This is a genomic window from Catenovulum sp. SX2, from assembly GCF_052056295.1.
GTDB lineage: Bacteria > Pseudomonadota > Gammaproteobacteria > Enterobacterales > Alteromonadaceae > Catenovulum.
The window spans coordinates 1,384,116-1,499,458 of sequence record NZ_CP182493.1 but is presented as its reverse complement, the minus strand read 5'-3'; the positions used below and the strand labels follow the sequence as shown (position 1 = coordinate 1,499,458).

General features: G+C 40.1%; 102 protein-coding genes, 5 tRNA genes and 1 riboswitch (2 of these 108 cut by a window edge). Of the genes, 67 read left to right on the top strand and 40 right to left on the bottom strand.

Going from position 1 to position 115,343, the window contains the following annotated elements; genetic code table 11:
* From putA to ACMZOO_RS06340, 4 genes are all read right to left on the bottom strand, one after another.
* A protein-coding gene (gene putA, locus ACMZOO_RS06355; RefSeq protein ID WP_440905868.1) for a bifunctional proline dehydrogenase/L-glutamate gamma-semialdehyde dehydrogenase PutA crosses the window boundary here: on the bottom strand, positions 1-2,519 show its 5' portion. 649 nt of this gene lie to the left of the window's left edge; 2,519 of the gene's 3,168 nt are visible here — the first part of the coding sequence; its start codon is at positions 2,517-2,519; the stop codon falls past the left edge of the window.
* A gap of 67 nt (positions 2,520-2,586) precedes the next feature.
* Entirely contained in the window at positions 2,587-3,516 is a 930-nt protein-coding gene (locus ACMZOO_RS06350) for a GGDEF domain-containing response regulator (protein ID WP_440905867.1), read from the bottom strand.
* Positions 3,517-3,519: 3 nt separating this feature from the next.
* Positions 3,520-6,948: a response regulator gene (locus ACMZOO_RS06345; protein ID WP_440905866.1), complete on the bottom strand. Its 3,429-nt coding sequence runs from the start codon at positions 6,946-6,948 to the stop codon at positions 3,520-3,522.
* 157 nt (positions 6,949-7,105) lie between these two features.
* On the bottom strand, positions 7,106-7,708 hold the full coding sequence (locus ACMZOO_RS06340) for a TIGR04211 family SH3 domain-containing protein (protein ID WP_440905865.1): 603 nt from the start codon (positions 7,706-7,708) through the stop codon (positions 7,106-7,108).
* A 187-nt stretch (positions 7,709-7,895) separates the two neighbouring features.
* Between ACMZOO_RS06340 and ACMZOO_RS06335 the strand changes: the two genes are divergently transcribed.
* Positions 7,896-9,428, top strand: coding sequence for a CYTH and CHAD domain-containing protein (locus tag ACMZOO_RS06335; protein ID WP_440905864.1), 1,533 nt, complete (start codon positions 7,896-7,898; stop codon positions 9,426-9,428).
* Positions 9,429-9,487: 59 nt separating this feature from the next.
* Here ACMZOO_RS06335 and zur read toward each other — a convergent pair whose 3' ends face one another.
* On the bottom strand, positions 9,488-9,928 hold the full coding sequence (gene zur, locus ACMZOO_RS06330; protein WP_440905863.1) for a zinc uptake transcriptional repressor Zur: 441 nt from the start codon (positions 9,926-9,928) through the stop codon (positions 9,488-9,490).
* A gap of 871 nt (positions 9,929-10,799) precedes the next feature.
* Here zur and glgX point away from each other — a divergent pair.
* Positions 10,800-12,998, top strand: a complete 2,199-nt coding sequence (gene glgX, locus ACMZOO_RS06325; RefSeq protein ID WP_440905862.1) for a glycogen debranching protein GlgX — start codon at positions 10,800-10,802, stop codon at positions 12,996-12,998.
* Here the strand turns inward: glgX and ACMZOO_RS06320 are convergent.
* Together ACMZOO_RS06320 and ACMZOO_RS06315 are read right to left on the bottom strand one after the other, a co-directional pair.
* A complete protein-coding gene (locus ACMZOO_RS06320; RefSeq protein ID WP_440905861.1) occupies positions 12,995-13,990 on the bottom strand; it encodes a hypothetical protein in 996 nt (331 codons plus the stop codon). The genes glgX and ACMZOO_RS06320 overlap by 4 nt on opposite strands.
* Positions 13,991-14,327: 337 nt before the next feature.
* A complete protein-coding gene (locus ACMZOO_RS06315; RefSeq protein WP_440905860.1) occupies positions 14,328-15,059 on the bottom strand; it encodes an NUDIX hydrolase in 732 nt (243 codons plus the stop codon).
* A 478-nt stretch (positions 15,060-15,537) separates the two neighbouring features.
* Between ACMZOO_RS06315 and ACMZOO_RS06310 the strand changes: the two genes are divergently transcribed.
* Complete coding sequence (locus ACMZOO_RS06310; protein ID WP_440905859.1) at positions 15,538-18,150, top strand: glycoside hydrolase family 3 N-terminal domain-containing protein; 2,613 nt, start codon at positions 15,538-15,540, stop codon at positions 18,148-18,150.
* A gap of 419 nt (positions 18,151-18,569) precedes the next feature.
* Here the strand turns inward: ACMZOO_RS06310 and ACMZOO_RS06305 are convergent, their stop codons facing one another.
* Together ACMZOO_RS06305 and ACMZOO_RS06300 are read right to left on the bottom strand one after the other, a co-directional pair.
* Positions 18,570-20,282: a M56 family metallopeptidase gene (locus tag ACMZOO_RS06305; RefSeq protein WP_440905858.1), complete on the bottom strand. Its 1,713-nt coding sequence runs from the start codon at positions 20,280-20,282 to the stop codon at positions 18,570-18,572.
* The gene (locus ACMZOO_RS06300; protein WP_440905857.1) at positions 20,282-20,662 is read right to left on the bottom strand and encodes a BlaI/MecI/CopY family transcriptional regulator; all 381 of its coding nucleotides are present in this window, start codon (positions 20,660-20,662) and stop codon (positions 20,282-20,284) included. The genes ACMZOO_RS06305 and ACMZOO_RS06300 overlap by 1 nt, the downstream gene beginning before the upstream one ends.
* Positions 20,663-20,850: 188 nt before the next feature.
* Here ACMZOO_RS06300 and ACMZOO_RS06295 point away from each other — a divergent pair, with 188 nt between their 5' ends.
* Both ACMZOO_RS06295 and ACMZOO_RS06290 read left to right on the top strand, forming a co-directional pair.
* A complete protein-coding gene (locus ACMZOO_RS06295) occupies positions 20,851-21,123 on the top strand; it encodes a type II toxin-antitoxin system Phd/YefM family antitoxin (RefSeq protein ID WP_440905856.1) in 273 nt (90 codons plus the stop codon).
* Positions 21,104-21,373 (top strand): Txe/YoeB family addiction module toxin, encoded by a 270-nt coding sequence (locus ACMZOO_RS06290; protein ID WP_440905855.1) that lies wholly within the window; start codon positions 21,104-21,106, stop codon positions 21,371-21,373. The genes ACMZOO_RS06295 and ACMZOO_RS06290 overlap by 20 nt, the downstream gene beginning before the upstream one ends.
* A gap of 543 nt (positions 21,374-21,916) precedes the next feature.
* On the opposite strand, the gene purD is transcribed toward ACMZOO_RS06290, so the two are convergent.
* From purD to dusB, 4 genes are all read right to left on the bottom strand, one after another.
* Positions 21,917-23,206, bottom strand: coding sequence for a phosphoribosylamine--glycine ligase (gene purD / locus ACMZOO_RS06285; protein WP_440905854.1), 1,290 nt, complete (start codon positions 23,204-23,206; stop codon positions 21,917-21,919).
* Between the two features lie 18 nt (positions 23,207-23,224).
* On the bottom strand, positions 23,225-24,811 hold the full coding sequence (gene purH / locus ACMZOO_RS06280) for a bifunctional phosphoribosylaminoimidazolecarboxamide formyltransferase/IMP cyclohydrolase (protein ID WP_016954140.1): 1,587 nt from the start codon (positions 24,809-24,811) through the stop codon (positions 23,225-23,227).
* A gap of 97 nt (positions 24,812-24,908) precedes the next feature.
* Positions 24,909-25,202: a DNA-binding transcriptional regulator Fis gene (fis, locus tag ACMZOO_RS06275; RefSeq protein ID WP_016954141.1), complete on the bottom strand. Its 294-nt coding sequence runs from the start codon at positions 25,200-25,202 to the stop codon at positions 24,909-24,911.
* A 1-nt stretch (position 25,203) separates the two neighbouring features.
* Entirely contained in the window at positions 25,204-26,184 is a 981-nt protein-coding gene (gene dusB / locus ACMZOO_RS06270; protein WP_440906287.1) for a tRNA dihydrouridine synthase DusB, read from the bottom strand.
* A gap of 495 nt (positions 26,185-26,679) precedes the next feature.
* On the opposite strand from dusB, the gene ACMZOO_RS06265 reads away from it, so the two are divergent.
* A complete protein-coding gene (locus ACMZOO_RS06265; protein WP_440905853.1) occupies positions 26,680-27,315 on the top strand; it encodes a hypothetical protein in 636 nt (211 codons plus the stop codon).
* Between the two features lie 88 nt (positions 27,316-27,403).
* On the opposite strand, the gene ACMZOO_RS06260 is transcribed toward ACMZOO_RS06265, so the two are convergent.
* A complete protein-coding gene (locus ACMZOO_RS06260; RefSeq protein WP_016954144.1) occupies positions 27,404-27,592 on the bottom strand; it encodes a hypothetical protein in 189 nt (62 codons plus the stop codon).
* 205 nt (positions 27,593-27,797) lie between these two features.
* Between ACMZOO_RS06260 and ACMZOO_RS06255 the strand changes: the two genes are divergently transcribed.
* The 5 genes from ACMZOO_RS06255 to ACMZOO_RS06235 are packed head-to-tail and all read left to right on the top strand — an operon-like array spanning position 27,798 to position 32,272.
* On the top strand, positions 27,798-28,229 hold the full coding sequence (locus ACMZOO_RS06255; RefSeq protein WP_440905852.1) for a DUF3859 domain-containing protein: 432 nt from the start codon (positions 27,798-27,800) through the stop codon (positions 28,227-28,229).
* Positions 28,230-29,528: a CRISPR-associated protein Csx16 gene (locus tag ACMZOO_RS06250; protein WP_440905851.1), complete on the top strand. Its 1,299-nt coding sequence runs from the start codon at positions 28,230-28,232 to the stop codon at positions 29,526-29,528.
* The gene (murB, locus tag ACMZOO_RS06245) at positions 29,521-30,588 is read left to right on the top strand and encodes a UDP-N-acetylmuramate dehydrogenase (protein ID WP_440905850.1); all 1,068 of its coding nucleotides are present in this window, start codon (positions 29,521-29,523) and stop codon (positions 30,586-30,588) included. The genes ACMZOO_RS06250 and murB overlap by 8 nt, the downstream gene beginning before the upstream one ends.
* Positions 30,588-31,547 (top strand): biotin--[acetyl-CoA-carboxylase] ligase, encoded by a 960-nt coding sequence (locus ACMZOO_RS06240; RefSeq protein WP_440905849.1) that lies wholly within the window; start codon positions 30,588-30,590, stop codon positions 31,545-31,547. The genes murB and ACMZOO_RS06240 overlap by 1 nt, the downstream gene beginning before the upstream one ends.
* A complete protein-coding gene (locus ACMZOO_RS06235) occupies positions 31,544-32,272 on the top strand; it encodes a type III pantothenate kinase (protein WP_440905848.1) in 729 nt (242 codons plus the stop codon). The genes ACMZOO_RS06240 and ACMZOO_RS06235 overlap by 4 nt, the downstream gene beginning before the upstream one ends.
* 41 nt (positions 32,273-32,313) lie before the next feature.
* Here the strand turns inward: ACMZOO_RS06235 and ACMZOO_RS06230 are convergent, their stop codons facing one another.
* Positions 32,314-33,969 carry a methyl-accepting chemotaxis protein gene (locus ACMZOO_RS06230; RefSeq protein WP_440905847.1) on the bottom strand — a complete coding sequence of 552 codons (1,656 nt, stop codon included), beginning with the start codon at positions 33,967-33,969 and terminating at the stop codon, positions 32,314-32,316.
* A gap of 278 nt (positions 33,970-34,247) precedes the next feature.
* Here ACMZOO_RS06230 and ACMZOO_RS06225 point away from each other — a divergent pair.
* The 19 genes from ACMZOO_RS06225 to arcB all read left to right on the top strand — a co-directional run bounded on the left by ACMZOO_RS06225 (position 34,248) and on the right by arcB (position 54,803).
* Positions 34,248-34,323, top strand: a tRNA-Thr gene (locus tag ACMZOO_RS06225).
* A gap of 17 nt (positions 34,324-34,340) precedes the next feature.
* Positions 34,341-34,425: transfer RNA gene (locus tag ACMZOO_RS06220), tRNA-Tyr, on the top strand.
* A 32-nt stretch (positions 34,426-34,457) separates the two neighbouring features.
* A tRNA-Gly gene (locus ACMZOO_RS06215) sits at positions 34,458-34,532 on the top strand.
* Positions 34,533-34,538: 6 nt separating this feature from the next.
* Positions 34,539-34,614 (top strand) — tRNA-Thr (locus ACMZOO_RS06210).
* A gap of 74 nt (positions 34,615-34,688) precedes the next feature.
* Positions 34,689-35,873: an elongation factor Tu gene (gene tuf / locus ACMZOO_RS06205; RefSeq protein WP_440905840.1), complete on the top strand. Its 1,185-nt coding sequence runs from the start codon at positions 34,689-34,691 to the stop codon at positions 35,871-35,873.
* 63 nt (positions 35,874-35,936) lie between these two features.
* A tRNA-Trp gene (locus ACMZOO_RS06200) sits at positions 35,937-36,013 on the top strand.
* Between the two features lie 63 nt (positions 36,014-36,076).
* Complete coding sequence (gene secE, locus ACMZOO_RS06195; RefSeq protein WP_016954287.1) at positions 36,077-36,457, top strand: preprotein translocase subunit SecE; 381 nt, start codon at positions 36,077-36,079, stop codon at positions 36,455-36,457.
* A gap of 3 nt (positions 36,458-36,460) precedes the next feature.
* Positions 36,461-37,003 carry a transcription termination/antitermination protein NusG gene (nusG, locus tag ACMZOO_RS06190; protein WP_016954288.1) on the top strand — a complete coding sequence of 181 codons (543 nt, stop codon included), beginning with the start codon at positions 36,461-36,463 and terminating at the stop codon, positions 37,001-37,003.
* 101 nt (positions 37,004-37,104) lie between these two features.
* Positions 37,105-37,533 carry a 50S ribosomal protein L11 gene (rplK, locus tag ACMZOO_RS06185; protein ID WP_016954289.1) on the top strand — a complete coding sequence of 143 codons (429 nt, stop codon included), beginning with the start codon at positions 37,105-37,107 and terminating at the stop codon, positions 37,531-37,533.
* Between the two features lie 3 nt (positions 37,534-37,536).
* A complete protein-coding gene (gene rplA, locus ACMZOO_RS06180) occupies positions 37,537-38,241 on the top strand; it encodes a 50S ribosomal protein L1 (RefSeq protein ID WP_440905846.1) in 705 nt (234 codons plus the stop codon).
* 264 nt (positions 38,242-38,505) lie between these two features.
* Positions 38,506-38,997 (top strand): 50S ribosomal protein L10, encoded by a 492-nt coding sequence (gene rplJ, locus ACMZOO_RS06175; RefSeq protein ID WP_440905845.1) that lies wholly within the window; start codon positions 38,506-38,508, stop codon positions 38,995-38,997.
* A 58-nt stretch (positions 38,998-39,055) separates the two neighbouring features.
* Entirely contained in the window at positions 39,056-39,424 is a 369-nt protein-coding gene (gene rplL, locus ACMZOO_RS06170) for a 50S ribosomal protein L7/L12 (RefSeq protein ID WP_440905844.1), read from the top strand.
* 176 nt (positions 39,425-39,600) lie between these two features.
* Positions 39,601-43,629, top strand: coding sequence for a DNA-directed RNA polymerase subunit beta (rpoB, locus tag ACMZOO_RS06165; RefSeq protein ID WP_440905843.1), 4,029 nt, complete (start codon positions 39,601-39,603; stop codon positions 43,627-43,629).
* Positions 43,630-43,701: 72 nt separating this feature from the next.
* On the top strand, positions 43,702-47,919 hold the full coding sequence (gene rpoC / locus ACMZOO_RS06160) for a DNA-directed RNA polymerase subunit beta' (RefSeq protein WP_440905842.1): 4,218 nt from the start codon (positions 43,702-43,704) through the stop codon (positions 47,917-47,919).
* 154 nt (positions 47,920-48,073) lie between these two features.
* Positions 48,074-48,448 (top strand): 30S ribosomal protein S12, encoded by a 375-nt coding sequence (rpsL, locus tag ACMZOO_RS06155; protein WP_048695925.1) that lies wholly within the window; start codon positions 48,074-48,076, stop codon positions 48,446-48,448.
* Between the two features lie 77 nt (positions 48,449-48,525).
* Positions 48,526-48,996, top strand: a complete 471-nt coding sequence (rpsG, locus tag ACMZOO_RS06150; RefSeq protein WP_026016621.1) for a 30S ribosomal protein S7 — start codon at positions 48,526-48,528, stop codon at positions 48,994-48,996.
* 27 nt (positions 48,997-49,023) lie between these two features.
* On the top strand, positions 49,024-51,123 hold the full coding sequence (gene fusA, locus ACMZOO_RS06145) for an elongation factor G (RefSeq protein WP_440905841.1): 2,100 nt from the start codon (positions 49,024-49,026) through the stop codon (positions 51,121-51,123).
* Positions 51,124-51,172: 49 nt separating this feature from the next.
* A complete protein-coding gene (gene tuf, locus ACMZOO_RS06140) occupies positions 51,173-52,357 on the top strand; it encodes an elongation factor Tu (RefSeq protein WP_440905840.1) in 1,185 nt (394 codons plus the stop codon).
* A 112-nt stretch (positions 52,358-52,469) separates the two neighbouring features.
* On the top strand, positions 52,470-54,803 hold the full coding sequence (arcB, locus tag ACMZOO_RS06135; RefSeq protein ID WP_440905839.1) for an aerobic respiration two-component sensor histidine kinase ArcB: 2,334 nt from the start codon (positions 52,470-52,472) through the stop codon (positions 54,801-54,803).
* Between the two features lie 74 nt (positions 54,804-54,877).
* On the opposite strand, the gene arcA is transcribed toward arcB, so the two are convergent.
* Entirely contained in the window at positions 54,878-55,588 is a 711-nt protein-coding gene (gene arcA, locus ACMZOO_RS06130) for a two-component system response regulator ArcA (protein ID WP_016954285.1), read from the bottom strand.
* 115 nt (positions 55,589-55,703) lie between these two features.
* Positions 55,704-57,350 carry a HAMP domain-containing sensor histidine kinase gene (locus ACMZOO_RS06125; protein ID WP_440905838.1) on the bottom strand — a complete coding sequence of 549 codons (1,647 nt, stop codon included), beginning with the start codon at positions 57,348-57,350 and terminating at the stop codon, positions 55,704-55,706.
* A gap of 141 nt (positions 57,351-57,491) precedes the next feature.
* On the opposite strand from ACMZOO_RS06125, the gene ACMZOO_RS06120 reads away from it, so the two are divergent.
* Complete coding sequence (locus ACMZOO_RS06120) at positions 57,492-57,983, top strand: DUF3293 domain-containing protein (protein WP_440905837.1); 492 nt, start codon at positions 57,492-57,494, stop codon at positions 57,981-57,983.
* On the opposite strand, the gene ACMZOO_RS06115 is transcribed toward ACMZOO_RS06120, so the two are convergent.
* The 4 genes from ACMZOO_RS06115 to ACMZOO_RS06100 all read right to left on the bottom strand — a co-directional run bounded on the left by ACMZOO_RS06115 (position 57,966) and on the right by ACMZOO_RS06100 (position 62,110).
* Positions 57,966-58,277: a hypothetical protein gene (locus tag ACMZOO_RS06115; RefSeq protein WP_440905836.1), complete on the bottom strand. Its 312-nt coding sequence runs from the start codon at positions 58,275-58,277 to the stop codon at positions 57,966-57,968. The genes ACMZOO_RS06120 and ACMZOO_RS06115 overlap by 18 nt on opposite strands.
* A gap of 16 nt (positions 58,278-58,293) precedes the next feature.
* Entirely contained in the window at positions 58,294-59,727 is a 1,434-nt protein-coding gene (glgA, locus tag ACMZOO_RS06110; protein ID WP_440905835.1) for a glycogen synthase GlgA, read from the bottom strand.
* 3 nt (positions 59,728-59,730) lie between these two features.
* Positions 59,731-60,963 (bottom strand): glucose-1-phosphate adenylyltransferase, encoded by a 1,233-nt coding sequence (glgC, locus tag ACMZOO_RS06105; protein WP_440905834.1) that lies wholly within the window; start codon positions 60,961-60,963, stop codon positions 59,731-59,733.
* 151 nt (positions 60,964-61,114) lie between these two features.
* Positions 61,115-62,110, bottom strand: a complete 996-nt coding sequence (locus ACMZOO_RS06100; RefSeq protein WP_440905833.1) for a methyltransferase — start codon at positions 62,108-62,110, stop codon at positions 61,115-61,117.
* A gap of 51 nt (positions 62,111-62,161) precedes the next feature.
* Between ACMZOO_RS06100 and ACMZOO_RS06095 the strand changes: the two genes are divergently transcribed.
* From ACMZOO_RS06095 to cysC, 6 genes are all read left to right on the top strand, one after another.
* Positions 62,162-65,494, top strand: a complete 3,333-nt coding sequence (locus tag ACMZOO_RS06095) for a PAS domain S-box protein (protein ID WP_440905832.1) — start codon at positions 62,162-62,164, stop codon at positions 65,492-65,494.
* 64 nt (positions 65,495-65,558) lie between these two features.
* Positions 65,559-66,488 carry a sulfate adenylyltransferase subunit CysD gene (gene cysD, locus ACMZOO_RS06090; protein ID WP_016954276.1) on the top strand — a complete coding sequence of 310 codons (930 nt, stop codon included), beginning with the start codon at positions 65,559-65,561 and terminating at the stop codon, positions 66,486-66,488.
* A gap of 12 nt (positions 66,489-66,500) precedes the next feature.
* Positions 66,501-67,466 (top strand): DHH family phosphoesterase, encoded by a 966-nt coding sequence (locus tag ACMZOO_RS06085; protein WP_440905831.1) that lies wholly within the window; start codon positions 66,501-66,503, stop codon positions 67,464-67,466.
* A 12-nt stretch (positions 67,467-67,478) separates the two neighbouring features.
* A complete protein-coding gene (gene cysN, locus ACMZOO_RS06080; protein WP_016954274.1) occupies positions 67,479-68,894 on the top strand; it encodes a sulfate adenylyltransferase subunit CysN in 1,416 nt (471 codons plus the stop codon).
* 20 nt (positions 68,895-68,914) lie between these two features.
* Positions 68,915-70,633 (top strand): SLC13 family permease, encoded by a 1,719-nt coding sequence (locus ACMZOO_RS06075; protein ID WP_440905830.1) that lies wholly within the window; start codon positions 68,915-68,917, stop codon positions 70,631-70,633.
* 9 nt (positions 70,634-70,642) lie between these two features.
* A complete protein-coding gene (cysC, locus tag ACMZOO_RS06070; protein WP_440905829.1) occupies positions 70,643-71,239 on the top strand; it encodes an adenylyl-sulfate kinase in 597 nt (198 codons plus the stop codon).
* 669 nt (positions 71,240-71,908) lie between these two features.
* On the opposite strand, the gene yrfG is transcribed toward cysC, so the two are convergent.
* Positions 71,909-72,598, bottom strand: coding sequence for a GMP/IMP nucleotidase (gene yrfG, locus ACMZOO_RS06065; protein WP_440905828.1), 690 nt, complete (start codon positions 72,596-72,598; stop codon positions 71,909-71,911).
* A gap of 48 nt (positions 72,599-72,646) precedes the next feature.
* Between yrfG and nudE the strand changes: the two genes are divergently transcribed.
* The 5 genes from nudE to glpG are packed head-to-tail and all read left to right on the top strand — an operon-like array spanning position 72,647 to position 75,822.
* The gene (nudE, locus tag ACMZOO_RS06060; protein WP_016957509.1) at positions 72,647-73,225 is read left to right on the top strand and encodes an ADP compounds hydrolase NudE; all 579 of its coding nucleotides are present in this window, start codon (positions 72,647-72,649) and stop codon (positions 73,223-73,225) included.
* Positions 73,215-74,057: a 3'(2'),5'-bisphosphate nucleotidase CysQ gene (gene cysQ / locus ACMZOO_RS06055; protein ID WP_440905827.1), complete on the top strand. Its 843-nt coding sequence runs from the start codon at positions 73,215-73,217 to the stop codon at positions 74,055-74,057. Before nudE ends, cysQ begins: the two co-directional genes overlap by 11 nt.
* 2 nt (positions 74,058-74,059) lie before the next feature.
* Positions 74,060-74,644 carry a YceI family protein gene (locus ACMZOO_RS06050; RefSeq protein ID WP_440905826.1) on the top strand — a complete coding sequence of 195 codons (585 nt, stop codon included), beginning with the start codon at positions 74,060-74,062 and terminating at the stop codon, positions 74,642-74,644.
* Between the two features lie 5 nt (positions 74,645-74,649).
* Entirely contained in the window at positions 74,650-74,973 is a 324-nt protein-coding gene (glpE, locus tag ACMZOO_RS06045) for a thiosulfate sulfurtransferase GlpE (protein ID WP_440905825.1), read from the top strand.
* A 12-nt stretch (positions 74,974-74,985) separates the two neighbouring features.
* Positions 74,986-75,822 carry a rhomboid family intramembrane serine protease GlpG gene (gene glpG / locus ACMZOO_RS06040; RefSeq protein ID WP_440905824.1) on the top strand — a complete coding sequence of 279 codons (837 nt, stop codon included), beginning with the start codon at positions 74,986-74,988 and terminating at the stop codon, positions 75,820-75,822.
* On the opposite strand, the gene ACMZOO_RS06035 is transcribed toward glpG, so the two are convergent.
* Positions 75,819-76,217: a flagellar basal body-associated protein FliL gene (locus tag ACMZOO_RS06035; RefSeq protein WP_440905823.1), complete on the bottom strand. Its 399-nt coding sequence runs from the start codon at positions 76,215-76,217 to the stop codon at positions 75,819-75,821. The genes glpG and ACMZOO_RS06035 overlap by 4 nt on opposite strands.
* A 188-nt stretch (positions 76,218-76,405) precedes the next feature.
* Between ACMZOO_RS06035 and ACMZOO_RS06030 the strand changes: the two genes are divergently transcribed.
* Together ACMZOO_RS06030 and ubiA are read left to right on the top strand one after the other, a co-directional pair.
* Positions 76,406-76,939 carry a chorismate--pyruvate lyase family protein gene (locus tag ACMZOO_RS06030; protein ID WP_440905822.1) on the top strand — a complete coding sequence of 178 codons (534 nt, stop codon included), beginning with the start codon at positions 76,406-76,408 and terminating at the stop codon, positions 76,937-76,939.
* Complete coding sequence (gene ubiA, locus ACMZOO_RS06025) at positions 76,936-77,784, top strand: 4-hydroxybenzoate octaprenyltransferase (protein ID WP_440905821.1); 849 nt, start codon at positions 76,936-76,938, stop codon at positions 77,782-77,784. The genes ACMZOO_RS06030 and ubiA overlap by 4 nt, the downstream gene beginning before the upstream one ends.
* Positions 77,785-78,040: 256 nt before the next feature.
* Here the strand turns inward: ubiA and yacG are convergent, their stop codons facing one another.
* The 7 genes from yacG to ACMZOO_RS05990 all read right to left on the bottom strand — a co-directional run bounded on the left by yacG (position 78,041) and on the right by ACMZOO_RS05990 (position 84,215).
* Positions 78,041-78,265 carry a DNA gyrase inhibitor YacG gene (gene yacG, locus ACMZOO_RS06020; protein WP_440905820.1) on the bottom strand — a complete coding sequence of 75 codons (225 nt, stop codon included), beginning with the start codon at positions 78,263-78,265 and terminating at the stop codon, positions 78,041-78,043.
* Between the two features lie 36 nt (positions 78,266-78,301).
* A complete protein-coding gene (gene zapD / locus ACMZOO_RS06015) occupies positions 78,302-79,048 on the bottom strand; it encodes a cell division protein ZapD (protein WP_440905819.1) in 747 nt (248 codons plus the stop codon).
* Positions 79,049-79,107: 59 nt separating this feature from the next.
* Entirely contained in the window at positions 79,108-79,722 is a 615-nt protein-coding gene (gene coaE, locus ACMZOO_RS06010) for a dephospho-CoA kinase (RefSeq protein WP_440905818.1), read from the bottom strand.
* Positions 79,722-80,609 (bottom strand): prepilin peptidase, encoded by an 888-nt coding sequence (locus tag ACMZOO_RS06005; RefSeq protein WP_440905817.1) that lies wholly within the window; start codon positions 80,607-80,609, stop codon positions 79,722-79,724. The genes coaE and ACMZOO_RS06005 overlap by 1 nt, the downstream gene beginning before the upstream one ends.
* Before the next feature lie 3 nt (positions 80,610-80,612).
* Positions 80,613-81,863 carry a type II secretion system F family protein gene (locus ACMZOO_RS06000; RefSeq protein WP_440905816.1) on the bottom strand — a complete coding sequence of 417 codons (1,251 nt, stop codon included), beginning with the start codon at positions 81,861-81,863 and terminating at the stop codon, positions 80,613-80,615.
* A gap of 78 nt (positions 81,864-81,941) precedes the next feature.
* Positions 81,942-83,633 (bottom strand): type IV-A pilus assembly ATPase PilB, encoded by a 1,692-nt coding sequence (gene pilB / locus ACMZOO_RS05995; protein WP_440905815.1) that lies wholly within the window; start codon positions 83,631-83,633, stop codon positions 81,942-81,944.
* A gap of 120 nt (positions 83,634-83,753) precedes the next feature.
* The gene (locus ACMZOO_RS05990) at positions 83,754-84,215 is read right to left on the bottom strand and encodes a pilin (protein WP_440905814.1); all 462 of its coding nucleotides are present in this window, start codon (positions 84,213-84,215) and stop codon (positions 83,754-83,756) included.
* A gap of 376 nt (positions 84,216-84,591) precedes the next feature.
* A riboswitch (molybdenum cofactor riboswitch) is annotated at positions 84,592-84,747 on the top strand.
* Here ACMZOO_RS05990 and moaA point away from each other — a divergent pair.
* The 9 genes from moaA (at position 84,735) to ACMZOO_RS05945 (ending at position 91,243) form a co-directional block, all read left to right on the top strand.
* Positions 84,735-85,709 (top strand): GTP 3',8-cyclase MoaA, encoded by a 975-nt coding sequence (gene moaA / locus ACMZOO_RS05985; RefSeq protein ID WP_440905813.1) that lies wholly within the window; start codon positions 84,735-84,737, stop codon positions 85,707-85,709. (Overlaps the previous riboswitch by 13 nt.)
* Before the next feature lie 14 nt (positions 85,710-85,723).
* A complete protein-coding gene (gene mobA / locus ACMZOO_RS05980; RefSeq protein WP_440905812.1) occupies positions 85,724-86,353 on the top strand; it encodes a molybdenum cofactor guanylyltransferase in 630 nt (209 codons plus the stop codon).
* Between the two features lie 2 nt (positions 86,354-86,355).
* The gene (moaB, locus tag ACMZOO_RS05975) at positions 86,356-86,898 is read left to right on the top strand and encodes a molybdenum cofactor biosynthesis protein B (protein WP_440905811.1); all 543 of its coding nucleotides are present in this window, start codon (positions 86,356-86,358) and stop codon (positions 86,896-86,898) included.
* A 12-nt stretch (positions 86,899-86,910) separates the two neighbouring features.
* On the top strand, positions 86,911-87,408 hold the full coding sequence (gene moaC, locus ACMZOO_RS05970) for a cyclic pyranopterin monophosphate synthase MoaC (protein WP_440905810.1): 498 nt from the start codon (positions 86,911-86,913) through the stop codon (positions 87,406-87,408).
* A gap of 2 nt (positions 87,409-87,410) precedes the next feature.
* Complete coding sequence (moaD, locus tag ACMZOO_RS05965) at positions 87,411-87,656, top strand: molybdopterin synthase sulfur carrier subunit (protein WP_440905809.1); 246 nt, start codon at positions 87,411-87,413, stop codon at positions 87,654-87,656.
* Between the two features lie 93 nt (positions 87,657-87,749).
* Positions 87,750-88,577 (top strand): CheR family methyltransferase, encoded by an 828-nt coding sequence (locus tag ACMZOO_RS05960; RefSeq protein ID WP_440905808.1) that lies wholly within the window; start codon positions 87,750-87,752, stop codon positions 88,575-88,577.
* 2 nt (positions 88,578-88,579) lie between these two features.
* The gene (gene cheD / locus ACMZOO_RS05955; RefSeq protein ID WP_440905807.1) at positions 88,580-89,206 is read left to right on the top strand and encodes a chemoreceptor glutamine deamidase CheD; all 627 of its coding nucleotides are present in this window, start codon (positions 88,580-88,582) and stop codon (positions 89,204-89,206) included.
* Positions 89,207-89,218: 12 nt separating this feature from the next.
* Complete coding sequence (locus tag ACMZOO_RS05950; protein WP_440905806.1) at positions 89,219-90,289, top strand: protein-glutamate methylesterase/protein-glutamine glutaminase; 1,071 nt, start codon at positions 89,219-89,221, stop codon at positions 90,287-90,289.
* Positions 90,290-90,361: 72 nt separating this feature from the next.
* Entirely contained in the window at positions 90,362-91,243 is an 882-nt protein-coding gene (locus tag ACMZOO_RS05945; protein WP_440905805.1) for a tetratricopeptide repeat protein, read from the top strand.
* An 87-nt stretch (positions 91,244-91,330) separates the two neighbouring features.
* Here ACMZOO_RS05945 and ACMZOO_RS05940 read toward each other — a convergent pair whose 3' ends face one another.
* Complete coding sequence (locus tag ACMZOO_RS05940; protein WP_440905804.1) at positions 91,331-91,759, bottom strand: CopD family protein; 429 nt, start codon at positions 91,757-91,759, stop codon at positions 91,331-91,333.
* Positions 91,756-93,462: a chloride channel protein gene (locus ACMZOO_RS05935; protein WP_440905803.1), complete on the bottom strand. Its 1,707-nt coding sequence runs from the start codon at positions 93,460-93,462 to the stop codon at positions 91,756-91,758. The genes ACMZOO_RS05940 and ACMZOO_RS05935 overlap by 4 nt, the downstream gene beginning before the upstream one ends.
* Positions 93,463-93,552: 90 nt before the next feature.
* Here ACMZOO_RS05935 and ACMZOO_RS05930 point away from each other — a divergent pair, with 90 nt between their 5' ends.
* Both ACMZOO_RS05930 and erpA read left to right on the top strand, forming a co-directional pair.
* The gene (locus ACMZOO_RS05930) at positions 93,553-94,281 is read left to right on the top strand and encodes a DUF6776 family protein (RefSeq protein WP_440905802.1); all 729 of its coding nucleotides are present in this window, start codon (positions 93,553-93,555) and stop codon (positions 94,279-94,281) included.
* 64 nt (positions 94,282-94,345) lie between these two features.
* The gene (gene erpA / locus ACMZOO_RS05925) at positions 94,346-94,681 is read left to right on the top strand and encodes an iron-sulfur cluster insertion protein ErpA (protein WP_016957481.1); all 336 of its coding nucleotides are present in this window, start codon (positions 94,346-94,348) and stop codon (positions 94,679-94,681) included.
* Between the two features lie 35 nt (positions 94,682-94,716).
* On the opposite strand, the gene ACMZOO_RS05920 is transcribed toward erpA, so the two are convergent.
* From ACMZOO_RS05920 to ACMZOO_RS05905, 4 genes are all read right to left on the bottom strand, one after another.
* On the bottom strand, positions 94,717-95,274 hold the full coding sequence (locus tag ACMZOO_RS05920; RefSeq protein WP_440905801.1) for a TlpA family protein disulfide reductase: 558 nt from the start codon (positions 95,272-95,274) through the stop codon (positions 94,717-94,719).
* A 681-nt stretch (positions 95,275-95,955) separates the two neighbouring features.
* Complete coding sequence (epmA, locus tag ACMZOO_RS05915) at positions 95,956-96,945, bottom strand: elongation factor P--(R)-beta-lysine ligase (RefSeq protein ID WP_440905800.1); 990 nt, start codon at positions 96,943-96,945, stop codon at positions 95,956-95,958.
* A 75-nt stretch (positions 96,946-97,020) separates the two neighbouring features.
* On the bottom strand, positions 97,021-97,587 hold the full coding sequence (gene efp, locus ACMZOO_RS05910) for an elongation factor P (RefSeq protein WP_440905799.1): 567 nt from the start codon (positions 97,585-97,587) through the stop codon (positions 97,021-97,023).
* Positions 97,588-97,706: 119 nt separating this feature from the next.
* Positions 97,707-98,033, bottom strand: coding sequence for a hypothetical protein (locus tag ACMZOO_RS05905; RefSeq protein WP_440905798.1), 327 nt, complete (start codon positions 98,031-98,033; stop codon positions 97,707-97,709).
* A gap of 227 nt (positions 98,034-98,260) precedes the next feature.
* Here ACMZOO_RS05905 and epmB point away from each other — a divergent pair, with 227 nt between their 5' ends.
* Positions 98,261-99,250 carry an EF-P beta-lysylation protein EpmB gene (epmB, locus tag ACMZOO_RS05900; protein ID WP_440905797.1) on the top strand — a complete coding sequence of 330 codons (990 nt, stop codon included), beginning with the start codon at positions 98,261-98,263 and terminating at the stop codon, positions 99,248-99,250.
* 81 nt (positions 99,251-99,331) lie between these two features.
* Here the strand turns inward: epmB and ACMZOO_RS05895 are convergent, their stop codons facing one another.
* On the bottom strand, positions 99,332-99,532 hold the full coding sequence (locus tag ACMZOO_RS05895; RefSeq protein ID WP_016957474.1) for a hypothetical protein: 201 nt from the start codon (positions 99,530-99,532) through the stop codon (positions 99,332-99,334).
* Positions 99,533-100,276: 744 nt separating this feature from the next.
* Here ACMZOO_RS05895 and ACMZOO_RS05890 point away from each other — a divergent pair.
* From ACMZOO_RS05890 to greB, 4 genes are all read left to right on the top strand, one after another.
* The gene (locus ACMZOO_RS05890; protein WP_440905796.1) at positions 100,277-100,969 is read left to right on the top strand and encodes a tetratricopeptide repeat protein; all 693 of its coding nucleotides are present in this window, start codon (positions 100,277-100,279) and stop codon (positions 100,967-100,969) included.
* Positions 100,970-101,053: 84 nt separating this feature from the next.
* On the top strand, positions 101,054-102,157 hold the full coding sequence (locus ACMZOO_RS05885; protein ID WP_440905795.1) for a sensor histidine kinase: 1,104 nt from the start codon (positions 101,054-101,056) through the stop codon (positions 102,155-102,157).
* Positions 102,154-102,756: a response regulator transcription factor gene (locus tag ACMZOO_RS05880; RefSeq protein ID WP_440905794.1), complete on the top strand. Its 603-nt coding sequence runs from the start codon at positions 102,154-102,156 to the stop codon at positions 102,754-102,756. The genes ACMZOO_RS05885 and ACMZOO_RS05880 overlap by 4 nt, the downstream gene beginning before the upstream one ends.
* 54 nt (positions 102,757-102,810) lie before the next feature.
* Positions 102,811-103,284, top strand: coding sequence for a transcription elongation factor GreB (greB, locus tag ACMZOO_RS05875; RefSeq protein ID WP_440905793.1), 474 nt, complete (start codon positions 102,811-102,813; stop codon positions 103,282-103,284).
* 36 nt (positions 103,285-103,320) lie between these two features.
* Here the strand turns inward: greB and ACMZOO_RS05870 are convergent, their stop codons facing one another.
* On the bottom strand, positions 103,321-105,849 hold the full coding sequence (locus ACMZOO_RS05870) for a M14 family zinc carboxypeptidase (RefSeq protein ID WP_440905792.1): 2,529 nt from the start codon (positions 105,847-105,849) through the stop codon (positions 103,321-103,323).
* A gap of 117 nt (positions 105,850-105,966) precedes the next feature.
* Between ACMZOO_RS05870 and nfuA the strand changes: the two genes are divergently transcribed.
* Entirely contained in the window at positions 105,967-106,563 is a 597-nt protein-coding gene (gene nfuA / locus ACMZOO_RS05865; RefSeq protein ID WP_440905791.1) for a Fe-S biogenesis protein NfuA, read from the top strand.
* 19 nt (positions 106,564-106,582) lie between these two features.
* Positions 106,583-106,846 carry a hypothetical protein gene (locus ACMZOO_RS05860; protein ID WP_440905790.1) on the top strand — a complete coding sequence of 88 codons (264 nt, stop codon included), beginning with the start codon at positions 106,583-106,585 and terminating at the stop codon, positions 106,844-106,846.
* Here the strand turns inward: ACMZOO_RS05860 and ACMZOO_RS05855 are convergent.
* Positions 106,812-108,140 (bottom strand): MATE family efflux transporter, encoded by a 1,329-nt coding sequence (locus tag ACMZOO_RS05855; protein ID WP_440905789.1) that lies wholly within the window; start codon positions 108,138-108,140, stop codon positions 106,812-106,814. The two genes, ACMZOO_RS05860 and ACMZOO_RS05855, sit on opposite strands and share 35 nt — an antisense overlap.
* Here ACMZOO_RS05855 and ACMZOO_RS05850 point away from each other — a divergent pair.
* Positions 108,139-109,200, top strand: coding sequence for a polysaccharide deacetylase family protein (locus tag ACMZOO_RS05850; protein ID WP_440905788.1), 1,062 nt, complete (start codon positions 108,139-108,141; stop codon positions 109,198-109,200). The two genes, ACMZOO_RS05855 and ACMZOO_RS05850, sit on opposite strands and share 2 nt — an antisense overlap.
* A gap of 10 nt (positions 109,201-109,210) precedes the next feature.
* Here ACMZOO_RS05850 and ACMZOO_RS05845 read toward each other — a convergent pair whose 3' ends face one another.
* Positions 109,211-110,158, bottom strand: a complete 948-nt coding sequence (locus ACMZOO_RS05845) for a hypothetical protein (protein ID WP_440905787.1) — start codon at positions 110,156-110,158, stop codon at positions 109,211-109,213.
* 167 nt (positions 110,159-110,325) lie between these two features.
* Between ACMZOO_RS05845 and ACMZOO_RS05840 the strand changes: the two genes are divergently transcribed.
* The 4 genes in view from ACMZOO_RS05840 to ACMZOO_RS05825 are tightly spaced (at most 28 nt apart) and all read left to right on the top strand, a layout consistent with a single transcriptional unit that may run on beyond the window.
* Positions 110,326-111,681 carry a hypothetical protein gene (locus ACMZOO_RS05840; protein WP_440905786.1) on the top strand — a complete coding sequence of 452 codons (1,356 nt, stop codon included), beginning with the start codon at positions 110,326-110,328 and terminating at the stop codon, positions 111,679-111,681.
* Positions 111,682-111,695: 14 nt separating this feature from the next.
* Positions 111,696-113,027: a FecR family protein gene (locus ACMZOO_RS05835; RefSeq protein ID WP_440905785.1), complete on the top strand. Its 1,332-nt coding sequence runs from the start codon at positions 111,696-111,698 to the stop codon at positions 113,025-113,027.
* Between the two features lie 28 nt (positions 113,028-113,055).
* A complete protein-coding gene (locus tag ACMZOO_RS05830; RefSeq protein WP_440905784.1) occupies positions 113,056-113,919 on the top strand; it encodes an MBL fold metallo-hydrolase in 864 nt (287 codons plus the stop codon).
* Positions 113,912-115,343 carry the 5' portion of a CHASE2 domain-containing protein gene (locus tag ACMZOO_RS05825; RefSeq protein WP_440905783.1) on the top strand. It continues 803 nt past the right edge of the window, so 1,432 of the gene's 2,235 nt are visible here — the first part of the coding sequence; the start codon lies at positions 113,912-113,914; the stop codon falls past the right edge of the window. The genes ACMZOO_RS05830 and ACMZOO_RS05825 overlap by 8 nt, the downstream gene beginning before the upstream one ends.

The window sequence follows — 115,343 nt, the reverse complement described above, 5'->3', positions numbered from 1 at the left end:
CTTGCAAAAGCTGATTCAATTACATCTCGCACGACTTGCTCTACCAAAGCACTGGCATCAGCCAACATAATATTAATGCCACCTGTTTCGGCAATAAGCTTTACATTATGCGGGTGGCTTAATAACTGCTGGCTAATATGTTTGCTCGCAGAATTAGAGCCGGTAAAACACACACCACTCAAATAACAGGGGTTATCACTATAAGTTTGATGATAATTCAGTAACTTATTTGATATCTGTTTACTCGGCCCTGTCAGCAACTGTAATACCCCTTTGGGCAAACCTGCTTGACTAAATAACTGTAAACAATAACGACTAATAAGCCCAGTGCTTGATGCAGGTTTAGCAATAACTGTATTGCCAGTTATTAATGCAGCAACAACTTGGCCTAAAAATATCGCTAGTGGGAAATTCCACGGGGAAATACATACAAAGGTGCCTTTCGCTTGGTAAGTTAATGTGTTTTTTTCGCCTGCTGTATGTGCCAATTCTTGCGCGGAAAATCGCTTAATTTGTGCTGTGTAGTAATAACAAAAGTCGAGCGCTTCGCGCCACTCGTTTAATGCGTCTTGCCTTGTTTTGCCCGCTTCATATACCAATAAAAACAACAAATCACGCTGATGTTTAACCAGTTGCTGGGCGAATTTATTTATCACGCTGATGCGTTGCGTTACGCTACTATGCCATTGAATCTGCGCTTGTGCTGCGGCCGTAAATATTTGTGCATAATCGTATTCTTTATCTAAATTACTCGCGTAATGACATAACAAAGATTGCAGCCAAGTGTGACTGCAAGTTAACAATTGTTCGCTATTAATTTTATGCTCTGCCAACATCACTTTTACCGGTTGGAAGAAACTGTCATTCGGCAGGTGGTTTAAAACGTTATCCAAATTATGTTGTTGTTTACAATCGGATAAATCAATTCCGGCTGAGTTGATTCTATCTGGAAAAATATCAGAGGGATTTTTCACTTTGAGGTGAGAATCACTCAGTTGGTTTAGGTTTTTAAGCATAGAGTCTATTGCGATAGACTCATCGGCAATTTGATGAACAAAAGATTGATTCGCGCCATTTTCTAACAAGCGTCTAATCAAATAGGGCAGTACTGTTTTGTGATTGCCAACGGGCGCGTATTGGCGAATAGGGTAGTTGTTCGTTTTTGCAAATTGGCTGAAAAACTCACTGCCCATACCATAGAGCTTTTGCCATTCAAGCGCATGTTCAACTTTACCTGCGTGTTTAATTAATTGCTCAATTTGGCTGATGGTAATTATGTTGTGGCCAGCAAATTGAGGTTTGAGCCAAGTGTTGCCGGCATTTAATAAAAAACGTGCACAAACTAAATAACTCAAATCTGAGTGTTGTTTTTGCCGAAAAACTGGATAGTTATTTAACCCTAGCTGTTGAGCCTGTTTAATTTCACTGTCCCAATAAGCGCCTTTAACTAAGCGCACAGGAATAAAACTTTTATATTGGCGGCCAAGTGCATTGAGCCATAACAGGGTTATTAGTGCACGTTTGGAATAGGCTTGCACTGCAATACCAAGTTTATGCCAGTTTTCTAGTTGCTTGTTGCACCGAATACTGGCAAAAATATCTAGGCTGATCATTAATTTATCTGCTTCTTCGGCATCTATAGTCAGGCCAATATTCGCTTTGTGAGCGGCCAAAGCTAAAGTTAATACACGCTCAAGCAAGATGGGTTTTATGCGCGCATACTGTTTTGCGCCAAAACGGCCGTGTAGTGCCGACAATTTAATTGACACAGAATGTTGCTGCTTAGCAGTATCTTGGCTGAGTTGATGAATTAAATTGTGGTAACTATCAAAGTAGTTTTTTGCATCTTCTTCTCCAACCGCCGCTTCACCTAAACAGTCGAAGCTACACAAATCGTCTTGCTGATGAGCACGTTGCAGTGCTTTATTATTGGATTGGGCATAAACAAAATGTTGTGCAAGTTGCTGCATACTTTCGCGCATGCCCAAATAAATTGCTGGAGCGGAAACTTGTTTCAGACCTTGTTGTAGGAAGTCGTGCAGCTGCTGTGGTTTTTCATCGACATAATCACCTAATAGGTAATGACTTAACTCCAATAATTTATGTATGCCGACAGCTATTTTGTTGTTATTTGCTTGTGTTGTATCCCTGGTATTTTCGTGAGCAATTTGCCAGTGGTCGAGTTTATCTTGAATCAGTGAAATCGCACTTTGTTTGTCTTTAATCCGTAAAAAAGCTTCGGCAAGATGCATTAACGCATTACCTTCAACAGAAAATAAGTCTAACTGGCAAAAAAATGATTCTGCCGCAAATTGGCTTTTTTTAAGATGTTGGCGGTTTGATTGCAGGCGCTGTTTTATTGGTTTGTCGTCAAAGCTGATGTTTAATAGCTGAGTAAGTTGTGCAACCAACTCATCGTCATCAATTAAATGATATTGGTACAGAGCTTGTTTCAACGAGTATAAATCGGCACATACATCTGGAAGATGTTGGGAAAATATCTGTTGATTGAGTTGCATGACCAACCTCGACAATCGAGTGTTTGTTATCAGTATAGTTAATGATTAAGTTTTAAGTGACTAAGTTTTAATAGGCGACGTATCTATTTTTTCCTGAATGTTTTGCTTTGTATAAAGCTTCGTCTGCTTGGTCATAAATAAGATTGGCTTGTGTTTCAAAGTCAGGTGCCATTACTGCTATACCTATACTGCAAGTTACAAAAGTCGCACAATCTGAATGTTTGTGCTCCATATGTAGGGTGTGTAATTGCTCAAGTATGCGGTCAGCAACTGTGGTTGCGCCGTTTTTGTCGCTGTCGGCCAATATCACAGCAAATTCTTCGCCGCCTAAACGGGCGGCTAAATCTGTCGGGCGATTGGCACATCGTTTCAGTAGCCGAGCAAAAATAGTTAAACAGTCGTCGCCTGCGCCATGACCATAATGGTCGTTAAAGTTTTTAAAGTTATCTATATCTAAAATCAGTAAGGCGATGGAGGTTTGATTACGAATGGCGCGTTTCCATTCTAATGCGAGCATATCGTCGTATTTACGCCGGTTGGCAATTTGGGTTAATGGATCTGTGGTGGCCATTTGTTCCATATGATCAAACTGGCGTTTGAGCATTACATGGGTGCGCACTCTGGCTTTTAATACCGGCAGTTCAATTGGTTTTGTCACAAAATCTACCGCACCTAAATTAAATGCTTGAGTTTTGTCGGGTAAATCGCTCAAGGCGGTAACAAATATGATTGGGATTTTATGTAAGTTTGGATTCGATTTTATCCGTTTACACACATCAAAGCCTTTTAATCCGGGCATAATAATGTCGAGAATAATTAAATCAATATTTGCATCTGCTTCAATAATATTTAGGCCTGCTAGTCCATCCGTGGCAATTTTAACCTTGTAATCATCTTTGAGCGCTCGAGCCATAGTTTGTAACATCACAGTGTCATCATCTATTATTAACACTGTACATTCGCTCGGCGCTAAAGTGGTTAGATTAGTGTTTGTCAATGTTTAGCTCTCTGTTGGTTGCTCTACATATGCCGATAATAGCTTGCTGGCAGCGAAATAATCTAAACGGTCAACTAGCTCGGTTAACTTATCTAACTGAGGCTGCTCTACCACTCCAATTAAGCTTGGGGTTAACATAGTAATTTCTTCAGCTGTGACAAAAGTACCGTCTTTAAACTTAGCCAACAATTGATGAATTGTCGCCATAGGAGCGTGTTTTTCTGCCTGCGTAACTGGTGGTTGCACAACTTTTTCCGCCCAGTCACTTTGTTCAATGGTTAATAACAATTGCTCAAATCTATGTTTGAGTTCAGTAAAATCGCTAAATTGATTGGCCTGCAGTTTGTTTTCTGTTTGTTCAACAAATTTTGCCAGTTGATAACCACCCACAGTGGCTAACATACCTTTAAATGTATGTAGAATGTGTAAGCAGCGCACAGTGTCTGATTTGTTGGCGGCGCTATCTAGTTCATTTAATAAGTTTTGGCTATCATGGACAAATTGTTGAATGGCTTTGGCTAAGATATTCCAATTATTGCCAAGTTTAATCACAGCCTGATCTAACGCTAAACCTGCAATTGTAAAAGCCTGATTATTTGCATTTAATACAGCGACAGCACGTTGTTTGTAACCTTGTGTATGCTTGAGCCAATCTAACATGCTCATAGTGAGCTTGTTAAAATCAATCGGTTTGGCTAAGTGATCATTCACGCCTGCCTCTCTAGCGGCTTTAATATCTTCCGGCATGGTTGCCGCTGACATTGCTAAAATAGGTACATGTTCGCCTTTGTTGGTGTTTCTTATCTGTTTGGTTGCTTCTACGCCGCCCATAACAGGCATTTGTAAGTCCATCAGAATGATGTCGAACTCTCGTTTATTAAAGAGTTCGACGGCTTCTAACCCTGTATTGGCAATGACCACATTGGCATTTAACCCTTTTAAAAATTCCACTGCGACTAATTGATTGGTTAAGTTATCTTCAACTAACAATATGTTGGCGCTGGAGAGCATTTTTTGTTCGTGATCAGCCAATTCTAGTTTTTTGCGTGTTTGCTGCTCAGGCTCTGTACCTATCCCGTTTATATTCTGTATCAGCTGATGGAGTTTGGATGCAAGAATGGGTTTTTCTAAAATAAATTCTATATGACGTCCTTCGACAATTTGATGAGCATATTCCAAGCCGTATGTGGTCATCATAATCACGTGGAGATTTGCTAATTTATCGGTAAATTGCGGATGTGAATATAAGTACTCGACCAATTCGAGGCCATTCATTTCCGGCATTTGGAAATCAACCAATAGCATATCAAATGGCTGCTCTGTGTTATTGATAACATCTATGGCGGCTTTAGCAGAGCTGACAAGCTCATAGTCAAATTTCCAATTGAGCAGAATGTTCTCAATGATAACTAGGTTGTCTTCAATGTCATCTACAACCAATACTTTCATTTTATTCGGCGCGGCCAAACTTCCATGTGTTTGTTCACCTGGTTTAACCCGTATGGTGAAGCTGAAAGTAGTGCCGACATCAGGTTGACTCAGTACAGCAATTTGTCCACCCATTAGTTGGATCAGTTTGTGGCTAATGCTTAAGCCTAAACCTGTACCGCCAAAACTGCGGGTAATGGACGGATCTGCTTGGGTAAATGGTAAAAACAGTTTAGTAATTTGTTCGTTGCTCATGCCAATACCTGTGTCGCTGATATTAAAACTCAGCACTAGGTCGTTGCCACTGTCGTCTGGTTCTACTTCTTCAGTCACTAAGATTTTGACGCGACCCGTTTCGGTAAATTTAATCGCGTTGCCAACTAAGTTATGCAGTACTTGGCCTAAACGGTGAGCATCACCCAAGTAATATCTATGAATGCGTTCAGGAATGTCGACAACCAGCTCTATTTGTTTTTTTTCAGCCTGAATACTGAATAAACCTATGGTGTTGTATAGCACTCGTTCAACATCAAAATTTTCGGCGGCTATGGTTATTTTGTCCGCTTCCATTTTTGAGTAGTCGAGTATGTCGTTGAGAATATTCAACAAACTATTTGAAGCATTTTCGACTTTGCTTAAATATTCACGTTGTTTGTGGCCAAGCTTCATTCTTAAAACCAATTGCACTAAACCTAAAATACCATTCATAGGTGTTCTAATTTCATGACTCATATTGGATAAAAACTGACTTTTTGCTTTGTAAGCTCGTTCTGCTTGGTCTTTCAGTTGAATTAAATTGAGTTCTAGCTGTTTTTTCGCACTGATATCATTGATGTTGCCAGAAACATATTCGGCCTGCATTTCTTTATCAAAAGAGGTACCAGCTTTAGACGACAACCATTTTTCTTCGCCGTTGGAGTCGATTATTTTGTATTCAACTTGTTGTTCGCTTCGAAAATGAATTTTGCTAAATAACACACGCTCAACATTGGTTCGTTCGGATTCATCAATTAAGTTGAGCCAAAGTGATTTATTGATAAATGAAGTTTCAGTGTTTAATCCCAACAATTGTTTAGCTTGTTGTGACAACCATATTTGGTCGGTTTTAGTATCCCACTCCCAAATACCATCGTTACTCGCATTACTGATACGCTCGATACGTCTATGCGCTTGTTTTTGTTTTTCATCCGCTGCAAGTTTTTCTCGCACATCAAAAATTGTCGCGAAGACTAAGTCTTGTTCACCGACTTTACGGTGAATTAAATGAATTTCGATAGGAATATTGTCGCCATTTTTCGCAATACCATAAACAACCCGGCCAAGTGCCATTGGTTTGTTCATGTCGCTTTCTTGATAGAACCTACGAACAAAACTATTGTGTTTTCCTTGTATGGCTTGTGGAACTAAAGTATTAACTGAGCTGCCTTCAAGTTGGTCTTTTGTGTAATCAAACATGTTGCACAAAGTTTGATTGGCCAAATGAATCATGCCTTGTTCGTCAACCGCTAGCATACCAACATGCGATGCATCTATGGTTTCACGCACTATAAAACTTTGTTTATTGATGTTTTCTAATTTTACTCGTTCAAGTTTTTCTTTGTTGGCGCTTGCTTGAGCGTCTAACAATTGCGCTGGTGTTGGCAGCTTTAAGGCTAATGGCATGGCTTTTAAAATGTAAATCACAGTTGCCAGCGACACTATAGCCGTTGCACCTTTGCTAATGCCATGGATACCGTAATAACCTTGCCAAATCACCCAAATGCTAATTAAGTGAGTAATACCGCAGCAGAGAATAAACAAAGAAAATAGGGTGAACACCCCTTTAAATTGAATATCGTTACGTTGTTTTACGAACTGATAAATGGCCAGCGGTATGGTGAAGTAGGCCAAGCTAATAACAACGTCTGACAAAACGTTTAGCCATAAAATTTCAGGAGTCCATAGATAACAGTGTCCGTGTGGCATAAAATCGCCACGAAACAAGTTGTCTAGTATGCTATTCATATAATCGTCTTGTCTAAAGTCTAATTGAGTGGACAGTAGATTAAGAATAGAACATAAATGGCGAGCTGGCTGGATTTATGCCTAAGCACTAAAGTTGGCGGCTGGAGGGAAAAGCAGCCCCGCTGGGAGCTGCCAAAATAAAATATTAAGTTAAGGCTTAGAAAAAGTCTGGGTTGCGTTTTTTACGACGCGGCATTAAGGCTAATAAATAACCCAAAATTAAACTGCCTAACGCTAGCGCACCACCTTTAACCATCCAGTCCATTTTTACCTTTTCTTGAGTTTCAGCGTCGCTTTGTTGGATTTGAGCGAGCTGCATTTGGTAATTCTGTAACGAGCTTTCAAGTTTTCCATTGTTTTGTTGTTGGCGCTCTAGCTGGCTTTCTAACAACATTTGTTCACTTTGTTGCGTATTCAGTTTGTTTGTCACCTCTGCTAATTCCGCGGTGACTTTTTCTAACGCTTGTTGGCTTTGGCTAAATTTTTCTTTCAAACTTTGTTCATTGCTAACGTACTGGCTTTCAATCCAACCTGTTTTATTGTCGTATTCAACTTGGCTGAAGCTACCATCTTCAGATTTTTCAATTAACTTGATTGCGCTGCCAGCTTCTATAGTGCCAACAATTCGGTAATTACGGGTAGGGCCTGAATGAACAAATACGGTAAGTTGGTCGGAAACGTAGGCTGATTGTTCCGCTTTTGCGGTTGTTGACCAAGTTGAAACCAACATTAAGCAGACTGTGAGTATGCGTAACTTCATTAATAACTCCAATATGGCTGGATATAGTTCTTATCCCTGCGCTTAATTAAAACTGATATAGCAAAATATACCTACAACTATACTTGAATCGGCAGAGCTGTACAAAGCTTAAAGAATACTTGAACTCCAACATTAGGTCGGGTATTTTCGTTCTTCAATTAATTAATCGCGAATTGTGTCGCCATTTATGGAAACTGAGATAGAGCTCAAGTTTGTTGTAGATACTCAAGCTGAGCATGATAGTGAGTCTGTTCTCACCCAAATTAAAACCCTTGTTGAACCTTGGTTACAGAATCAAGGTTATAGCCAAAAAAAATTATCTAACATTTATTTTGATACCCCTGAGCAAAAACTCCGTTCGTTCGACTGTGGTTTGCGTATTCGCTCTGTGGATGATCAAGCTGAACAAACTCTGAAAACCGCTGGAATGAGTGTTGGTGGTTTGCATAAGCGCCCCGAATATAATATTGCAATTGAGCAACAACAGCCTGATTTAACTTTATTCCCATCAGATGCATGGCCCGAGCAGTTTGACTGGCAAGATGCACAAGCAAAATTAATTGCTTTATTTGCAACAGATTTTACTCGGCATAAATGGCGTATACAGATAGAACAATGTGAAATTGAAGTTGTATACGATTTAGGTGAGGTGAGCGCGCAAGGTAACCAGGTTGCGATTAATGAAATTGAAATTGAGTTAATTGATGGCGACATGCGCGAATTATTTTCATTAGCGCATAAACTGACAGAAAAACTACCGCTGCGTTTATCCAACGACAGTAAAGCCGCTCGTGGTTATAGATTGTTTTTAAACCAAACCAATCAAATTAAGCCAAGTTTAGGTGTGGTAAAACTAACTGCTGATATGGATGTGGAACAGACATTTTCTAACAGTATTCAACATGGTTTAGCTTATTGGCAGTACCATGAAGAATTGTTTGCCAATCAGTCTGATTTAAAAGCAGTGCGCCATGTGCAGCGTGGTGTTTGGTTGGTGCGTCATACTTTTTGGTTATTCAGAAACTATATTCCGAAAAAAGCCTCAACCGAACTACGCAAAGAGCTTAAGTGGTTAAGCAAAGAGTTTGATTGGTTAGACAACGCTTTGCATGTTAAACAGTTAACCTCGAAAAAAGGCCAGTTTCGGAAAAAAGTCGCGGATGATGAAAAGCTGCTGAGCTACCTTGAAGAGCAAGTAATAGTTGATGAATGTGTTACACGCGCGCGAAATTTATTTTACAGTGCTCGTTATAATGCGTTGATTTTAAAATTGATGCGTTGGTTAACTGAACGCGGTTGGCGTTGTTATTCTGAGATTGATGAACAAGCTTTGCAAGCCAATATTTATACCGTAGCACGTCAGCTCAACCAAAATAGTTGGATTAAAATTCAGCGCTTAATGCCACTTAAATCAAGTTATTCGGCAATTGATTATATTCAACTTGAACGCTCAATTGGCCGAGCATTATTAACAGGTGTGTGTGTTGGCAATTTATTTGCTGAAGATGAGAGACTAGATTTCCGCGCCCCTTGGTTGGATATTATGCAAGGCATAGCAGATTTAAAAACTTTGTTTAGTTTTAAGCTGTGTATTGAGTTGTATCCAGAAGAGAACAAACCTGAACTTGAAATTTGGGCGGATGCGAAAATTAACAATTTAGTTAATATTATGGAGCAGTCGCGTCAGTCGGCTTTACGTATGGAGCCTTATTGGCAGTAAGGTTTGTTGATAGCTTAATTTTGCGGCGTGATTTAATTTAGCTATCACGCCTTTCGCTTTTAAGGTTGCTTTTCTGCGCATTTAGCACATAAACCATGTGCTTCAATGGTTGGTTTTAAAATGGTAAAACCTGATTTGTGCGCAGCTTCACTTAACGCGCTGAATATTGTTTCATTATCAATTTCTTCAACTAAGCCACAGTCATCACAAATAAGTAATTGCGCTTTGTGGTGCTCAGCAAAATGGCTGCACAAGACATAGGCGTTTTGTGATTCAACTTTATGCACAAAACCTTGCTCTATTAAAAACTCGAGCGCGCGATAGATAGTTGGTGGTTTGGCTTTGGCATCAGTTTGTTGCAGTTGAGTGAGTAAGTCGTATGCGCCCACTGAACCTTGTGCATCTGCCAATAAACCAAAAACCTGTTCTCTGACTGGGGTAAAGCGTGCGCCGTTTTTTTGGCAAACTAGGCGAGCCTGTTCTAATAAGTTATTTGGCATATTTTTAGGTACGTGGCTTATTTACTTAAAATAGTCATTTTACTGGTTTTAATCAGCAATGCTACCGTTTTGATCTAGTCGCTGTTCGTGAGGTGTAGTTAAGCTTATTCGAATTGGCTTTTGGTTATGCGTGGGTGTTGCTGGCGGTCGCTGCTAGTCCTATGGTATTCAAGCCCATTCGAAGCATAATTTTCTAAAAACGCTGCTTCGAAATAAATGCTAATCTTAAGACATAATTCATCCATGAAGCTTGATTCCTGTCGTCATCCGTGACTCCACCTCGCTTAGCTGCGAAGCTGTGCTTCGGTCTTCGCTCGCCCTATCTTTTGAAGTTTTAGAAAATTAGCATTCGAATTGGCTTTTGATTATGCTTGGGTGTTGCTGGCGGAGGAGGTCGCTGCTGGTCCGGTGGTATTCAAGCCCATTCGAAGCATAATTTTCTAAAAACGCTGTTCGCCATCCTTGGCCGCTCTCAAAAGATATCCCTACCTTTTGAAGTTTTAGAAAATTAGCTTTCGAACCGGCTCTTTATTACGCCAGGGAGTTGCTGGTGGTTGTTGCTGTTAGTTAGAGTGGTACTAGGCTGTCCAAGATCGAGCAGCGGTTTATATGTAAAAGCTCGCGAATGGGTGGGTTGCGAACAAAACTTCATAAGATAGGGATATCTTATGCGAGCGATACAAGGATGTACTTGAAGCGTTTTTGTGAGTAACTCCCCATTTGCAAGCTTGGATATATTGCACATCATGTGGCACAACTCGAAACTCCATTCTCAGACTAATAGAGCAAAATTTATCCATTTTTATTGATCTTGTCACAATAACTGGTTACAAATAACTAAGGCTGTAGCAGAGAACCAAGGAGGCTTCATATGCTTAAGCGAACCACGGGTAAAATACTGCCCGGCAAACCGTATCCACTCGGTGCAAATTGGGATGGCAATGGAGTCAACTTTGCACTATTTTCACAAGCGGCACAGCAAGTAGAACTGTGTTTGTTTGATGCAAAAACACATAAAATCACCGCAAACTATTTTCTAACCGAACATACAGACCAAGTTTGGCATATTTACCTGCCTAATTTAAAACCCGGGCAACTGTATGGTTATCGCGTACACGGGCCATACAAACCCGAAAAAGGTTTAAGGTTCAACCCAAACAAACTGCTTATTGACCCATACGCGCGCTCTATTGCTGGCGAATTAAAATGGCATGATTCAATATTTCCGTATCAAGTGGGTGACCCAAGTGATCCGCAGTTAGACTTAGTTGCCAATACTGAAGACAGCGCACCTTATATGCCGAAAAGCCAAGTAATTGATAGTGGTTTTGACTGGGCGGATGATCAAAAGCCAGATATAGATTGGCATAAAACCGTTATTTATGAACTGCATGTTAAAGGTTTTACTCAGCTTAATCCGTTATTGCCAAAACATTTACGCGGCACGTATTTAGGGTTGGCGCAGCCGCAGGTTATTGAATATTTTAAAAAGCTCGGTGTTACAGCAATTGAATTGCTACCTGTACATTATTTTTTAAATGATCGCCACTTAATTGAACGCGGTTTAACTAACTATTGGGGTTACAACTCTATTAACTATTTTGCCCCAGATCCGCGTTACGCCAAACTAGATGCAGTAAAAGAATTTAAACAAATGGTGCAAGCACTGCACGCCGCTGGGTTAGAGGTTATTTTAGATGTTGTGTATAACCATACGGCTGAGGGTAATCATTTAGGCCCTATGTTGTCGTTTAAAGGTATTGATAATGCAGCGTATTATCGCCTAGTGGATGGTATGCCAAGGTATTACATGGACTACACAGGCACAGGCAATACCTTAAATATGATGACACCAAAAGTATTGCAGCTGGTAATGGATAGCTTACGCTACTGGATTGAAGAAATGCATGTAGATGGATTTAGGTTTGATCTGGCATCCGCTCTAGCGCGTGAACTACATGATGTTGATAAGCTAGGTGCGTTTTTTGACATCATTCATCAAGATCCTGTGATCTCTCAAGTTAAATTAATAGCCGAACCTTGGGATGTTGGCGAAGGTGGTTATCAAGTAGGAAATTTTCCAGTCGGTTGGACTGAGTGGAATGGTAAATATCGTGATTGTGTGCGTTCTTTTTGGAAAGGCGATGATGGCAAACTCGGTGAGCTGGCATATAGGTTAACCGGCTCAAGTGATTTGTATCAGCACAATGGCCGTAGACCTTACGCCAGTATTAATTTTATTACCGCGCACGATGGTTTCACTCTACACGATTTAGTTAGTTATAACGACAAACACAATATTGCCAATGGTGAAAACAACCAAGATGGTGACAACCATAACTTGAGTTGGAACATGGGCAAAGAGGGCATAAGTCGCAGTGACAAAATAAATGCATTAAGGCGCAAACAAAAACGCAACTTAATGGCGACTTTGTTGTTGTCACAAGGTGTACCTATGCTCACGGCAGGGGACGAATATGGGCGAACCCAACAAGGCAATAATAATGCTTATTGCCAAGATAATGAAATTAGTTGGTTTAATTGGCGCACCAGTCAAGAGAAACAACAGTTGTTTGAATTCTGCCAGCAGTTACTCACAATACGAGATAAACACCCTATATTTCATCAAAGACACTTTTTTCAAGGCCATGCAGTACGGGGTAGTGAAGCCAAAGACATAACTTGGTTAGGCAAAAGTGGTGAAGAAATGTCAGATGAAGAATGGCAGAACCCAGACACCAAATATGTAGGTTTGCATTTGCACGGCCAAGCATTAAAAGATGTTGATGGAAAGGGCCAACCGCTGACAGACACAGATTTTGTTGTTCTGCTGAATGCTGATCATAAAGATATTGAGTTTGCTATGCCAAATAGTTTAGGTAATGACTATAGCTGGCGGGTGGTGTTTGATACCGCCTATGACAACATCAGCAGAAGGTTAAAAAACATGCGTTATCACGCCGGTAGTTTATATCTGCTGCAAAGCCGCTCTTTCGTGTTATTAGAAAAAGCGCCTGTGCGCAAAAAAGCAATTAAACCACGTATGTTGCCTTTAGTTGTTGCCGACTAAATTCGACAAAGTGAGTCAATAGCAATTTGTGCTAAAAATATATCACAACGCGGCACATGCGCTCTGTGCTGATGTTGTGAATAATAACTAACAAACAGCTTACCGTGTTGGTAACACATGCCAGGGTAGCTGTTGTCACCACCGCTGGGTAATTCGAGTAACGGCTTGAGCTTAAAACCTTGGGCCGTTTTACCTAGCTCAAATAACCAAGTGGTTAAACGGTATTTTTTCCGCCAAGGTAAAAAGCGTCTGGCCGCAACAATAATACGACCGTCTGGCAATTGCTGTAATTTCGGCCCACCTAAATACTCACCTAAATCAAACCATTGCCATTGAGTGTATGGGGCTTTAGCTATGCCTAACTGCGCGGTGAAACTGTCGGCATCGCGTCTTAACAAACAATAAGCTGTGTCATCATCCAAAAATAAAATATCACTTTCGTTAGGGTAACCTTTGCCATATTTAGCTAAACCGAAAAAGTTATCTAATAAAATTTGGTGATGGTTATTTTTATCGCCAGCCATTAACTTAACCCGGTTGGCTCTGCGATTATAAGCGACGCCCAAACTAGTGACTTGCGCTGCAGGTGATGTAACTGTGCGCCACAACCACCAATTGTTTTCGCCCACCACCTTGGCTTGTGAGAAGCTCAGGCCGTTTTGACTGACGCTGATGCAATTCTCATTGGCAATATTGCGCAGTTGGCCATTTTGTGGTTGAAAACGTTTGCGATAGTAAAGTAATTGCAATTGCCCATTTGCATTAATGGACAACTTTGGATCGCGTAAATCTGCTAAATATTCTGCAACTGTGCAGCACACTTGCCAGTTTGTCGAATCGTTCGAGCTTAAAATAATAATGCGCCCATCGGCACTGACATGGTTACTCGCTTGGCGAAAACAGCAGAAAAATTTGTCTTGATAAAAGACTAAATCAGTAAAAGCGTTGTGTTTGTTGTTGCTGTAGATACAGCTGAGCTGTTCAAGTTTCATTTGTGCTTCTCAAAAACAAAAAAGGATGCAAACGCATCCTTTTGAATATCTAGTTACTTTATTAATACTAGGGCCTGTTGAGCTTTCGTGGACAAATTTTGTTCTAACTAAATGCTTTTTAATCAAGGCGCAGCATTGAAGGCCTAATGGATTAAGTCAAAATGCTGCAACAAAGAGTAAAAAGCATTTAGGACGAACCTGAAAGGCAGCATTTGTTTGTCATTTCTACTGCGTTATAGCTCATTTATGTAGCCCACTACACTTCAATCGCTATGCCTTGTATAAATACCAAACAAACTGCTGCAAAATTGTACTCGAAAGTTCAACAGGCCCTAACTTAGTATTCGAAATTAAAACCAAACTCTTTAAGTTTTTCGTATACGTGCACGTCAAAGCGATACAAGGTCGCAGCTCTATGTGCAACAGCTGTTTGTTTCTCTTTGCAGTTAATTAATAAGTTCATTTTTTGAATTTTACGGCGGAAGTTTGGTTTATCTAATTTTTTATCCAAAATTGCTTCGTAAATTTCTTGCAGCTGCAATAGGGTGAATTTTTCTGGCAGCAAACTAAAACCGATCGGCTCGTGGCGAACTTTATATTTCAGTTGCTCTAAACACTTATCGAGTATTTCTTTGTGGTCGAAAATCAATTCTGGTACATCATGTACATTAAACCAGGCTACTTCGTGGGTATTGTCACCTTGGTGGATATTTGCTTCATCAAATCTAACCAAAGCATAATAAACAACAGTAATAATGCGTCGTAATGGGTAACGGTTTACTTTACCAAACGCACCAAGCTGATCTAAATGAAAGTGCTGTACACCAGTGGTAGCTGTGATCACCCGAGATGCTGCATCCTCTAAATTTTCATCTTGATGCACCCAATGGCCGATTAAACCCCATTTATTTGCGGCTAAACCTTGTTTGTATTTAACCAATAGCACTTTTAACTTGCCATCTTGCATTGCAAATATCAGGTTATCCACCGAAATATTTGGCATTGATTTTTCGGGCAGCTGCTCTTCATTATCCATTTCAGCGGCCATTAAATTTATACTGTGTGTCATATTGTTGTTTTGAATATTTTTATTTAGGGTTCAAAAAATAACTGTGTTTTAAGCTTTTTGTCTACAAACCTGTATACAGATTGGCCAGAGTTTACTCGCTTTTCTTTTAAAATAGAACACATAATACGTAGGTGTATTGGCTGGTAAGACCTTCTATTTGTTAATGAATTTTACCTCTGTTGAATAAAGGTCACTAAAAACAGGTGTTTAGATTTTTTATATATGGATATTTATTTTAATTTTATGCTGTTTTGTCTGACACTTTAGTTAGTTGCTTGTTTTGCAAGCTATTGTCGAGTTAGCTATCTGAAAAAGATAGAAAGCTAATTTCATATAGTATGACTGAATATTTGGTTGGTGCTGCAGACACAGCAAATAAGCAAACTTATGATAACATTTGCAGAAAACGTTTACATTGGTTGCGATTTTGTGCCATCCTATATAAATATTCCAATCAAACATACAAAACGGTGAGGCTATGTTTAATTTAAATCAACAAAAAGTAGCTTTAAGGATGAACTTAATCAAGGCATTGGCGATAAGTACAACCGCTGGTTTACTGGGTGCTTGTTCAGCGGCGAATGATGGCGACACAGCGACTACTGGCGCTAAAAAGCAAGCGCTTTCAGATGCCAGTGCTGCTAAAGTAACTTGGCCACATGCCAATACAAAACTTAAACGCGATCCTGCGGTTGAAAAACAAGTTGCACAAATTTTAGCTGGCATGACGCTTGAGCAAAAAGTTGCGCAAATGGTTCAGCCAGAAATTGGTTATTTAACCCTAGAGCAAATGCGTAAATATGGTTTTGGTTCGTATTTAAATGGTGGTAATACTGCGCCATATGGCAATAAAACTGCGACCCCGCAAGAGTGGCTAAAATACGCTGACGAAATGTATCAAGCTTCTACCGATGACTCATTAGATGGCAGCACTATTCCAGCCATTTGGGGCACAGATGCTATGCATGGGCATAGTAATGTATCCGGCACCACCTTGTTCCCGCATAACATAGGTTTAGGGGCGATGAATAACCCTGATCTCATTCGTAAAATTGGTGATGCGACTGCTAAAGAGGTATCTGTAACTGGTATCGAGTGGAGTTTTGCACCTACAGTGGCAGTGGTACAAGATGATAGGTGGGGACGTACTTACGAAAGTTACTCGGAAAAACCAGAAATTGTTAAAGCTTATGCGACTGCTATGGTTGAGGGTATTCAAGGCGAAATAGGTGTCGACTTTTTACAAGGTTATCGCCGAATTGCCACTGCTAAACACTTTGTGGGTGACGGCGGTACATTAAATGGCATCGACCGTGGTGATACTATTGCTAGCGAAGAGCGCATGCGCGATATTCACGCAGCGGGTTATTTCACTGCAATTGAAGCTGGTGTGCAGTCGGTAATGGCTTCGTTTAACTCGTGGAAAGGCAAGCGCCTGCACGGACATAAATACTTATTAACTGACGTACTAAAAGAACAAATGGGTTTCGACGGTTTTGTGGTATCAGACTGGAACGGACACAAATTTGTTGATGGTTGTGATTTAGAGCAATGCGCTAACGCGATTAACGCTGGTGTTGATGTACTTATGGTACCAGAGCACTACGAAGCTTTTTACCACAATACTATCGCGCAAGTGAAAAGCGGCGAAATTCCTATGGCGCGTATTGATGACGCGGTTACGCGTTTTTTACGTGCAAAAGTGCGTTGGGGATTATTTGAAAAAGCTAAACCATCTACCCGCATTCTTGCGAATGATTTATCTGTTTTTGGTGCCAAACCACACAGAGAAATAGCTCGCCAAGCGGTACGCGAATCGCTTGTTTTATTAAAGAACAATCAGCAAATTTTACCTCTGAATCCTAAGCAAAAAATCTTAATCGCCGGGGATGCTGCCGACAATATGGCAAAACAAGCAGGTGGTTGGAGTGTATCTTGGCAAGGTACTGACAATACTAATGAAGACTTCCCTGGTGCAACAACTGTTTATGCTGGGTTAAAAACCGGTATTGAAAGCGCAGGTGGTAAAGTTGAATTCGCAGAAAAAGGTAACTACCAAACTAAACCAGATGTAGCTGTTGTGGTCATAGGTGAGCCACCCTATGCAGAATGGTTTGGTGATATCCAATACATTGAATACCAAAAACAAGGTAAAGCGGATTTAGCTTTACTGAAAAAACTTAAAGCCGACGGTATACCTGTTGTGACTGTATTTATTAGCGGTCGTCCATTGTGGATGAATAAAGAAATTAATTTGTCTGATGCATTTGTCGCGGCTTGGTTGCCTGGCTCTGAAGGCCAAGGTGTAGCGGATGTAATTTTGGCAAAAGCCAATGGTGAGATTAATTACGACTTTAAAGGCAAACTTTCATTCTCATGGCCTAAGTTTGATAGCCAGGTTGTGTTAAATCCACATGATGAAAACTATGATCCACTGTTTGCTTATGGTTTTGGTTTAACCTATCAAGACAAAGTCGAATTAGCCAAATTGGATGAAACCTCTCGTGTGAAAACACAAAAATCAACTGATATGGGTTATGCACTTTTCTACCGCCAATTAGCACCTGAATTAAATTGGGGGTTGGGTGACAAAACAAATTGGTCAGTGATTGTTAATGGCCCAGCTGGCACCACTGAAAATAGTGAAAACTTAACAGTTCAAGGCATCAACTTAGCTTACCAAGAAGATGCGCGTAAGTTTGTATGGGCAGGTGGCGCTGACGCTGCGGCTAAATTAGCTTACAACGGCCAGCAAGATATGAGTGAGTTTGTTGAAGAAGACAGCGTATTTAATTTTGACTTGCGCATTGATAAGTTCGCTTCTACCGAAGTGACCATGGGGTTATTCTGCCAGACTGAACAAATGGGCTGTGCAAGTGAACTGGATGTTACTGATTTTATCAACCAACAAAAAGTCGGCCACTGGGTTAATGTATCAGTTGATGTAAGTTGTTTAGCGGGTACTGACAAAGTGAACTCTGTTAAAACCGCATGGAAATTACAAACTGCTGGTGAATTAGGTTTAGCTGTATCTAACCTGGCTATTCAAAAAGCAGATGGCAAAAAAGCACAATTTAGCGTGTGTAACTAGTAATATAGACGAATCGCAAGGATGCGAATGTTTCAGTGCACTATAGACGCAAATCACTAGAGCATAACTTTCGCAAAAACGCTTCAAGTACATCCATGTAAGCTTGGACTTTTCATCCATGAAAAGTACATTTTGCTCTAAGTTATCGCTCTAGCACTTTGCTCGATATCTTGTGAAAAACACCCAGGCAGTCATCTTTGTCGACGACGGTTTTAGCAGCAATATAAGTGTTTGATAGAGTTAACTCGAATGCTGATTTTCTAAAACTTCAAACGTCTTGGATGACGTTTGGGAGCGTCCAGGACGGATTTACTGCGTTTTTAGAAAATTATGCTTCGAGTTAGCTTGATTGCACATAGCTGAAGCGCTTTAAGTCAGTGCCTATACATGCAAACTACTAGAGCATAACTTTTCATACTTTATATATGGTCGAGTATAGGCGACCAAGCAATAGTTTGTTGTGCCGATGCTAAAACCATTGCTGGCTGCTCTTGTGCATAGATATTTAATAACTTTTGAGCCACTTCATCAGCTGATTCGGTATTACCTAAATTGATTAACAGTGCATGTTGCATGTTTAATAGATTTTGTCGTTCATCTGCTTTGTTTAAAGACAAGCGGGCTTCCACTATTTGTAGCGCTTGTTCAGACTGATGGTTTTCTGCATATACCAAAGCGACAAGTTGTAAGGTCCCTAGCTTGGAACGAGGGGAGGTTAAATCAAACATTTTGGCTATTTCAAGTGCTTTCTCTGGATTGTCTAATTTTAAATTAGCCGTCGCTAAATGATGACGATAAAATAATGGAATCACATTAATATCTGTACCGTATCGATTAGAAATCAACTCGACTATCTGTTGATTTTTGCCTTGTTGCTGCAATAAAAAGTGCTGGATTGAAGTCACTTGCATCAAGAGTCTGCGTTCTTGTGAAGGTGATAAACTAGGTCGAGTGCTTAGCCATGTTTCGATATCTCTGTAAGTTTGGTCAAGTTGGCTAACATCGGGATTAAGCGAATTTTTGCTTAGTTCAACTAACGCTTTTAATTGCTGATTGTAAGCCCTGTTTTCCGCAACATCTTCCAAATAAATAGACATTAATTGATTCGGTTGTTTTTGCGCTTTTAATTGGATAGCGAGTTGCTGCAGTGCTTGGTAACTAGACTCAGCAGTTGTACTATTTATATGCGCACTTGCCAGCGAACAGACAAATATACTGGCTGATGCAATACCTAAATATTTCACTTTCATGGTCTTCTCCTTGTTAAGCGACTTTAGCCGCTGAATGTTGTTACTGCGGTTGCTTTCAATTGTTGAAATGTAGTTCAAGCTAGTGTTCGAGTTTGCTGGTGAAGATTGCACTAACATGATTTGGGCTAAATCTGAGCTGTATCTTTCGTTTTTTATTTTGTAGCAGGCTTCATCGCAGCTGAACTCAATGAGTAATGTGATTTGTTGTACCAGCAGTTGTACTAACGGGTTCCAGAAAAATAATCTTGCACTAAATGCACAAGCCCATTTCTTTGCTGGATCAAAATGGCGTATGTGCGTCAGCTCGTGTAGTAAGATGCTATGAATTTGTTCTGACTGAACGGATTTTTCATTTAACCAAATAACTGGCTGTATAACGCCTGTTGTCATCCCTACCGGGGCATCCGGGCTCACCGATAGTTTGATCTCTCTGCGACTGAAACTAGTTGATGTAAAGTTATGTAGGGTTAATAGTTCATCTGCGTTGTGCGCGCCGTAACTTAGTTTGTTCAAATAATTACGATAATTAATCAGATCAAGTACAAATAATACAACCCCAAGGGTGAATAGAATTATTAGTATCAGCTCAAGATTGATAATATTGACGAGTTGCCAGCCATCGCTTTGAACTGTGTGTGATAATTGCGGATTAGCGCTGCTAGTTGAATTATCGACCGGTAAATAGTTATAGATATTCAGTGGTTCAGGCACTGCTAATAACGGTTGTTGCAGTGGTAATTCAATTAAATTCCATGGGATAAACCAACTTAGTAAAGCGGTCATCAGTACAGCTAGGCGTAATTTAGCTGGAGATTGCGTTAGTAGCTTAGCTGTTAGTAATAGCAAGATACTGATAATCGAATTGGTGATTAAATAGTCCATTATTTTTTATCCAATTTAGCCTTCTTCTCATTTAAATACTGCTGTAAATATTCGATGTCTTCAGCCGACAATTTGTCATCTTCAATTAGGTGTGTGATTAAGTTGCCGGTTTTGCCTGCAAAGAAGCGTTTAATAAAATTAGGTAAAACTGAAGACGTTAAAGACTCTTGTGTTACAGCTGCTTCGAATACCAAAGCCCGCCCTTGTTTACCCGTACGTTTAATTGCTTGTTTTTCTTCGAGGCGATCAATTATGGTTTTAACTGTGTTGTAAGCTACGTCTTTATCTTGGCAGATCCACTGATGGATTTGTTTGGCGGAGCATTCGCCTTGCTGCCAAAAAAATTTCATTACATCTAATTCGAAATCACTTAATTTCATTTTTGTTCCAGTTAAAATTTATTTATCTTGAGTTAATAACTACAAGTGTAGTTTTTATGTTTGTGGGTGTCAACAACAATGTTCGAAATATATACAATTTATTCGCTTGAGCTCCCACTCCTTGATAGCTTTGCCATATCTTTTGTACTAAACTGTACGACAGTTCCGTACGAAATATTGGGTTGGTTATGAATAGCATAAGCGTTAATCAGTTTAGAGATAACTTAAAATCTTGTGTTGATAAAACCGTTAGTGAGCATGAGCCTTTGCGAGTTACAAGGCGTGCTGGTGATGACTTTGTTGTAATGAGTGCAGACGATTGGGAGCGAGAGCAAGAAACTTTACACGTGCTGCAAAGTAGCAGTTTAATGCAGCAAATAGCCGAGTCACTGCAAACACACAGCAATAAACAAGGTTATAAACCAACTCAAGAGCAATTAGATGAGATCACTAATCTTTGAAGGCAAGACTTGGTTGGTTTATGAGCAATTGAGAGAAAAAGACAAAAAATTACACAAGTCTTTGTGTAAAGTATTAAAAGAAATGCTCAGATCAGATCCCGCCACTGGGCTAGGTAAACCTGAACCTTTAAAACACAACTTATCTGGCTTGTGGTCTAAACGCATCTCGCAAAAAGATCGACTGATTTATAAATTTGACGACGAGTATATCTATATTTTCGCCATAGGCGGGCATTATGACGACCATTAAAGCGTTATTGTTTGTAAATTTCTACGGTGTTTTAAGTTCACTGCACTATACACGCAAATCACTAGAGCATAACTTTCGCAAAAACGTTGTTCTTATTTTACAAATAAAAGTCGCCTGTTCATCCTTGAAGGAGAAGTCCTGTCGTCATCCCTGACTCCACCTCTTTCAGCTGCGAAGCGGTGCTTCGGTCTTCAATCGCCCATGAAAAGTACATTTTGCTCTAAGTTATCGCTCTAGCACTTTGCTCGATATCTTGTGAATACACACCAAACGGTCATCTATGTCGACGACGGTTTCAGCAGCAATATAAGCGTTTGATAGAGCTGACTCGAATGCTGATTTTCTAAAATTTCAAACGTCTTGGATAACGTTTGGGAGCGTCCAAGGATGGATTTACCGCGTTTTTAGAAAATTATGCTTCGAGTTGGCTTGATTGCAGATTGCTGAAGCGCTCTGTTACTTTGCTTAGTGCGTTGTTGTGCACAAACAAAAAAGCCGAATCTTTCGATTCGGCTTTTGCAGCATTAAATAACTAAAAATTAATTACTTAGCTTGTTCACGCTCAATTGCACGATAAGCAATATCATCACGGTATTGAACATCTTGCCACTGAATTTGTTTAACTAATGCATATGCACGTTGTTGTGCTTCAGTTACGCTGTTACCTAACGCAGTTGCACATAATACGCGGCCACCGTTAGTTACAACTTTACCATTTTGCATTTCAGTACCCGCGTGGAATACTTTCTCGCCCGCAATTTCTTCTTTTGGTAAACCAGAAATTACATCACCTTTGTTGTATTTAGCAGGGTAACCGCCAGCGGCTAATACCACACCAACAGAAGCGCGCGGGTCAAATTCAGCAGTTGCTTGGTCTAATTTACCTTCAGCACCAGCAATACATAACTCAACTAAATCAGACTGCATACGCAACATAATAGGTTGAGTTTCTGGATCGCCGAAACGACAGTTATATTCAATCACTTTAGGTTGACCATCTTCAGTGATCATTAAACCTGCGTATAAGAAACCAGTGTACTCGTTATCTTCTTTTGCCATACCTTCAACAGTTGGCAAAATAACTTGATCCATAATGCGTTGGAAAACTTCATCCGTTACAACTGGCGCCGGAGAGTATGCACCCATACCACCAGTGTTTGGACCTTTGTCACCGTTTAATGCACGTTTGTGATCTTGGCTCGTTGCCATAGGTAACACATTTTTGCCGTCAACCATAACAATAAAGCTAGCTTCTTCACCAGTTAAAAACTCTTCGATAACCACACGGTTACCCGCATCACCAAAAGCATTACCCGCAAGCATATCTTTAACTGCTGCTTTAGCTTCTTCAAGCTCCATAGCAACAATTACACCTTTACCCGCACACAAGCCGTCTGCTTTGATAACAATTGGCGCACCAACTTTATCTAAATAAGCTAACGCTTGTTCCATATCAGTGAAAGTTTGATATTCAGCTGTAGGAATATTGTGGCGTGCTAAAAAGTCTTTAGTGAAAGATTTGGAGCCTTCTAACTGAGCTGCTTTTTCAGTTGGGCCAAATACTTTTAAGCCGGCTTCACGGAACGCATCTACTACACCAATAACTAATGGTGCTTCAGGGCCAACAATAGTTAACTCAACGTCATTATCTTGCGCAAAAGCGACTAAAGCTTTGATGTCTTCAACCGTAATTGAAACATTGGTTAATTTTGGCTCTAACTCAGTACCTGCATTACCAGGAGCAACAAAAACTTGTTCAACTTTAGGAGATTGTGCAGCTTTCCACGCTAGTGCATGTTCGCGGCCGCCGCCACCAATTACTAATACTTTCATTTAAATATTCCTTTGTGCTTAGTGTCTGAAATGACGCATACCAGTGAAGACCATAGCCATGCCATGTTCGTCAGCTGCTGCAATAACTTCTTCATCACGCATTGAACCGCCTGGCTGAATAACTGCAGTGATACCTGCTGCTGCCGCTGCGTCAATACCGTCACGGAATGGGAAGAATGCATCAGATGCCATAACAGAACCAGCAACTTCTAGGTTTTCGTCGGCTGCTTTAATACCAGCAATTTTTGCACTGTATACACGGCTCATTTGGCCTGCGCCAACACCAATAGTTTGGTTGCCTTTACAGTAAACAATAGCGTTAGATTTAACGTACTTAGCTACTTTCCAGCAGAATAATAAATCAGTTAATTCAGCTTCAGTTGGTTGGCGCTTAGAAACTACTTTAAGATCTGCTTGTTCAACCATGCCTTGGTCGCGATCTTGTACTAATAAACCACCGTTTACGCGCTTGTAGTCGTAACCTGTAGTTTGGGCAGACCACTCACCACATACTAATAAACGTACGTTTTGTTTTGCAGAAACAACTTCGATTGCTGCTTCAGAAACTTTAGGAGCAATAATCACTTCAACAAATTGACGGTCGATAATTGCTTGTGCAGTTTCTGCGTCTAATTCTTGGTTGAATGCAATAATGCCACCAAAAGCAGAAGTTGGATCTGTTTGATACGCTTTGTCGTATGCTTCTAATAGGTTTGCACCTAAAGCAACACCACAAGGGTTTGCGTGTTTAACAATAACACACGCTGGTTGAGTGAATTCTTTTACACACTCAAGCGCGGCATCTGTATCTGCGATGTTATTGTAAGAAAGTGCTTTACCTTGAATTTGGGTTGCGCTTGAAACAGACGCTTCTTCAAGGTTCTTTTCAACATAAAAAGCCGCTTGTTGATGGCTGTTTTCACCATAACGCAAATCTTGCTTTTTAATAAATTGGCTGTTGAAAGTACGTGGGAATTGGCTATCTTCAGCTTTTTCGCCGTGGTAATCAGGTACTAATTTACCAAAGTAGTTTGCAATCATGCCATCGTATGCTGCAGTGTGTTCAAACGCAGCAATCGCTAAGTCAAAACGAGTTTGGTAACTTAATGAATTTGCATTGCCATTCATTTCAGCTAAAACGCGGTCGTAATCAGACGCGTTAACCACAATAGTCACGTCTTTATGGTTTTTCGCTGCAGAGCGAACCATAGTTGGACCACCGATATCAATGTTCTCAATTGCATCTTCTAATGTGCAATCAGGCTTAGCAACAGTGTTGGCAAATGGATATAGGTTTACTACAACCATATCTATACCTTGAATGCCATGCTCTGCCATAACTGCATCGTCTTGACCACGACGGCCTAAAATACCACCATGCACTTTAGGGTGTAATGTTTTTACACGGCCGTCCATCATTTCTGGGAAACCTGTGTAGTCAGAAACTTCAACGGCAGGAACATTGTTGTTTTGCAACAATTTAAACGTACCACCAGTAGATAGAATTTCAACACCAGCTGCAGATAATGCTTGAGCAAATTCTACAATACCAGTTTTGTCTGAAACGCTAATAAGCGCGCGCTTAATTGGGCGAGGCTGATCCATTATTTGTATAACCTTGAAAAAATTAATAGTGAGATTAGTCTAGTATCAAAATGGAAAAAGCACCCTTAGGTGCTTTTTCATTCAACAAAAATATGGCTTAGTTCATGCCGTATTTTTTTAATTTTTTACGTAAAGTACCACGGTTGATACCTAACATGTTTGCAGCACGTGTTTGGTTGCCACGTGTGTACAACATAACTTCTTCTAATAAAGGCGCTTCAACCTCAGATAAAACGATATCGTAAAAGTTGTCGATATCTTGTCCGTTAAGTTGAGACAAGTAGTTGGTCACAGCTTGCTTAACAGATGCGCGTAATGGCTTTTGAGTTTGTTCTTGAGTTGCGGTTACTGTACCAGTCACTAATTCAGGAGAAACATTTTGTTCGAACATATTAACTACTCTTCTCTTTTAAAAGTTTGTCAAAAAATTCAACTAGGCTGTCAATTTGCCCAGTAGCACCTTCGATAGCATTAAATGCACGGCGATAGCTTTTACTATCTGGGATATGATTTAAGTACCAGCTCACATGTTTGCGGGCGAGGCGATATCCTTTCTGGTCACCGTAAAAAATATGAATGTCTTTAACATGCTGAATCACAGTGTCTGCAATTTCAGCTAGTTGTGGACCTGCTGGCGTCTTGCCATATCTTAATAAATGGACAATTTCTTGAATTAACCAAGGATTGCCCTGAGCACCGCGGCCAACCATAATGGCATCGGCGCCGGTAAAATCTTTTACTGTTAGTGCCTTTGCTGCTGTGGTGATGTCACCATTAGCAATAATAGGAATACTAACGTTTTGTTTTATTGCCGCTATGGTGGCGTATTCAGCTTCGCCTTTAAATAAACATTCGCGTGTACGGCCATGAATAGCCAACGCTTGAATGCCTTCACCTTCAGCAATTTTAGCAATTTCAATTCCATTTCTATTTTCAGGCGACCAACCGGTTCTAATTTTTAACGTAACAGGTACATCCACCGAATTAACCACAGTGCGCAATATGCGCTGGACTAATTCTGGATCTTGCAATAATGCAGAGCCTGCTAGTTTTTTGTTCACCTTTTTAGCTGGGCAGCCCATGTTAATGTCGATAATTTGCGCGCCATTTTCGACATTAAACTGCGCAGCTTGTGCTAATAATTCAGGTTCACAACCTGCTATTTGCACAGAACGTATTCCACGTTCGTTGGTTAAATCCATGCGTGATTTTGACTTGTCAGTATCCCAGACTTCTGGGTTGCTTGACTGCATCTCACCTGTTGTTAGTCCAGCCCCCATGGCTTGGCATATATGGCGAAATGGTTGATCCGTCACCCCAGCCATTGGCGCTAAAAATACTGGGTTATCTATAGTGTAAGGACCAATTTTCAACATAAACTAACTTGGTTAAAACACGACCACCTGAAAAAGGGCGGCTAGTGTACGGATTTTTTATCGCCTTGGAAAGCTTATTTTTTAAACAATTTAAAATTTTTAAATGTCAAGATATCGCAGCACATTTATCCTTAAAAAAACTGCCATGGTTGATCTAAGTTTGTAAATAAAATGCAGCAATTTGATTACGCAACCGGATCTAAACCTGAATGACTCTCTAATTTACAAGTCTAACGTCTAGCTAATATATTTAAGTTAGCCGGGTTCATTTGTGGCAAGTGCTAGAGAGCAAATAACTTGTTGGTTATAAAAAAGTATTTTTTGTAATAATGATGTGTTTATTTGATGTTTTATTTGTTTTTTATCGTTTATTATATCGCGTGTCCAATTATCAAGGCTTCTAATGTAGATCTTGAACTGGACAGAAAATTGCTTTCGATGTTTCATCGGAAGACAACAATAATAAATTTTGACTTCAAATAGGACATAAAAATGTTAACAAGGTTAATAATAATAATTACCGCGCTAGTCATATCTGGCTGTGCTTCTTTTCCTGGCGAAAAGCTAGCGAAAGTTGAATCATTACCAGATGTAAGCAGTTACAAGCAAAAACCGAAAGTAGTAATTGATCTAAAGTTATTTTCTGGCAAACCTGGTACTGAAAATGCGATAGAAATCGCACAAGCTCAACCAGAATTGCAACGTATAACTTCTAAAGTAATAGATGACGCCCAGTTGTTTGCCGATGTAAGTTATGATTCATTTGCACAAGCTGATGCTGATTATGTTATTAAATTGCACTTATATAATCACGGTGATCAAGGTGCAGCTGCAGTCATGGGCTTCTTATCTGGTTTTACATTTGGCGTTATTCCTGCCGCAGCAACAGATAAATATACGTTACAGGCAGAAGTATTCCAAAATAAGCAGTCGTTAACTACTTTGGAAAATAATGATGAAATGACGACTTGGATTGGAATTTGGTTTATTCCTATGATGGGAAATACACCACAAAAAGGATTTGAAGCAGTCTTCTCTAACATGGTTAAAGATGCATTAAATAAAATGGTTGCTGAAAAACAAATTAAATACGCTTTGTTACCGTACCCATTAAGAACTGTTAGTTAGTATTGCTGTATTAGCTTGATTAATACCAACAAAAACGCCCAGCATTGCTGGGCGTTGTTGTTTTCAAACTAAATTTTTTGGCTGAGGTTTAAATTAACCAGAATACCAAAAAGGCAACCAAGCTGCTGATGCCAAAAAATGCATATTCAATGCGTGCCATAACTAATTGGTCGCGGTCTTCTTTGCGTTCAATTGCACCTAAAACCACAAAAGTGATAAACATGGCAAGTGCTAATAACATAGCATTTACTTCTAACGCACTTAGTAAATTTTCCATCTCAATTCCAACTTAACTTGTGTTCAATCGAACGATTGAAAATTATCAATTCAAAAAACTGGCTATATTGTAATTAAGCAAAGACGTAAATGACAAGTTTTTCTCCAAAATTCAGCTGATTTAGATCAAATTAACTGCAAATGTTGAATTTTCACCTTAAAGGCGTGATCATTAACCGTTTGATTTAACACTGTGGTTGTTTGATATGGCAAAAGCGAAAGCTCAGGTAGAAATAAAAAGTTTTGGAATTTATGACCAATGGGACAAAGATGATAAAAAGTTGCCTAAGGTACAAAAATTCACTACCCAAGTGCCAGCTAAAGTAGATATCGAATTTGGTTTTGTTATTAATATTAAAAAAGCCAAAGGGCAAAAAATTCGCTACTGTATTTACCACCCTGATATCCCAGATAAAAAAGGCAATGTGATGCCACCTTTTGATGGCGAAGAATATATTCGCAACAATAATTGGGACTTTTATTTGGGGGACACAATTTGGTTGCCAATAGAAGACAAAGTTGGTGAATGGCGCATGACTATCGAAATTGATGGTAATGAAATTGCCAGTAAAACTTTTGATGTTAATTTGCCAGAATTAGATGGCGAAATTGGCTTTTGGAAAAAGCGCGGATTCTAAATGAAAAAAATCGCTATTGTGCCATACGCAGGTGCGCGTAAATGGTTGTACAAAAACGTTGAAAATATCGAAGCTTTTTACGAGCAACTTGATTTAAGCTTAGTTGACGCTGGAGATCAGGTTTATGGCATTTTAACGATAGAAGAAGCCGCTCAAGTTGTCGAGAAAGGGGCGCAGTATTTTAGTCTGAGCTGTCAGCCAAATTCTTTATTAAACGGTACCTACGAGCAATTTTTAACTGCCCAGCCTAAAATCACCAGTTTTGATATTCGCCCACAGCAAAAAGGTGTACTAACAAGTATTTATCAAGCTTTTGTCAAAAAATTAGCTGCAGGTTTAAATAGGCAGTTAGACAAACTTCGTCATTACCGCATCGCTGATTTACGTTTAGCTTTTTATGCTTTGATGACAGCTACAGGTATTGGCATATTTGCTGATGCAGTCACTGGTGTTGAGCTATTTAAAAATCATCTTGTTTATTGGTTTGGCAAAGACAAAGCTTGGTTTGAACAGTACTTTACCATTTATTGGTTAATCGAAATGTTTGCTGGTTTGATTATCTTTTTCACCGCATCCATTGGTTTACGCCACCAAGCGGCCAATTGGGTGCCATTGCGTGATGTTAAAAGGCAAGACCCAGATAGAGCTTATGCGGCAATAGTTTTAACTTTGTCGACCGGTTATCGCTTTGAGCAAAGAGATAACAAGTGGTTTTTTATTAAACAAAAGCAAATTGACCAAAACACTTCTACCAAAGCAACTGAAGTTGAGTTAACCGGCGATTTAGACCAAGACTTAATTAATCTTGAACCACTAAAAATTCAGTGGGAATTGATTTTACGTATATTGCGCAGCCAAGCGAATCATATCAATAGTAAATTAAGCCATGCAGTATTGTTAGGCACACAAGACTGCAGTATTAAAAACCGCGAAGGTTTGGTTGAACGAGTTGCCCCAGGTACTTATCCTCAAATAAAAAATGCCTTGAAGGTGTTGCAGTTATACCCTGAGTTTAGCCAAATTAAGTTTGAGCCATACCCAATACCGATTCCACCCAATGATATTGAAGCATATTACAATGCATATTTAAAAACTGCGCGTAAATGGCAGCATCAATACAAATTAGCAGAAGAAGATATGTTAATTGATATCACTGGCGGTAAGTCAGTAAATAGTGTTGGTGCTGCATTAGCAACTTTACATAATAAAATGCAGTTCCATTATGTAGACACCAATAATTTAAACGATGTATTGGTTTATCGCATGGAATTTAAGCAGCAGAAGAGTTTTCATGAATAAGCAAAAACTAATTCCGAATACTTTTGCGCTTAAATGTATTGCTGATAGCTCTATTGCATGGCCAGAGCAGCAAAATCAATTTGATAAAAATCAGTCGTATCTGGTGGTTGGCGAAGGTTCAAATATTCTGTTGTTACAAGAATTTTTTCATGGCCAGCTGATCCAAGTATCCAATAACCAGTTTGTTGTAAGTCAAACTCAAGATGCTTATATAGTTGAACTAGGTGGCGGCCTTAATTGGCATCAAACTCTAGTTCAATTACTTGAGCAGGGTATTCAAGGCGCAGAAAATCTCGCATTAATTCCAGGCACTGTAGGCGCTGCACCTGTGCAAAATATTGGTGCTTATGGGGTTGAGATATCCCAGTTTGTTGTTGCGGTCGAAGCTTATGACATTCAATTAGAACAAAGAGTCAAACTGACAGCCGAAGAGTGCCGGTTTGCATATCGCGATTCAGTCTTTAAACATCAAACTTATCAAGGCAAGAGCCGTTTTATTATCGAAACCGTCTGGCTTAAATTTGCTAAAAACGTCCAAGTAGTGACTGAATATGGTCCACTTAAGCAGTTTGCAGCGACCTATCAACAAATTCATGGAACATTGCCTTGTGCGGTTTCAGTGTTTGACGAAGTTTGCCGCATTCGCCAAAGCAAATTACCTGATCCGAAAGTTTTACCCAACGCTGGTAGCTTTTTTAAAAATCCTATTGTTGAAAAACACCATGCACAGCAGCTACAACAACAAAATGTCCATTGCGCCAATATGCCAATCTACCGCTATTCGGACAATTTAGTTAAATTGGCCGCAGGTTTTTTAATAGATAAAGCGGATTTAAAAGGTTTAGAGCACAAAGGTGCAAAGGTGCATGAACTACAAGCTTTAGTGCTGGTAAATTGTGCACAGGCAAAAGGTTCAGATATCGCTGAGCTGGCAAAAAGAGTATGCGAAAAAGTTGAGGCATATTATCAAATTAAGCTGCAACCTGAGGTGCGCTTTATTCATGAGTTTGCTGAAGTAGACGCTGTGGAATATTTAACAGGATTGGTGGAAAGCAACTAATGCAACATATGTCGTTATTAGAGGTGCTATGTGACAATAATTACCACTCAGGTGAAGATTTAGCCGCGCAATTTGATGTCAGCCGTGCAACTATCTCAAATTGGATCGGGCAAATTCGCGACTCAGGTATAGATATTCATTCAGTGCCAGGACGCGGCTATTTATTACCAGCGCATATGCAACCACTTAATTTCCAGCAGTTGCAAGCTGGGTTACCAGCAAACTTTCATTATTTGTTGTCGCGTGAAACTAACTCTACCAATGAAGAAGTTAAACAGCTATTTAAACAAAAAAAATTAGCAGCTGAAACAATAGTATTGTCGGCAACTGATAAACAAACACAAGGCCGAGGGCGACGCGGCCGCGAGTGGATTTCACCGTTTGCGCAAAACCTGTATTTTAGTTTGGGTATACAAATTAATTTACCTATGGCTGAGTTATCTGGTTTGAGTTTAGTGGTTGGTATTGCTGTGGCTAAAGCTTTACAAGCTCATCAATTAAATCCTCAGCTAAAATGGCCGAATGATGTGTATTTATCAGGCAAAAAGCTCGGTGGCATTTTAATTGAGCTAGAAGGTAACTTTGAGCCGCCTTATTCAGTAGTAATAGGTGTTGGCTTAAACGTTAATATGGTAGAAAGTGCGCAAAATATCGATCAAGCTTGGAATAGTTTAGCGCTGCACTCAGGCAACAATTGGCCACGCACCCAAGTATTAATTGATTTAGTTACCGAAATTAATCAGCAAGTTGAGCTATTTTGCCAACAAGGTTTTGCGCCATTTGCCAAATTATGGCCACATTTTGATGTCTATTTAAACCAACCGGTCAATATCGTCAGCGGCGAGCGAGTAGAGCAAGGCACGAATATAGGTGTAGACGAACGCGGGAATCTATTGTTGCAACAGCCCGACAGTATCAAAGCCATTACTGGCGGTGAAGTATCCTTGAGGCCAGCATGAGCATACTATTAGTTGACGAAGGTAATACGGCTGCGAAGTTTGTTATTGCAAGCGATGCAGGCAATAGTTTGCAAAAAGTAGAACTGACCGATATCGACAAAAGCAGTATTAACAAGATTATCTTCGCCAGTGTAAAAGCGCCCGAGCAATCAATTATTCAAGTTTTAGCGACAGAGTTTAGTTGTTCTATAACTCAAGTCGCTACGCAAAGCCAAGCTTTTGAACTGACCAATGCTTATAAAGATTACAGTCGTTTAGGGGTTGATCGCTGGTTAGCTATGTTAGGTGCACTGAATTTGTCTACTGGTGCTTGTATTGTGATTGATGCAGGTACAGCTATCACGATAGATGTTGTTGATAAGTCAGCTCAGCATTTAGGCGGTTGGATTTTGCCTAGTAGTACTTTTAGTGCGCAGGCGCTGGCTGGGCGCACAGGTAAAATTAAATTAGATATGATTACTGAAGTGAATACACAGCTTGGTAATTCAACGGAAACTTGTGTGTATAACGCTCTGTATGCCAGTCAATTAGCCTTAATTGAAAAGCTAATCAATCAGCTGTGCGGCCAACTTAATTGCCAAGCTACTGAACTGAATGTTTTTGTCACTGGCGGGGATGCTAAGATTTATGCTGAGTTACTCGCAAGCAACCCTGCAAATATAATTGTTGAACCTTATTTAGTTTTTCACGGTTTAAAGCGTTTTATACATACCCAAGCTACTTGATAGCTCTGAAACATGCATCTTCAAGTGGCTTGGGTATAAAACTAACTTGGACTGTGACTAAGGGTAAATTGTTGGACAAGCGCAGCTAAGCGTTTGCTCATATCGGTTAATTCTTGGCAAGATTGCGCAGTTGATTGAATCGATTGGTATGAGTCGCTAATGGATTCAGTAATTTGTTTAATTGCTTCTGTGACTTCTTCCGATATCGCGTATTGAGCTTGTACTTCAGAGGAAATATCCGAGTTCAATTCTGTAATACCATTAATGGCAGTCACAATTTGTTGCAATGAGTGTGTGGCTGTATCGGCTTTTTCCACTGTGATCAAGGTGCTTTGTTCGCCGCCATTAATTGCTTCTACCGCCAAAGCACTACCAGATTGCAGTGCATCTATCATACTGCGAATTTCTTCGGTCGAAAGTTGTGTTTTGGCCGCCAATGCGCGAACTTCGTCGGCAACCACGGCAAAACCGCGGCCTTGTTCACCGGCACGAGCTGCTTCAATCGCAGCATTTAATGCAAGTAAATTGGTTTGTTCGGCAATTCCACGAATCACATCCAATACACTTGAAATTTTTTGGCTATTTGTGGCCAAGTCTGCAATTACTTCATTTGCGGTGCGTACTTTAGTTGCGGTTGTGGTAACTGAGTCTTTTGCTTGAATAACTAAGCTTTGCCCCTGCTTGGCGGTTTTTTGTGTATCGCTAGCTGAGGTAATGGCGTCGCTTGCGCGGTCTGATATTTTTTCAACAGATTGGGTTAGGTTAGTGACAGACTCTAACACGCTGTTCGACTGCGCTTGTTGTACTGAAATGCTCTGCTCATTTTGCGCCATGGTTGCAGTTAATAATTCGGTGGATTGGTTGAGCTGAGTGGTTGCACTATTTACTTGATTAAGTATGCCTTCTATTTGTTGAGCAAATTGATTAAATTCATAAGCCAATTGGGTGACTTCATCTTTGCCCTGTACTGGTAGGCGTTTAGTTAAATCTTTATTGCCGCTGGCAATGTCTTTCAGTGCTTTAACAACTTGGTCGAGCGGTAGTGTGATAGAGCGAATAATTAACCCTGCGACTACACCAACAATAATGATTATGATCAAGCACAGGCCAATTTGCTCGGAAACAGCGGTTAAATAAGCGGCTTCAATATCTTGTAAATAAACGCCTGAGCCAATAACCCAGCCCCAAGGAGTAAATCCTTTAACATACGAAATTTTATCAACCGGCTCATTGCTCCCTGGAAAAGGCCACATATAAGGCACAAGCCCTTCGCCTTTTTGTTCAACTACTTTAACCATTTCGCTGAATAATCGTTTGCCGTTTGGATCTTGTGTATTTGAGATGTCTTTGCCATCTAGACTAGGTTTAGTTGGATGCATTATCATATTTGGATGCATATCGTTTATCCAAAAATAATTGCCGTCATCGTATCTCAGTACTTTGATGGCTTCGATGGCTGCTTGTTTTGCTTGGCTCTCTGTTACTAAGCCTCTTTTATAACTTAGGTAATGTTTATCGACAATTGAGTATGCAGTTTCAACTAACATACGCGTATTGTTTGCTTTAGATTGGGTGAGGGCTTGGTTTAGTTGATTGAAACTTAAACTCAGAATAAGTGCAAAACTGGCGGTAAAGAGCAGCAAAAGTATCCATAAGCGGATGGGGATGCTAAAAGTACGTAATAGTGGCAAATTCATGCAGTTGCTCGTTTATGATTATTATTGATGTTAATATGACGTATTTAAAATGTAAAAGTCAATGGCTAGGAAAAGTTTGGTAAAGGCGTTTATAAAAATAGTAAGCCATTGAATGCCTGTTAATTACTGGCATTCAGTTGAACATCTGGTTGAAATTTACGCTAAATCTGCATAATTGATGGAATTATGCACGAATAACTAAAAAAATAGATTATTTCTTAAAAAAGGGCTTGCAACGCCCAGCTGGTTTCAATAAACTGCGCTCCACTTTTGACAGGGCCGGCTTAGCTCAGTTGGTAGAGCAACTGACTTGTAATCAGTAGGTCGCCAGTTCGATTCCGGCAGCCGGCACCATCAAAAATATAGAATTCGGAGGGGTTCCCGAGTGGCCAAAGGGATCAGACTGTAAATCTGACGGCTCTGCCTTCGCTGGTTCGAATCCAGCCCCCTCCACCACGAATCACAGTTTGAGGTCTAAAGCTCAGAGCGCGGGCATCGTATAATGGCTATTACCTCAGCCTTCCAAGCTGATGATGCGGGTTCGATTCCCGCTGCCCGCTCCAAGTTTTGCTGATATAGCTCAGTTGGTAGAGCGCACCCTTGGTAAGGGTGAGGTCCCCAGTTCAAATCTGGGTATCAGCACCATCTGATTTTAGCCTCCGACCGTGGCATCAATTAAATTTATCTGACAGAGTCAGAACTAAGTTGAGGTCTGGAAAGTGGCTAAAGCAAAATTTGAACGTACTAAACCGCATGTTAACGTAGGTACAATCGGACACGTTGACCATGGTAAAACAACTCTAACTGCAGCTATTACAACAGTATTAGCTAAAGTACACGGTGGTGAAGCAAAAGACTTCGCGTCAATCGACAATGCACCAGAAGAGCGTGAGCGTGGTATTACAATCAATACTTCACACGTTGAATATGACACACCAACTCGTCACTACGCACACGTAGACTGTCCTGGACACGCGGATTATGTTAAAAACATGATCACAGGTGCTGCACAGATGGACGGCGCAATCTTAGTAGTAAGTGCTGCAGATGGTCCAATGCCACAAACACGTGAGCACATCTTGTTATCACGTCAGGTAGGTGTACCTTACATCATCGTATTCATGAACAAATGTGACATGGTAGATGACGAAGAGTTATTAGAATTAGTAGAAATGGAAGTACGTGAATTACTTTCAGAATACGATTTCCCAGGTGACGACTTACCATTAATCCAAGGTTCTGCATTAAAAGCATTACAAGGTGAAGCTGATTGGGAAGCGAAAATTGTTGAATTAGGCGAAGCTTTAGATTCATACATCCCAGAGCCAGAGCGTGACATCGACAAGCCATTCTTGATGCCAGTAGAAGACGTATTCTCAATCTCAGGTCGTGGTACAGTAGTAACAGGTCGTGTTGAGTCAGGTATCATCAATGTTGGTGACGAGATTGAAATCGTAGGTATCCGTGATACGCAAAAAACTACCTGTACTGGTGTAGAAATGTTCCGTAAATTGTTAGACGAAGGTCGTGCAGGTGAGAACATTGGTGCATTATTACGTGGTACTAAGCGTGACGACGTAGAGCGTGGTCAAGTATTATGTAAGCCAGGTTCAATCACGCCTCACACTAAGTTTGAGTCTGAAGTATACGTATTGTCAAAAGAAGAAGGTGGTCGTCATACTCCATTCTTCAAAGGTTACCGTCCACAGTTCTACTTCCGTACAACTGACGTAACTGGTGCAGTAGAGTTACCAGAAGGCGTAGAAATGGTAATGCCAGGCGACAACATCCAAATGGTAGTAGAATTGATTTCACCAATCGCGATGGACGAAGGTTTACGCTTCGCAATCCGTGAAGGTGGTCGTACCGTTGGTGCTGGCGTTGTAGCTAAAATTATCGCTTAAGATAATTGATAGTTTTGACCAAAAGCCCCGCTAAGGGGCTTTTGTGTTTTGAAAAAATTGTTTAGGGGTGTAGTTCCAATTGGTAGAACAGCGGTCTCCAAAACCGATGGTTGGGGGTTCGAGTCCCTCCGCCCCTGCCAATATTTTTAGTACCTCGCTATGCGGGGCGTTTTTGTCTGTAAACCCGGAAAAGGTTTTTACGTATGAGCGTTGAAGCAGAAAATCAAGGATCTCGTTTAGACCCTGTTAAGTGGATCTTAACTTTTGCAATCCTAAGTGCCGCTGTTGTCGGTAACTATTTATACACTGAACAAGTTTCAGTGTTGTGGCGTGCTATTGCTGTAGTTGGTGCTGTAGTGGTAGCTGGTTTAATTGCCGCACAAACGGGCAAAGGTCGTGATGCAATTGATTTTGCAAAAGAGTCACGCACTGAAGTTCGTAAAGTGATTTGGCCAACACGTGATGAAGCATGGCGTACAACTGCAATTGTATTAGTTGCAACTGTCATCATGGCACTTATCTTGTGGGGCTTAGATGGCATTATGGTACGTGCTGTATCATTTTTAACTGGATTGGGGTTATAAACTATGGCAGAACCTAAATTACGTTGGTATGTAGTTCAAGCCTTTTCTGGATATGAAGGCCGTGTTGCAACAACTTTAAAAGAGCATATTGCATTAAACCAAATGGAAGAGTTCTTTGGCGAAATATTAGTGCCAACTGAAGAAGTTGTCGAAATGCGTGCTGGCCAAAAGCGTAAAAGTGAGCGCAAATTCTTCCCAGGTTATGTATTAGTACAAATGATCATGAACGATGAGTCATGGCATTTAGTTAAAAATACCCCGCGTGTATTAGGTTTCATTGGTGGTACAAGTGATCGCCCTGCACCTATTTCTGATAAAGAAGCGCAAGCAATTTTAAATAGATTACAAGAGTCACACGACAAGCCGCGTCCGAAAACATTGTTCGAGCCGGGTGAAGTTGTTCGTGTTACTGAAGGCCCATTCGCCGACTTCAACGGTGTTGTTGAAGAAGTGGATTACGAAAAGAGCCGCTTAAAAGTTTCTGTATTGATATTCGGTCGTTCAACACCAGTTGAACTAGAATTCTCACAGGTTGAAAAAGGCTAAGGATTAACCTATAATCCGCGCCCTGATTTTTGATTGGGAAGCCGTGAAGTAAATGTCCTCGCATTTACAAGGCGTTTGACCCTACTATTGAGGTAATTAAAATGGCTAAAAAAGTACAAGCCCTAGTTAAGTTGCAAGTTGCAGCTGGTATGGCTAACCCGAGTCCACCAGTGGGCCCAGCTTTGGGTGCACAAGGTGTAAACATCATGGAATTCTGTAAAGCGTTTAACGCAAAAACAGAAAGCTTAGAAAAAGGCTCTCCAGTTCCTGTTGTTATTACAGTTTATAACGATCGTTCTTTTACGTTCGAAACTAAAACTCCACCTGCTTCTTTCTTATTGAAAAAAGCTGCAGGCATCAAGAGTGGTTCTGCTAAGCCGCACGTTGACAAAGTTGGTAAAGTTACCCGTGCTCAATTAGAAGAAATCGCAAAAGCTAAAGAGCCTGACTTAACTGCTGCTGACTTAGACGCAGCTGTAAATACAATTGCTGGCTCTGCGCGCAGCATGGGCTTAGTGGTGGAGGGCTAATCAATGGCTAAATTAAGTAAAAAAGCTCGCGCTATCCGCGAAAAAGTAGACGTTACCAAACAATATGAAATCAACGAAGCTGTTGCTTTATTAAAAGAATTCGCGACTGCAAAATTCGTTGAAAGCGTAGACGTTGCTGTAAACCTTGGTATTGACGCTCGTAAATCTGATCAAAACGTACGTGGTGCTACAGTATTACCACACGGTACTGGTCGTACAGTACGTGTTGCTGTATTCACTCAAGGTGCAAATGCAGAAGCTGCTAAAGAAGCTGGTGCTGACATCGTTGGTATGGAAGATTTAGCTGAGCAAGTTAAAAAAGGTGAATTAGACTTTGACGTTGTTGTTGCTTCTCCTGATGCAATGCGTGTTGTTGGTCAATTAGGTACTATCTTAGGTCCACGTGGTTTAATGCCTAACCCTAAAACTGGTACTGTAACACCTAACGTTGCTGACGCTGTTAAAAATGCTAAAGCTGGTCAGGTTCGTTACCGCAACGACAAGAACGGTATCGTTCATTCAACTATAGGTAAAGCTGATTTCAGCGAAGCTCAGTTGAAAGAAAACTTAGAAGCTTTAATCATCGCATTGAAAAAAGCTAAACCAGCACAAGCTAAAGGTCAGTACATAGCTAAAGTTAGCTTATCTACTACTATGGGCGCTGGTTTACAAGTTGATCAAGCTAGCTTGACAACTGTAACTGCTTAATAGTTGCACTAAAAGCTTTACTTGGCCGCGAAGTTTGGTTAAACTTCGCGGCCAAATTTAAGGTCGTGCCGTAAGGCTCACGTCCAAGACCGTAGGGGCAATTCAGATAAATATCTGAATTACTTAATTATCCTACGTAGACGGTGAAGGAACCTCGAAGATTTAATCCTCTTCTGGACCTAATCCGTAAATCACGCCCAAGGCATTGTTGTTTTGGGGTTATTTTAATCTAGATTATATCTAGGATATCCAGGAGTTACACTAATGGCATTAGGACTCGCAGGCAAAAAAGAAATTGTCGCTCAAGTCAACGAAGCTGCCAAAGGTGCACTTTCTGCAGTTGTTGCTGACTCTCGTGGTGTTACAGTAGATGCTATGACGACTTTGCGTAAGCAAGCTCGTGAAGCAGGCGTTCAACTTCAAGTTGTTCGTAATACATTAGCACGTCGCGCGGTAGAAGGCACTGACTACGAATGTTTAACTGAACTATTCGTAGGTCCAACTTTGATTGCATTCTCAAACGAGCACCCAGGTGCGGCAGCTCGTATCTTGAAAGAGTTTGCTAAATCGAACAAAGCGTTCGAAATCAAAGGTGCTGCGTTTGAAGGTGCAGTTGCTGACGTAGAAGTTTTAGCATCATTGCCAACTTACGAAGAAGGTTTGGCGAAGTTGATGAGCTGTATGAAAGAAGCAGCGGCTGGCAAACTTGTTCGTACAATTGCAGCTATTCGCGATCAGAAAGAACAAGCTGCTTAATTTTAAGTGCGGCTTGAATTTACATTAGTTTAAAAATTATTTATTAGGATTAGAGATTATGTCTATCACTAAAGACCAAATCATTGAAGCTATTGCAGAAATGTCTGTAATGGATGTTGTAGAATTAGTTTCTGCAATGGAAGAAAAATTCGGCGTATCTGCAGCTGCAGCTGTAGTTGCTGGTCCTGCTGGCGCTGGTGAAGCTGCTGAAGAGAAAACTGAATTTGACGTTATTCTTAAAGCTGCTGGTGCTAACAAAGTTGCTGTTATCAAAGCAGTACGTGGCGCGACTGGCTTAGGTCTTAAAGAAGCTAAAGGTTTGGTTGACGGCGCTCCTGCTCCAATCAAAGAAGCTGCTTCTAAAGAAGAAGCTGAAGAACTTAAGAAAGCACTTGAAGAAGCTGGTGCTGAAGTTGAAGTTAAATAAGCTGTTTTCTAACAGTTTATTCGCCTTAACAGGCAAGGGCTGGTGCTTTAAAAGCACCGGCCTTTTTGCGCTATAGAGCTTTGCGCTAAATAAGCTCACCAAAAGTCGATTTTGATTATAGGTTTTAACAGTCCGTATAACTGTTAAATCATCGAATCAGCAAGCTGAGGAACCCCATGGCTTATTCTTATACCGAAAAGAAACGCATTCGTAAGGATTTTGGTAAGCGTCCACAGGTTCTGGATGTACCGTACTTACTTTCCATCCAGTTAGACTCTTTCCGAAAATTTATAGATGCAGACCCAGATGGTCAATACGGTCTGGAAGCTGCTTTCCGCTCTGTATTCCCTATCGTTAGTTATTCTGGTAGCGCTGAATTACAGTATGTTAGTTACCACTTGGGCGAACCCGTATTTGATGTTAAAGAATGTCAAGTCAGAGGTGTCACCTACTCTGCGCCATTACGCGTAAAACTCAGACTTGTTTTATACGATAAAGAAGCACCGGCTGGTACGATTAAAGACATCAAAGAACAAGAAGTATATATGGGTGAAATCCCTCTGATGACAGATAACGGTACTTTCGTTATCAATGGTACAGAGCGGGTAATCGTATCTCAATTACACAGATCGCCAGGTGTATTCTTTGACCACGATAAAGGTAAAACACACTCTTCAGGTAAAGTGTTATATAACGCACGTGTTATTCCTTACCGTGGTTCATGGTTGGATTTTGAATTCGATCCAAAAGATAACTTATTTGTGCGTATTGACCGTCGTCGTAAATTACCTGCGACTATCATTTTACGTGCATTAGATTACAGCGCAGAACAAATCTTAGATTTATTCTTCGAATCTGTAACTTTCGAAATTAAAGACGCTAGCTGTTTAATGCAATTAGTACCTGAGCGTTTATTAGGTGAAACGGCTGCGTTTGATATTGTAGGTGCAGACAGCGAAGTATTAGTTGAAAAAGGTCGCCGCATTACTGCGCGCCACATTCGTCAACTCGCTAAAGCTGACATTACCGAATTAGAAGTTCCGGTTGAATATTTAATCGGTAAGATTTTGAAAAAATCTTACATTGATGAGTCAACTGGCGAAGTGATCGCAGAAGCAAACTCTGAATTAACTTTAGAGCTTTTAGCTGAGTTAAGTAAAGCAGGTCATAAATCATTAGAAACGCTTTATATTAACGATTTAGATCACGGTTCTTATATTTCAGAAACCTTACGTGTAGACTCAACAACGAATCGCTTAGAAGCATTAGTTGAAATTTACCGCATGATGCGTCCTGGTGAGCCACCAACACGCGAAGCTGCTGAAGCATTATTCGAAAACTTATTCTTCAACGACGAGCGTTATGACTTATCAAGCGTAGGTCGTATGAAGTTTAACCGTCGTGTTCAACGCGAAGAATTAGTTGGTGAAGGTACACTTTCAAATCAAGACATTACTGATGTAATGAAAACCTTGATCGACATTCGTGATGGTAAAGGCGAAGTGGATGATATCGACCACTTAGGTAACCGTCGTATCCGTAGTGTTGGTGAAATGGCTGAAAACCAATTCCGTGTTGGTTTAGTTCGTGTTGAACGTGCAGTGAAAGAGCGTTTAAGCTTAGGTGATTTAGAAAACTTAACACCACAAGATTTAATCAACGCTAAGCCAATTTCTGCAGCGGTTAAAGAATATTTCGGTTCTAGCCAATTATCACAATTTATGGACCAAAATAACCCATTGTCAGAAGTTACGCATAAACGTCGTATTTCTGCATTAGGTCCAGGTGGTTTAACCCGTGAGCGCGCTGGCTTTGAAGTACGTGACGTACATCCAACTCACTACGGTCGTTTATGTCCAATCGAAACGCCTGAGGGTCCAAACATCGGTTTGATCAACTCATTAGCAAGCTATGCGCGTACTAATGATTTTGGTTTCTTAGAGACGCCTTACCGTAAAGTTGTTGATGGTCAAGTAACTGACGAGATTGAATACTTGTCAGCTATTGAAGAAGGCAACCACGTAATCGCGCAGGCGAGTGCTGCGACGGATGAAAACGGTCGTTTAACCGATGAATTGGTAAACTGTCGTTACAAAAACGAATTTACTTTAATGAATTCTGAAGACGTTCGTTATATGGACGTGTCACCACAACAAATCGTATCTGTTGCTGCGTCATTGATTCCGTTCTTAGAACACGATGATGCTAACCGTGCATTAATGGGTTCGAACATGCAACGTCAAGCTGTACCTACATTACGTGCTGATAAGCCGTTAGTTGGTACTGGTGTTGAAAAAACAGTAGCAATCGATTCTGGTGTAACTGTTGTTGCTAAACGTGGTGGTGTAATCGACTATGTTGATGCTGGCCGTATCGTAGTTAAAGTTAACGAATCTGAAACTGTACCGGGTGAAGCTGGTATTGATATCTACAACTTAACTAAATACACACGTTCTAACCAGAATACTTGTATTAACCAACGCCCAACTGTAGAAATGGGTGTGCCTGTAGTGCGTGGCGACGTATTAGCTGATGGTCCTTCAACTGACTTAGGTGAGTTGGCGTTAGGTCAAAACATGCGTATCGCCTTCATGCCTTGGAATGGTTATAACTTTGAGGATTCAATCCTAGTTTCTGAGCGTGTTGTTGACGAAGACAGATTTACCACAATCCATATTCAAGAATTAAGCTGTATCGCACGTGATACTAAATTAGGTCCAGAAGAAATTACTTCTGATATTCCTAATGTTGGTGAATCTGCTTTATCTAAGCTTGATGAATCTGGTGTTGTTTATATCGGTGCCGAAGTTAAAGGTGGTGACATCCTTGTAGGTAAAGTAACACCTAAAGGTGAAACCCAATTAACCCCAGAAGAGAAGCTCCTAAGAGCTATCTTCGGTGAAAAAGCATCAGATGTTAAGGATAGCTCATTACGTGTACCAAACAGTGTTAGTGGCACAGTAATTGATGTTCAAGTATTCACGCGTGACGGTGTTGAAAAAGACCAACGTGCGAAAGAAATTGAACAGATGCAAGTTGCTGAGGTTAAGAAAGACCTTTCAACTGAAATGAAGATTTTAGAAGATGACATCTTCGCTCGTGCGCGTGCTTTATTACTAAGAGCAGGCATCGCAGAATCTGTATTAGATTCATTAGACAGAGCTAAGTGGTTCAAACAAAGTTTAGCAGAAGAAGAACTTCAAGAAGAGCTTGAGCAAATTGCTGAGCAATACGAAGAGACTCGCGCTGAATTTGATAAGAAATTAGAAGAAAAACGTCGCAAGATCACTCAAGGTGATGACCTAGCGCCTGGCGTACTTAAAATTGTTAAAGTATACCTTGCGGTTAAGCGTCAAATTCAACCTGGTGATAAAATGGCGGGTCGTCACGGTAACAAAGGTGTTATCTCGACAATTCTTCCAATTGAAGATATGCCGTACGATGAAAATGGTGAAGCTGTTGACATAGTACTTAACCCATTGGGTGTACCATCACGTATGAACGTGGGGCAGATCTTAGAAACTCACTTAGGTGCGGCTGCACGTGGTATTGGTCGCAAGATCAATGAGCTTTTAGCTGAGCAACGTGAATTGCACGAGTTACGTAATTATTTACAAGAAGTTTATAACGTTGGTGGTGGACAACAAGTTGTTGACATCGCAAGCTTTAGCGATGAAGAAGTTCGTCGTTTAGCTAGCCACTTGAAAGCTGGTTTACCAGTTGCAACACCTGTATTTGATGGTGCGAAAGAGGCTGAAATTAAACAACTTCTTACTTTAGCTGGATTACCAACAAGTGGTCAAATTCAGTTATACGATGGCCGTACTGGCAACCCATTTGAGCGTAAAGTAACTGTTGGTTACATGTACATGCTGAAATTGAATCACTTGGTTGATGACAAAATGCATGCACGTTCAACTGGTTCTTATAGTCTTGTTACGCAACAACCATTGGGTGGTAAAGCTCAATTCGGTGGTCAGCGTTTCGGTGAGATGGAAGTGTGGGCATTAGAAGCTTACGGTGCATCTTACACGTTACAAGAAATGTTGACGGTTAAGTCGGATGACGTTAACGGTCGTACTAAGATGTATAAGAACATCGTAGATGGTAACCATAAAATGGAACCAGGCATGCCTGAGTCGTTCAACGTATTGTTGAAAGAAATCCGTTCATTGGGTATCAATATAGAGTTGGAAGAAGAATAAACTTCGACGGCTAAGGCGAGAGCAGCGGTGTAAACCGCTGCTTAGGATTTTAACTCCGAGTGGAGAATCAGCGTGAAAGACTTACTGAAGTTTCTCAAGCAGCAGAATAAAACTGAAGAATTTGACAGTATCAAGATTGGTTTAGCGTCACCAGACATGATCCGTTCATGGTCTTTTGGTGAAGTTAAAAAACCAGAAACTATCAACTACCGTACTTTCAAACCTGAAAGAGACGGTTTGTTCTGTGCGCGTATTTTTGGTCCTGTAAAAGATTACGAATGTTTGTGTGGTAAATACAAACGTCTTAAGCACCGTGGTGTTATTTGTGAAAAATGTGGCGTTGAAGTTACGTTAACTAAAGTGCGTCGTGAGCGCATGGGTCACATTGAATTAGCAAGCCCAGTTGCACATATTTGGTTCTTAAAATCTTTACCGTCTCGTATCGGTTTAATGTTAGATATGACATTACGTGATATTGAGCGTGTATTGTACTTTGAATCATTCGTAGTAACTGAGCCTGGCATGACTTCGTTAGAGCGCAGCCAGTTATTAAATGAAGAAGATTATTTAGACGCATTAGAAGAGTACGGTGATGAGTTTGAAGCTAAGATGGGTGCTGAGGCTATCTTAGATTTATTACGCCATATCGATTTAGCTCAACAAATCAAAGAAATGCGTGAAGAGTTACCAGAAACTAACTCTGAAACTAAACGTAAAAAAATCACTAAACGTTTGAAGTTAATGGAAGCTTTCCATCAGTCTGGCAATGATCCGATTTGGATGATCATGACTGTGTTACCAGTTCTTCCACCAGATTTACGCCCATTAGTACCTTTGGACGGTGGTCGTTTCGCAACTTCAGATCTAAACGATTTATATCGTCGTGTTATTAACCGTAATAACCGTTTGAAACGTTTATTAGACCTAGCTGCACCTGACATTATCGTACGTAATGAAAAACGTATGTTACAAGAAGCAGTAGACGCATTATTAGATAATGGTCGTCGTGGTCGTGCTATTACAGGTTCTAACAAACGTCCGTTAAAATCTTTGGCAGACATGATCAAAGGTAAACAAGGTCGTTTCCGTCAAAACTTATTGGGTAAACGTGTTGACTACTCAGGCCGTTCTGTAATTACAGTTGGTCCTACTTTGCGTTTACATCAATGTGGTTTACCGAAAAAAATGGCATTGGAATTATTCAAGCCTTTCATCTACGGTAAATTAGAACTTCGTGGTTTAGCTACAACTATTAAAGCTGCTAAGAAATTAGTAGAGCGCGAAGCACCAGAGGTTTGGGACGTATTAGACGAAGTAATTCGTGAACATCCAGTATTATTAAACCGTGCACCAACACTTCACAGATTAGGTATTCAAGCATTTGAACCTGTATTAATTGAAGGTAAAGCAATCCATTTACACCCGTTAGTTTGTGCTGCGTACAACGCTGACTTCGACGGTGACCAAATGGCGGTACACGTACCATTAACGTTAGAAGCGCAATTAGAAGCGCGTGCGTTAATGATGTCTACCAACAACATTTTATCACCTGCGAATGGTGAGCCGATTATCGTTCCTTCGCAAGACGTTGTATTAGGTTTGTACTATATGACGCGCGACAAGATCAACGGTAAAGGTGAAGGTACTGTATTTAAAGACGCAAAAGAAGCTGAAAAAGCATACCGTACTGGTGCTGTTGAATTACACACTCGTTGTAAAGTTCGTTTAACGCAAACTTTATTCGATGACAATGGCGAAGAAGTAACTACAACTTCAATCATTGATACTACAGCAGGCCGTGCAATTTTGTCGTTAATTTTACCTAAAGGTATGCCGTTCGACATTATTAACCAAGCTATGGGTAAGAAGCAGATTTCACGTTTGTTGAATACTTCATACCGTCAGTTAGGTTTGAAAGACACTGTCATTTTTGCTGACCAAATTATGTATACAGGTTTCCATTACGCAATGCTTTCAGGTGCTTCTGTTGGTATTGATGACATGGTTATCCCTGAAGCGAAAAAAGCAATTGTTGATGAAGCTGAAGCTGAAGTAAGTGAAATTCAAGAGCAGTTCCAAACAGGTCTTGTAACAGCTGGTGAGAAATATAACAAAATCATCGATATTTGGTCTTCTGCTAACGAACGTGTAGCTAAGTCAATGATGGATAACTTATCTAAAGATACAGTTATCAATGCTAAAGGCGAAGAAGAAGAGCAAGCTAGCTTTAACTCTATCTATATGATGGCTGACTCTGGTGCTCGTGGTAGCCCGGCGCAGATTCGTCAGTTAGCTGGTATGCGTGGTTTGATGGCAAAACCGGACGGTTCAATCATCGAAACACCAATTATCGCGAACTTCCGCGAAGGTCTAAACGTACTACAGTACTTTATTTCAACGCATGGTGCGCGTAAAGGTTTGGCCGATACGGCACTTAAAACCGCTAACTCAGGTTACTTGACGCGTCGTTTAGTTGACGTTGCACAAGACATGGTGGTAATGGGTGTAGACTGTGGTACTGAAAATGGTACTTGGATGCGTCCGTTAATCGAAGGTGGTGACGTTGTTGAACCACTTCGTGAGCGTGTATTGGGTCGTGTTGTAGCTGAAGACGTAATTGGTCCTGATGGCGAAGTATTGATTGCACGTAATGTGATGATCGACGAAGGCTTGTGTGACTTATTAGAAGTTAATTCGGTTGACGAAGTAAAAGTTCGTTCAGTAATTACTTGTAACAATGACTATGGTGTTTGTAGTAACTGTTATGGCCGTGACTTAGCACGTGGTCATATTATTAACCAAGGTGAAGCGGTTGGTGTTATTGCAGCACAGTCAATCGGTGAGCCTGGTACTCAGTTAACCATGCGTACCTTCCACATCGGTGGTGCGGCATCTAGAGCATCGGCTGAAAACAGCGTTCAAGTAAAAACTGATGGTTCAATCAAATTAGCAAAAGCTAAATTTGTAACCAATGCTGATGGCAACATTGTTATTACTTCACGTTCAAGTGAATTAACCGTAATTGACGAACAAGGTCGCCAAAAAGAACGCTATAAAATTCCTTACGGTGCCGTATTAAATAAAGCTGACGGTGATGCAGTTACAGCAGGCGAAACAATCGCTAACTGGGACCCGCATACTCACCCAATTATCACTGAGGTAGTGGGTAAAGTTCAGTTTGCTGACATGGTTGATGGTGTAACTATTACTCGTCAAACAGACGAATTAACTGGTCTATCTAGCATAGTGGTTATTGATCCTAAAGATCGTACCGGTGCGGGTAAAGAAATGCGTCCAGCGATTCGTTTAGTCGATGAGAAAGGTCAAGCGGTTAACATGAGCGGTACTGATATGCCAGCTCAATACTTCTTACCTGGTAGTGCGTTAATTAACCTTGAAGACGGCGCTATGGTTCACTCGGGTGATGCGTTAGCGCGTATTCCTCAAGAGAGCTCAAAAACTCGTGATATCACGGGTGGTCTACCACGCGTAGCTGACTTGTTTGAAGCACGTAAACCTAAAGATCCAGCAATTCTTGCGGAAATTTCAGGTACAGTTTCTTTCGGTAAAGAAACTAAAGGTAAACGTCGATTAATTATCACGGCTGAAGCTGGTGTTCAACACGAAGAGATGATCCCTAAATGGCGTCAATTAAACGTGTTTGAAGGTGAACAAGTTGAACGTGGTGAGGTTATTGCCGACGGTCCGGAATCTCCACACGACATTTTACGTTTACGTGGTATTCAAGACGTATGTAACTATATCGTTAACGAAGTACAAGAAGTTTATCGTTTACAAGGTGTAAAAATTAACGATAAACACATCGAAGTTATCGTCCGTCAAATGTTACGTAAGTGCGAAATCACTCAAAGCGGTGATACTCAGTTCTTAGCTGGTGAAACAGCTGAAGTAGCTGTGGTAAATATCGCTAACCGTGAAATGGTTGAACAAGGCAAAGAAGGTGCTAAGTACGAATACCAATTATTGGGTATCACTAAAGCATCACTTTCAACTGAATCATTTATTTCAGCAGCGTCGTTCCAAGAAACGACACGTGTATTAACTGAAGCAGCAGTAAGTGGTAAAAACGATGACTTACGTGGCTTGAAAGAAAACGTAATTGTTGGTCGCTTAATTCCAGCTGGTACTGGTTTTGCGTATCACCAAAAACGTCAAGCTAAACGTAACAATGCGTTAGAGCCAGTTGTTGATACTTCAGTAACGGCTGATGAAGCAGAACGTGCATTAACCGATGCACTTAACGCTGATTTCAACAATGATGCAGAATAAAGTTTAGTGATTTAACCCGAATGCCGTTAAATGTCGGCAAGATTTCGGGTTTTCATTGACAGTTCATTCCTTGAACATTAAAATTCCGCGGCCTCTAGAAATAGGGGCGCGGATTTTTCATTTTTAAACGCTTATTTATTGTTAGGAGCAGTTAATGGCAACTATTAACCAGCTCGTGCGTAAGCCTCGTGTAAAACAGATCGTTAAAAGTAACGTTCCTGCTTTAGAAGCTTGCCCACAGCGTCGTGGTGTATGTACTCGTGTTTACACGACTACACCTAAAAAACCAAACTCAGCATTACGTAAAGTATGTCGTGTTCGTTTAACCAACGGTTTTGAAGTAACTTCATACATCGGTGGTGAAGGCCATAACTTACAAGAGCATAGTGTTGTTCTTATTCGTGGTGGTCGTGTTAAAGATTTACCAGGTGTGCGTTATCACACTGTTCGCGGTTCTTTGGACTGTGCAGGTGTTACTAAACGTCGCCAAGGCCGTTCTAAGTACGGTGCTAAGAGACCTAAGGCTTAACGGTTCTCCGATAAGAGTAAGGCCAAGCAAGTAAATTAATTAGTTTTGGGTTATCCCTGAAAAATTGGAGCAATACAATGCCAAGAAGAAGAGTCGTAGGTCAACGTAAAATCCTACCAGATCCTAAGTTCCATAGTGAACTATTAGCAAAATTCGTTAATGTCGTTATGTTAGACGGCAAAAAATCAATCGCAGAAAAAATCGTATACGGTGCATTAGACATCGCTGCTGACAAATCAACTAAAGAGCATTTAGATGTATTTGAAGCTGCGTTAGATAACGTTCGTCCTTCTGTAGAGGTTAAATCTCGTCGTGTTGGTGGTTCAACCTACCAAGTTCCAGTAGAAGTACGTCCAGTTCGTCGTAATACATTAGGTATGCGTTGGTTAGTAGAAGCTGCTCGTAAGCGTGGTGAAAAATCTATGGCACAGCGTCTAGCCGCAGAAATTGTAGACGCAGCAGAAAACAAAGGTACTGCCGTTAAGAAGCGTGAAGACGTTCATCGCATGGCAGAAGCCAACAAAGCATTCGCTCATTATCGTTGGTAATCAGTCCAATCTAAGAGGATATATATTGTGGCTCGCAAAACTCCTATTGAGCGTTATCGTAATATCGGTATCTGTGCTCACGTAGATGCTGGTAAAACAACAACCACTGAACGTGTGTTATTTTATACTGGTTTATCTCACAAAATAGGTGAGGTGCACGATGGTGCCGCAACTATGGACTGGATGGAGCAAGAACAAGAGCGTGGTATTACTATCACCTCTGCAGCCACTACCACGTTTTGGCGTGGTATGGATGCACAGTTCGAAGAACACCGCGTAAACATTATTGATACCCCTGGACACGTTGACTTCACCATTGAAGTTGAACGTTCTTTACGTGTATTAGATGGTGCTGTGGTGGTATTTTGTGCTTCATCTGGTGTTCAACCTCAGTCGGAAACAGTATGGCGTCAAGCGAATAAATATCATGTTCCACGTATGGTCTTTGTTAATAAGATGGACCGTGCAGGTGCAGATTTCCTTGCCGTTGTAAATCAAATTGAAGATAGATTAAACGCAGTGCCAGTGCCTATTCAGTTACCTGTTGGTGCTGAAGATCACTTCACTGGGGTTATCGATCTAATCAAGATGAAATACATCAATTGGAATGAAGCTGACCAAGGTATGACTTTTGCCTATGAAGATATTCCTGCAGACATGTTAGATGAAGCAGAAGAATATCGCGAAAAAATGGTAGAAGCAGCCGCTGAAGCTTCGGAAGAGTTGATGGACAAATACCTTGAAGGTGAGCCGTTATCAGAAGGTGAAATTAAACAAGCGTTGCGTAAACGTACGTTAAACAATGAAATTGTTTTATGTACTTGTGGCTCTGCGTTTAAAAACAAAGGTGTTCAAGCTGTATTAGATGCAGTGATTGAATTTATGCCTTCACCAACTGATGTGCCTGCTATTAAAGGTATTAATGAAGACGAATCCGAGGGTGAACGACATTCTTGTGATGACGAGCCATTCGCTGCATTAGCATTTAAAATCGCAACCGACCCATTTGTTGGGACTTTAACTTTCTTCCGTGTTTATTCTGGTGTGGTTAACTCTGGCGATGCCGTGTATAACCCAGTTAAAGCGAAAAAAGAGCGTTTTGGACGTATAGTTCAAATGCACTCTAATAAGCGTGAAGAAATTAAAGAAGTTCGTGCTGGTGATATTGCAGCTGCGATTGGTCTGAAAGACGTGACAACGGGTGATACTTTGTGTGACTCAGATCACGTTATTACGTTAGAGCGTATGGAATTCCCAGAGCCGGTTATTGCTGTAGCAGTTGAGCCGAAAACAAAAGCTGACCAAGAAAAAATGGGCATAGCTTTAGGCAAACTTGCAGCAGAAGATCCTTCATTCCGTGTTGAAACAGACGAAGAATCTGGTCAAACTATCATCTCTGGTATGGGTGAACTTCACTTAGACATTATCGTTGATCGTATGAGACGCGAGTTCAAAGTTGAAGCAAACGTAGGTAAACCTCAGGTTGCTTATCGTGAAACTATCCGTTCCGCAGTTGAAGTTGAAGGTAAATTCGTTCGCCAATCAGGTGGTCGTGGTCAATATGGTCATGTTTGGTTGAAGATTGAACCGAATGAAGAAGGCGCTGGATACACATTCGAAAACGCTATCGTCGGTGGTGTTATTCCGAAAGAATATATACCTGCAGTTGGTAAAGGCATAGAAGAACAAATGAAATCTGGTGTATTAGCTGGTTATCCTGTTCTTGACGTTAAAGTTACATTATTCGATGGTTCGTATCATGATGTTGACTCTAACGAAATGGCGTTTAAAATTGCTGGGTCTATGGGCTTTAAAAAAGGTGCCGCAGAGGCAAACCCAGTGTTACTTGAACCGACTATGAAAGTTGAAGTAACCACTCCTGAAGATTTTATGGGAGATGTTGTGGGTGACCTTAATCGTCGTCGCGGTATGATTGACGGTATGGAAGACGGCCCTGGCGGTATTAAAATTGTTCGAGCTAAGGTTCCATTGGCTGAGATGTTTGGTTACGCGACTGATTTGCGTTCACAAACTCAAGGTCGAGCGTCTTACTCGATGGAGTTCCTGAATTACAGTGAAGCTCCGAAAAATGTAACTGATCAAATCATTGAATCACGTAATTTTTAATTGTTAGGAAGGACTTCTACAGAAGTCTCAAATAAAAAGGTAATTGAAAGTGGCTAAAGCAAAATTTGAACGTACTAAACCGCATGTTAACGTAGGTACAATCGGACACGTTGACCATGGTAAAACAACTCTAACTGCAGCTATTACAACAGTATTAGCTAAAGTACACGGTGGTGAAGCAAAAGACTTCGCGTCAATCGACAATGCACCAGAAGAGCGTGAGCGTGGTATTACAATCAATACTTCACACGTTGAATATGACACACCAACACGTCACTACGCGCACGTAGACTGTCCTGGACACGCGGATTATGTTAAAAACATGATCACTGGTGCTGCACAGATGGACGGCGCAATCTTAGTAGTAAGTGCTGCAGATGGCCCTATGCCACAAACACGTGAACACATCTTGTTATCACGTCAGGTAGGTGTACCTTACATCATCGTATTCATGAACAAATGTGACATGGTAGATGACGAAGAGTTATTAGAATTAGTAGAAATGGAAGTACGTGAATTACTTTCAGAATACGATTTCCCAGGTGACGACTTACCATTAATCCAAGGTTCTGCATTAAAAGCATTACAAGGTGAAGCTGATTGGGAAGCGAAAATTGTTGAATTAGGTGAAGCTTTAGATTCATACATCCCAGAGCCAGAGCGTGACATCGACAAGCCATTCTTGATGCCAGTAGAAGACGTATTCTCAATCTCAGGTCGTGGTACTGTAGTAACAGGCCGTGTTGAGTCAGGTATCATCAATGTTGGTGACGAGATTGAAATCGTAGGTATCCGTGATACACAAAAAACTACCTGTACTGGTGTAGAAATGTTCCGTAAATTGTTAGACGAAGGTCGTGCAGGTGAGAACATTGGTGCATTATTACGTGGTACTAAGCGTGATGACGTAGAGCGTGGCCAAGTATTATGTAAGCCAGGTTCAATCACTCCTCACACTAAGTTTGAGTCTGAAGTATACGTATTGTCAAAAGAAGAAGGTGGTCGTCATACTCCATTCTTCAAAGGTTACCGTCCACAGTTCTACTTCCGTACAACTGACGTAACTGGTGCAGTTGAGTTACCAGAAGGCGTAGAAATGGTAATGCCAGGCGACAACATCCAAATGGTAGTAGAATTGATTTCACCAATCGCGATGGACGAAGGTTTACGCTTCGCAATCCGTGAAGGTGGTCGTACCGTTGGTGCTGGCGTTGTAGCTAAAATCATCGCTTAATTAACAGTTGCTGTTAATTTAAAAGGCGCCTTTCGGCGCCTTTTTTGTATATCTAGCTGGCTTGTGATATACAGTTAGCTCTTTCTATTCTCGATTAAATATACTTCTATCCATGCTTAAAAAAACCACAAAATTATCTTGGCCTGAGCGGGTCGCAAAAGTTGTCAATCGATTCGGTACACTCAGAGTTAGCTTATTCTTTTTTATGTTGGCACTCGGTATTACTTTTGTTGAAGTTACTGTGCTCAATTATTTTTTATATGGCGAAGTTGAAGCTAAATCCTATCTAGATCCTGTATTGTTAACTTTGTTGACCATGCCTTGGGTTCTATATTTTATCTCAGAGTTGATTCGTCGTTTAGAGCGCTCACGCGAGCATCTAACCCAAGTTATCGAGCAGCTTGAAGCTTTACGTAAACAAGACAAAGCATCGGCGCTAAATTTACGCCACAATATCCAGCAGTTAAATTACGAGATAGAAGAAAGAAAACGTGCTGAGCTGCAAAGAGAAGAAGCCATTCGTTTGCTTAAACAACAGATAGAAGAAAGACAAAAAACCCAACAGAACTTAATTGAACAGTCTATTTTGTTGCGCTCTTGTTTTGATTGCTCCCCTGACATTATTTATTACCGCGACGAAAATGGTCGTTTTTCTGGCTGTAACCGTTCGTTTGAAGAGTTGACCGGCAAAACAGAAAAAGAAATGATAGGTCTGAGCCCATGGGATGTTTATTCAGAAGAAATAGCTGAAAAAGTAGTAGCGTCTGATAGGGAAGTACTCGCAACCAATGCGAGCTTGTCGTACGACATGTGGTTAACTTACCCTGATGGCAGTAAAAAACCTTTCCTAATTAAAAAAGTACCTTTCTTTAATAATGAAGGCAAACGCATCGGCTTATTGGGTTTTGGCCGCGACATTATGGAGAAACAAAAAGCGCAAGAAGCGTTAGAAAAAGCCAGTCGCGATAAAACCGCCTTTATTTCAACTATCAGCCATGAACTGAGGACGCCACTTAATGGTATTGTTGGCATTAGCCGTATCTTAAAAGATTCTAAATTGACTAAAGAACAGCACAACTATGTTAATACTATATTCGCCTGTGCTGTCACTCTAGGTAATATTTTCAACGATATTATAGATTTAGATAAAATTGAACGGAAAAAACTGGCGATTAACTACGAGCCGGTCGAATTATCGGGTTTTGTATTCGAATTGAATAGTGTTGCCAGCTTAATGGCGGAGCAAAAACACTTAGAGTTTAGTTTTAACTCTAATGTGCCTGAAGGTACTTGGGTGCAAGCCGATACTACTCGTTTACGCCAAGTTTTGTGGAACTTGCTGGCTAACGCGGTTAAATTCACCTTAAAAGGTGATGTGCAGTTTAATGTTGAATGTCATATTCGTAATACCTTCGCTTGGGTTGATTTTGAAATCATAGATAGTGGCATTGGCATACCCGAACAAGAACTTGAAAACATTTTTACTATGTACTATCAGGTTGATCGCAAAGAAGTTCGTGCAGGTACGGGTACTGGTATAGGTTTAGCTATTTCAAAAATTTTAGTCGATGAAATGGGTGGGCAAATTGAAGTTTATAGTGAAATGAATGAAGGTAGTACTTTCTCTGTTTCGCTTAAACTTGATTTGATTGAGGCGCCAGAATCGGCGACACCTGAGTCTTCAGTTAATGGTTTGTCTATTTTGTTAGTCGAAGACGTTGAGCTTAATATTGTAGTCGCTAACTCTATTTTGAAGAAACTCGGCCATAGTGTGGTTGTTGCCAGAACAGGACAGCAGGCAATTGATGCTTTTGGTGTGGGTAAGTTTGATGTTGTGTTATTGGATATCCAATTGCCAGATATGACAGGTTTTGATGTACTGCAGCATTGGCAGGATATAGGCGCTGATTTACCGCCTGTGGTGGCATTAACCGCCAACGTGATTAAAACCAAAGAAGAATACTTAGAAAAAGGTATGGCAGACGTTATTGCTAAACCAATTAAAATAGAAAATGTGCATAAAGTATTTAACCGTTTGTTTGCCGAGCAGCAAGGTCAGGTTATTGAAGCAACAGCAGTACGTACAGACAGCAATCAAGATTATGCGGTACTGGATGTCGACTTTTTAGAGCAAATGTTAGATACAATTGGTTATGACCAATTAGAGCAAAACCTTGAATTGTTTGAAAAGCTGATTGCAGAATATATGCAGATTTTAGATACAGTTCTGTGTGCGAAAGACCAAGATGAAATTGGCAAACAAGCACATAAAATTAAAGGTGCCGCTGCTTCTATGGGGTTAAATCATATTCAGAAAATAGCTAATTTAATTCAAATTACTGATTCACCAGCTTGGTGGGAAAATTTGGATGATAGAGTTGAACAGCTTAAACATGCCTGTGAGCACGATCTACAAGTGCTAAAACAGTGGATGGCGAGTTTATAAGGTTTGCAAAAGAAACTAGGAAATTATCCAGCAGCCAATAGGCTGCTGAGATAAAACCTAACAGAAATCGTCTATTACGCCTCTACTTCACCACAAAAGCGATAACCTTCGCCATGGATAGTTGAAATAATTTCAGGTGTATCAGGGATCTCTTCAAAGTGCTTACGTAAACGACGGATAGTAACGTCAACAGTACGGTCATTTGGCTTAAGTTCACGACCTGTCATTTCTTTGATTAATTGTTCACGTGTTAAAATTTTACCTGGGTTATCTAGCAATAATTTTAATGCACGGTATTCGCTTTTTGGTAAACGAATTGCTTCTTCAGAAGGTGATACCAAAGAGCGGCTATCACAATCTAAAACCCAACCGTTAAATCTGTATTCAGTAACACTTTCAGTTGATTCAACAGGTGCTGTTTTAGTTCTGTTCATCAAGTTACGTGCACGTATAGTCAATTCACGTGGATTAAATGGTTTAACTAAATAGTCGTCGGCACCAATTTCTAAACCTAAGATACGATCTACATCGTTATCACGACCAGTTAAGAAAATTAAACCCATATTTTTGTTTTCACGTAATTCACGTGCCAACATTAGGCCATTTTTACCTGGTAGGTTAATGTCCATGACAACTAAATTGATGTCAGTAGTTTTTAAAACCGTGTGCATCTCTTCGCCATTCTCCGCAGAGAATACGTTATACCCTTCAGCCTCAAAAAGGCTTGTAAGAGTATTACGAGTGACGGCTTCATCTTCAACGATTAATATATTATGTGTTTGCATTGGCGTTAGGATTCTTCTGTTAAGTAAAAAATGGTATTAATAAATTATTTTTTATCACTTACGATTATAGTTAACCGTTTGATAAGTCTCAATCTATAACTGTAGATTTAATATACTATTTTGGGCTTTTTTTAACATTTACCGGTATTTCTATTTTGAATAGTACGCCTTTGTCTTCTTCACTCTCAATATGGATGCTGCCATTAAGTGCTTGAGTCACTAAATTGTAGACTAAATGCATACCTAAACCACTGCCGCCTTCGCCGCGTTTGGTGGTGACAAATGGGTCAAATATGCGTTTTTTCATATTGTCATCTACACCTATGCCGTCATCTTTAAAGGTCAGTTTTAGATAACCTGAGCTAACCGCAACACTAATATCTATAGTACCAACTCGCCCTTGTGGAAAAGCATGAATAATTGAGTTCATGATCAAATTAATCAATATTTGATTAAGTGGACCAGGTTTGCTTTCAATCACTAGGTTCTCATCACAACTAAGGTTGATTGTGTGCGGCGTAGCTTTAATTTTTGGCCTGAGTGACAACAAAACGTCATTGAGAAAATCTAATACTTTGAATGAACGTGAATTTTCGTTGCTTTGGTCAACCGCAACTTGTTTAAAGCTGCTAATCAATTCCGCCGCTCTATTCAGGTTACGGTAGATGATATTGAGGTTCTCTTCGCCTTCAGTTAAAAATTTCTCTAGTTGTTTGGCGGTCAACTTTTTATTATCTAACGCGTGTTTTACTTCGTGTAATCTATCGTTCATTAAGGTTGATGCTGTTACTCCCAAGCCAATTGGTGTATTAACTTCATGGGCGATGCCGGCAACCATATCACCGAGTGATGCCATTTTTTCATTTTCAACTAATTGGTTCTGGTATTTATGCAGCGTTTCTAATGTGGTGAGCAACTCATTGTTGGCATCTTTTAACGCGTCGGTTCTTTGATTTACTTTGTCTTCTAGGTTTTGATTGAGTTTGCGAATTTCTAATTCAGATTGGGCTTGTTTATCCATATAGGACTGGAATCTATCTAACAAGGTATTAAATGATGAACTTAAGCCATTGAGTTCAATTAAACTTTGTTTTGGTGCACGCACCGAATAGTCTTTTTCTTTTGAAGCAAACTTAAACAGTTTGACCAGCTCACTAATGGGATCTGTAATACTTTTTTGTAAACGCAAAGCTAACACCCAAGCGGTTAATAATGACAACACCAGCACAGTAAATTTTAGGTACAAGCTATTCCACAATTGTTGATACTGCTTATCTAAGGTAAATCTGGCATAAATAAAACCAAGCTGTTGCTCTTCAAATTGTATATTTCTGACGATTTCTAAATGTTTGTCGGAAAACTCTGGTTCAAGTAATTCACCTAGTTGATTTATTTTTGTTGGGATCGGCGGGACATTTTTTTTATTGTAGCTGGCAAAAAATTCAATTTGTTCGCTGGTTTTGTCAAAACGATAGATATGGATATTGTCGATATTGTCGACCAAATTTAAATTCGATAAACGCGCATTCTCTGCACTTGGGTCATTAAAGATTAAATTCGAAGTTGCACTAAAACCAATAATATCGCTGTACGAAACAGCTTGGCTCGCAAGTGTGCTTTTTTGTTGTTTAAACTCAAAGTAGCCATTACTGACAAAAGCTAGCAGTAGTGCCACAACCGAAATAAACAGCACCATATTAATGATGTTGGATTTTATGGAGGAAATTGAGCTGGTTTTATTTAATGATTTTGACTCTGCCATGCCCGCATGTTTTTTAGCTGACTTGAATTTAGTGTATGAACAAAGTTGAAATTGCACAAGTTGAGTTGAGACATATCACTCATTATTTCACTTTAGATGTCAGCGAATCATAAACAGCAGCATGAATTTTTGATGAAATGATTGAAAATTGGCCAATTTAGATTAGAGTTAGTTGAAATAAATTGCACAAAAAACTATACCAGTATGCAAGCTATATGGCAGATATATAAAAATGTTGTTTTTGAGTTTGGTCAGCTGTTAAGTCCTAACTTAGATTTTGCAATTATTACCGCGCACAATCCGCTAGGTCAGGTCTGTAGTGCAGGGCAAAACGCTTTGTTAGATAGGGTACTACAACAAGATATTGCAGAGCTTGGCGTGCCTTATCGTAGTTTATTTGGTTGTGATGCTGCCAAAAGTCATATGGAAAAGAGCTGGGCTATTGCGACAGACAAAAATATGGCGATTAGATTAGCAAAGCATCACAAACAAAACGCTTTGTATTGGGTTGCTGATGATAAGTTATATTTAGTCCCTGCGTTAATGGTCGGCGTGCAAGAAGAATTTATAGGTCGTTTTAGTGATAAAGTGATACGTGCACAAAACCATAGAGCTTTAACGACCCAACAATAACTTAAGAAAAGTTTGCTCTGTCATTCCATAATTTTGTTTAACCTGGTTAAACAGCTGTTGTTGCTCTTCTTCACTAAGTTGTTGGTTGATTAGCTTTGTGAAATCGGCAACACAGACACATAGTGCTTTATTATTAAATTCTGCTTGGTTTGATTTGACGCTACGAATGATTTTGTGTGGACAAGTTTGTTGGCGGAGTTTTACACAAGGCTCGTGTGCAGATGCGTTTGTTGATAACAATAAAACAGTTGATGAAAACGCAATTAAGCATAGTTGTTTAACTACGTGTTTCATCTACTATTGTTCCAATTTAATTGACTAGACTCTGATACAGAGCTTCGTACTCCATTGCAGATTCGTGCCAGTTAAATCGAGTTTGCATAGCGCGTTTACGGATAAAATCAAAAGTTTGTTTGTACTCATGGTAAAACAATAAAGCTTTACGCACACAGTTTAACAGTTCTTCACTATCCGGACGGTTAAATACAAAACCATTGGCGTTTGCAGGATCTGCTTCTAAGTCGATAACAGTGTCTTTTAATCCACCAACAGCACGAACAATTGGCAATGTACCATAGGCTAGTGAGTACATTTGATTGAGCCCACAAGGTTCAAATAGTGAAGGCATCATAAAAAAGTCACTACCAGCAGTAATTAGGTGAGAAAAACTCAAACTAAAGTCATGCATAAAGTAGAATTTATTTCTATGTTTATCACTAATTGCCTGAATTTGGCTAACTAAATGCGGGTCACCTGTGCCTATCATGACAAACTGAACGTTATGATGCAGAATGTTTTCTAACACTGGGATTAAATAACCAAAGCCTTTTTGATCAGTAATACGGCAAACCATGCCTATTAATGGAATATCTCCATCAACGGGAAGGTGGCTCATTTGCTGTAAGCTTGCTTTACAGAAGGCCTTGCCACTCATGTTCTCCACTGTGTAGTTGGAAGGAATAAGTGGGTCTGTTGCAGGATCCCATTGGCTATAGTCGCAGCCATTGATGATACCTGCCATATCATGTGATCTAGCTCTGAAATAGTCACCCATATGATGGGAGCCTAAATCAGTTTGTAATTCTTGAGCATAACTCGGGCTAACGGCAACTATCTTGCTAGCGTAGCGCACACCCATTTTTAAGTAGTTAACATGGCCGTGATTTAGGTCTTCGTGATTGACACCACTTTTTGCTAAAACTGGCACGCTATCTATATGAAACTGACCTTGGAAAGCACCATTATGTACAGACAAAACGGTTTTAGCATTAGCCAAAAATGGATTGTTTGACCAGTGTTTATGTAAATAAAATGGAATTAATCCAGTGTGCCAGTCATTGCAATGGATCACATCTGTTTTAAATTCTAACAATTGTGCTAGGTGTAAAGCTGCCATGCTAAAAAAGGCATAACGCTCTCCATTGTCGTCGTAGGCTTCATAACCATCACTATAAATACCTTTACGGTCAAAGTAGGTTGGATAATCGACTAAATAGACAACAACACCATGTAATTCAATTTGCTTAACGCTGTAGGTGTAAGTTAAGTCGCCAGCATGCAGCTCCACATCTTGTAAAACGGTGCGAGCGTTTTCAACGTTCGCACTTATTTTATACAAGGGGGTGACAATTCGTACATCATGGCCGACTTTTTTAAAGGACACAGGTAGAGCTTTAGCAACATCTGCTAGCCCACCTGTTTTGGCAAGGTCTTCAACTTCCGATGATACAAATAATATATTCATAGGTTAGTCGTCGAACCCTACTTTTGTGCCTTTAGGGACGGTAACTATGCCGCCAGCTGAGATAGTAAATCCACGTTTTTCATCCAAATCGTGGTCTACGCCTATGCTGGTACCAGGTGCAACTTCAACGTTCTTATCTAAGATAGCTCGATGAATTGTACAACCTTCACCGATAACGTTGTTACCCATAATTACACTTTCAGTGATTGCTGAATTTGGATCAACAATAACTTCAAAACCTAATACTGACTTTTTAACTGTTGCACCTTGCACAATACAGCCTGATGCGATTGAACTGTCAGTAATCTGGTTAGCTTCACCATTTTTACAGCTATAAATTTGTGCAGCTGGGACTGTAGGGTGGTAGGTACGCATTGGCCATTTTGGATTATATAAATCTAGTGCACTATCAGCATCTAATAAATCCATTGATGCCTGCCAGTACGAATCAATTGTACCTACATCACGCCAATAGAAAGGGTCACCACGCTCACCTGGGATCTTATTGTTGGCGAAGTCGTATACATATACGTTTCCTTCGGTCATCAAATTAGGGATGATATTTTTACCAAAGTCATGCGAAGAATTTGGATCTTGCGCATCTTCTTTTAATTGTTTGTATAAAACGTCTGGGTCAAATACATAGTTACCCATAGAAATTAGTGCAACGTCAGGGTTACCTGGTAACGACTTAGGCTTAGCTGGCTTTTCTTCAAAACCAATTAAGCGACCTTCTTCGTCTATTTCCATTACACCAAATTGGTGTGCTTCTTCAATTGGTACTCGGATGGCTGCAACGGTTAAATCGGCTTGTTTGTTTTTATGAAAATCCGTCATCTGACGAACGTTCATTTTGTAGATGTGATCACTACCGAAAATAACAACTAAATCAGGATCGTGAATTTCGATTAATCTAAGGTTTTGATAAATCGCATCCGCAGTGCCTTCGTACCATCTTTTGCCCATACGCATTTGTGCAGGAATTGGATCGATAAAATGATCTGTAAGTCCTGAAAAATGCCAAGCTTGCCGAAGATGAATGTTGAGTGATTGAGATTTGAATTGAGTTAACACATAGATTTTTAATAAATCAGAATTAACAAAGTTGTTTAAAACGAAGTCAACTAAGCGATATTGACCCGCAAAAGGTACAGCCGGTTTTGTACGCGTTTCGGTTAATGGGAATAACCGTGTGCCCGCGCCACCAGCCAAAATCATCGATAAGATCCCTGCCATAGTCGTGCCTTGTAATGTTCTGTAGACTCAAATCCAATACTTGGATATTCCGCTGTCCACCACATGCTCCGGATACATGTAAAACCGCTAACCGAACACACGTCAGTGAACAAGTCACACCCAACTATGGGACATTAAGTCTCTATTGAGGTTAACGATTGAAAGCACAATAAACTTTAAATTTATTGTCCTCAGCTACCACATCAACATTGTTGAAGTGGTCTTGCAAAATCTGAGCATACTTTAAAAATCGATTAGCAACAATATATAAACGACCATTTGTGGTTAATACATTTTTGCAATCTTTTATAAAGCACTCAGTTATATGGTAGTCTATTTTTATTCCAGTGTGGAAGGGGGGATTGCTAAAAATCCACTGATAGTTTGATGAAATTTTAGTTAAACCGTCCGAAATGACCACAGATCCAACCAGTTGATTGATAGATAAAGTTTGTTTTGAACTTTCAATTGCTAATGAGTCAATGTCACACATGTCAATTTGGCTGTCAGGATAGTACTTTTTAATATAACTGCCAATCACACCACAGCCACATGCAAAATCGAGTACTTTCCCTGAAATGTTAACCGGTAAATTTTCTAACAAGAGTTTGGTCCCATGATCTAACTCTTTGAAACTAAAGACACCTGGTAAACTTGCTACGGCGATGTTGTTGTCATTTATTTGATAATCTGACTGTTGGAAGTTAATTGTCGAAGCTTGGTTGTGATTTAAAACACCACGCATCAATACACAATGCTTGCCAGAGGCTATTTTAACTATGTTGTCGAGCTGACCTGCCAACAGTTTTGCACTGCTTTTTATTCCTCCCTTATTCTCACCGACAAAATAGATAGTTGTTTTTGGTGGTAAAATTGATTTTAATAGGTCAATTAGCCAAATTGCTTTTTCTTTTGACTTAGGGAAAAACAGCACTACATTTTTATAAGGTTTGTTTGGTTGTTGTGGCCACAAAAATGAGGTTAGATTGGGAATTTGCATATCTCGGAAAACCCAAACGTCAGAGTTAGCAAAACAAGGGTCAGATAAATCAGTGTTATCTATCGGATCAACAAATAAAAATGAATGATCAATCTCATCGGATAATATTTTTTTTAACAATTGGCTAGCGAGGGAAGGTGTTTGCATGTTAAATAAGCAGTTTGTACAAATCAATTATTTGGTTAGATTAACATAATCATGAATAAATCGGGACGCTGGTTTTTCATTAGTTTTGTAATTGGGGCGACCGGTTTGTTGGTTTTGGCCTTTATTATTCAATCCCATCTAGTTAAATATTTTCAGGCTGAAAAACAACAGAATTTGACCGCGCAGGTTGAGCTAGCATATTCACAAGTGCAAGAGTTAATCAACTTGGAACTAGCAGAGCTGGCAGTTTGGACTGAACACCCTTTAGTTGTGGAGTTTGCCAAACAACAGCTGGCTATTAATAATCAGCAAGCTACTTTACCTAGCTTACGGGAAATGGATTATTTGGCCTTGCTGATTGAAAACGGCGTATTGTCAGATGTTAATTACCACAATACTTATATTTTTACCCCGGATGGTGAACAAGTTTGGCAAGCGGAAACTAGCATAGCCCCATTATCAATCCCTCTTAGTCATAGACATTATTGGCTGCAACAACTTAATTTAGGCCGCCCTGCAGCGTTATTTTTGACGGATAAATCAGTCGCTAACTTATTTTTTCCAATTTTATTTGCTGTCCCTGTGGTTGAAGAAAGTAAAGTGATCGCCATTTTAGCGCTCGAACTCAACCATGCGCATCGAATGTCAACTATTTTAAGTGCCGCGCGAATGTCAGGCCAAGGTCGCGTTTACCTGTATGCTAACTCAGGTGAGGTATTGTTAAGTGATAAGCAGGGCAGTAGCAAACTAGAAGACAACTATGTTATTGACAAAGTTGAAGCTAGGGCTGAGATTGCTGACTTTTCGTCGGTAAAAACCCGTTCTGAACAAACTAAAGACTTTTTGTATGCCCATGGTTGGATGGAAGCTAGAAACTTTGGCATTTTACTCAGCTTACCGCGGGAAATTGTCGACCAAGCCTTGAAGAAAATACAGGTTGGCATTTTAATCTTAGTGTTTTTTGCCTTTATCGTGATGCTTGTACTTATATTTGTGGTCAACGTCAGCCGTGAAAAACTGAGAGCAAAACAAGATTCGATATTACGTCACCAGCAGCGCTTGTTACATGTGCAAGACTTAGCTCATGTCGCCTGTATTGAGCTTGATAGTAAAACTAACGAAATAGATTGGTACAGTGGTTTTGAATTTATCAATGATTTATTGTCGATTGATAGCACAGATCCCAAGGTTCTTTACAAGCAACTTCATCCGAGTCAGCGTGGTTTAATCGCTGGGCAAATTGACAAAGTTCAACGCGAGCAACAAACCACTGAATGTGAAATTCATTTTAAAGATAAACAAGGTGAGACCACATTTTTCTTAGCCAAATTTTATCTTAAAGGCAACCCGAACCAGCATGCGAGTATTTTAATTCTGATCACGGATATTACCGAACAGAAGCTCAAACAAAAAGAAGCCTTGCAAGCCGAAATTGAATACCGAGACTTAATCTTACAAAGTGCGCATGATGGCATCGTCAGTGTTGATATTACCGGACAAATATCGCTATCAAATTCAGCCAGTGAAACTATGCTGGGTTATAGTAAACGAGAATTACAGTTAAAACGTTTATATCAATTTATAGATAAACCATCGGGTTTATCTATGTCAGGCAGTGCGCCTTGCACCATGGCGTGCGAACAGCAGCAACCGATAATGGGGACTTATTGGTTTAGGCGCAAAGACGGCTCGACCTTTCCTGCTGATTGTCGAGTTAATCCAATTATCCGCAATGATGAAGCGGTTGGATCTGTTTATTTATTCCGTGATATTTCTGAGCAACTCAAATTTGAAAGTGAATTAAAAGAAAGAGAACAAAGGTTCCGACGGGTCATTGAAGGCACATCAGATGCAACCTTTGATTGGAATATGCTGGATAATAAATTGCATTGGAATGCAAGATACTGGGAAATTCTAGATTACCCTTATGCAGAAGCCTTACGCTTAGCCGATTCCGCACATTTTTGGCATGAAACTGTCTACCACCAAGATTTAGATAATCTAATTACCCAGATTCAAGCACATTTAGTTCATAACCAAAACTTTGATTGTGAATTTAGAGCCTGTAAGCGTCAAGGTGATACAATTTGGTTGCGGGCGCGTGGCCAAGCTATTAGAGAGCAGGGCAAGTTTATTTATATGTCGGGAACTATTTCTGACATTTCTAAAATCAAATCTGCTGAACAAGAAAAACTGGTTTTAGAAGAACAATTACGTCATTCGCAAAAAATGGAGGCTATCGGTCAATTAACCGGTGGCATAGCGCATGACTTCAACAATATTCTCGCTTCAGTCTTAGGTTATGCAGAGTTGATTCAAGATTGTATCGAGCTTGAGCAAACAGCCAAACTGCCTGACTATGTAGAACAAATAGTAACCTCTGGTGAGCGTGCTCGCGATTTAATTCGGCAAATGATGGTATTTAGCCGTAATGACACTCAGTCAACTGAAGCCATTAGTTTAAATAAAGTATTAAAAGATACATTGGCTATGGTGAGACCTCTATTGCCTAGCTCTATTGAAACCCAAGTAAACATAGATGCCGACTGTAGAGTATTAGCTAACCCAATACAGCTACAACAAATTATTATGAATTTGGCAATTAATGCGCGAGATGCCATGTCGGCGCGAGGCTTTATTATCGTTGAAACCGAATTCGTCACCGCCGGTGTGCGTGTTTGTTCTTCCTGCCACAATCCATTTGAGGGATTAATGGTATGCATTCGTGTCAAAGACAATGGTAAGGGGATTGACGAAGAAACTTTGAAAAGAATATTTGACCCGTATTTTACCACTAAAGGACTTGGTGAGGGCTCGGGCATGGGCTTGTCAATTGTGCATGGTATTATTCACCAGCTCGGTGGGCATATTCGTGTTGATAGTCAGCTCGGCAAAGGCACACAATTCGAAATCTATTTGCCTGTGGTTTACCACGCAGAAGAAGAGAAAGAACAACCAGCCGCGCAAATGATTACACCACATCAGGGCAAATCTAAAATTTGTATTGTTGACGATGAAGCAGCCATTGCGAGTTATTTAGCTGAAAAATTAACTATGCATGGCTTTGATTGTTGTACATTTACTGATAGTGTAAAAGCGCTAAACAGCTTGTCTGAAAATATTGATGTGTGTGACTTATTGATTACCGACCAAACCATGCCTGAAGTAAACGGGATAGAGCTGGCAAGTCGACTTAAGCAGCATTGGCCTGAACTGCCGGTAATATTAATGACAGGATATAGTGATTTAGTTAATGATAAAAACATTGAGCAATTTGATGTTGAAGGATTTATTGCTAAACCTATTGATTCCAATCAGTTACTCAAATTAGTGACAGATACACTAGAATTGAGCAGCAATCTGCAAAATGAACATATCAAATAACAAATTTGATTATTAATTCTGCTTAGAATCCATTATTCTAAGCATATAATTTTATGAACCCTTTATGACAGAAGAAGCGCATACCATGTCTGAACATAGATTGACTCATTTGAAACAGCTAGAAGCTGAATCTATACATATTATTCGTGAAGTTGTCGCTGAGTTTGAAAATCCGGTTATGTTGTATTCAATCGGTAAAGACTCATCCGTGTTATTGCATTTAGCACGTAAGGCATTTTTCCCTGCAAAAATTCCATTTCCTTTATTGCACGTTGATACAACGTGGAAATTCCGCGAAATGGTTGAGTTCCGTGATCGCATTGCCAAAGAGTACGGCTTTGACTTGTTAGTTCATATCAACCAAGAAGGTGTGGATATGAATGTTGGGCCATTTACTCACGGTAGTGCAAAACACACTGACATCATGAAAACGCAAAGCTTAAAACAAGCTTTAAATAAATATGGTTTTGATGCTGCATTTGGTGGCGCACGTCGTGATGAAGAAAAGTCTCGTGCAAAAGAGCGTGTATATTCATTCCGTGATAAAAATCATAGATGGGATCCGAAAAATCAACGTCCAGAGTTGTGGAACATTTACAACAGTAAAATTGATAAAGGTGAAAGCATTCGTGTATTCCCATTATCTAACTGGACTGAATTAGATATTTGGCAATATATTTTCCTAGAAAATATTGATATCCCATCTTTATATTTTGCTAAAGAGCGTCCTGTTGTAGAGCGTGATGGCGTGAAAATTATGGTTGATGATGACCGTATGCCATTAGAACCAGGTGAAACACCTAAAATGGAAATGGTTCGTTTCCGTACTTTAGGTTGTTACCCATTAACAGGTGCAGTGAATTCAACAGCAGCTACTTTGCCTGAAATCATTCAAGAAATGTTGTTAACCTCAACTTCAGAGCGCCAAGGTCGTGTGATAGATAGCGATTCTTCTGGTTCTATGGAGAAGAAGAAAATTGAAGGTTACTTCTAAAACGGAATGACAATGCAAAACTACATTGATGTTTTTAATGGTGATGCCGACGGTATTTGTGCCTTGTTGCAATTGCGTTTAGCAGAGCCGCAAGACAGCACGCTTGTTACTGGCGTTAAACGTGATATTAAATTACTTGAAAAAGTACAAGCGCAGGCAGGCGACAAAGTCACTGTACTTGATATTTCAATGGACAAAAATAAAACACCACTTTTGGCTCTATTAGAGCAAAAAGTTGAGGTGTTTTATTGTGACCATCATTTTGCTGGAGATATTCCACAGAATGAGCGACTTAAAAGTTTAATTGATACCGCAGCTGATACTTGTACTAGCTTGTTGATTAACCAATACCTCAATGGTCAATTTGTTAATTGGGCAATTGCCGCCGCATATGGTGACAACATGCTGGTTGCTGCAGAACAACTTGCTGATGAGCAAGGTCTAAGCTCTGAGCAAAAAGCGCAATTAAAAGCTTTAGGTATCGCGATTAATTACAATGGTTATGGTGCGACAGTGGCAGATTTACACTACGCACCAGATGAGTTGTTTCGTTTATTGTTAGCTTATGCTGATCCGCTTGAGATGATTAGTGAACAAGCGGACATTTATACCAAGCTGATAGCTAACTACGAAGCGGATATGCAACAAGCTGAACAAGCAAAATTGTTGCATCAAAGTGCAGTAGGCAAAATATTTGTATTGCCTAATCAAGCATGGGCTCGCCGAGTATCTGGTGTATGGGGCAATGATTTAGCCAACCGCACACCAGCAGATGCACACGCAGTATTAACTGAATTACCACAAGGTGGGTATTTAGTGTCAGTACGTGCGCCGAAAGAAAACGCCTTTGGTGCCGACGAATTATGCATGAAGTTTGCAACCGGCGGTGGCCGCAAAGCAGCGGCAGGCATCAATGAGTTACCCGAATCAGAATTATCCAGATTTATCGCTGAATTTGATCAGCAATACACAGTTTAAGAGGAATGCTTTATGTCGCATCAATCTGACTTGATCGAAAAAGATATATTGGCTTATCTAAAAGAGCATGAAAATAAAGAATTATTGCGCTTTTTAACATGCGGAAGCGTAGACGATGGTAAAAGTACTTTAATCGGTCGTTTGCTTCATGACTCAAAAATGATTTATGAAGACCAATTAGCTGCAATCACCAAAGATAGTAAAAAGTCAGGTACCACAGGTGAAGAAGTTGATTTGGCTTTATTGGTTGATGGTTTGCAATCAGAGCGTGAGCAAGGTATTACAATTGATGTTGCTTACCGTTATTTTTCAACTTCAAAGCGTAAATTCATTATTGCTGATACCCCAGGGCATGAGCAATACACGCGTAACATGGCAACAGGTGCATCAACCTGTGATTTAGCCATCATCTTAATTGATGCGCGTGCTGGTGTTAAAACCCAAACTAAACGTCATAGCTTTATTGTTGATTTGTTAGGTATCAAACACGTTGTTGTTGCTGTAAACAAGATGGACTTAGTTGATTACAGTGAAGAAACCTACAACAAAATTAAAGAAGATTATTTAGATTTCGCTCAAGAGCTTAATATCACAGATATTCGTTTTGCACCTATGTCGGCGCTTAAAGGCGACAATGTTGTAAACAAGAGCGAAACTATGCCTTGGTACGAAGGCGAAACCTTGATGCAAATGTTGGAAAGTGTACAAATTGCTGCAGATCGCAATTTGGCTGAATTCCGCATGCCAGTACAGTATGTAAATCGTCCACATCTAAACTACCGTGGTTTTGCTGGTACCATAGCATCAGGTATTGTGCGTGTTGGTGACGAAATTACCGCTATGCCTTCTGGTAAAACTTCAAAAGTTAAAACCATTGATACTTTTGACGGTGAAATTGCAGAAGCATTTGCACCTATGTCAGTGACCTTAACTTTAGAAGATGAAATTGATATTAGCCGTGGTGATGTAATTTCCGCATCGGCGTCATTGCCAGAAGTTTCACAAGCTGTATCTGCACATATCGTGTGGATGGCTGAAGACGCAATGCAACCAGGCAAAATGTACGATTTCAAACTAGGTTCAAAAACCACAAGTGGTCAAGTAAACCAAGTTGATTACCGTATTAATGTAAACACATTAGCACATGAAGATACTCAAGCACTTGCTTTGAATGAAATTGGTGTGTGTGAAGTGCAATTAAATGCGCCTGTTGTTATTGAACGATACGAAAACAACCGTGCTTTAGGTAGCTTTATTGTGATTGACCGTTTAACTAACGTAACTGTTGGTGCGGGCATGATTATTCAAGCAGCGGAAGGTAAACAAACTAAACAACAATTCTCTGAGTTTGAATTAGAGTTAAATCAATTAGTTCGTAAACACTTCCCACATTGGCAAGCAGTTGATCTGCGTGATTTACTTAAATAATCAAATAGATTTATATGCTAATGGAACAGGCTGCAACTGCAGCCATCTTTGTTGGAACCATAGCCGCGCTGGTTTTCTCACACTGGCGCGCGTCTAATATATTTAGCGCTGCGGTATTGGCGCTATTTGCCTGTCAACTTGTTACCATAGAAACAACACTCGAAAAGGCAGTCAATCCTGGCGTAGTCACTTTACTAGCTTTGATGTTGGCATCGCGAGCATTAGAACGGACAAGTTTACTCAAATTATTTGCCCGTAATGCGCTTGAACAAAATGAAAATAAAACACTGATTAAGTTAACCACTTTATCTGCATTTGCCTCTTCATTTTTAAACAACACGGCCGTGGTTGCGGCGTTATTACGACCGATTAAAAATCAAAATAAGATAGCTGCATCTAAATTACTGATACCTCTGAGTTATGCGGCCATTTTAGGTGGTACAACTACTTTAGTTGGCACTTCTACTAATATGGTGGTGAATAGTTTTTGGATGGATGCAGGGCACCCAAGTTTAGGCTTTTTTGAATTTTTCCCCGTAGGCATAGCACTGGTTGGTGCCGGTTTGCTGGTTATGCTATTGCGCAAAAAAGTGCTACCGAACAATCATGTAAAAGAAGAACAAAAACAATACTTTGTTGATATTAAAGTAAAAGCAGATTCCCCACTGGTTGGTCATACTATTCATGACAACCATTTACGTAACTTAAACAGCTTCTTTTTGGTCGAAATTATTCGCCGTGGTCAATCAATTGCACCTGTTCGCCCAAGCCATATGATAGAGGCTGAAGATAGGTTAGTTTTTTCTGGCGAAATTAGCCATATAGAAGAATTACAAACCTTGCCTGGGGTTAAGTTTTTTGCCGAGCACACTGGGTTAATGAGTGATAACCTAGTTGAAGTCGTGCTGACCAGTGGCTCAAATATAGTCGGTAAAACGCTTAAATCGGTTGGCTTTAGAGCTATGTTTGATGCGGCTGTTGTTGGCCTAAAACGTAACGGTTTAAGTGTACCGGGTAAACTCGGTGAAGTGACTCTGCAAGAAGGTGATAATTTGCTTTTGGCGGCAGGGCGCGACTTTAAAAGCAGAAAAAATATCGATAAACATTTCATTTTGGTATCAGATGTAAATGTTGAGCAGCCATTATCAATTAAAACCAATAACATGGTGATCTTTGGTTTTATGGCTGTGATGGCATTAGCTGTGTTTGAAATAGTCCCATTACTGCAAGGTTTGGTGTTTTTTATAGCCGCCACTTTGGCTGGCAAGGTTGTGAAAGCAGCAGAATTAAAAAGGCTATTCCCGTTCGATTTATGGTTGATTATCACAGCGGCATTAACCTTGGCTGAAGCCATGCAGCAAACCGGTTTAAGTCAGACTTTAGCGGATGGCATACATACTGTGTTTAGCCAATATTCAGTGTGGGTTGCGTTTATCGGTATCTTGGTGGCAACAGTGGTATTAACTGAGTTAATTACTAATAACGCAGCTGCGGCTCTAATGTTTCCGATTGCCATTGGTTTAGCTGAAAGTTTTTCTGCGAGTCCACTCACTTTTGTGATGGCAATTGCCTTTGGTGCCAGTGCGAGCTTTTTAAGCCCTTATGGTTATCAAACTAACTTGCTTGTATTTAATACAGGTGGGTATAAATTTACAGATTTTGTACGTTATGGTTTTCCGGTTACGCTTGTTTATGTCACACTGACCGCCATACTCGTACCTTACTTTTTTCCGTTTTAAGGTCTAATCATGAATGAAAATATTGTTTGGCACCCAACACAAGTAGAAAAAGCACAGCGTGCTCAACAGAAAAATCAAAAGCCGTGTATTTTGTGGTTCACTGGTTTAAGTGGCTCGGGTAAATCAACTGTTGCAAATGCTGTTGAAAGCAAGTTATTTGAAGCGAATGTGCATTCGTATTTGTTGGATGGTGACAATGTGCGCCACGGTATCAATAAAGATTTAACTTTTAGTGATGATGATCGCATTGAGAACATTCGTCGCATTGGTGAAATCAGTAAGTTGTTTGTTGATTCTGGTTTAATTGTATTAACGGCATTTATTTCTCCTTTCAGAGCTGATCGCCAAATGGTGCGTGATTTGGTTGGTGACGGTGAGTTTATCGAAGTGTTTATTGATACGCCGATTGAGGTGTGTGAGCAGCGCGATCCTAAAGGTTTATATAAAAAAGCTCGTAGCGGTGAAATTAAACAATTTACTGGTATTGATTCGCCATATGAAGCACCGGAAAGCCCTGAGATTGTTGTTAAAACGGCTGAGTTAACTATTGAAGGCTGTGCTGATTTAGTTTTGGAGCATTTGCGTGCTAAGGGCTATTTAGCTTAGTTTTTGTTTCGCTTTTTAGTTGCTGCGGAATAGTGCAACTAAATTCAAGGTCAATGGGGTCTTGCTCACAAAACCGCTTCAAGCACATCCATGTGCCGCTCCCACAAGATATCCTTATCTTGTGAAGTTTTGTTCGCAACACGCCCACTTACCTTTTGGAAACTGGAGATGCTGCAGATTGGAAGTTTTGCAAAAAAACATCCCAACCATCTATCGCAACATTTATGTCCCTTCCCCTTTTTTTAATCGCTGGTTATCCGGTGAATCTTCAAGCTCAAGCTGGTTAGAGCATTTTTTTGCAAAAGCGCTGCAAGGCCATCCATGGCCCGCTCTCAAACGGTATCCCTACCGATTGGAAGTTTTGCAAAAAACACTCCCAACCATCTTTCGTAACATTGATGTCGCTTTTCGATACTTGCTTCTACCAATGTAATGTGGCTGAATTTAAATTTTCGACTTAAGAATTGCGTACAATCAAATACAGCGATGAAGTTGGTTATTCTGGTGTTTGGGAGTTGGAGACAGTGAGCCAACCTCCAATTACATGGAGGTAATTGGCGAGCGACCACGGATGGCTTGAAGCGTTTGGCGAAGTGACTGCAACTTCCAAGCGCCTGTGCACCTAATTTTAAGCGATCAACTCAAGGGTGTTGCTGTATAGCACTACTATTAGAAAGTGTTCGGTCTAGACGCAATATCAGACAGCTTCCTAGTCAACTGCTCAAAATCACTGACACTTTCAAAATCACTAAATGAGTTAGCAGGCTTTTTACTATCCGGGTTTTCAACCGCTATATTAAAAGCGATGCCAAATTTCTTTGCCGCGGTTAATACTGGCAAACTATCGTCAATAAATAAACAACGGCGCTTATCAAACTTTAAATGACGTTCAGCGGCTTGCCAAAATTCTTGCTGCTCTTTGCAAAAACCATAATCATGGCTGCTCACAATCTCATCAAAATATCGATCAATACCGGTTTTATCAAATTTAAGCTGCATGCCTGCAGGGTGTGAATTGGTTAATAAAATCACCCGGCAATGTGATTGTTGTAGACTTTGCAAAAACTCAGTCACACTTGGGCGAATTTCAATTAAATGGGTGATCTCCTGTTTAAGTTCAACAATATCCACTTGTAACTGCTGTGCCCACCAGTCAAAACAATACCACTGCAATTTCCCCTGCATTTCTGCATACATTTGGTGTAAGCGGTTTTCAATGCTGAGTACATCCACATTAAAAATTTGTGCGTAGCGTTTGGGTAGATGTTGTAACCAAAAATAATTGTCAAAATGTAAATCGAGTAGGGTGCCGTCCATATCTAACAACACAGTGTCGATATCTTGCCATTGCAGCGTCATAATTAATGTTATACTTTCAAACAAAATTTACATGAGTATATCAAAGCAATGAAAAAAGGACTCGAAGAAAAAATATTGCCGGAAATTTTAGACTCAGAAGTTGTCGCGCAAAGCCGACTGTTTCGTATAGAAACCTTACAGCTAAAATTTAGTAATGGCGAAGAGCGCGAATACGAAAGATTACGTGGAAATCGCAAAGGCAGTGGTGCTGTGATGATGGTGCCTATGTTGGATGATGAAACCTTTATTTTGGTGCGCGAATACGCAGCTGGTACACACGATTATCAGCTAGGTTTCCCAAAAGGTTTAATTGACCAAGGTGAAACACCTGAGCAAGCGGCTGACCGCGAGTTACAAGAAGAGATAGGTATGGGCTGTAAAGAAACAGTTTCGCTGAAAAGTTTAACTATGGCACCAGGATATTTCCGTTCTAGCATGCATATTTTGTTAGCAAAATCACTTTATCCGCAAAAACTTGAGGGAGATGAGCCAGAACCCTTGGATATTGTGCCTTGGTCAGTCCATAATATAGATGAACTGCTGGCGCGCGAAGACTTTACCGAAGCCCGAAGTGTTGCCGCTCTATTTTTAGCGAGAAAATATTTTAAGACAACCAATGAGACCTGATCCAGCCGAGTTATTGGACGACGTAAAAACAATCGCCTATCAAGCAGGCGAAGCCATTATGGCTATATACAACGAAGGTGATTTTGATCTTTATCAAAAAGACGACGAATCACCAGTCACTTCTGCTGACTATGCAGCCAATGAAGTATTGACTGAAGGTTTGCAAAAGCTCACACCAAGTATCCCTATTTTGTCAGAAGAGTCATGTGAATTTTCTTTTACAGAAAGGAAAACCTGGCAGGCTTATTGGTTATTAGACCCTATGGACGGGACGCAAGAGTTTGTATCACGCAGTGGTGACTTTGCGGTGAATATAGCTCTAGTTGTAGAAGGTGAACCTGTGCTTGGGGTTATTTATTGGCCAACTCAAGGCACTTGGTATTATGCCATTAAACAACAAGGTGCATTTAAGCAGGTTGGTCAAAATATAGAATCAATTCATGTGACTAAATATTCGCGTAAAGACTTCACCACGGCTGATTTGCGTCTAGCTGTATCGCGAGTACAGAAGTCTAATACGGTTGGCCAATATTTGGTTGACGCTGAGCAACACCAAAAAGTCGCACTTGGTAGCTGTTCGCTAAAAAGCTGTATGATAGCTGAAGGTGGTGCAGATTTTTATTTGCGTGTAGGCCCTACGGGTGAGTGGGACACCGGGGCGAGCCACTGTATTTTGCGTGAAGCCGGTGGTAACATTTTAGATAGCGAATTTAATGCGTTAAGCTATAACCAACGTGAAACTTTAGCCAACCCAGATTTTATCGTGATTGGTGACAGAAAAGTAGATTGGAAAAAAGTAATCATTCCTCACAAGACTCAAAGGACATTATAACAATGAAATTGCGCGCACTTTTAATTTCAGCAGCACTTGGTTTAGCTTTTGCAAACCAAGCTTTTGCCGGCTGGAAATTAGATGAACAAACTTCTCAATTGAATTTTTTATCGACTAAAAAAGCACAAATTATTGAACAGCATTCTTTCAAAAAAGTTTCGGGTAAAGTCGCTGATAATGGTCAAGTTGAATTGACTATTGATTTAAGCTCGGTTGAAACGAATATTCCAATTCGTAACGAACGTATGCAAAAATATTTGTTTGAAACAGACAAATTTGCCAATGCGACAATTAGTGCAAAAGTTGATAGCAGTGTGTTAACTAATTTAGCTGTTGGCGAGCCAAAAACATTAGAGTTAGTTGCTCAGCTAGAGCTTCATGGTCATAAACAGGATTTATCCCTAGCTGTCTCTGTAATTAAAGGCAATAACGGCCAATTATTTGTCAATAGTCTTGGCTCTGTGATTATTAATGCCGCAGATTTTTCATTGATAGAAGGTATTAATAAACTGCAAGAATTAGCAGGATTACCATCTATTACTTATTCTGTACCTGTTAGTTTTAATTTAGTTTTTGCCGCTGAGTAATTTATATGTCTGAATTTAAACATATTAGTTGTCAGCAAGTAGCTGAACTTCAAGAGACTGATGATATTAAAATAGTCGACATTCGTGATGAAGCTTCATTTAACTCAGCGCATATTGAAGGCGCGTATCATTTAACCAATGGCACATTAAACGCCTTTATGGCGGAAGCAGACTTTGACCAGCCGGTTATTGTTGTTTGTTACCATGGCGTTTCTAGCCAAGGGGCGGCGCAGTATATCGCACAGCAAGGCTTCGAAGACGTTTATAGTATGGACGGTGGTTTCGAAGCTTGGCGTAAAGAACTACCTTTTGTTCAGTCTGCTGAATAAACGAGAATCTGTTTGAGACATCTAGCTACATTCGCCGACTTACGGACTGCTAAGGCGGTTGCTGACTATTTACAAACTCAACAAATAAAAAATGACATCAGCCCTGATGAAAAGGGCTGGTCGTTATTTATTCTTGATGATGCTCAGCTTGAGCAAGCACAACAAGAATTAGAAGCCTTTTTAAATAACCCTTATGATCAAAAATATCTAGATGCTTCTTGGATCCGTAGCCAAAATGCGCAGGTATATCCAAAATCGACCAAACAAAACAAACTGACACGACAAATATTGCGAGGCACAGGGATCATGACCCGTTTAGTTGCGCTTATGGTGATTGGAATTTTTACACTGCAAATGGTCGGCTTTCATCCTTGGATTTACCAATATTTAGGTTTCCCTGTTACTTTAGCTAGCCTAGATTTTATCGAAATATATAGGTTGATTACACCAGCTTTAATGCACGGCAGCCTAGTTCACTTGCTGTTTAATGTTTTTTGGTGGATATGGTTAGGTGGCAAACTCGAATTAGAAAAAGGCGGTGCTTTTATCGTTAATCTATTTCTAGCTTCTGCTTTGGCGGCTCATTTGTGCCAATTTAGTATCGAAAATGCTTCGTTTCTTGGTCTATCAGGGGTCGTGTATGGCTTGTTAGGCTATGCTTGGATCGCCGGAAAATTGGGTAAACTTAAACTGTATATTCCTGACGGCGTATTTATTATGATGCTGTTGTGGTTGGTGATTGGTTTTGCTGGTGTACTACCTATTCCAATGGCTAATTGGGCACACTTAGGTGGTATGTTGGCTGGTGTCGCGTGGGCTTGGTTTGAAAAGCCCACAAAGCCAGTTTAGTGATATAAATAATTGGTAAATAACACGTCTTTAATCAACTCTTGCCCTGTTTCTTTTTGCAATAAACTTTTTACTTTGCTTGCACAGAGTTTGCGCACTTCTTCTCTACCTGTCAAAGATTTAATCTTTTCTTCGGGCTCTTGACCTAAAATCTCTACAATAGCGTCTCTGAGTAGAGGGGAGTGGTGTTCCACAACATCCAAGTATGAGGCGTCAATCAGCATTAATTCTACCGTGATCCTGACGTAACCTGGTTTCTTTTTAGTTGTAATGTAATTTGTGATGATGTCCGGCTCAAACCCAAAATAAGCGTATTTGTCTTCCTGAGCAAAAGTTGCTTTGTGCATAAATAACAAAGCCAGTAATGGAACCCAGCTAAGGTGTTTTAATCGCATGTATCAATTCGCCATTTTTACAAAAGTTATCTGTTGACTAGTATAGCTGAAAGCTTAGTAAAAGTGTTTACTTTCCAATGCAGCTCAAGGTTATTCTATACCAGTTTATTTGTTTGACTCTAGTTAAACCTTTTATAACTGGTATCATATTGCACGCGAATTTAAACTTTATAGGTAAGGGGAACTGAGTGCTTTATAGCTTTCCACTAGGAGACGAAACAAATTGGTTGAAAAAGGTTAACTGTAACAGCTCTGTGTGGTCGTGGTTAACTGATGAGTCTTCACTAACGGCAAAGCTTAAATCTTATAATGCAAACTTTTCTTTAACCTTGTTAGGCCAAGGCTGGCAACAGAGCCAACAAAGCAGCGACAGTTATTTAGCCAGAGAGGTGTTACTGAATTGTTCTGGGGTTGCTTGGGTTTATGCGCATACACGTATTCCTAAAAGCAGTTTATCTGCGCAAAATCAATTTTTGACCCAGCTAGAAAACAAGCCTTTGGGTGAAGCCATTTTTCAGCAACAAGGTTTAAGCCGAGCTGCCATTGAATTTGCTGAATATACATGTGAGCAGAATGTGTGGCTTTTTGCCGAAGCTAGGCGTAGCAACAAAACGTCGGCAATGCCCCAAAAGTTGTTTGGCCGCCGTTCTACTTTTTTGGTGAATCAACTACCTATATATGTCAGCGAAATATTTTTACCGGACAGTCCATTGTATTTATGAATCAATTAAATGCCTATATACGTTTAACCCGTTTAGATAAGCCCATCGGCACCTACTTACTTCTATGGCCAACTCTGTGGGCGTTAATTGCTGCCGCACAAGGCATACCAGACTGGTCACTATTAGTAATTTTTTCTTTAGGTGTGATAGTGATGCGCAGCGCAGGTTGTGTGATCAATGATTATGCCGATCGCAAAGTGGACGGGCATGTTAAGCGGACAAACTCGCGGCCCTTAGTTGATGGCTCTTTGACTGAAAAACAAGCGCTAGCAGCTTTTTTTGTTTTGTTGTTAGTTGCATTGGTATTGGTGCTATTTTTAAATTACCAAACCATACTTTTGTCGTTTGTCGCGCTATTCCTTGCAACTTTGTATCCCTTTATGAAGCGCTACACACATTTACCTCAGGTATTTTTAGGCGCAGCTTTTAGTTGGGCAATACCTATGGCCTTTATGGCCACATTAGAGACTATTCCGGCTGTTGCCTGGTGGTTATTTAGCGCAAATTTGTTGTGGACAGTTGCCTACGATACCTTGTATGCCATGGTTGATAGGGATGATGATTTAAAGATAGGGGTTAAATCAACTGCTATTTTATTTGGTCGATTTGATAAATTAATTGTATTTGTATTACAGTTATTGATGCTGGCCTGCTGTTTTCAAGCTGGCATTATGTTGTCACTACAACCCGTTTATTTTATGACTTTAGGTTTAAGTTTAGGGCTGTTTATTGCGCACCAAGTTAGTATTAAGAAGCGTGAGCGTGATGCGTGTTTTGCCGCGTTTAAACAGAATCATTATGTGGGGTTATTGATTTTGTTTGGATTGGTTTTTTCGTATATTTAACGGCTCCAAGCTTTGTGAGGTTTTGCGGCTGAGATTCCATTTATCTTATCAACTTTATTTTTACTTGCAGATAGAGCTGTAAATTATTGATGCCTCAACTCTGAGGACTGAGCTGAGGTTTCTAAAAGCAGACCGTACAAATCTTGGATGATTTGTTTCGAGCCCATAGAGATGTGTTTACGGCGTGTCTGCGTTAGAAATTTTAGCTCAGACCGAATATGTAGCACTTAGCCCAAGTGTCAGATAAGTTAATCGATTATCGAAAAAAATCATTATTTTTATGCAACTGAGCTTCTATTTCAAATTCATCCATTTGTGGGTTCAAGGCATCAACTGCTTCACCAGCAATTTTGTGGCTTTCGCTTGCCCATTCACCTAAATCAATTAACTTGCAGCGTTCACTGCAAAAAGGTCTAAATTGGTTATCAGAAACCCATTCTACTTGGGTTTGGCAGGTTGGACAGGCGACTTTGCTTGGCATAATTGGCTCTAACACTCATGATTAATAAGTTAGATTTTAACAGGTCGCCAAACTAAATTTAAGCGCATGTTGGCAAGCAGATTTATTTTGTTGTCGATCATTTTGCATAAATCGAATGGCAAAACGGTTTTTGTGGCCACTTACCGTTGGATAATAAGGGCTGTCGGTTGGAAGCTTAATGCGCAGCAGTTCGACGTTTTCAACAGTATCTTGATACAAACCAGCTTCAGCTTGGCAATTAGCGAAGTTAGCCTTTTCGCGTACCATGCGCAAATCTAATTCAATAACAGTTTGTAAAATGTCGAGTTCATTCAACCAAGCTTGTTGATTCTGTTGTATGGTATCAATAGATTGATTTAACCATTGGTGCATGTGTGGTAAGTCAAAACAGCAACTGCCACCAGGAATTGAGAATCTTTGTTTAATGGATGATAAAAATTTATCGTCGCGTAAGCTTTGACCAAGCTTATTGCTTGACATCAAGCGGCTGGACATTTCAACTACTGAACTTAATAACTGCTGAAGCGCGTCGTTATTTACGCTCGGGTGTTGTGCCCAAGCAACTAACTGCTTTTCGTGTTTCTCTAAATCTTTCAACAAATCTGATTTTAAATCACCACGTTCGATAATATCTAAAATAGCGAAAAGCGCACTGAAAAAGTCAAGAATAGCCCACTGCTCACCATGACCACATTGATGGTCGAGCCGATTCAATAGATGTTCAATACGCAAGTATGTGCGTATTTTTTCATTGAGAGGAAATTCGTAGAGTATTTCAGTCATAGTGACAAACAGTATCTATCCCTGATTCAACCAGAAATTGTTATAATTTATCCAATAGCTTAACTTAAAGCTTTCAATTTAGCCAATTCTAAATACTTTTGATGTAATGATAAGCAATCTTGTTTAATTTGGCTGATAGGCAACTCTGTATTTATCACATCATTTGCCAAAGATAGGCGCTTGGCGCGGGATATTTGTTTATCCATAATACTTAAAATAAGTTGTGGTGAATTATTATCTCTTGTTACAGCTCGACTCAATTGAGTTTGTGGTAAACAATCTGTTACTAAAACTCTATCTGTCATAGCCTGTAAGTTGTTTTCAAGTAATAACGGCACAATTAACAAACAATAGGGTGATTGAGCTTGCTGACAATTTTGCTGCATTTTTTCGCGAATAAGTGGATGAAGCAAATTATCTAACCATGCTTTAGCTGCCGGTTTAGTGAAAACAATTTGGCGTAGTTTTGTTCTATTGAGTTCACCATTCTCATCAAGAATATCATCCCCAAAGTACTGGCTAATTTGTTTAAGGGCAGGGCTGTTTGCAGCAACTAGTTCTCGCGCAATTATATCGGCGTCAACAAGGTCGATACCAAAGTCCGCAAATATATTGGCAACTGTGGTTTTGCCAGAGCCAATACCACCAGTTACTCCAATAATAAGCTGGCTCATTAACGAACCCAAGTATTCATATAAAACTCAACAATTTGTTCTTGCCAATAAAAGGCGATCCAGCCTGCAACGGCCAAATAAGGGCCAAACGGGATTGCTTGTTGCTGATCTTTGTCTTGTAAGCGCATAATCATAATCCCTGCGATTGCACCAACCACAGAAGAAATCAACACTATGAGTAACAGTGCTTGCCAACCCATCCAAGCACCTAATGCCGCGAGCAATTTGAAATCGCCAAAACCCATACCCTCTTTGCCGGTTAATAGTTTAAAGCTTTGAAAGATCGTCCATAAAATCATATAACCAGCTACAGCACCTATTACCGCATCTTCGAGTGGTACAAAGGTCGCTGATAAATTAGCAAGTAAACCTAACCAAAGCATACTGAGCGTAAGCTGGTCGGGCAGCAACATGGTATCAAAGTCAATAAAACACATGCTTATGAGTAAATAACTAAAAAGTAACGCCCATAGCGTTTGTTCACTAAAGCCAAACTGAATAGCTGCGACCATACCCGCTATGGCAGTTAACACTTCTATAAATGGATAACGGAAGGAAATAGAAGTCTGACAGTTATTACATTTACCTTTTTGCACTAGATAAGACAAAACAGGTATGTTTTGCCAAGGTTTGACTGGGCTTTTGCAACTCGGGCAATGTGAATGTGGAAAAACTAAATTAAACCTATCTGTAGGGATATCAATCGGCAGTTTCACCCCTTCATCCTCAAACAATAATTGGCACTCACGTTTCCAATCTCGTTCTAACATAATAGGCAATCTGTATATCACTACGTTTAAGAAGCTGCCAACCAACAAACTAAACAAGCCAACAAAAATGATCCAGGCAACTGGATAGTGTTCAAAATAGCCAAAAAATAGTTCCATTCATTATCCAACAATTTTACCCATTTGGAAGATTGGTAAATACATAGCGACAATTAAGCCACCAATAACTACCCCTAAAAATGCCATTATCATAGGCTCGATTAATGCAGATAACCCATCTACTGCGTCATCTACTTCTTGTTCATAGACAGACGCAACCTTGTTAAGCATATCGTCTATTGCGCCAGATTCTTCACCTATTTGAACCATTTGAATAACCATGTCGGGGAATAACTTAGTATTACGCATAGCAATATTCATTTGCATACCCGCAGACACTTCTCCTTTTATATTCATTATGGCATTTCTATACACAGCGTTACCAGATGCACCAGCAGCTGAATCTAGCGCTTCAATTAAAGGCACGCCTGCAGCAAAGGTTGTGGCGAGTGTTCTTGAAAAACGGGCTAATGATGCTTTATTTAAAATCATGCCAAATACAGGCATCTTGAGTAGGTATGCATCAACTTTATCGCGCAGCTTTCGACTGTTTTTGTAACTACGTGCAAATAAAAATGCTCCTATGGCTAAAGCGATCGCCAATTTGGGGCCATGCAGTTGCAGAGTGTTAGACATGCCAATGACCATTAAGGTAAAAGCAGGCAATTCCGCACCAAAGCTTGAAAATATTTGTTCAAATTGTGGTACAACAAAAACTAATAGAATAATCGTAACAATTGAAGCGATAATTAAAACAGCTGCAGGGTAAGTCATAGCTTTTTTGATTTTAGATTTAAGCGCTTCTGATTTTTCTTTATAGGTAGCGATTCTGTCATAAATACCTTCAAGCGCACCTGATTGTTCGCCTGCCATCACAAGATCACAATACAAATCGTCAAAGTATTTAGGGTGTTCACGCAATACTTCATTTAATGGTGTACCCGACTGTATACCTAAACCAACCTCAGATAATAATTGGCGCATATTGGCGTTTTCATTGCCTTTGGAAATTAAGTCAACTGATTGAACAAGCGGAACACCAGCACTCAACATAGTCGCGAGTTGGCGGGTGACTACGGCGATATCTTTGGAAGTGATTTTTTTTGCACCGCCACCAAATAAAGGTTTGGGTTTCTTTTTTAACTTAGTTGGATTAACCCCTTGCTGTTTTAGTGTTTCTTTGGCTGCTTTGATATTTTCCGCGGGTAATTCACCATTTACTTTTAAACCGCGGCGATTGACCCCTTGCCAAATAAAGATATCTTGTTCAACAACCTTAGGTTTTTTAGTTGACTTCTTTTTTGTGACAGCCATAAATAATTCCTACTGCTTCCCTATTGGCAGCCAAAGCTCGTAGGTATCTAACGGCTTTGGAGCATATCAATATAACAATTAATAACTGGTTACTCGACTAACTTCACCTAAACTGGTTAATCCTGCGACCGCTTTTTGAATACCTGATTGACGTAAATTAGGTACTCGTTCTTTTTGCGCTTGGGCGGCAATTTCAAGCGAGTTACCTTCACGCATAATAATCGATGCCATATCTTGGCTTATTGGCATAACTTCATATATACCTACACGCCCCTTAAAACCAGCCGAACACAATTCACAACCTACTGGTTCATACAAGGTTAAGTCAGTTAGTTGTTCTTGGGTAAAACCAAAATCAATAAGTTCTTTATCCGTTGGTAATGTTTCCAACGGCGATTTACAGTGTTTGCATAAACGCCGTGCTAAGCGCTGCGCGATAATTAAACTGACAGAGCTGGCAATATTAAAGCTAGGTACACCCATATTGAGCAGACGTGTTAAAGTTTCAGCTGCTGAGTTAGTATGTAAAGTTGACAATACCAAGTGACCTGTTTGCGCCGCTTTTATCGCGATTTCAGCAGTTTCTAAATCACGAATTTCACCAACCATTACAATATCTGGATCTTGACGTAAAAACGAACGTAAGGCTTCAGAGAAAGTTAAACCTGCTCTGGGGTTCATTTGTACTTGATTGATGCCCTCTAAATTTATTTCAACTGGGTCTTCGGCAGTAGAAATATTACGTTCAGGTGTATTCAGAATATTCAAACCAGTATACAGAGAAACAGTTTTACCACTACCTGTTGGGCCTGTCACTAGAATCATACCTTGTGGTTTGTTTAGGGCATCCAAATACAGCTGTTTTTGTGCTTTTTCGTAACCCAATACATCTATCCCAAGCATAGCACTGCTTGAGTCTAGAATACGCATTACGATTTTTTCACCCCACAGAGTTGGCAGGGTAGATACACGAAAATCAATTGATTTATTTGCTGATATTTTTAATTTTATCCGCCCATCTTGCGGTTTACGTTTTTCTGCAATATCTAACCGTGACATTACTTTTAGACGGGCTGCTAAACGGGTAGACAAATTGACGGGCGGTGCGGCCACTTCATGCAAGATACCATCGATACGAAAGCGAATACGGTAACTTTTTTCGTATGGCTCAAAATGCAAATCAGAGGCACCGCGGCGGATAGCATCGAGTAATATCTTATTAATGTAAACAATGATAGGCGCATCATCATTACTGGCTGTTTCTGCTGTATCTTCAGTTTTATCTTCGCCTACTTCTATGCCGGATAATTCTTGTTCGTCAAAATCATCTAGATTAAGTTGACCCTCTTCTGAAGCATAAGCTGTTTCGAGCGCTTTGTGTAATTTTGACGCTTCAACACATAAATATTCAACGTTGTAGCCTGTACTAAATTGAAAATCTTCTTGTGCACTAACATTTGACGGGTTAACTGTCGCTAAAAATAACGTGCGGCCACGTAAAAAAATAGGTAATACTTGGTGTTTTTCCGAAAGTTTTTCTTTCAGCAGGTCTTCTTTAATTGATGCAACATCAAAGTAACTTAAATCGAAATAAGGTGTGTGGTAGCGCTGGGAAACTTCACTGGCTAATTCATTTTCTGTGTACCAGCCTTGTTCGCGAATAAACTGTGCTGCTTCTATATAAGTTTTTACGTTTTTTTGTTTTAGTTCTTCTTGTTGGTGAAGGTCTAAAATTCCAGTTGCGAAAAGTCGAAAATCTAGTGCTGCCATGCTAAACCTCAAATATCTATAGCTTAAATACTAACATAGCAATTTGTGCGTGGAGAAGTGGTAGGATAAAAATAAAGCGAGCAAGGCTCGCTTTATTTGTCAGTATTCTTACTTGATTATTTAAGCTGCGGTACAATCGTTGTCAGTTGTACTAGCTTCTGCTCGAGTCCAAGTAATATTGTTATTAGCTGTATAATCAGGAGTGTTCGTGATTAAAAGATCAGCTGTATCATTTTGGTCAAGATCCATTTTTATGCGGATCACACCATCTACTACAGTAGAACATTTTACTCGGGTGTTACCTGTTGTAGTAACTGCCGACACTGCATCAGGAATGTTGTTGCCACCGGCATCGCAAGCACCTAGAGCATTAGCTTCAGTTTGGCCTGATGCTATTTGAGTGGTCAAACATGCTGCTACGAAAGGAACTAGAGCTTCTGCTGCCTTATCACCTTCGCCTTTTTTAGCCGATTCAAAATAATCATTATAAGCTGGTACAGCTACTGCAGCCAAAATACCGATAATCGCTACAACGATCATTAATTCTATTAGGGTGAAACCTTTATTACTGCTTCGTTTCATTTTTAAATCTCCGATATATAAAGTCCTGGTTTACTGCCGAGTCCATTTGGCCACCTAATTGACCCCGGTCTGGCATTAACTTTACATTAGAATACAAATTCCAATTACACAAGTCCGACTTGAAAAATTCATAACTAAATTTTTACTTAACCAAGACTTTGTGAACTCATTCGCTAATTTGCCTATTTATTTGGACGTTTTTTAGGCTAAACGCTGTTTCGTCTTGCAATTTGTATGTTTATGATTACTGCAGTGGCGCTGTTCTGCCAACATAAATGAACAAAATTTGTTTTAGCGCAAACTTGTGTTGAGTTTGTTTGCTGCTTTGTTGGCAACAAAGTGGCATAATGCTTTTATCCAACTTGGTTGGTACAAATTAATTTTAAAACTCCGAAGCCTAATAAGCTAAGTCCGCAGATATGCAAATTAGGCCGCAAATGAGGGTTTGTTAATCAAACTCAAAATTTTGCCAGGGTTAGCGTAGAAATATTCTAGCCTCCCGCATTTGGAAAGGTGTTTATGTTACAAGATAAAATGGGGCGAAAATTTCATTACCTTCGCCTGTCGATCACAGATGTGTGCAACTTCAAGTGCACCTATTGTTTGCCTGATGGTTATCAGTGCGATACACCTCGTGACTTTCTGTCCACAGCAGAAATTGGCAATTTAGTCAGTACTTTTGCCAAACTCGGCACCAGCAAAATCCGCATTACAGGTGGAGAACCCGCTCTGCGCAAAGATTTACCGCAAATCATTAAGCTGTGCCGAGAACAAGCTGGTATCACAGATGTTGCTTTAACCACAAATGGATTCAACTTAGAACGCAATATTGCTAAATGGGTTAAGGCGGGTTTAACTTCGCTTAATGTATCTATTGATAGTTTAGACCCTAATATGTTTAACGCGATCACTGGCCACGATAAGTTAAAAAGTATTTTGGCCGGCTTAGACAAAGCACAACAACTTGGGCTGAAAAAAATCAAGATTAACGCTGTACTGATGCGCCAATATAACGGCAATGACGTGCAAACTTACATTGATTGGTTAAAAGATAAGCCTTACACCTTAAGATTTATCGAGTTAATGCAAACTGGCGATAATCTGCAATTTTTTAAACAGAATCACATCAGTGGCACTGACATTAAACAAAGTTTGTTACAGCAAGCTTGGTCTCCGGTTATTCGTGATAAATCAGCTGGCCCCGCCGAGGAATTCTACCACCCAGACTATCAAGGGCGTGTTGGTTTAATTATGCCCTATAGCAAAGACTTTTGTGCAACTTGCAATAGGCTGCGTATTAGTGCTTTGGGCAAACTCCATTTATGTTTGTTTTCCGAAGCAGGTATAGATATTCGACAGTATCTGCAGGACGAACAGCAACAGCCGGAATTAATGCAGTTATTGCAAAGCTACTTGGGCGATAAAGCGCCGAGTCATTATTTACAGCAAGGCATAACCGGCGGAACTCAGCATCTAGCTATGTTAGGTGGCTAAAGGAATTGGAATAAATGTCGCTGCATGTATTAATTTTGGCTGGTGGCCGTTCTAGCCGCATGGGTCAAGACAAGGCACAGTTAAGCATAGATAAACATCAAACCCTACTGAAACATATGCTGGCGCTAGTGGCTGAATTAGCCGCTGAGCAGGTGTATATCTCGCGGCCTTATCAGCAGCAAACAAACGATTTAACCTTAGCTGAGATGCTTGTATCTAATAGAGCTCAAGCAAAAGTCATCTACGATCCAATGGAATACCAAGGGCCGCTTGCAGGTATACAGGCCTGTTTACCGCAAGTTTCGCACTTTGATAACAAGCCAAATACCCAATTATTAGTGTTACCTATAGATATGCCAGCGTTAGAGGTAACCGACTTGCAGCAGCTAATAAAATATTCTAACCAGCAAAGTAGTGCATGTTACTTCGCACAACACTTTTTACCTGTGGTTTTTTATGATCTAGCGCAATTACAGGCATTGCTAAATCAGCTTATGCTAAGGCCTGCAAAAGAAAGATCGTTTCGAAACTTATTAAATCAAATGTCAGCGGCGAGTGTTGAAATAAAGGGCGGACAATTAAGCCGTCTGATTAATCTTAATACCCCAGAACAATGGCAAACTTATTTAGCGAATAGGAATTAATCATGGCAAAAGTATCACGTCCTTTTGAACCTTTAAATATTGCAGTATTAACGATTTCTGATACACGAGATTTTACCACTGATACGTCTGGAGAATACTTGCAGCAGGCTGCTGAAGAAACTGGCCATAAAGTGGTCGGTCGCAAAATTGTTAAAGATGATATTTACCAAATCCGCGCTGTATTATCTGAATGGATTGCATCAAGCGACGTACAAGCTGTTATTTGTACTGGAGGCACAGGTTTTACTGGGCGCGACTCTACACCTGAGGCGGTTAAACCATTATTTGACAAAGAAGTTGAAGGTTTTGGTGAGTTATTCAGACAAATTTCTTATCAAGACATTGGCACTTCTACCATTCAATCACGCGCAGTCGCTGGATTAGCCAATGGAGTGGCGATATTTTGTTTGCCTGGCTCTACAGGCGCGTGCCGGACTGGTTGGGATGGCATTATTCGCAGCCAACTAGATGCTTCACACAAACCTTGCAACTTTGTAGGCCAACTAAAAGCAGTCAATATTGGCCCTTGCCCATCTCGACAATAATAGAGGTATAAAATGGCGTTAACCCATTTAAATGAACGTGGTGAAGCTAACATGGTTGATGTTAGTGAAAAAATACCTAGTGTACGTCAAGCCCATGCTCAAGCTGTGATTAAAATGTCAGCTGAAGCTTTCGATTTGCTGACACAAGGTAAACATAAAAAAGGCGACGTATTTGCTATTGCACGAATCGCTGGTATTCAGGCTGCAAAAAAATGCGCAGATTTAATCCCTTTGTGCCATCCGCTAATGTTGTCTAAAGTACAAGTTGATTTTGAAATCGAGCAAAGCAACTGCAGTATTAAAGTACTGACCATGTGTAAATTAACAGGGCAAACGGGTGTGGAAATGGAAGCGTTAACTGCGGCATCGGTTGCTGCATTAACCATATATGATATGTGCAAAGCGGTAGATAAGCATATGCAGATAGTTGACACCAAAGTTCTAGCCAAATCTGGTGGTAAGTCTGGTGGTTGGCAACTAGCGCAGACAGACAATGAGCAAGAGAGTTAATTATGATAAAAGTTCTATTTTTTGCTCAGTTACGTGAAAATTTAGGTCGAGAAAGTGTTGAAGTTGAGCTGCAATCAAGCACTGTTGAACAATTGAAAGATTTATTGATTTCACATAATCCTGAGTGGAAAACTGCTTTGCAGCAAAAGCGCTTGTTAGTGGCGGTTAACCAAAATATGGCGCAGGATAAAACACAAATTCAATCGGGAGATGAAGTCGCATTCTTTCCACCTGTGACCGGCGGCTAAAATAATTTAGCTCAGCAGTTTGTCGCATTAGCAAAAGGCTTCTATGCTTAGTTTAAGGTAAACAACTATCTAAAATTCAAAGGAAAGAAGCCCTTGCATCAACATGAATTTGATATGACAGCTGCTGATTTTGATTATATAAAAAAGCAGCTTTATACCCATGCGGGCATAGTGCTAGGTGAACACAAAAAAGAAATGGTCTACTCGCGACTATCGCGGCGTATTCGCCAATTAAAACTAGTTAACTTTAAACAGTATTGCGACTATCTTGAAAACCACTCAGAGCAAGAACTCTCAAGCTTTGTCAACGCGCTAACTACCAATTTAACTTCGTTTTTTCGAGAAAATCACCATTTTGAGTTTTTAAAAAAACTAGCGCAAACACAGTGGCAACATGACAAAAATATGAACCGAAAAATTCGTATTTGGTCGGCAGGCTGTTCAACGGGTGAAGAACCCTATTCAATTGCGATGACACTAACTGACAGCATTAATCTAAAACAGTGGGACTGCAAAATTCTTGCAACCGACTTAGATTCAAACGTATTAAATACCGCAAAAAATGCCCAATACGATCGACGAAAGTTAGAAACTAGCCAAATACCACTTGGGTTAAAATATTTTGAAAAAAACGATGAAGGCTCATTACTGTCGGTGAATAATTCAGTACGCCAGTTAGTCCATATTAAGCGCTTAAATTTATTACAACCATCCTGGCCGATGAAAGGATTGTTTGATGTTATTTTTTGCCGCAACGTAGTGATTTATTTTGATCTTGCAACCAAAAATCAATTAATTCGCCGTTATGCACAATACTTAAAACCGAATGGTTATTTATTTATGGGGCACTCAGAAACTATGAGCCGCGATGTCACTGAGTTTAAACCTTTGGGTCAAACTATATATCAGAAGCAAGGATAGTTATGTTAGAAGTTAGACCCGCTATTAAAGGGTTCGATTCAATCAAACGTTATGTTGATAAAAGTCGTCATATTGTTGTTGCTAAAATTTTACCCGGTGAATTGTATGTGACGCGCGAGAATGAGCTGGTGTCAACTGTATTAGGTTCGTGTATTTCCGCTTGCATATGGGATGAAAAATTAGGAATTGGTGGTATGAACCACTTTATGTTGCCAGTAAAAGGGTTGCACCATATGCCAGACGACTGGAGCAATGAAATGAGTTATTCATGTCGTTATGGCCATTGGGCAATGGAATTTTTAATCAATGAAATTATAAAAAATGGTGGTATACGAAGTAATCTGCTCGCTAAAGTATTTGGTGGTGGAAAAATTGTTGCGCGAATGTCGGACGTTGGATTAGGCAATATAGATTTTATTCGTCATTATTTGCGTAACGAAGAAATTCCCGTGGTATCACATGATGTGGGTGGGCCATGGCCAAGAAAAGTGCTTTTTCACCCGAATAGTGGTGTGGCTAAAGTTAAAAGGTTAAAAGCACTGCATAATGATACAATTGAGCAACGTGAAACAGCTTACTTTAATGATATTGCCGAGCAAGATGATAGTTCGGATATAGAATTGTTCTAAAGGGTGGCAAAAGTGCGAAAATACCGAGTATTGATAGTAGATGACTCAGAATTGATGCGACATTTTTTACAACAAGTTTTAGCGTTGCATGAAGAGCTAGAGGTGGTTGGGTGTGCAGAAGACCCGTATCAAGCACGAGAAAAAGTAAAACAGCTTAACCCAGATGTTCTGACTCTAGATATTGAAATGCCAAAAATGAATGGCATTGCTTTTTTGCGCAACTTGATGCGTTTACGCCCTATGCCAGTGGTGATGATTTCCACCCTAACCGAAAAAGGTGCACCGGCCACTTTAACTGCACTTGAACTGGGGGCGCTGGATTATATTGCTAAACCAGCAACAACAGACATGTCGCAATTAACTCACTATGCAAACGAAGTTTGCCAAAAAGTATTAAATGCAGCCAAAAGTAAAGAGGCAATGTTGAGGTTAATTGCCAATGATAAGCAGCAAGCAACGCCGATTAAACAAAAGCCTCAGACTAATCATCTGTTTAAAGCCGGTCATATCATCGCAATTGGTGCATCAACAGGTGGGACAGAAGCAATTAAACGAGTAGTTTGTGATTTACCAGCCAATATGCCACCTATTGTGATAACCCAGCATATTCCGGCAATGTTTGCTACCTCTTTTGCTAAGCGTTTAGATTCGATATGTGCCATGACAGTGTATGAAGCACACGATAGGCAAAAAATCGAAAACGGCTGTATTTATCTTGCACCAGGTGATTTGCATATGTCGGTTGAAAGCAAAGCAGGTGAGTATTTTTGTCGTTTGCATAATACAGAGCCGGTTAATCGGCATAAACCTTCGGTTGAAGTGTTATTTAACTCAATTGCGCAGCTAGGTACAAACAAAGCAATAGGTGTGATGTTAACTGGCATGGGCGCAGATGGCGCACAAGCGTTATTAAACATGCGTTTAGCAGGGCAAATAACCTTAGCTCAAGATGAAAAAACCAGTGTGGTGTGGGGCATGCCGGGCGCAGCATTTAAAGTTGGCGCGACTGATGATTTGTTGCCACTGCAACATATAGGCCCGGCACTCGTGAAATTATTATCACGCCCTGGTGCTATCAAATAACCATTGATAAATGGCAAAGTTGCACCCATGTTAGCTTTTATAATTTAGAAATATATTGAGTGAGTAGAAAAAGTGGATCCATTTGGTCAAGTAACGGCTGACAATATTGTAGAAATTAACGCAGAAAATTTTCAGCAAGTAATATTGCAGGGCTCGCAACAAAAGTTAGTGGTCATTGATTTTTATGCCCAGCAAAGCCCTGAGAGTATCTCGTTATCTGAAAAATTAACTAAGCTGTTGTCGGCGTATCCTGATGCTATTACTTTAGCTAGAGTTAATTGTGAAGATCAGCAAATGCAAGCTTTGGCCATGCAATTTGGTGTACAGGCAATACCCACTGTTATTTTATTTAAAGATGGCCAAGGTATCAGCGGTTTTGCCGGAGACAAAGAGGTAGCTGAATTAGAGCAACTTTTTGCTGAGCATTTACCTAAACCAGAAGATGATTTACTCAACCAAGTGAATGAATTGATTAACGCGCAGAATTTTAACGATGCTTTGCCGTTAGCAAAACAAGCTGTAGCGCTTGATGAGAGCAGAGCTGACATTAAAAAAGCGTTAATTCATGTGTTGCTTGGGACTGGACAGAATCAAGAAGCAGAAGCTTTACTTGCTAGTATTACAATGGTTGATCAAGACGACTATTACCAGTCGTTGTTATCACAGCTAGAATTAAATAAACAAGCTGCAGAAACGCCTGAAATACAGGGGTTACGTGCTCAACTTGAAAATAATCAAGAAGATCATGCTGTACGTATTAGTTTGGCTGTGCAATTACATCAAGCGCAGCAAAATGAAGAAGCACTTGATTTGTTAATGGTTGTCTTAGTCAAAGATCTAAATGCACAAGATGGCGAAATGAAAAAAACCTTGATGGATATTTTGGCAACCATGCCTAAAGGTGATGTTGCTGCAACTAAAGTTAGACGCAAACTCTATAGCTTGTTGTATTAACTTATCGTTTGATCTGCACTATCAAGCTACCAAATTAGCCATTTGGTAGCTTAAAGAATCACTATAGCTTGTTATTCAGAGTTGAGGTCAATAAGGTTTGACTACAGCTAAAATAACCGCGGCAAATAAAATTAACACTGGCATTTCGTTGATAAAACGATAAAAACGGCCACTGCGGCGATTCAAATCTTGTTGGAAGGTTTTTAGTAATTTAAAACAATAAATGTGGTAACCGTACAACAGCGTAATTAGTAATAACTTGGTATGTAACCAGCCGCTTACTTTAAACCAGTCTAAACCGTACAGATAAATAAGCCATACGCCGAATACTCCAGTCAAAATCGCAAAGGGGGTAACAAAAAATAGCAGGCGTCTTTCCATTATTTTTAATTGTTGCTGGACGGCTAATTCAGTTGATTCTGCATGGTAAACTAACAACCGCGGAAAATAAAAAATACCAGCAAACCAAGCGACCATAAATATAATGTGGAAAGCTTTAATCCATAAAATCATCATTCTGCTACCTGAAACGAACCTTTAGTTAACCTTAATCTCAGCTGCTCCCAAGTCACTACACCTACTATATTTTCAAATTCTTCTTCAAAAATATACACTGAGCCGCTGCGCTTGTGTTGCAAAATTTCGTAAGGCTCAGCTAGGGTATAGCGTGATTCAACACCTTGTAACTCGTCAAAATTAAATGGTGAAGCAGGTTGATGATCAAGTGACACGTTATAACTGACTTGCTTGAAAACAAAACCACCGTCTACTTCTTCACGTAAAATAACTGGTCGTTTCCCCGCGCGATCGAGTGCACGGCGCAACACCATATCGTCTTTGCGTTTAACTAAAATAAAGCTGCGTTCCATAGCCGCGAGTACACCGGTTTTTTGTAATATGTCGTAGGTAGGTGGGGTTTGATAGTCGAGCTTTTGCATCTCTAACTGCAAGATAAACAAAGAACGGTTTTTGAATATTTGGCTAGATATTACGTGTGCAGATACAATTACCAGCATCGCAGGTACAACAATATCTGGGTTGTAGGTGAGTTCCAGTGCAGTTACTAAGGCTGCAAGTGGCGCGTTTAAACAGGCGGCCATAAGTGCAGCTAGGCCTAACACACCATAGATATCTGAATAGCCACTGATATTGCCGATGAAAATTGACGCCATTAACGCCAGCAAAGTACCTAACATCATGCCTAAACCTAAAATTGGGCCGATAACACCACCAGGTATACCTAAACCAATAGCGAATAAAGTAAGTAATGACTTACTGATAAATACAGTCATTAACAACTGAGCATTGCCTGTTTGCTCCTGTGCTATGGTAATTGCACCTAAGCCAGTGCCAAGTGCTTGCGGCACTAAATACCCAATAATTGCTGTGATAAAACCCGCTAGCAACAAACGTGGCAACATGTTTACTGATTTAAATGAACGGATTATTTCGATAAGTTGGCGATTAAAGGCAAAAGCGAAACATCCAACCAAAATGCCCATAAACACTAAATAGGGATAGTGATTAATATCCAGTAGCTCGATATTTAAACCACTTAAATCATGTTCATGGCCAAATACAAATCTATTCGCGGTTGCACCAACCATAGAAGCCAGCATAACAGGTACGAAGATATGTGTTTTGTATTCGCGCAGCACCACTTCCATTACAAAGATAACAGCTGCAAGTGGCGTGTTAAATGATGCAGCAATAGCCGCGGCCATACCGCATGCTGATAAAGTTCTCACTGAGTTATATGGCAGTTTGAGCCAAGAGCCTAAATAACTTGAGGCACCAGCACCGAGATGTACAGCTGGGCCTTCTCGCCCAACCGAAAATCCACTCGACATAGCGATAATACCGCCAAAAAACTGATTGATGGTATTTCGAATAGGCATCATGCCGTAAAAAGCTTTTAGGCGATAAATAACAAATGGAATACCTAACCTAAAGTGTTTAAATTGGGTGAAAACCCCAACTAGTGCAATTAAGCCCGCACCTACTAAAGGTAATAAAAAACGTTCTGCACCATTGAGTGACTGAAAGTTATCTGGTTCATCTAGGTAAATAAGTTGAATAGTTTCTAAGCACCATTGAAAAGCAACGATACAAATAGATGCACTTAAACCCGCTAATAAACCCAACACACTCAACTGTATTGAAATTTTAGGGTATGCTAATTGTTCTCTAAGATGTTTTAAGTGTTTTTCGAACGCCATTTGTGTTAGAAAAGTGCGCTAATTATTGCGTTTCCGTGCCGTGTTTTGAGTGTAACACAGACTTCATAATATGTAGACGAGTTTAACCTTTTGAAAAAACAAGTTGTAAAAAATTTCGAGATTATTTGGGCAATAAACAAAAAGTTTTTTGCCACATTGTTTGGCATGTTGTTATTGATAACTGCTGCGACTATTGGTGTTGCAATTGCGTACAAAATTTTGCAGTCAGACATTAAAGAGGTTGAGGCGCTTAATCAGACGATTGACGATAAAAACCAAACTTTATTTCAGTTAGAGCAAAAGCTTAATTTTATTCGCGTGGAGCTTGAAGTGAACAATATGAGTTTGCAAAAGTTGCAAGCTGAACTGAAACGCGTTCAGCAAGATAACACGCTATTAAAAGAAAAGCTGACTTTCTATCAGAGTGTTATGGCGCCTGAATTAACCGCTGATGGTGTTATGGTTGATGAATTATTAATTGAGCCGACGCTGATTGAAAATCAATTTAGATATAAAGTGATATTAGTGCAAACCAGCAAACAAAAGCGTTTCGCCAAAGGCTATATTAGTTTGAGTTTGCATGGCATTCAAAATGACAAAAATTTATCTATCGACTTTAAGCAATTAGCTGTCGATGACAATGATACATCATTTAGCTTTCGCTACTTTCAAATTTTAGAAGGCAATTTTGTACTGCCTGAACGCTTTACTCCAGAGCGAGTGAATTTAGCTGTGGTATTACCAAGGCGAAGTGGTCAAAGCTACAGCCGCACCGACTTAGATTATGATTGGTCACCTCAGGTGGTTCATCGAGAATAATAGTTGAATGGTTTAGTCAGGTATTAGATAATAGCCACATTGCTATATTATGAGGTTGTATTAAATGGATCAGATTCCACTTAATTTCACAGAAACAGCTGCGAAACAAGTAAAGCTGTTGATTGAAGAAGAAGAAAATCCAAACTTAAAGTTTAGGGTTTATATTACTGGTGGCGGCTGTTCTGGTTTTCAATATGGTTTCACTTTCGACGAAAACGTTAATGAAGGTGACATGTTAATTGAAAAAGAAGGGGTTAACTTAGTGGTTGATCCTATGAGCTTGCAGTATTTAATGGGTGGCGAAGTAGACTATACCTCTGGTTTAGAAGGCTCACGCTTTTTTGTTAAAAACCCAAATGCAACCACCACTTGTGGTTGTGGTGCTAGCTTCTCAGTATAAAATCTTTTCAGTTAGGTTGGTGATTAAACACTAACCTAACTTTGTTCACTCTTGTCCAATTCCATCGCTTGAAGCAATTTTTGTTTGATATTTTGTTTTTCTGATTGTTTAAAACCGACAATCCGATAAATAACTTGTCTGTGTTTGTTCAGCAGTAACAAAGTTGGCAATCCACTCACACCATAATGGCGTGACAGCGCTGCTTGTTGATCAAACCACACAGGTAATTGTTGTAAATTGTGCTCGGTTAAGAAATTATCTGCATTTGTTTTGCTGGCATCTTGATTAACTGCAACCCAAGTAAACTGCTGTTGCTCAAAGGTGTTAAATAGCTTTTGGTAATAAGGTAAAGACTCAATACAAGGGCCACACCAACTCGCCCAAAAATCTAGCACTAAATAATCTTGCGTGATCCCAGCCAAACTATTATGCCCCGTATTACTGGTAAATTTTTGTTGATAGATGGCTTGAGTGGTAATTGACGTCTGGCTTTGATTTATTTTATTAAATAACAACCAAGCTGAAGTCACACCTGTGGCTAGTGCTACCATAAGTATGCCGATTGAGAATATTTTACTTTTTAGAATGCGCATAGACAGCTTGTTTTTATGAGTATGCTTTTATGTTAGTTGTATATGATGGACGTGCCAAGTGTTCCTGAGGTTATATTGGGAGACTGTAGTTGAAGTCACATACACCAAGTTGAAGCCATGCCTTTCGTTGGAAAGTGCTAGGGCAATAACTTAGAGCAAAATCTCTTTTTCATGGGCGAATCAGAACCGAAGCACCGCTTCGCAGTCTGATGAGGTGGAGCCAAGGAAGGCGACAGGGCCTGCCCTTCATGGATGAATAGTCGACTCAAGATTGGCTTAGATTCAGAACCGCGTTTTTGCAAAATTATGCTTGCAGTGGGCGAACTTGCGCAGTTTATTTCGCGCCGTGAGTTTGTGGCAGAGAAGTTCAAGCTGGTTGGAATGTATTTTTCAAAAACGCTTCAAGGCTGTCCATAGCTCGCTCGCACAAGATATCCCTATCTTGTGAAGTTTTGAAAAACACACTCCCAACCATCTTTTGACATCTTCGGTGCTGCATGGATGTTTCGCCGCAATCAATTAGCTGGATAGAGCCGACTGAAATGCTGATTTTGCAAAACTTCAAATGTCATGGATGACATTTGGGAGTGACCATGTAAGGTAAGCAGCGCTTTTGCAAAATTATGCTTTCAGTGGGCTAACTTGCACTGTGTATTTCGCGCTGTGAGGTGTTTAAATTGTTTAACACCTAGTCAATGGAAAGGCAATTACTTCCTCTATGCTTGAAGCCCCTAACGCTAACATTATTAACCTATCCATTCCCAAAGCAACACCGGAACATTGGGGCAACCCCGCATTTAATGCAGCAATTAAACGCATATCAATCGATTTTGCGGCTTTGCCATTATTCATCCGCAAAACATTATCGTGTTCAAAACGTTTAAGTTGCTCATCAGCATTAGTCAGCTCATCAAAACCATTGGCTAACTCTATGCCTTTAAAGTACAGCTCAAAACGCTCGGCTACTCTAGGGTCTTCTTTGTTTAATCTTGCTAAGCTCGCTTGCTCTGCCGGAAAATGATAAACAAAACAAGGCACATCTTTAGCAATATTGGGTTCAATTAACTCTGCGAACATCATTTGCAACAAGCCGGTTTTGTCATCGGCTAAACCAATAATATCAGCACGTTCAATTTGTTGCAGTTTGTTAGTTAAATCTGCAAAACTACAAGTCAAGACATCAAGTTGTAGGTGCTTCAAAAACAATTGTTGGTATGTATAAGCGTCGCAACGTGGTACATTTAATACAGCTTTGACCAAGTCAGCAACTTCATCCATTAACTGGGCGCGATCAAAACCGACTCTATACCACTCAAGCATAGTGAACTCAGGGTTATGCTGCCTACCAAACTCATCATCTCTAAACGCTTTGGCTAATTGGAATATACAGCCAGCCCCTGCGGCTAATAAACGCTTCATTGCAAATTCAGGTGAGGTTTGCAAATACAAATCAACACCAGACGCAAAGCCAGGGCCACGATAATGTGCGGTCAAATTTTCTAAGTGCAAATCCGTCACACCATGTTGCGATAAACTGGGGGTTTCAACTTCAAGTACTTTGCGACTGAAGAAAAATTGCCGAATTTGCTGAATGATTTGAGCGCGTTGCTTGAGAGTTTCAATGTTTGCAGTTGGTTGCCAAGCGTTTGCTGAATGCGATTGAGTTGTCATTTGTTGTTGAGTTTGGAAGGGAACAGAGATAAATAACTTGGCTCAAAAGAAAATTAGAGCCAAGTAAATGGTCAATTATTTTACGCGAGATACATATTCGCCAGAGCGAGTATCTACTTTAATAATTTCACCAATTTGAATGAATAGAGGTACACGTACCACAGCACCAGTGCTTAACGTAGCTGGTTTGCCGCCAGTACCTGCTGTATCACCCTTAAGGCCAGGATCTGTTTCAGTTACTTCTAACTCAACAAAGTTAGGTGGCGTAACTGCAATTGGATTGCCATCCCATAAAGTGATTATACAAGTGTCTTGTTCAACTAACCATTTTTGATTGTCGCCAATTGCTTTTGCGTCTGCAGCAATTTGCTCGAAGGTTTCGTTGTTCATAAAGTGCCAGAATTCGCCATCGTTGTATAAATAAGCTAATTCTGAATCCATAATTTCTGCTTTTTCAACAGATTCACCTGATTTAAAAGTTTTTTCTAAAACTTTACCAGAGATCAATTTACGGATTTTTACTCGGTTAAAAGCTTGGCCTTTACCTGGTTTAACAAATTCGTTTTCGATGATAGCGCATGGTTCGCCATCTAACATGATTTTTAAGCCACCGCGAAATTCATTGGTGCTGACAGTTGCCATGATAACCCCTATTAATTTATATCCCCGTCACAAATGGAGCTTACTCCGAATATCGGGGGCATATATAGTCTATTCGATAAAAAACCGCCGAATTTTACCCGATTTTTTAGCAGGGCGCATTATACTTTTTGTCGCACTATCATCGCAGACAATTCATTTTTAATTACATAGCTACTTAAAGGTTTAGTAACTTGTTGAATTATACTGCAGACAATTAGAGCCAAAGTTAAACCTTGATAACCGGTTAGAATTTGCATTTCGCATTGACTAGCAGACAGGAATAAAAATAGTGTAGAGGTTAAAACGAACATTACGCCAATTAATGCACGTAACAATCTGGTATTGTTTTTAGCTTGACGGATTAAGCTGATGCAAAAATTGTCAGTGTATTCAGAAAGGTGCGGGTAACGATATACCAGCCAGTTCAAAAAATCTTGATTGTCCATCTTTGCACTTATCTCCGTATAATCAGGGTAGTTATTATTAATCTTGTTACTACAACAGCAGTGAACACATAATGTGCGCTCGTTCACATTTTTAGTAACTTAGTCCTTGGTTGAAAATTAGTCAAGCAGATTGTAATCAAATGTAAAAGAAAGTGAGTTGAATCTGTTTGGCGTTTAGCGCTAATCCGTTAAAATGGCGCTTACTTTAATTTAATGAGTTGTGTTCATTGCAGTTTGAATCTTGTTGGCGAAAAGAATTAGCCCAAACCATTACCGACCCGGAGCAGCTACTAGCTGAACTAGATATAGATCAACAAAGCTTTGTTGCAGGGTTTGCCGCGCGACAGTTATTCCCGCTGCGCGCGCCTAGACCTTTTGTCGCCAAAATGAAAAAAGGTGACGTCAACGACCCACTTTTTTTACAAGTGATGACTCAGCCACAAGAGTTTGAGCAAGTAGCTGGTTTTACTCAAGATCCGCTACAAGAGCAAGATGCTGCGCTACCTGGACTGTTGCACAAATACAAAAGCCGAGTACTGATTTTATTGCGTGGTGGTTGTGCTATTAACTGTCGTTATTGTTTTCGCCGTCATTTTCCCTATCAAGACAACGCGTTGAACCAAGATAAAATTGCACAGATTGTCAGTTATATTCAATCCCATCCTGAAATCAATGAAGTGGTGTTGAGTGGTGGCGATCCTTTAATGGCGCAAGATCATCATATTGCTTCATTAATCTCGCAACTTGAACCAATCGAGCATCTAACTCGGCTGCGTATTCATACGCGTTTGCCTGTGGTTATTCCGCAAAGGATGACGTCTGAGTTAGCCAACATACTCAAAAATAGCAGTTTAAAAGTCATTATGGTTTTGCATATCAACCATGCCAACGAAATTGATGCGTTGTTAACTGAGCACTTAGCTAAGTTTAAACACCCCAATATTACCTTGTTGAATCAAGCTGTGTTACTTAAAGGGATAAACGACACTGTTGATACTTTGGTGCAGCTCAGTGAGCGTTTGTTTGCTGTGGGGATATTGCCTTACTACATTCATTTATTTGATAAAGTAGCAGGGGCTGCACATTTTTATTTGAGTGACCAGCAAGTCAAACCTTTACAACAAGGTTTATTGGCAGAATTGCCTGGCTTTTTGGTGCCTAAATGGGTGAGAGAAGAGGCGGGGCTTATGAGTAAAAGCCCCGTAGTTCTTATTTAACCCCAAAATAGGGGATAAACGAGGGGTTGCCAGAACCTTCAAAATAGAATTTCTATTTCTCCGGTCTGGCTCAGCACCAAGTTAAACCTTGATGTTGATGTTTTGACCAATCGCCGGATCTGCGGAGCGAGGAGGGGAAACTTCTGCAGATTGAAGCAAATCCATTGCTGCTTTGCCTTCCGCTTCTTGCTGCGACTTTGCTAATTTAGCGCCGCGCAATTCAGCGTCACCAGCCTGTTGGGCAACCGAAGATTGATTTACGCCCGTTGAACTTACGTCCATACGTACCTCCAAAAACATCGTTGGTTAAGGTTTAATTGAGAGCAGTATTACCCTCACGATCGCTATCGGCAGCAAATTCAATTTCTTTAGCAAAAAATTGAATATTTTTTCGGCATTAATTTTCTACACAATAAAAATGCTTTCAGTGAGCGAACTTGCCCCCTGATACCAGCACTCCCCTAATTGAAAACCGAAAATTTCACGTTTGCTGTTATGTGCTGCTAATTTGGCGGCATGGAAGAACAAGCTGGTTGGGATGTATTTTTCAACAGCGCTGTGAGTTATGTGCAACATAGGGAAATTACTAGACCATAACTTTCACAAAAACGCTGCAAGTACGTCCTTGTAAGCTTCGCTTTTCATCCCTGAAAAAGAGATTTTGCTCTAAGTTATCGCTCTAGCACTTTCCTGAAGCTAGTCGCTGCATGATTTTTTCTCAGCGACAAACTGGCCCGATAGAGCCGACTGAAATGCTGATTTTGCAAAACTTCAAATGTCATGGATGACATTTGGGAGCGACCAAGGAAGGTGTACAGCGTTTTTGGAAAATTATGCTTTCAGTGGGCGACCTTGTACTTAGTCGGTAGCGCTGTTTTTTTCAATAGATAACAATTTAGCTGATGACATTTGTCATATTAACTAGTGACAAACATCTCTAAGAAAAAAATCGTCCATTGGCATACTTAACATGAACTCGAGACAACAAGTCTCAAATTTAACCAAACACTTGTTAAGGATATGAAGATGAAAAAAGTTATATTTGCAGTAGCACTTTCTATGAGCTTAAATGTTTTTGCAGAGCAAAATACCATAGACAGCATTACCCTAGCGGCCAACAATATGCAGATGGAAAATCTAGCCAATTTGGCAGCGCAAAGCAGTGGTTATGATCAGGCTTTTGCTCAGTATAAATTAGCTGTTGCTTACATGGTTAAACAGAACTATGACAAGCTGCAAGAGCATCTAACTGTATCTGCGGCTATTTTAGAGCAACAACTAACCATTAACTCAGATGATGCCGAAAGCATGGTTTTACTTGTGCAGGTATATAGTTTGCACATTGGATTTGCGCATGACAAAGCTCAAGAACTTGGGCCGAAAATGCAAGAGTTGCTGACTAAAGCTAACCAACTCGCACCAAACAACCCAAGGTTACAACTGGTGCATGGCATAATTAAATACCATACGCCTGTCGTATATGGTGGCAATAAACAAGTGGCAGTGGCTTTGTTTAATCAGGCGATAAACAACTACCCGGACGATGTAAACTCTGGTTATCACTGGGGTTATGACGAAGCCTACATTTGGCGAGGTTTAGCCAAAGTAGAGCGGGGTGACACCCAAGGAGCCTTGGCAGATTTTAATCGAGCCGTTGAAATTAACCCAAATAGCAATTGGGCGAAGGGATTAATCGCACAAAACAGTACATCGCTGTAAACAACAAAATGGCAGTTAGGGTGAAAATGGTGTGTTGGTTGCGCCATTTTCATTGATAAACAACAAGAATTAATTGAGCATATTATGAATCAAAGCTACCAAGTTGCACCTTTATTTACTGGTTATAACAACTTCTATTTATGGATACCACTGCTGTTTACTGGCTTCTATTTTTTTCCTCTCAGTATGATCTGGCCACATTTATCCTCGTTAGAAATTATTGTTAGTTTTATCGCCTATTTTGCGTTTATTGCTGGTTATATTTGGGCGCAAAAATGTACCCAACAGACTATTCGCTATTACATACTAGGGTTAACTGCTATCAGCGTGGCTGCCACAGCAATTAATCCTGGAACCTGTGCCTTATTCCCTTATGTGGCGTTTTTGGTTGGTTATTATTATTCGTATAAACGTGGCTTTCCATGGCTACTATTAATACTTGTAGGTATTGGTTTTAGTGCTTGGGCATTTAATTTAATTGAGTTGTATTTTTTATTGCCAAGTTATATTGCAACCATACCTAATTACTTTTTTGGGGTGATGACACGCGCTAAATTGCAGCAAGAGCATGAGAAAGAGCAAAGCCAATTGCACAATGAACAGCTTGCGACAATTGCAGAGCGTGAAAGAATTGCGCGTGATTTACACGATTTATTAGGCCACACCCTGTCGTCAATTGTATTAAAAGCTGAGCTTGCGAGTAAATTGGGCAAAGCTGGTAAAGTCGATTCAGCTTTAGATGAAATAGAACAAGTTGCGCAAATTAGCCGTACCACCTTGTCTGAAGTGCGCGCGGCGGTTTCTGGTTACAAAACTAAAAACATCAATGCTGAGCTAATCAAAATTAAAAGCTTATTAACGGATAAAGGTTTTAGCGTTGATGGCAGCATAAGTTTGTCGGGTTTAACTGCCAAGGCCGAATCTGCGCTACTACTCATTATTAAAGAAGCCACCACAAATATTATCAAACATAGCCAAGGCAAAAACGTCTATTTCGATTGTATACAGCAAGACAATAAATTGAATATTGAAATTATGAACGACGGCCAAACCAACCCAACAAGTTTTGGCAATGGCTTAACTGGTATTCAAGAGCGGGTGGCTGAATTGGGTGGGCAAGTTAATATTAAGCAAGATAAGGGTTTTGCGATTTCGTTAGAATTTAACCAAGGAATATTTCAATCATGATCCGAGTATTGTTAGCGGAAGACCAAGCTTTAGTGCGTGGTGCATTAGTTGCACTGCTTAATTTAGAATTTGATATTGAAGTGGTTGCTCAAGCGGCAAATGGTCAAGAAGCGGTTGAGCTGTTGCAGCAACATCAAGTGGATGTGCTACTAACAGATATCGAAATGCCATATATGACAGGGTTGGAATTAATTGAACAAGCTAAAAAAATTCAGCCTGATATCAAAACTGTAGTGATCACCACCTTTGCCCGCGCGGGTTATATCAAACGTGCATTAGTTGCAGGTGTGCGCGGTTTTTTGTTAAAAGACTGTCCGTCTGAGCAACTGGCCGATGCACTTAGGCAAATCATGCAAGGCAAAAAAGTGATAGATCCAGAGCTGGCCATTCAAGCCTTAGACGATGTTGATCCACTGTCAGATAAAGAGCGAAAATCCTTACGTTTAGCTGGAGAAGGCAAAAAAACCGCAGAAATAGCGGCAACTTTATTTTTGTCGGAAGGTACAGTGCGCAATTATTTATCCGAAGCTATCGCTAAATTAAACGCAACAAACCGAATAGATGCGGCACGAATTGCTAGACAAAAAGGTTGGTTATAGTACCCTGCGCGTTTGGTTATTTATCCCTAGTGCTAGCTATTATTGGAGGTCAATTTGCGTACTCAACTGATTACCCGTCAAGGTTATGAAAAGTTACAAGCTGAGTTAGACCATCTTTGGCGAGTTGAACGTCCCGAAACCACTAAAAAAGTAACATGGGCAGCAAGCCTAGGAGACCGTAGCGAGAACGCTGATTATCAATACAATAAGAAGAAGTTACGCGAAATTGATCGCAGAGTTCGCTATTTACGCAAATGTTTAGATAACTTAAAAATAGTCGATTATAGTCCGCAGCAAGAAGGCAAAGTATTTTTTGGTGCTTGGGTTGAAGTGGAAAACGACGACGGCCAAACCCTTAAGTTTCGCATCGTAGGTTATGATGAAATATTTGGCCGTAAAGATTACATTTCGATTGATGCACCTATGGCACGCGCTTTATTAAAAAAACAAGTAGACGACGAAGCTGTGGTAAAAACTGAGGCAGGCGTGGTTACTTGGTATATCAATTCGATTGAATACGTTAAGTAACCCGCTCATTTATTTTTTATCCAGAGTTCAGGTTTGTTAATCAATTAATTCAGCAAAAAACAGACTATTTGTCAGCATTTTGGCTGTTTCAAACCAATAACCGCGAAAGATTGGATTGTCACTAAAGGCAATCACACGGCCTTTGCCATATTTAGCATGTGTCAAAGCGACACTGTTACGAATGTGGCTGATATTTTCTGGGCTGACATAACCTGCAATTAACGGGCTTTCAGTATATTGAGCAACGTCTGCAAACGCTGAGTTCGACTCCAATAAAACTACTCTGTCGTTACGGAATAAACTTAATTCGCGATTGTTGCGGCCAAAACCAAGTGGATGTGTGATATCTATCTTGCCACTAAATACAGTGCCAGAAATGCGCATTTCGCTATAAAATGATTCTTTATCAACATAGTCATAAGTTTGTTTAAAGGGCGAGATTAAATCGCGCTCAGATAAATATTCATTTTTAATCAATTGATTTTGGCTGGCCCACACAGTTGCGCGTTTAGTGGTAATTAAAGTGCCACCTTGTTCAACCCATAGTTTAATTTGTTCGCTTTGGCTTGTTGTTAAGTTTTGATATTGCCCATCGGCTAAATATAAATGGCTAAAGTCATTTAGTGGCCACTTTTTATCCGCGGCCCCGTTCAACATCATAAGTGGCAGTTTAAGTTTTTTATCTAACCAAAACCAAAATTCACCTACTTCGGTTTGTTGTAACCAAGGCGCAGCTAATGTTGCCACTTTAGGTAGTTTGATGAGCTGCATTTTGTCACTGCCTAAATCTGGGCCTTCAGGTGTGTGAGCTGTGGTTAAATTAGTGACGGTTAAATTGTATTGGCTAATTAGCTGTTTAAAATTTTGCAGCGATTCTTGTGTGTTATCCGCTTGTAAAACTAATAAACTACCCGCAGGAAAATGTTGGCTACCAGTTGGGGTTACGCCTTTAAAGGCCGCTTTGGCGACTCGAATTTGCACTTGCTGCCTGAGCAATTCAGCTAATACATTTTGGTTGTTGCCGTTGCGCCAATCTATCAGATATCCAATAGCATCGTTTTTAAAGTCTTGTATTTGGTTAAGCTGTTTTTGTTGGCGATTTATGTCCCATGGCTGCTTGTGTGCTTTTACACCAAAAAATCTTCCTTCAACTGTGTGGTGCTCTAAACCGTAAGCTAATGCGATATTCCAGTTAGTCACGTCGTAAAAAGTATGATCATTAAATTCGGTTTGTTCGCTGAAAATACTTTTTATTAAACGATATTGTGCTTGTTGTACAGGGATCCAAAAGCTGGTTTTTTGATAAAAAATAGTTTGCTCGTTAGCTTTGTAGTCTTCTGCTAGTGGGTAAACTTTTATCTGATGAGCTGCCATTAAACGTAAAAATTCGTCAAGACTATGTTGGTCGTATTGCGCTTGGACTAAGTAACCTGAAACTTTGTCTTTTTGCGCTTGTTTAATATTGTCGCGGAAAAAGTCTTGCTGAAAATCAATGAGTGCCTGACGTTTAGCATTGGCCGCGCGGATCATGGAAATAATCCCAGTCATTTGATTCTCGACCGTTTGTTCAAAACTTAATAGGCCATTATTGGTATCAATTTGCTGTCCTTGGCTTTGTGCTTGTTCGAGTAATATGCCTAGGCCACCTTGCAAGTCTGGATAGGTTGAGCCTTTGCCAATATAAAAATCATCAAAGTTTTCTTCGCTATAAAACAGCTTATTTTGTTGGTCAAAAGCTCGCGCAGTGTAGTCAGATAAAGCTTTGGTTAAGCTGATGTTTTCATCGGGTGTTAATGGATTAATACGCGCTTGCACACCAGGTTGAAAGAAGTAGCTTTGATTTGACTGCATTTCGTGAAAATCCGCCAATACATTCGGTTTCCATTTATGGTATTCAATCAGGCGAGCACGGCTTTCTACTTGGGTTTGTGGTAGCCAGTCGCGGTTTAAATCAAACCAATAATGGTTACCGCGTGCATTTGGCCATTCTTGAGTATTTTTTGCATGTTCCGCATGGCTGCTTGGGTATTGGCTATAAAATGCATTTGCCCATGTCGCGTAGCGGTCAAAACCGTCTGGGTTTGCAATCACTTCAAATAACAATACGCTGTTATTTAACCAAGACTGCACCTCTTGTTGTTGATTACTAATTAAATAATGAATGATTTTAATGGCCGCATGTGGGCCGCTAGGCTCGTCACCATGAGCTGCGAAACTTAACCAAACAATTGCTGGTAAATTTTTGCTATTGAGCCTAGTTGCGTATGGGTTGCTCAACTGTTCGTGGCGAATACGAATTTCATCCAAATTCTGAATATTTTGTTTGGAAGATACGGCTAATAGATAAAGTGGGCGTCCTTCTTCACTCCAGCCAAACTGCATTAACTTGCTGTTCGCACTATTTTTATCAATATGATTGAGGTAATCAGCAATTTGGCTAAAACGTAAATGTTTGTCTGCTTTGTAGTTTGGTAAATATTGTTCAGGACTGGTTACATTTGCCAAAATAGTAACGCTGAAAAAGCTGGCTAAAAAAACGACAAAAAAACGGCTCAAGCGGCTCAAAGTAGGGCTCCGGCGCAACAATTCAACTTAGTTAGCCAAACTATACAGTTTCTTAGCCAATATTCAATTTTTGCGGTATGATATGAATATTTCTTGAGTAAAATAGTCAGGTACTTTATGAGCGACTCAACGCTATTAGTTTCTATTTCTGAATCTGCCCAATCTCATTTCGCCCGCTTGTTAGAAAATCAGGCTGAAGGCACACAAATTCGTATTTTTGTTGTTAATCCTGGTACGCCAAATGCCGAATGTGGTGTTTCGTATTGTCCACCTGATGCGGTTGAAGACAAAGACTTAAAATACAGCTATCAAGGTTTTGATGCTGTAGTTGACCCTGATTCAGCGCCATATCTCGAAGAAGCTGAAATTGACTTTGTTGCGGATCAAATGGGTTCACAATTAACCTTAAAAGCACCAAATGCCAAAATGCGCAAAGTCAGTGAAGGCGCAAGCTTAATTGAACGTGTCGAGTATGTATTAGTTAGTGAAGTGAATCCACAATTGGCCAACCATGGTGGTAAAGTTGATATTATGGAAATCACAGACGATGGTGTTGCAATCTTGCAATTCGGCGGCGGTTGTAACGGTTGTTCTATGGTTGATGTTACCTTGAAAGAAGGTATCGAAAAACAATTGTTAGAAAAGTTTGCAGGTGAGTTGACCGGCGTACGTGATGTTACAGAGCACAAATCTGGCGACCACTCATATTACTAACCGCATTTAGAAGATAATAATGCACTGGAGCGACAAACTCAGCCAAAACCCCAAACGCAGTTGGCGTTTGTTTTTGACAGGTTTAGCTTTTTTTTGGTTGTGCGCCAGTGCACTTATTTTTATCCCGAATATTGCCACTTCGTTATTATACCCATTGGTTTTTTTATTACTTGCGGCATTTACCTTAGCTGTTTATGGCTATCTTGGTATATTTGCAACACGAGTGGCGAATTTACGTTTTCACAAAGCTAAATATAAGCAGCTATTTTCCGAGCGAGAGTAATACCTCTAGCCAACATCATAGCGTGCAGCGCAATCCACAAAGCATGATTTGGGTTAATCCCTTGTGTTAGCGCGAGTTGATTAAAAACAAACCACACCGGAAAAAATACGCCAACAACAGACACTAACATGCTATTGCGCATGCTTTTGCTGTCAGCTAAACCAATAAATACCCCATCCAATAAAAAGCACCAAACTGCTGTGAGGGGCAAAATAATTATGTAAAAACTAAATGTGAGTGCAGTGGTTTTAATTGAATCTATATCAGTCATTAGGCCGATTATCTGCTGGTCAAACAATAAAAATACTAAGCTGTATACTGCGGCTAAAGCTAAACTTAAATTCATACCAACACGTATATTTTGTTTGAGCTGGCTTTTGTCATTCGCGCCAAATGTTTTACCTATTTGCACTTCAGCCGCATAAGCAATGCCATCTAATCCAAGTGAGATTAATAATAAAAAGTTCATTAACAAAGCGTTGGCTGCCAACACGTCTACGCCAATTCTAGCGCCCTGAAAGGTTAAAAAGACTAAAGCACACTCTAGCACTAGAGTGCGAATTAAAATATCACGATTAACTGCGAGAAATTGGCGGAAGTTTATCTCATGCATTTGTGTAAGTGACTGCTGAATTGTTTTAAGTAAGTGAGTTTTTACTATCATTCTATAGGCTATAAATAGGTATATGACTAAACCTGTGTATTCAGCTGCTAAGCTTGCCCAAGCTACACCTTTGACCGCTAAATCAAATACAAATACTAAGATTAAATCTAAAAGCACGTTGACTAAATTAATTACTATTTGTGTCAACATGATCGCCTTGGTTTTACCATGAGCGAGTAACCAGCCGACTAAAACTAAGTTGATTAAGCTAGCGGGTAGGGCTTGAAAACGTATGAAAAAGTATTCGCTGGCGGCTTGGTTTACTTGGGGATCAGCTTCGGCCAACCATAACGCACTTTGCAAAATCCAAGGTTGTAAAATAAGTAGTACAAGACTAACAACAATCGCTATAGATAAACCTTGTACCAATAGTTGGCTGGTCAGCTGAGGATTTTGTTTACCAAGAGCTTGCGCGGTTAAGCCGGTTGTCGACATACGCAAAAAACCAAACAGCCAAACAACAGCTGTAATAATAGTATTTGCAAGCGCGACGCCGGCTAATAAATAGGCGTGGGGTAAATGGCCTAAAATACTGGTGTCGACAATGCCCAATAAAGGTGTGGTAATATTCGACACTATCATAGGCAGAGCAAGTGCCAAATAAGCGGTTAATGAAGGGGAAAGTTGCATGGTTAAATTATTTCAGCGTAGTTGTTTGCTGTTATTGGCATTAGTTGGCCTGCAGTTTAGCAAACTTGCCTACGCAGCTATAGACCTAAGTCTGGTCGATAATGGATTTGTTATTTTGCAATACCATCATGTTGACGAAAATACGCCGGATGTCACTAGCCTGAGCAATGAGAAATTTATTCAGCATTTACAGTTAATTGAAAAACTCGGTTTCACTGTGGTTGATTTAGCTGAGGCAATAGACAAAGTTAGAGCGGGTGAAGTTTTGCCGGATAAAAGTGTCGCAATTAGTTTTGATGATGGTTATAAAAATATTGCGAAACAAGCTTTACCTGAACTGAAAAAGCGCGGCTGGCCAGCGACTATTTTTGTTAATCCTGGATTGCTCGCAAAAAGTCCAAGTTTTTATCTAACTTGGGATGAATTGAAATATTGGTCAAAACATAAAATGACCATAGCGAATCATGGCTGGGAGCATGACTATTGGGTGCGTGATAACGCGGCAACCAATATGAATTGGCAACAAAAAATTAAGCAGTCGATAACCAAGACCGAACAAGCGATTGAGCAGCATATTGGTTATAGTAAAAAATTAGTTGCTTACCCCTATGGTGAATACGACAGTTGGATCCAAACTTGGCTTAAACAGCAGAAGCTAATTACCTTTGGCCAGCAAAGTGGTGCAGTTGCGCAGTTTTCTGATTTTACTGCTTTACCACGTTACCCAGCGTCTGGCATTTACGCTGATGAAAAAACCTTAACCACTAAGTTGTTAACTAAAGCTTTGCCGGTAGATTATAACTTATTGCCGTCACCTATTGTCAGTGACTCAGCTAATCCACCAAGTTTTCAGATTAAATTATTAACCGCGCTGGTTAATTCATTGAATTGTTTTATTGGTGGCAAAGCAGAAATGGATTTACAAAAATTATCAGCTAATGAATATAAAATCAGCGCAAAACAAAAATTGGCAACAGGGCGCTCGCGCTACAACTGTACTATGCAAACGAAACAAGCTGGGCGCTTTTATTGGTTATCACAACCTTGGTTAATTGAATAACCTTGATTGATTATGGCATAGATTCAGCGCTAAAAGAGCCTGAGTCGATTGCCCTTTTTGATTCAGCACCTATTTCGGCAAGTGGTAATACTGCAGGGCCGGTTGGCTCGGCTAATACATAATAGTTGCCGTCTAATTCAATATATTCATCCGCTTGTGAATACGGAATCTGTAAACCAACCAGCGCATGGTTGGGTAGGTAAACTATCACTATGCCTAAATTTGGCACAAATGCACGCATGATCGCCGCAAATAAAGTGCTTTTGCTGTCGCAGTCACCTTGGTTTTCAAATAGCAGTTTGTTTGGTGGGTTAAAACCCATACCCATAGATTCGCTGCGACTCTCAAGTGCTGAATACGGAATACTTTGTAACCAAGACAATAAATAATTGATTGAATCTCGGGTGATGTAACCTGATAACTCCTGAGGGATTTGCGCGACAATAGGGGCGACAAATTCCAACGACTCCTTGGCAATGCGCATATGATCAGGCTTAACTACATTGCTACCAAACGCATTGGTCATTTGGCTATAGGTATTTTGTTCAAGGTAAGTTTGTTGCGCTTGATATTGAATTTGCAGCAAATGCTGCATAAGTTCGTGTGGTTGTTCATCTTGGTTACCATAGGCGACAATTTTTATGTCGTTTGGTCGTGAAATTAGTTGAACCCTCTGTTTTTTGTTTGGCCACTTTGCCAGCGCTTTTTGCATGCTTACGTAAACATATCTTTGCGCTAAATGTGGCTGGTAAAGTTTAAATTTTCTAAATAAACCAAATAGTTGTTTGTTGTGTAAGCTGAAATTAAGTTGCAATTGCTGCTGTTGGTGATTTAACCAAACATAGTTAAATTGTGTTTGTTGGCCTTGTTTAATTTTTTCAAATACTAATTGTTTGCTACTTACAGCTTGCGAGTAGCAAATTAATAATCCGAATATAATAAAAAGAATGTGACGCAACTATCAGCCTTTGGGTTTACTTATGAGCTAGATTAACAAATACTTAGCTCTATAATTGTCTATTTGGATTGCCTACACTTATACTGTTAGTTTAATAGTAATTATCGGGAAATCCAGCAATCACTCGATTGCCGAACATACTAGACTATCCACTAGGGATACATTCAATGTTTTCGACAGCGAAAAATCTAAAAAAAATTGTATATTTGGGCTTATTGTTGGCTGCCCACACTGCAAGTGCGCAAACGGATGATCGTAAATATCTGATAAAACTTGTTGAAGCTGGTTTATACCAAGATGCTTTTGAGTTAGCTGAATCTTTATTCGACCAATACGCCGGTGATGCTGATTTTGACTATTTATACGGTTTAGCTGCACGGCAAACAGGTATGCATCAAGAAGCAATATTTGCTTTTGAGCGAGTGGTCATTAATCGGCCGAATAATTTGAATGCACGTTATGCACTTGCAGTTGCTTATTACGAAGTTGATAATTTTGCTGCTTCAAAACGCGAGTTTAACAACTTAGTTAAATTAAAACCTTCAGTAAAGATTACTGAGCAAGCCGAGCGCTATCTGCAATTAATCGACAAACAAAGTGTTAAACTCGATCCTGTTTGGTCTGGATTTGCCGGTTTATCTCTGGGTTATGACTCAAATGTCAGCTCAGGTTTGGGAGATGACAAATATTCTATTTCGATTTTAGGTTTGGCAATATCAGATGATTCGCAATTTCCTGTTGAGTCAGATCAATTTTATCGCGTAAATGCTAACTTGGCCTATCGCTATCCAACAGCTAAATACAATGCTTGGTTTGCCAGTGCCACCGTTTCACATACAGATCATCAATCGGCTGCACAATACAATAAATCCAATTTAGATGTGATGGCTGGATATACCCATAGAATGGGCGCTTTGCAACTGCGCACTAGCGTGTTTGCCCAAGGTTTCTGGTATGGTGAAGAAAAGTATCACAATCTAGCTGCTTTGATGGCTTCGGCTAACTTTGCTTTTGACGACAGTGCCAGTATCCAATTGTCAGGGAACTACACTTTAATTGATAACGAAAAAAACGACAATTTAGATAGCGGAAGTGCGCAAATACGTCTTGAATATATCAAACAACTAGATAGTGCACGATTGAGTTTGGGCACCTCGTTCCGAGATGAAAATGTTAAAAATTTCAATTTGCAGTCTAAGCAATATGAACGCAATGTTTCTGGGCTTTCAGTTAATTGGATACAAAAGTTGCAATCATGGGGAACGTTGCGCCTATCTTGGCAGTACCAAGAGGCCAATCACCAATATCTCAATGAAACCTTGACCCAAAGCGATGGTGTGACTGTTCTTTTTGATGAAAAACGCAAAGACCACAATATTATTTATTTGGTTGGGTTTGATTACGCCTTCAGTTCTAGTTGGTTGTGGCAAACGCAAGCGCGGATAAGTCGCAAAAATAGTAACCAATTTTTATATAGTTTTGATCGCAATGTCGTTAATAGCGGCGTGCGTTATTTATTTTAATGCGGAGGTGAATTATGAAATGGCATCACGCAACAAAAGTCATAAATATCCTAGCAATAGTCGCATTAGCCTTGCCTGTCAAAGCTGCGGATATAGCCGGACGAACATTAGTCGCACTGGGTGAGGTCGAAGCTGTAGGAGATGATACACGTCCGTTAAAAAGACGCTCACCAGTGTATAATATAGACACAGTAACAACGGGCCCTAAAAGTAAAGCTCAGTTCAAAATGACTGACGGTGGTTTGCTCGCAATTAAAGAGAATACACAGCTAATTATTTCAACTTATGAGTATGATGCTGAAACAGACACTGGCTCTGCCGTGATGAATTTGCTCTCAGGTGGCATTCGTACTATAAGTGGCAAGATCAAAAATGATAATGGTGAATATCAGCTAAAAACACCGGTTGGCAGTATAGGTATTCGAGGAACTCACTTTGAAATAGAGCTGGTCGATGGAGAAATGTTTATTGCCGTTTGGGACGGTGCAATTGACGTAAATGTTGATGTCGGTGGCGGTGTCGAATTAGTCTCATTCGGTGCAAATGAAAATTTTAACTTCGGTAAAATTCAATCTAATGGTCAAGTGACGGGGTTATTGACTGTCCCTGAAGTTTTTGACTCTGGTCATAGCGCAGATCCCACTCAAAATGATGATGAAACGCAGCAGTCAGGCGAAGACTCTGAAGATAATGACGATAATGCCTCAAGTAATAGCGGGAGCGGCACAACTCAGAATAACTCTGAACAGGCTCAGTCAAATGCAGCAACAAACAATCAGGGAAGTAGTGCTGACTTGCAAGTTGAAGTGGCGACTAACGAAGATCTAGAGACAGAAACCACAGAGCTAAATGCTACAGATAAGATTGAGATAATTGTTGATACAACCGAATTTGATCCAGAAGTTATAGATCCTTCTGAACAAGAATTGCAAGACAATCTAGGAATTAACCCGATACTTGGTCGTACAGGTATAACCTCCTTTGATTTAACTAGTCACGGCTTTGGTCCAAACGTCACTGATGCAAGTATGAGTATGCAAATTGATTTTGATACACAAACAGTAGAGGAAGGTTTCTTATCTTTTACCGATGAAGGTGGCGAATGGCTTGCGCGCTTTAATGGCGCAATTCGTGATGCCGAGTTAGATATAGGAGTAAATTATGCTTCGTATGGAGATAACTTGGCAGAAGGCACAATAGACGCTAAATTTATTGAAGCGGATACGATTTCTGGCTCTGTTGAATTAAAAGAGCAAGAAGATGAAAGTGTTACAGCTGGTGGCATTTTTACTTTGGGTGAAAGCGCATCGCCAACACCAGTTGATGAAGCTGCAACAGATCTTTAGATACATGGATACAAAAAGGTAGTAAAGCATGTGGGTTAAGTTTTTTGGGGTAAGAGGCAGTATGCCAGCAGCAGGCGCAGAGTTTGCAAAATATGGCGGCAACACTGCATGTGTTCATGTAGAGCTTGAAGATGGCACTGATATCATACTTGATGCTGGTACAGGTATTGTGAAATTGGGTGATGAGTTACTCGCAAAGGGTAAACCAATTCATTTAATGTTAACGCACAATCATTGGGATCATATTCAAGGGTTTCCGTTTTTTACCCCTGCATACCAAATTAAACGCAAAATCGTATTAACGCCTGGGTTAACCACACCTAGAGAAGACGATGCCGTATTGCAGCAAATGTCAGGCACTTGGTTTCCAATAAAATCGGATGAACTAAGAGCTGATATTGAATTAACACCGTATGAAGGTTTAGATAGTTGGCAAGTGGGCAGTGCAACTGTTCGACGTAAATCGCTTAATCATCCAGGTGGTGGCTCAGCATACTTGATTGAAGAAAACGGCTATAAACTCGCTTATGTGACAGACAATGAATTATATCCACCATATCAAATATCCACTACCTTTGAAGAATGGGTTGAATTTATTAGTGAAGCCGATTTATTAATTCACGATGCACAATACATTGACAAAGATATGCCACATAAACATGGATGGGGCCACAGTTTAGTTGACCAAGCCGTAGAATTAGCCGTTACTGCCAAAGTAAAACAGTGTGCTTTATATAGCCATGACTACACACGTACAGATGAAGATATTGAACATCAAGTAGCACACATACAAGCTATGTTAGAGCGCAGAAAATCGAAAACCCATATATTTGCTGCATACGAAGGTATGGTGATCCAACTCGCTGATGATGCAGCTCCAATAGATGATTAAAATTACCTCCCACAGATTAGCTGTTTTCTGTGGGTTATTATTAACACTAACTTTTATTTTACTGCAGTTATCGCCAGTCAACTCAGACACTCGCGCCGGATTAAATCGCTTAGATGGTTTGCTCTACGATTTACGTTTCAATTTTTTATTACCTTATCGTAATCAATATTCAGACAATAATATTGTCGTTATAGATATTGACGAAAAAAGCATACGCGAACAAGGTCGCTTTCCGTGGAGCCGAGTAAAAACGGCAAAAATGGTTGATCAATTGTTTAATGCAGGTGCCGTTGTTATCGCATTCGACGTCATGTTTTCAGAAGAAGAAGTTAATCCGGTTGACTTTATTTTGTCCAATACTCCAAAGTCAGATGCGGTTGAGCAGCATTTATCCAAGTATCGGCAGCAGCTCGATCCCGATACTCAATTGGCGGCAAGTATTAGCCAAGGTGATGTGATTCTTGGGACATTATTTGAAGATCAACTAGTCGCTATGTCAGGGCACTTGCCGGATAGCCCAATTGTCATAGATACACAAGTTGATGTTACTAGAACAAAAGCTGTTGCAAAACCTGCATTTGTCGGTGTTGTTGATACCTTGTATCAAGCTGCACAACAGAGCGGTTTTACTGTTTCTCAAGGTTTTATGAATTCAATGCCTGATGAAGATGGTTCAATTCGCCGTGCTGCATTGATTATTCGTCATCAAGACAAACTTTATTCTTCGCTGGCGCTCGAAGCGGTTCGAGCATACTTATTCGAAGAAACAATAAAGGTGAATACTAAATCCTACGGCGGTCAACACAATATTGTATCTGTAGAGCTAAACAAGCAAATTATACCAACCGATCAGCATGGGCATGTGTTGGTGCCATACAGAGGCGGTAAGCGCAGTTTTGAATACATTTCAGCGACAGATGTTATTGAAGGCCGAGTTGGTGATGAAAAGCTCGCGGGCGCAATAGCGTTTATTGGCACATCTTCTGTAGGTTTAGCCGATTTACGAGAAACCCCAGTTGGTATTCAATACCCAGGGGTTGAGGTGCATGCAAATGTTGCTGAAGCGCTATTACATCCGGAAGTATTAAAATTTCAACCTGATGTTGCTAACGAGTGGGTTGTGGTAATGCTGTGTTTAATCGGTGCTTTTAGCAGTTGGTTAATGCCTAAGCTAGGTTCGATCAAAATGGCGCTGACTGGCGCAACTTTAATCGCAATAAGTATAGTGTTTAACCTGGTTCAGTGGCATTTTTTTAGTATTGTATTACCATTGTTTACCGTCATCGCTTTGCTGGTTACAATAACGGCTGTGAATGTTGCTATTGGCTATGCAGCAGAGTCGAACCAGAAAAAAGTGATCAAGGGTTTCTTTGACCAGTATGTGCCGCCAGCGCATATCGACAAAATGTTAAGCGACCCAAGCA

Bases quoted from the DNA above. Each gene is read 5' to 3' on its own strand.
- ACMZOO_RS06345 (WP_440905866.1), bottom strand. From the start codon at position 6,948: ATGAATAGCATACTAGACAACTTGTTTCGTGGCGATTTTATGCCACAC.
- ACMZOO_RS06340 (WP_440905865.1), bottom strand. From the start codon at position 7,708: ATGAAGTTACGCATACTCACAGTCTGCTTAATGTTGGTTTCAACTTGG.
- ACMZOO_RS06335 (WP_440905864.1), top strand. From the start codon at position 7,896: ATGGAAACTGAGATAGAGCTCAAGTTTGTTGTAGATACTCAAGCTGAG.
- zur (WP_440905863.1), bottom strand. From the start codon at position 9,928: ATGCCAAATAACTTATTAGAACAGGCTCGCCTAGTTTGCCAAAAAAAC.
- glgX (WP_440905862.1), top strand. From the start codon at position 10,800: ATGCTTAAGCGAACCACGGGTAAAATACTGCCCGGCAAACCGTATCCA.
- ACMZOO_RS06320 (WP_440905861.1), bottom strand. From the start codon at position 13,990: ATGAAACTTGAACAGCTCAGCTGTATCTACAGCAACAACAAACACAAC.
- ACMZOO_RS06315 (WP_440905860.1), bottom strand. From the start codon at position 15,059: ATGACACACAGTATAAATTTAATGGCCGCTGAAATGGATAATGAAGAG.
- ACMZOO_RS06310 (WP_440905859.1), top strand. From the start codon at position 15,538: ATGTTTAATTTAAATCAACAAAAAGTAGCTTTAAGGATGAACTTAATC.
- ACMZOO_RS06305 (WP_440905858.1), bottom strand. From the start codon at position 20,282: ATGGACTATTTAATCACCAATTCGATTATCAGTATCTTGCTATTACTA.
- ACMZOO_RS06300 (WP_440905857.1), bottom strand. From the start codon at position 20,662: ATGAAATTAAGTGATTTCGAATTAGATGTAATGAAATTTTTTTGGCAG.
- ACMZOO_RS06295 (WP_440905856.1), top strand. From the start codon at position 20,851: ATGAATAGCATAAGCGTTAATCAGTTTAGAGATAACTTAAAATCTTGT.
- ACMZOO_RS06290 (WP_440905855.1), top strand. From the start codon at position 21,104: ATGAGATCACTAATCTTTGAAGGCAAGACTTGGTTGGTTTATGAGCAA.
- purD (WP_440905854.1), bottom strand. From the start codon at position 23,206: ATGAAAGTATTAGTAATTGGTGGCGGCGGCCGCGAACATGCACTAGCG.
- purH (WP_016954140.1), bottom strand. From the start codon at position 24,811: ATGGATCAGCCTCGCCCAATTAAGCGCGCGCTTATTAGCGTTTCAGAC.
- fis (WP_016954141.1), bottom strand. From the start codon at position 25,202: ATGTTCGAACAAAATGTTTCTCCTGAATTAGTGACTGGTACAGTAACC.
- ACMZOO_RS06265 (WP_440905853.1), top strand. From the start codon at position 26,680: ATGTTAACAAGGTTAATAATAATAATTACCGCGCTAGTCATATCTGGC.
- ACMZOO_RS06260 (WP_016954144.1), bottom strand. From the start codon at position 27,592: ATGGAAAATTTACTAAGTGCGTTAGAAGTAAATGCTATGTTATTAGCA.
- ACMZOO_RS06255 (WP_440905852.1), top strand. From the start codon at position 27,798: ATGGCAAAAGCGAAAGCTCAGGTAGAAATAAAAAGTTTTGGAATTTAT.
- ACMZOO_RS06250 (WP_440905851.1), top strand. From the start codon at position 28,230: ATGAAAAAAATCGCTATTGTGCCATACGCAGGTGCGCGTAAATGGTTG.
- murB (WP_440905850.1), top strand. From the start codon at position 29,521: ATGAATAAGCAAAAACTAATTCCGAATACTTTTGCGCTTAAATGTATT.
- ACMZOO_RS06240 (WP_440905849.1), top strand. From the start codon at position 30,588: ATGCAACATATGTCGTTATTAGAGGTGCTATGTGACAATAATTACCAC.
- ACMZOO_RS06235 (WP_440905848.1), top strand. From the start codon at position 31,544: ATGAGCATACTATTAGTTGACGAAGGTAATACGGCTGCGAAGTTTGTT.
- ACMZOO_RS06230 (WP_440905847.1), bottom strand. From the start codon at position 33,969: ATGAATTTGCCACTATTACGTACTTTTAGCATCCCCATCCGCTTATGG.
- secE (WP_016954287.1), top strand. From the start codon at position 36,077: ATGAGCGTTGAAGCAGAAAATCAAGGATCTCGTTTAGACCCTGTTAAG.
- nusG (WP_016954288.1), top strand. From the start codon at position 36,461: ATGGCAGAACCTAAATTACGTTGGTATGTAGTTCAAGCCTTTTCTGGA.
- rplK (WP_016954289.1), top strand. From the start codon at position 37,105: ATGGCTAAAAAAGTACAAGCCCTAGTTAAGTTGCAAGTTGCAGCTGGT.
- rplA (WP_440905846.1), top strand. From the start codon at position 37,537: ATGGCTAAATTAAGTAAAAAAGCTCGCGCTATCCGCGAAAAAGTAGAC.
- rplJ (WP_440905845.1), top strand. From the start codon at position 38,506: ATGGCATTAGGACTCGCAGGCAAAAAAGAAATTGTCGCTCAAGTCAAC.
- rplL (WP_440905844.1), top strand. From the start codon at position 39,056: ATGTCTATCACTAAAGACCAAATCATTGAAGCTATTGCAGAAATGTCT.
- rpoB (WP_440905843.1), top strand. From the start codon at position 39,601: ATGGCTTATTCTTATACCGAAAAGAAACGCATTCGTAAGGATTTTGGT.
- rpsL (WP_048695925.1), top strand. From the start codon at position 48,074: ATGGCAACTATTAACCAGCTCGTGCGTAAGCCTCGTGTAAAACAGATC.
- rpsG (WP_026016621.1), top strand. From the start codon at position 48,526: ATGCCAAGAAGAAGAGTCGTAGGTCAACGTAAAATCCTACCAGATCCT.
- arcB (WP_440905839.1), top strand. From the start codon at position 52,470: ATGCTTAAAAAAACCACAAAATTATCTTGGCCTGAGCGGGTCGCAAAA.
- arcA (WP_016954285.1), bottom strand. From the start codon at position 55,588: ATGCAAACACATAATATATTAATCGTTGAAGATGAAGCCGTCACTCGT.
- ACMZOO_RS06125 (WP_440905838.1), bottom strand. From the start codon at position 57,350: ATGGCAGAGTCAAAATCATTAAATAAAACCAGCTCAATTTCCTCCATA.
- ACMZOO_RS06115 (WP_440905836.1), bottom strand. From the start codon at position 58,277: ATGAAACACGTAGTTAAACAACTATGCTTAATTGCGTTTTCATCAACT.
- glgA (WP_440905835.1), bottom strand. From the start codon at position 59,727: ATGAATATATTATTTGTATCATCGGAAGTTGAAGACCTTGCCAAAACA.
- glgC (WP_440905834.1), bottom strand. From the start codon at position 60,963: ATGGCAGGGATCTTATCGATGATTTTGGCTGGTGGCGCGGGCACACGG.
- ACMZOO_RS06100 (WP_440905833.1), bottom strand. From the start codon at position 62,110: ATGCAAACACCTTCCCTCGCTAGCCAATTGTTAAAAAAAATATTATCC.
- ACMZOO_RS06095 (WP_440905832.1), top strand. From the start codon at position 62,162: ATGAATAAATCGGGACGCTGGTTTTTCATTAGTTTTGTAATTGGGGCG.
- cysD (WP_016954276.1), top strand. From the start codon at position 65,559: ATGACAGAAGAAGCGCATACCATGTCTGAACATAGATTGACTCATTTG.
- ACMZOO_RS06085 (WP_440905831.1), top strand. From the start codon at position 66,501: ATGCAAAACTACATTGATGTTTTTAATGGTGATGCCGACGGTATTTGT.
- cysN (WP_016954274.1), top strand. From the start codon at position 67,479: ATGTCGCATCAATCTGACTTGATCGAAAAAGATATATTGGCTTATCTA.
- ACMZOO_RS06075 (WP_440905830.1), top strand. From the start codon at position 68,915: ATGGAACAGGCTGCAACTGCAGCCATCTTTGTTGGAACCATAGCCGCG.
- cysC (WP_440905829.1), top strand. From the start codon at position 70,643: ATGAATGAAAATATTGTTTGGCACCCAACACAAGTAGAAAAAGCACAG.
- yrfG (WP_440905828.1), bottom strand. From the start codon at position 72,598: ATGACGCTGCAATGGCAAGATATCGACACTGTGTTGTTAGATATGGAC.
- nudE (WP_016957509.1), top strand. From the start codon at position 72,647: ATGAAAAAAGGACTCGAAGAAAAAATATTGCCGGAAATTTTAGACTCA.
- cysQ (WP_440905827.1), top strand. From the start codon at position 73,215: ATGAGACCTGATCCAGCCGAGTTATTGGACGACGTAAAAACAATCGCC.
- ACMZOO_RS06050 (WP_440905826.1), top strand. From the start codon at position 74,060: ATGAAATTGCGCGCACTTTTAATTTCAGCAGCACTTGGTTTAGCTTTT.
- glpE (WP_440905825.1), top strand. From the start codon at position 74,650: ATGTCTGAATTTAAACATATTAGTTGTCAGCAAGTAGCTGAACTTCAA.
- ACMZOO_RS06035 (WP_440905823.1), bottom strand. From the start codon at position 76,217: ATGCGATTAAAACACCTTAGCTGGGTTCCATTACTGGCTTTGTTATTT.
- ubiA (WP_440905821.1), top strand. From the start codon at position 76,936: ATGAATCAATTAAATGCCTATATACGTTTAACCCGTTTAGATAAGCCC.
- yacG (WP_440905820.1), bottom strand. From the start codon at position 78,265: ATGCCAAGCAAAGTCGCCTGTCCAACCTGCCAAACCCAAGTAGAATGG.
- zapD (WP_440905819.1), bottom strand. From the start codon at position 79,048: ATGACTGAAATACTCTACGAATTTCCTCTCAATGAAAAAATACGCACA.
- coaE (WP_440905818.1), bottom strand. From the start codon at position 79,722: ATGAGCCAGCTTATTATTGGAGTAACTGGTGGTATTGGCTCTGGCAAA.
- ACMZOO_RS06005 (WP_440905817.1), bottom strand. From the start codon at position 80,609: ATGGAACTATTTTTTGGCTATTTTGAACACTATCCAGTTGCCTGGATC.
- ACMZOO_RS06000 (WP_440905816.1), bottom strand. From the start codon at position 81,863: ATGGCTGTCACAAAAAAGAAGTCAACTAAAAAACCTAAGGTTGTTGAA.
- pilB (WP_440905815.1), bottom strand. From the start codon at position 83,633: ATGGCAGCACTAGATTTTCGACTTTTCGCAACTGGAATTTTAGACCTT.
- ACMZOO_RS05990 (WP_440905814.1), bottom strand. From the start codon at position 84,215: ATGAAACGAAGCAGTAATAAAGGTTTCACCCTAATAGAATTAATGATC.
- moaA (WP_440905813.1), top strand. From the start codon at position 84,735: ATGTTACAAGATAAAATGGGGCGAAAATTTCATTACCTTCGCCTGTCG.
- mobA (WP_440905812.1), top strand. From the start codon at position 85,724: ATGTCGCTGCATGTATTAATTTTGGCTGGTGGCCGTTCTAGCCGCATG.
- moaB (WP_440905811.1), top strand. From the start codon at position 86,356: ATGGCAAAAGTATCACGTCCTTTTGAACCTTTAAATATTGCAGTATTA.
- moaC (WP_440905810.1), top strand. From the start codon at position 86,911: ATGGCGTTAACCCATTTAAATGAACGTGGTGAAGCTAACATGGTTGAT.
- moaD (WP_440905809.1), top strand. From the start codon at position 87,411: ATGATAAAAGTTCTATTTTTTGCTCAGTTACGTGAAAATTTAGGTCGA.
- cheD (WP_440905807.1), top strand. From the start codon at position 88,580: ATGTTAGAAGTTAGACCCGCTATTAAAGGGTTCGATTCAATCAAACGT.
- ACMZOO_RS05940 (WP_440905804.1), bottom strand. From the start codon at position 91,759: ATGATGATTTTATGGATTAAAGCTTTCCACATTATATTTATGGTCGCT.
- ACMZOO_RS05935 (WP_440905803.1), bottom strand. From the start codon at position 93,462: ATGGCGTTCGAAAAACACTTAAAACATCTTAGAGAACAATTAGCATAC.
- erpA (WP_016957481.1), top strand. From the start codon at position 94,346: ATGGATCAGATTCCACTTAATTTCACAGAAACAGCTGCGAAACAAGTA.
- ACMZOO_RS05920 (WP_440905801.1), bottom strand. From the start codon at position 95,274: ATGCGCATTCTAAAAAGTAAAATATTCTCAATCGGCATACTTATGGTA.
- epmA (WP_440905800.1), bottom strand. From the start codon at position 96,945: ATGACAACTCAATCGCATTCAGCAAACGCTTGGCAACCAACTGCAAAC.
- efp (WP_440905799.1), bottom strand. From the start codon at position 97,587: ATGGCAACTGTCAGCACCAATGAATTTCGCGGTGGCTTAAAAATCATG.
- ACMZOO_RS05905 (WP_440905798.1), bottom strand. From the start codon at position 98,033: ATGGACAATCAAGATTTTTTGAACTGGCTGGTATATCGTTACCCGCAC.
- ACMZOO_RS05895 (WP_016957474.1), bottom strand. From the start codon at position 99,532: ATGGACGTAAGTTCAACGGGCGTAAATCAATCTTCGGTTGCCCAACAG.
- ACMZOO_RS05890 (WP_440905796.1), top strand. From the start codon at position 100,277: ATGAAAAAAGTTATATTTGCAGTAGCACTTTCTATGAGCTTAAATGTT.
- ACMZOO_RS05885 (WP_440905795.1), top strand. From the start codon at position 101,054: ATGAATCAAAGCTACCAAGTTGCACCTTTATTTACTGGTTATAACAAC.
- ACMZOO_RS05880 (WP_440905794.1), top strand. From the start codon at position 102,154: ATGATCCGAGTATTGTTAGCGGAAGACCAAGCTTTAGTGCGTGGTGCA.
- nfuA (WP_440905791.1), top strand. From the start codon at position 105,967: ATGAGCGACTCAACGCTATTAGTTTCTATTTCTGAATCTGCCCAATCT.
- ACMZOO_RS05860 (WP_440905790.1), top strand. From the start codon at position 106,583: ATGCACTGGAGCGACAAACTCAGCCAAAACCCCAAACGCAGTTGGCGT.
- ACMZOO_RS05850 (WP_440905788.1), top strand. From the start codon at position 108,139: ATGGTTAAATTATTTCAGCGTAGTTGTTTGCTGTTATTGGCATTAGTT.
- ACMZOO_RS05855 (WP_440905789.1), bottom strand. From the start codon at position 108,140: ATGCAACTTTCCCCTTCATTAACCGCTTATTTGGCACTTGCTCTGCCT.
- ACMZOO_RS05840 (WP_440905786.1), top strand. From the start codon at position 110,326: ATGTTTTCGACAGCGAAAAATCTAAAAAAAATTGTATATTTGGGCTTA.
- ACMZOO_RS05835 (WP_440905785.1), top strand. From the start codon at position 111,696: ATGAAATGGCATCACGCAACAAAAGTCATAAATATCCTAGCAATAGTC.
- ACMZOO_RS05830 (WP_440905784.1), top strand. From the start codon at position 113,056: ATGTGGGTTAAGTTTTTTGGGGTAAGAGGCAGTATGCCAGCAGCAGGC.